Source organism: Stutzerimonas stutzeri (assembly GCF_002890915.1).
Classification (GTDB): Bacteria; Pseudomonadota; Gammaproteobacteria; order Pseudomonadales; family Pseudomonadaceae; genus Stutzerimonas; species Stutzerimonas stutzeri_AF.
Genome location: NZ_POUT01000004.1, coordinates 114,710 through 230,052 on the forward strand (window position 1 = coordinate 114,710; position 115,343 = coordinate 230,052).

92 protein-coding genes (2 of these 92 running past the window's edge) are annotated in these 115,343 nt (G+C 64.4%); 51 read left to right on the forward strand and 41 right to left on the reverse strand.

Annotated features, from left to right (window positions below):
• Together CXK94_RS09560 and CXK94_RS09565 are read right to left on the reverse strand one after the other, a co-directional pair.
• Positions 1 to 1,665, reverse strand: partial view of a phytase gene (locus CXK94_RS09560; protein WP_102894151.1) — the 5' portion only. It extends 252 nt beyond the left edge of the window; the window shows 1,665 of its 1,917 coding nt (coding positions 1–1,665); its start codon is at positions 1,663 to 1,665; its stop codon lies off the left edge, out of view.
• Positions 1,666 to 1,739: 74 nt separating this feature from the next.
• The gene (locus CXK94_RS09565) at positions 1,740 to 4,223 is read right to left on the reverse strand and encodes a TonB-dependent receptor (protein ID WP_102894152.1); all 2,484 of its coding nucleotides are present in this window, start codon (positions 4,221 to 4,223) and stop codon (positions 1,740 to 1,742) included.
• A gap of 571 nt (positions 4,224 to 4,794) precedes the next feature.
• Between CXK94_RS09565 and CXK94_RS09570 the strand changes: the two genes are divergently transcribed.
• From CXK94_RS09570 to CXK94_RS09590, 5 genes are all read left to right on the forward strand, one after another.
• Entirely contained in the window at positions 4,795 to 5,709 is a 915-nt protein-coding gene (locus tag CXK94_RS09570; RefSeq protein ID WP_102894153.1) for a GGDEF domain-containing protein, read from the forward strand.
• Positions 5,710 to 5,716: 7 nt separating this feature from the next.
• Positions 5,717 to 6,754: an AraC family transcriptional regulator gene (locus CXK94_RS09575; RefSeq protein ID WP_020306228.1), complete on the forward strand. Its 1,038-nt coding sequence runs from the start codon at positions 5,717 to 5,719 to the stop codon at positions 6,752 to 6,754.
• 50 nt (positions 6,755 to 6,804) lie between these two features.
• Positions 6,805 to 7,692: a LysR family transcriptional regulator gene (locus tag CXK94_RS09580; protein WP_102894154.1), complete on the forward strand. Its 888-nt coding sequence runs from the start codon at positions 6,805 to 6,807 to the stop codon at positions 7,690 to 7,692.
• Positions 7,693 to 7,799: 107 nt separating this feature from the next.
• Positions 7,800 to 8,597 (forward strand): formate dehydrogenase accessory sulfurtransferase FdhD, encoded by a 798-nt coding sequence (gene fdhD, locus CXK94_RS09585; RefSeq protein ID WP_019407583.1) that lies wholly within the window; start codon positions 7,800 to 7,802, stop codon positions 8,595 to 8,597.
• Complete coding sequence (locus tag CXK94_RS09590; RefSeq protein ID WP_102894155.1) at positions 8,594 to 10,939, forward strand: FdhF/YdeP family oxidoreductase; 2,346 nt, start codon at positions 8,594 to 8,596, stop codon at positions 10,937 to 10,939. The genes fdhD and CXK94_RS09590 overlap by 4 nt, the downstream gene beginning before the upstream one ends.
• A gap of 16 nt (positions 10,940 to 10,955) precedes the next feature.
• Here the strand turns inward: CXK94_RS09590 and CXK94_RS09595 are convergent, their stop codons facing one another.
• Together CXK94_RS09595 and CXK94_RS09600 are read right to left on the reverse strand one after the other, a co-directional pair.
• On the reverse strand, positions 10,956 to 11,651 hold the full coding sequence (locus tag CXK94_RS09595) for a potassium channel family protein (protein WP_037041750.1): 696 nt from the start codon (positions 11,649 to 11,651) through the stop codon (positions 10,956 to 10,958).
• Positions 11,641 to 12,969, reverse strand: coding sequence for a TrkH family potassium uptake protein (locus CXK94_RS09600; RefSeq protein WP_102894156.1), 1,329 nt, complete (start codon positions 12,967 to 12,969; stop codon positions 11,641 to 11,643). Before CXK94_RS09600 ends, CXK94_RS09595 begins: the two co-directional genes overlap by 11 nt.
• 419 nt (positions 12,970 to 13,388) lie before the next feature.
• On the opposite strand from CXK94_RS09600, the gene CXK94_RS09605 reads away from it, so the two are divergent.
• From CXK94_RS09605 to CXK94_RS09615, 3 genes are all read left to right on the forward strand, one after another.
• On the forward strand, positions 13,389 to 14,054 hold the full coding sequence (locus tag CXK94_RS09605) for a TIGR04211 family SH3 domain-containing protein (RefSeq protein WP_256046029.1): 666 nt from the start codon (positions 13,389 to 13,391) through the stop codon (positions 14,052 to 14,054).
• Between the two features lie 269 nt (positions 14,055 to 14,323).
• Complete coding sequence (locus CXK94_RS09610) at positions 14,324 to 17,446, forward strand: transglycosylase domain-containing protein (RefSeq protein WP_102894158.1); 3,123 nt, start codon at positions 14,324 to 14,326, stop codon at positions 17,444 to 17,446.
• A gap of 260 nt (positions 17,447 to 17,706) precedes the next feature.
• Positions 17,707 to 19,629 (forward strand): transglycosylase SLT domain-containing protein, encoded by a 1,923-nt coding sequence (locus CXK94_RS09615; protein ID WP_102894159.1) that lies wholly within the window; start codon positions 17,707 to 17,709, stop codon positions 19,627 to 19,629.
• Positions 19,630 to 19,772: 143 nt separating this feature from the next.
• Here CXK94_RS09615 and CXK94_RS09620 read toward each other — a convergent pair whose 3' ends face one another.
• The 3 genes from CXK94_RS09620 to yegS form a co-directional block, all read right to left on the reverse strand.
• Positions 19,773 to 20,573 (reverse strand): MOSC domain-containing protein, encoded by an 801-nt coding sequence (locus CXK94_RS09620; protein ID WP_102894160.1) that lies wholly within the window; start codon positions 20,571 to 20,573, stop codon positions 19,773 to 19,775.
• A gap of 187 nt (positions 20,574 to 20,760) precedes the next feature.
• Entirely contained in the window at positions 20,761 to 21,693 is a 933-nt protein-coding gene (locus tag CXK94_RS09625; protein WP_102894161.1) for a chemotaxis protein CheV, read from the reverse strand.
• Between the two features lie 233 nt (positions 21,694 to 21,926).
• Positions 21,927 to 22,841, reverse strand: coding sequence for a lipid kinase YegS (gene yegS / locus CXK94_RS09630; RefSeq protein ID WP_102894162.1), 915 nt, complete (start codon positions 22,839 to 22,841; stop codon positions 21,927 to 21,929).
• Between the two features lie 375 nt (positions 22,842 to 23,216).
• On the opposite strand from yegS, the gene CXK94_RS09635 reads away from it, so the two are divergent.
• The 11 genes from CXK94_RS09635 (at position 23,217) to CXK94_RS09685 (ending at position 36,914) form a co-directional block, all read left to right on the forward strand.
• Positions 23,217 to 24,644, forward strand: a complete 1,428-nt coding sequence (locus CXK94_RS09635) for an undecaprenyl-phosphate glucose phosphotransferase (protein WP_102894163.1) — start codon at positions 23,217 to 23,219, stop codon at positions 24,642 to 24,644.
• A gap of 158 nt (positions 24,645 to 24,802) precedes the next feature.
• Complete coding sequence (locus tag CXK94_RS09640) at positions 24,803 to 25,240, forward strand: low molecular weight protein-tyrosine-phosphatase (protein WP_037041727.1); 438 nt, start codon at positions 24,803 to 24,805, stop codon at positions 25,238 to 25,240.
• Positions 25,241 to 25,253: 13 nt separating this feature from the next.
• A complete protein-coding gene (locus tag CXK94_RS09645; RefSeq protein WP_102894164.1) occupies positions 25,254 to 27,467 on the forward strand; it encodes a polysaccharide biosynthesis tyrosine autokinase in 2,214 nt (737 codons plus the stop codon).
• A 182-nt stretch (positions 27,468 to 27,649) separates the two neighbouring features.
• Entirely contained in the window at positions 27,650 to 28,714 is a 1,065-nt protein-coding gene (locus CXK94_RS09650) for a glycoside hydrolase family 5 protein (RefSeq protein ID WP_423835240.1), read from the forward strand.
• A gap of 18 nt (positions 28,715 to 28,732) precedes the next feature.
• Positions 28,733 to 29,920 carry a polysaccharide pyruvyl transferase family protein gene (locus CXK94_RS09655; RefSeq protein WP_102894165.1) on the forward strand — a complete coding sequence of 396 codons (1,188 nt, stop codon included), beginning with the start codon at positions 28,733 to 28,735 and terminating at the stop codon, positions 29,918 to 29,920.
• Positions 29,921 to 29,922: 2 nt separating this feature from the next.
• On the forward strand, positions 29,923 to 31,155 hold the full coding sequence (locus CXK94_RS09660) for an oligosaccharide flippase family protein (protein WP_102894166.1): 1,233 nt from the start codon (positions 29,923 to 29,925) through the stop codon (positions 31,153 to 31,155).
• Between the two features lie 61 nt (positions 31,156 to 31,216).
• Entirely contained in the window at positions 31,217 to 32,467 is a 1,251-nt protein-coding gene (locus CXK94_RS09665) for a Coenzyme F420 hydrogenase/dehydrogenase, beta subunit C-terminal domain (RefSeq protein ID WP_102894167.1), read from the forward strand.
• Between the two features lie 43 nt (positions 32,468 to 32,510).
• A complete protein-coding gene (locus CXK94_RS09670; RefSeq protein WP_102894168.1) occupies positions 32,511 to 33,767 on the forward strand; it encodes a hypothetical protein in 1,257 nt (418 codons plus the stop codon).
• Positions 33,727 to 34,602: a glycosyltransferase family 2 protein gene (locus tag CXK94_RS09675; RefSeq protein WP_102894169.1), complete on the forward strand. Its 876-nt coding sequence runs from the start codon at positions 33,727 to 33,729 to the stop codon at positions 34,600 to 34,602. Before CXK94_RS09670 ends, CXK94_RS09675 begins: the two co-directional genes overlap by 41 nt.
• Entirely contained in the window at positions 34,595 to 35,362 is a 768-nt protein-coding gene (locus tag CXK94_RS09680) for a WecB/TagA/CpsF family glycosyltransferase (protein ID WP_102894170.1), read from the forward strand. Before CXK94_RS09675 ends, CXK94_RS09680 begins: the two co-directional genes overlap by 8 nt.
• Before the next feature lie 451 nt (positions 35,363 to 35,813).
• Positions 35,814 to 36,914 carry a polysaccharide biosynthesis/export family protein gene (locus CXK94_RS09685; protein ID WP_102894171.1) on the forward strand — a complete coding sequence of 367 codons (1,101 nt, stop codon included), beginning with the start codon at positions 35,814 to 35,816 and terminating at the stop codon, positions 36,912 to 36,914.
• 873 nt (positions 36,915 to 37,787) lie between these two features.
• Here the strand turns inward: CXK94_RS09685 and CXK94_RS09690 are convergent.
• Both CXK94_RS09690 and pap read right to left on the reverse strand, forming a co-directional pair.
• Entirely contained in the window at positions 37,788 to 38,972 is a 1,185-nt protein-coding gene (locus CXK94_RS09690; RefSeq protein WP_102894172.1) for a thiolase family protein, read from the reverse strand.
• A 255-nt stretch (positions 38,973 to 39,227) separates the two neighbouring features.
• Positions 39,228 to 40,724, reverse strand: a complete 1,497-nt coding sequence (gene pap / locus CXK94_RS09695; RefSeq protein WP_102894173.1) for a polyphosphate:AMP phosphotransferase — start codon at positions 40,722 to 40,724, stop codon at positions 39,228 to 39,230.
• 219 nt (positions 40,725 to 40,943) lie between these two features.
• Between pap and CXK94_RS09700 the strand changes: the two genes are divergently transcribed.
• Both CXK94_RS09700 and CXK94_RS09705 read left to right on the forward strand, forming a co-directional pair.
• Positions 40,944 to 41,657, forward strand: a complete 714-nt coding sequence (locus tag CXK94_RS09700; RefSeq protein WP_102894174.1) for a 4'-phosphopantetheinyl transferase family protein — start codon at positions 40,944 to 40,946, stop codon at positions 41,655 to 41,657.
• Between the two features lie 94 nt (positions 41,658 to 41,751).
• Positions 41,752 to 42,033 (forward strand): pyrimidine/purine nucleoside phosphorylase, encoded by a 282-nt coding sequence (locus CXK94_RS09705; RefSeq protein WP_037037457.1) that lies wholly within the window; start codon positions 41,752 to 41,754, stop codon positions 42,031 to 42,033.
• 68 nt (positions 42,034 to 42,101) lie between these two features.
• Here the strand turns inward: CXK94_RS09705 and fliT are convergent, their stop codons facing one another.
• The 10 genes from fliT to moaA all read right to left on the reverse strand — a co-directional run bounded on the left by fliT (position 42,102) and on the right by moaA (position 59,190).
• Complete coding sequence (gene fliT / locus CXK94_RS09710) at positions 42,102 to 42,386, reverse strand: flagellar protein FliT (protein WP_102894175.1); 285 nt, start codon at positions 42,384 to 42,386, stop codon at positions 42,102 to 42,104.
• A 57-nt stretch (positions 42,387 to 42,443) separates the two neighbouring features.
• Entirely contained in the window at positions 42,444 to 42,830 is a 387-nt protein-coding gene (gene fliS, locus CXK94_RS09715) for a flagellar export chaperone FliS (RefSeq protein WP_102894176.1), read from the reverse strand.
• A gap of 176 nt (positions 42,831 to 43,006) precedes the next feature.
• Positions 43,007 to 44,401: a flagellar filament capping protein FliD gene (fliD, locus tag CXK94_RS09720; protein ID WP_180984409.1), complete on the reverse strand. Its 1,395-nt coding sequence runs from the start codon at positions 44,399 to 44,401 to the stop codon at positions 43,007 to 43,009.
• Between the two features lie 66 nt (positions 44,402 to 44,467).
• On the reverse strand, positions 44,468 to 44,842 hold the full coding sequence (locus CXK94_RS09725) for a flagellar protein FlaG (protein WP_102894178.1): 375 nt from the start codon (positions 44,840 to 44,842) through the stop codon (positions 44,468 to 44,470).
• 81 nt (positions 44,843 to 44,923) lie between these two features.
• The gene (locus CXK94_RS09730; RefSeq protein ID WP_102894179.1) at positions 44,924 to 46,138 is read right to left on the reverse strand and encodes a flagellin; all 1,215 of its coding nucleotides are present in this window, start codon (positions 46,136 to 46,138) and stop codon (positions 44,924 to 44,926) included.
• 478 nt (positions 46,139 to 46,616) lie between these two features.
• Positions 46,617 to 50,093, reverse strand: coding sequence for a glycosyltransferase (locus CXK94_RS09735; RefSeq protein ID WP_102894180.1), 3,477 nt, complete (start codon positions 50,091 to 50,093; stop codon positions 46,617 to 46,619).
• Between the two features lie 403 nt (positions 50,094 to 50,496).
• On the reverse strand, positions 50,497 to 52,866 hold the full coding sequence (gene ligA / locus CXK94_RS09740; RefSeq protein ID WP_102894181.1) for an NAD-dependent DNA ligase LigA: 2,370 nt from the start codon (positions 52,864 to 52,866) through the stop codon (positions 50,497 to 50,499).
• A 361-nt stretch (positions 52,867 to 53,227) separates the two neighbouring features.
• Positions 53,228 to 54,046: a cell division protein ZipA gene (zipA, locus tag CXK94_RS09745; RefSeq protein ID WP_102894182.1), complete on the reverse strand. Its 819-nt coding sequence runs from the start codon at positions 54,044 to 54,046 to the stop codon at positions 53,228 to 53,230.
• Between the two features lie 181 nt (positions 54,047 to 54,227).
• Entirely contained in the window at positions 54,228 to 57,716 is a 3,489-nt protein-coding gene (gene smc / locus CXK94_RS09750) for a chromosome segregation protein SMC (RefSeq protein ID WP_102894183.1), read from the reverse strand.
• A gap of 478 nt (positions 57,717 to 58,194) precedes the next feature.
• Complete coding sequence (gene moaA, locus CXK94_RS09755; RefSeq protein WP_037037468.1) at positions 58,195 to 59,190, reverse strand: GTP 3',8-cyclase MoaA; 996 nt, start codon at positions 59,188 to 59,190, stop codon at positions 58,195 to 58,197.
• 216 nt (positions 59,191 to 59,406) lie between these two features.
• Between moaA and CXK94_RS09760 the strand changes: the two genes are divergently transcribed.
• Together CXK94_RS09760 and CXK94_RS09765 are read left to right on the forward strand one after the other, a co-directional pair.
• Positions 59,407 to 60,258: an ion transporter gene (locus CXK94_RS09760; protein WP_102894184.1), complete on the forward strand. Its 852-nt coding sequence runs from the start codon at positions 59,407 to 59,409 to the stop codon at positions 60,256 to 60,258.
• 126 nt (positions 60,259 to 60,384) lie between these two features.
• Positions 60,385 to 60,798, forward strand: a complete 414-nt coding sequence (locus CXK94_RS09765; RefSeq protein WP_037037472.1) for a CopD family protein — start codon at positions 60,385 to 60,387, stop codon at positions 60,796 to 60,798.
• Positions 60,799 to 60,927: 129 nt separating this feature from the next.
• On the opposite strand, the gene CXK94_RS09770 is transcribed toward CXK94_RS09765, so the two are convergent.
• Positions 60,928 to 61,395, reverse strand: coding sequence for a DUF2231 domain-containing protein (locus CXK94_RS09770; protein ID WP_102894185.1), 468 nt, complete (start codon positions 61,393 to 61,395; stop codon positions 60,928 to 60,930).
• Between the two features lie 147 nt (positions 61,396 to 61,542).
• Here CXK94_RS09770 and coxB point away from each other — a divergent pair, with 147 nt between their 5' ends.
• The 4 genes from coxB to CXK94_RS09790 are packed head-to-tail and all read left to right on the forward strand — an operon-like array spanning position 61,543 to position 66,189.
• Positions 61,543 to 62,460 carry a cytochrome c oxidase subunit II gene (coxB, locus tag CXK94_RS09775; protein ID WP_102894186.1) on the forward strand — a complete coding sequence of 306 codons (918 nt, stop codon included), beginning with the start codon at positions 61,543 to 61,545 and terminating at the stop codon, positions 62,458 to 62,460.
• Positions 62,457 to 64,985 carry a cytochrome c oxidase subunit I gene (ctaD, locus tag CXK94_RS09780; RefSeq protein ID WP_102894187.1) on the forward strand — a complete coding sequence of 843 codons (2,529 nt, stop codon included), beginning with the start codon at positions 62,457 to 62,459 and terminating at the stop codon, positions 64,983 to 64,985. The genes coxB and ctaD overlap by 4 nt, the downstream gene beginning before the upstream one ends.
• Positions 64,985 to 65,344 (forward strand): hypothetical protein, encoded by a 360-nt coding sequence (locus tag CXK94_RS09785; protein ID WP_102894188.1) that lies wholly within the window; start codon positions 64,985 to 64,987, stop codon positions 65,342 to 65,344. Before ctaD ends, CXK94_RS09785 begins: the two co-directional genes overlap by 1 nt.
• A gap of 32 nt (positions 65,345 to 65,376) precedes the next feature.
• Complete coding sequence (locus CXK94_RS09790) at positions 65,377 to 66,189, forward strand: cytochrome c oxidase assembly protein (protein ID WP_258005944.1); 813 nt, start codon at positions 65,377 to 65,379, stop codon at positions 66,187 to 66,189.
• Between the two features lie 272 nt (positions 66,190 to 66,461).
• Here the strand turns inward: CXK94_RS09790 and tusA are convergent, their stop codons facing one another.
• The gene (tusA, locus tag CXK94_RS09795) at positions 66,462 to 66,719 is read right to left on the reverse strand and encodes a sulfurtransferase TusA (protein WP_102894190.1); all 258 of its coding nucleotides are present in this window, start codon (positions 66,717 to 66,719) and stop codon (positions 66,462 to 66,464) included.
• Positions 66,720 to 66,776: 57 nt separating this feature from the next.
• On the reverse strand, positions 66,777 to 67,826 hold the full coding sequence (gene rlmM, locus CXK94_RS09800) for a 23S rRNA (cytidine(2498)-2'-O)-methyltransferase RlmM (RefSeq protein ID WP_102894191.1): 1,050 nt from the start codon (positions 67,824 to 67,826) through the stop codon (positions 66,777 to 66,779).
• A 174-nt stretch (positions 67,827 to 68,000) separates the two neighbouring features.
• On the opposite strand from rlmM, the gene acnA reads away from it, so the two are divergent.
• Entirely contained in the window at positions 68,001 to 70,676 is a 2,676-nt protein-coding gene (gene acnA, locus CXK94_RS09805) for an aconitate hydratase AcnA (protein ID WP_102894192.1), read from the forward strand.
• 408 nt (positions 70,677 to 71,084) lie between these two features.
• Positions 71,085 to 72,653, forward strand: coding sequence for a methyl-accepting chemotaxis protein (locus CXK94_RS09810; RefSeq protein WP_102894193.1), 1,569 nt, complete (start codon positions 71,085 to 71,087; stop codon positions 72,651 to 72,653).
• 141 nt (positions 72,654 to 72,794) lie between these two features.
• On the opposite strand, the gene CXK94_RS09815 is transcribed toward CXK94_RS09810, so the two are convergent.
• A complete protein-coding gene (locus CXK94_RS09815) occupies positions 72,795 to 73,487 on the reverse strand; it encodes an alpha/beta family hydrolase (protein WP_102894194.1) in 693 nt (230 codons plus the stop codon).
• 62 nt (positions 73,488 to 73,549) lie between these two features.
• Between CXK94_RS09815 and ccoN (CXK94_RS09820) the strand changes: the two genes are divergently transcribed.
• The 12 genes from ccoN (CXK94_RS09820) (at position 73,550) to CXK94_RS09875 (ending at position 85,622) form a co-directional block, all read left to right on the forward strand.
• On the forward strand, positions 73,550 to 74,974 hold the full coding sequence (gene ccoN, locus CXK94_RS09820) for a cytochrome-c oxidase, cbb3-type subunit I (protein ID WP_102894195.1): 1,425 nt from the start codon (positions 73,550 to 73,552) through the stop codon (positions 74,972 to 74,974).
• A 13-nt stretch (positions 74,975 to 74,987) separates the two neighbouring features.
• Positions 74,988 to 75,599, forward strand: a complete 612-nt coding sequence (ccoO, locus tag CXK94_RS09825; protein WP_102894196.1) for a cytochrome-c oxidase, cbb3-type subunit II — start codon at positions 74,988 to 74,990, stop codon at positions 75,597 to 75,599.
• Positions 75,600 to 75,698: 99 nt separating this feature from the next.
• Entirely contained in the window at positions 75,699 to 76,634 is a 936-nt protein-coding gene (gene ccoP, locus CXK94_RS09830) for a cytochrome-c oxidase, cbb3-type subunit III (protein WP_102894197.1), read from the forward strand.
• Between the two features lie 352 nt (positions 76,635 to 76,986).
• On the forward strand, positions 76,987 to 78,414 hold the full coding sequence (gene ccoN / locus CXK94_RS09835; protein WP_102894198.1) for a cytochrome-c oxidase, cbb3-type subunit I: 1,428 nt from the start codon (positions 76,987 to 76,989) through the stop codon (positions 78,412 to 78,414).
• 14 nt (positions 78,415 to 78,428) lie between these two features.
• Entirely contained in the window at positions 78,429 to 79,040 is a 612-nt protein-coding gene (gene ccoO / locus CXK94_RS09840) for a cytochrome-c oxidase, cbb3-type subunit II (RefSeq protein WP_037037507.1), read from the forward strand.
• A gap of 6 nt (positions 79,041 to 79,046) precedes the next feature.
• Entirely contained in the window at positions 79,047 to 79,232 is a 186-nt protein-coding gene (locus CXK94_RS09845) for a CcoQ/FixQ family Cbb3-type cytochrome c oxidase assembly chaperone (protein ID WP_037037610.1), read from the forward strand.
• Positions 79,233 to 80,150 carry a cytochrome-c oxidase, cbb3-type subunit III gene (gene ccoP / locus CXK94_RS09850; protein ID WP_102894199.1) on the forward strand — a complete coding sequence of 306 codons (918 nt, stop codon included), beginning with the start codon at positions 79,233 to 79,235 and terminating at the stop codon, positions 80,148 to 80,150.
• A gap of 137 nt (positions 80,151 to 80,287) precedes the next feature.
• Positions 80,288 to 81,700 (forward strand): cytochrome c oxidase accessory protein CcoG, encoded by a 1,413-nt coding sequence (ccoG, locus tag CXK94_RS09855; RefSeq protein WP_102894200.1) that lies wholly within the window; start codon positions 80,288 to 80,290, stop codon positions 81,698 to 81,700.
• A 12-nt stretch (positions 81,701 to 81,712) separates the two neighbouring features.
• Positions 81,713 to 82,213, forward strand: coding sequence for a FixH family protein (locus CXK94_RS09860; RefSeq protein ID WP_102894201.1), 501 nt, complete (start codon positions 81,713 to 81,715; stop codon positions 82,211 to 82,213).
• A 7-nt stretch (positions 82,214 to 82,220) separates the two neighbouring features.
• Entirely contained in the window at positions 82,221 to 84,635 is a 2,415-nt protein-coding gene (locus CXK94_RS09865; protein WP_102894202.1) for a heavy metal translocating P-type ATPase, read from the forward strand.
• A 65-nt stretch (positions 84,636 to 84,700) separates the two neighbouring features.
• Positions 84,701 to 84,913: a cbb3-type cytochrome oxidase assembly protein CcoS gene (ccoS, locus tag CXK94_RS09870; protein WP_102894203.1), complete on the forward strand. Its 213-nt coding sequence runs from the start codon at positions 84,701 to 84,703 to the stop codon at positions 84,911 to 84,913.
• Positions 84,906 to 85,622: a sulfite exporter TauE/SafE family protein gene (locus CXK94_RS09875; RefSeq protein ID WP_102894204.1), complete on the forward strand. Its 717-nt coding sequence runs from the start codon at positions 84,906 to 84,908 to the stop codon at positions 85,620 to 85,622. Before ccoS ends, CXK94_RS09875 begins: the two co-directional genes overlap by 8 nt.
• Positions 85,623 to 85,651: 29 nt before the next feature.
• Here the strand turns inward: CXK94_RS09875 and nadE are convergent, their stop codons facing one another.
• A complete protein-coding gene (nadE, locus tag CXK94_RS09880; RefSeq protein ID WP_102894205.1) occupies positions 85,652 to 86,479 on the reverse strand; it encodes an ammonia-dependent NAD(+) synthetase in 828 nt (275 codons plus the stop codon).
• Between the two features lie 206 nt (positions 86,480 to 86,685).
• Between nadE and hemN the strand changes: the two genes are divergently transcribed.
• From hemN to CXK94_RS09900, 4 genes are all read left to right on the forward strand, one after another.
• The gene (gene hemN / locus CXK94_RS09885; protein WP_102894206.1) at positions 86,686 to 88,068 is read left to right on the forward strand and encodes an oxygen-independent coproporphyrinogen III oxidase; all 1,383 of its coding nucleotides are present in this window, start codon (positions 86,686 to 86,688) and stop codon (positions 88,066 to 88,068) included.
• 93 nt (positions 88,069 to 88,161) lie between these two features.
• Positions 88,162 to 88,896: a fumarate/nitrate reduction transcriptional regulator Fnr gene (fnr, locus tag CXK94_RS09890; RefSeq protein ID WP_037037529.1), complete on the forward strand. Its 735-nt coding sequence runs from the start codon at positions 88,162 to 88,164 to the stop codon at positions 88,894 to 88,896.
• A 26-nt stretch (positions 88,897 to 88,922) separates the two neighbouring features.
• The gene (locus tag CXK94_RS09895; protein WP_102894207.1) at positions 88,923 to 89,471 is read left to right on the forward strand and encodes an adenine phosphoribosyltransferase; all 549 of its coding nucleotides are present in this window, start codon (positions 88,923 to 88,925) and stop codon (positions 89,469 to 89,471) included.
• Between the two features lie 51 nt (positions 89,472 to 89,522).
• Entirely contained in the window at positions 89,523 to 90,131 is a 609-nt protein-coding gene (locus tag CXK94_RS09900; RefSeq protein ID WP_102894208.1) for an SCO family protein, read from the forward strand.
• Between the two features lie 232 nt (positions 90,132 to 90,363).
• Here the strand turns inward: CXK94_RS09900 and CXK94_RS09905 are convergent, their stop codons facing one another.
• The 8 genes from CXK94_RS09905 to pdxB all read right to left on the reverse strand — a co-directional run bounded on the left by CXK94_RS09905 (position 90,364) and on the right by pdxB (position 98,102).
• A complete protein-coding gene (locus tag CXK94_RS09905; protein ID WP_102894209.1) occupies positions 90,364 to 91,059 on the reverse strand; it encodes a transporter substrate-binding domain-containing protein in 696 nt (231 codons plus the stop codon).
• A 16-nt stretch (positions 91,060 to 91,075) separates the two neighbouring features.
• Complete coding sequence (locus tag CXK94_RS09910) at positions 91,076 to 91,849, reverse strand: ABC transporter permease (RefSeq protein WP_102894210.1); 774 nt, start codon at positions 91,847 to 91,849, stop codon at positions 91,076 to 91,078.
• A complete protein-coding gene (locus CXK94_RS09915) occupies positions 91,846 to 92,592 on the reverse strand; it encodes an ABC transporter ATP-binding protein (protein ID WP_037037536.1) in 747 nt (248 codons plus the stop codon). Before CXK94_RS09915 ends, CXK94_RS09910 begins: the two co-directional genes overlap by 4 nt.
• A gap of 96 nt (positions 92,593 to 92,688) precedes the next feature.
• Positions 92,689 to 93,678, reverse strand: a complete 990-nt coding sequence (locus CXK94_RS09920) for an ABC transporter substrate-binding protein (RefSeq protein ID WP_102894211.1) — start codon at positions 93,676 to 93,678, stop codon at positions 92,689 to 92,691.
• A gap of 186 nt (positions 93,679 to 93,864) precedes the next feature.
• Positions 93,865 to 94,464 (reverse strand): recombination mediator RecR, encoded by a 600-nt coding sequence (gene recR, locus CXK94_RS09925; RefSeq protein WP_102894212.1) that lies wholly within the window; start codon positions 94,462 to 94,464, stop codon positions 93,865 to 93,867.
• A 35-nt stretch (positions 94,465 to 94,499) separates the two neighbouring features.
• Positions 94,500 to 94,826 (reverse strand): YbaB/EbfC family nucleoid-associated protein, encoded by a 327-nt coding sequence (locus CXK94_RS09930; RefSeq protein ID WP_008567825.1) that lies wholly within the window; start codon positions 94,824 to 94,826, stop codon positions 94,500 to 94,502.
• Positions 94,827 to 94,846: 20 nt separating this feature from the next.
• Positions 94,847 to 96,868, reverse strand: a complete 2,022-nt coding sequence (gene dnaX / locus CXK94_RS09935) for a DNA polymerase III subunit gamma/tau (RefSeq protein WP_102894213.1) — start codon at positions 96,866 to 96,868, stop codon at positions 94,847 to 94,849.
• Positions 96,869 to 96,959: 91 nt separating this feature from the next.
• Positions 96,960 to 98,102 (reverse strand): 4-phosphoerythronate dehydrogenase PdxB, encoded by a 1,143-nt coding sequence (pdxB, locus tag CXK94_RS09940; RefSeq protein ID WP_102894214.1) that lies wholly within the window; start codon positions 98,100 to 98,102, stop codon positions 96,960 to 96,962.
• Between the two features lie 118 nt (positions 98,103 to 98,220).
• Here pdxB and CXK94_RS09945 point away from each other — a divergent pair, with 118 nt between their 5' ends.
• Positions 98,221 to 99,615: an MATE family efflux transporter gene (locus tag CXK94_RS09945; protein WP_102894215.1), complete on the forward strand. Its 1,395-nt coding sequence runs from the start codon at positions 98,221 to 98,223 to the stop codon at positions 99,613 to 99,615.
• A gap of 187 nt (positions 99,616 to 99,802) precedes the next feature.
• On the opposite strand, the gene CXK94_RS09950 is transcribed toward CXK94_RS09945, so the two are convergent.
• From CXK94_RS09950 to CXK94_RS09970, 5 genes are all read right to left on the reverse strand, one after another.
• Positions 99,803 to 100,906, reverse strand: a complete 1,104-nt coding sequence (locus CXK94_RS09950; RefSeq protein WP_102894216.1) for a cyclic nucleotide-binding domain-containing protein — start codon at positions 100,904 to 100,906, stop codon at positions 99,803 to 99,805.
• A gap of 21 nt (positions 100,907 to 100,927) precedes the next feature.
• Positions 100,928 to 101,875, reverse strand: a complete 948-nt coding sequence (locus CXK94_RS09955) for a 1-aminocyclopropane-1-carboxylate deaminase/D-cysteine desulfhydrase (RefSeq protein ID WP_102894217.1) — start codon at positions 101,873 to 101,875, stop codon at positions 100,928 to 100,930.
• 5 nt (positions 101,876 to 101,880) lie between these two features.
• Positions 101,881 to 103,239: a chromosome partitioning protein ParA gene (locus CXK94_RS09960; protein ID WP_102894218.1), complete on the reverse strand. Its 1,359-nt coding sequence runs from the start codon at positions 103,237 to 103,239 to the stop codon at positions 101,881 to 101,883.
• A 200-nt stretch (positions 103,240 to 103,439) separates the two neighbouring features.
• Positions 103,440 to 103,859 carry a nuclear transport factor 2 family protein gene (locus CXK94_RS09965; RefSeq protein ID WP_102894219.1) on the reverse strand — a complete coding sequence of 140 codons (420 nt, stop codon included), beginning with the start codon at positions 103,857 to 103,859 and terminating at the stop codon, positions 103,440 to 103,442.
• 57 nt (positions 103,860 to 103,916) lie between these two features.
• Positions 103,917 to 105,947, reverse strand: coding sequence for an NADPH-dependent 2,4-dienoyl-CoA reductase (locus CXK94_RS09970; RefSeq protein ID WP_102894220.1), 2,031 nt, complete (start codon positions 105,945 to 105,947; stop codon positions 103,917 to 103,919).
• 183 nt (positions 105,948 to 106,130) lie between these two features.
• Between CXK94_RS09970 and CXK94_RS09975 the strand changes: the two genes are divergently transcribed.
• The gene (locus tag CXK94_RS09975) at positions 106,131 to 107,138 is read left to right on the forward strand and encodes a carbon-nitrogen hydrolase (protein ID WP_037037548.1); all 1,008 of its coding nucleotides are present in this window, start codon (positions 106,131 to 106,133) and stop codon (positions 107,136 to 107,138) included.
• A 1-nt stretch (position 107,139) separates the two neighbouring features.
• Positions 107,140 to 108,186, forward strand: a complete 1,047-nt coding sequence (locus CXK94_RS09980) for an AraC family transcriptional regulator (protein ID WP_102894221.1) — start codon at positions 107,140 to 107,142, stop codon at positions 108,184 to 108,186.
• A gap of 288 nt (positions 108,187 to 108,474) precedes the next feature.
• Here CXK94_RS09980 and CXK94_RS09985 read toward each other — a convergent pair whose 3' ends face one another.
• Genes CXK94_RS09985 through CXK94_RS09995 form a run of 3 tightly spaced genes read right to left on the reverse strand, consistent with a single transcriptional unit; the run spans position 108,475 to position 111,074 of the window.
• The gene (locus CXK94_RS09985; RefSeq protein WP_037037551.1) at positions 108,475 to 108,624 is read right to left on the reverse strand and encodes a DUF2474 domain-containing protein; all 150 of its coding nucleotides are present in this window, start codon (positions 108,622 to 108,624) and stop codon (positions 108,475 to 108,477) included.
• The gene (cydB, locus tag CXK94_RS09990) at positions 108,624 to 109,631 is read right to left on the reverse strand and encodes a cytochrome d ubiquinol oxidase subunit II (RefSeq protein ID WP_102894222.1); all 1,008 of its coding nucleotides are present in this window, start codon (positions 109,629 to 109,631) and stop codon (positions 108,624 to 108,626) included. Before cydB ends, CXK94_RS09985 begins: the two co-directional genes overlap by 1 nt.
• A 3-nt stretch (positions 109,632 to 109,634) precedes the next feature.
• Positions 109,635 to 111,074 (reverse strand): cytochrome ubiquinol oxidase subunit I, encoded by a 1,440-nt coding sequence (locus CXK94_RS09995; protein WP_102894223.1) that lies wholly within the window; start codon positions 111,072 to 111,074, stop codon positions 109,635 to 109,637.
• Positions 111,075 to 111,279: 205 nt separating this feature from the next.
• On the opposite strand from CXK94_RS09995, the gene CXK94_RS10000 reads away from it, so the two are divergent.
• Both CXK94_RS10000 and CXK94_RS10005 read left to right on the forward strand, forming a co-directional pair.
• A complete protein-coding gene (locus CXK94_RS10000) occupies positions 111,280 to 112,326 on the forward strand; it encodes a M4 family metallopeptidase (RefSeq protein ID WP_102894224.1) in 1,047 nt (348 codons plus the stop codon).
• A 9-nt stretch (positions 112,327 to 112,335) separates the two neighbouring features.
• A complete protein-coding gene (locus tag CXK94_RS10005; RefSeq protein WP_102894225.1) occupies positions 112,336 to 112,668 on the forward strand; it encodes a protealysin inhibitor emfourin in 333 nt (110 codons plus the stop codon).
• 14 nt (positions 112,669 to 112,682) lie between these two features.
• Here the strand turns inward: CXK94_RS10005 and CXK94_RS10010 are convergent, their stop codons facing one another.
• Entirely contained in the window at positions 112,683 to 114,818 is a 2,136-nt protein-coding gene (locus tag CXK94_RS10010; protein WP_037037557.1) for a putative bifunctional diguanylate cyclase/phosphodiesterase, read from the reverse strand.
• 500 nt (positions 114,819 to 115,318) lie between these two features.
• On the opposite strand from CXK94_RS10010, the gene CXK94_RS10015 reads away from it, so the two are divergent.
• A protein-coding gene (locus CXK94_RS10015; protein ID WP_102894226.1) for a TonB-dependent receptor family protein crosses the window boundary here: on the forward strand, positions 115,319 to 115,343 show its 5' portion. Its footprint extends 2,090 nt past the window's final position; 25 of the gene's 2,115 nt are visible here — the first part of the coding sequence; it begins with the start codon at positions 115,319 to 115,321; its stop codon lies off the right edge, out of view.

The window sequence follows — 115,343 nt, forward strand, 5'->3', positions numbered from 1 at the left end:
GTCGTTGCCCTGGCTGGAGATCACCAGGTAATCGCCACTCTCGCCGTGGTAGAGCGCCAGGCCTTCGATGTCGTCGTACACCGGCCCGCCGACGCCGATCACCTTCTGGGGCGCTGCCGGCACCTCGGCACGGGCATCGACCACCCAGACCGCGACATCCTCTTCACCGACGAACAGCCGCTCGCCACGGTCATCGGCGACGCAGCCCTCGGGCTGGCTGTCCAGCTTGAAACGCCGCACCAGTTCACCGTGCGGCTGGCCGGACTGGCCATCGAGGCGGTACTGGACGAAGGTGCCGTCCTTGTCGTTGGCGATCGCGTAGGTGACACCTTGGCGGTTCTGGAACATGCACAGGCCGTAGATATCGCTCAGCGGCGTGGCGATCTGGCCGATATCGCGGAGCACCCCGCTTGCGCGGTCGATGGCGAACAGGTGCAGGCTGTTGTGGTCTCGGTTGCTGGCCACGGCCAGGTCCACGCGCTTGCTGCCGAGGCGGAAGCCGCTGCGCACATCGACGTTGTTCAGCCGGCCGACGGTCAGGCTTTGCAGCTGGCGACCCTCCAGGTCGTACACCACCAGCCCGCCCTTCTTGTCGGTACCGAGCACGCGACTCTGCGCAGGATCGCGCGGATGGACCCAGATCGCCGGGTCATCGGCGGCGTCACCCAGACTGGGCACCGGACCGGTCTCCACCGCTGCCGCCAGACTGATGATGGGTTCGGCATGCGGCAGTGCCTGTGGCTGCCACGCCAACTGGGCGCGATGCAGGCCCTGCTCGTCCGCCAGCAGCAGTTCGACTCCTTCGGAGGTGCGACGCGCGCTGATGCGTTCCGGCTCATCGAGGCCTTCCAGCGGCAGCACGCCGTCCGCCTGCCAACCCGATTCGCTCTGGCGATAGAGGTGTAGCGCCGGCGCTTCGGCATCCAGGGCCAACAGACCACCCGGCACCAACGCCATGCCAGCCGCCACCTTTGTCAGCGCGCCGAACGGCTTGACCAGATCGACCGGCTCACGCTGCAGCGGCGCCTCGGCATCCGCCGGGTAGCGCCAGAAGCCGACGTTCTCCTCGTTGACGTAGAGCTGCCCGGCCATGTCATCGGTCTGGCAGAAGGTGCTCTGCGGCGGCAGGCTGAGCCCGCGCACGCGCCGTGCTTCACCGAGCAGGCGGCCCTGGCTGCCCACCAGCCATTGCTCGCCGACACCTTCCTCGCCGAGCAGGAATACGAAGTCGTTGCGCGCGCTGTCGCGATACAGGCACAGCCCCTCGATGGCGAACGTAGTGCGCGGCAGATACAGCGGCTGGCTCCAGGTCCGGTTGTCATCCAGGCCGATCAGCATCGCCTGCTGGCGCTTGCGCTCCACGGTGGCCAGCAGCAGGCCCCGACGCTCGAGGCGATGGTCGAGGCCCTCGAACCGCCCGCTGTGCTGGGCCAGTGTGTTGCCTGCCTTGTCCAGCAGGCGCAGGCCCTGCTTGTCCAGCTGGACGCGCTCGGCATCCGCCCAGGGGCCATTGCCGGCCAGCAGCTGCGCGTATTCGAGGCCGGTCTGCGCCGGCGTGGTGATGCTCAGCTGCGTGCTCTGTGGCGCCTCGTCCTGCCCGGCGGACTGGCAGGCGGCCAGGGTGATGCACAGGCCGAGCAGCAGGGTTTTGGGTAATGCGTTCATGCGATATCCATTCAGGTGCCGCAGGCCGGTGCCCGGCCGTAAAGGGGAACGGCGGGCACCGGAGCGGCAAGGGGTCAGAAGTGAGTCAGGGTCAGGCCGAGCTTGTAGGTCGGGCCGTACTCTTCGTACTGGGCGTTGTAGGAGCGGTGTCCGGTGTAGACGTAGTAGGACTCGTCCGTCAGGTTCAGCGCCTCGAAGGTCAGCTGCAGGTTCGGCGTGAGGAAGTAGCCGGCCTTGAAGTCGACGAACAGCTGGTCGTCGACGTAGAGGTCGTGGGCCTTGTCATCGATACCGGCCACCTCGTACAGGTAGTCGGACTTGTAGTTGGCGGCCAGGCGCAGGTTCAGCTTGTCGTTTTCCCAGCCAACCATCAGGTTGCCAACCGTATCGGAGTGGTTCGGCAGGTCGATGCTACGGCGCATGCCCTGCCCCTCGATGTCCGCGTCGGACTTGCTGAAGGTGGCATTGGCGCCCAGCAACAGGCCGTTCCACGGCGCCGGCAGCCAGTCGAGCTTCTGCGAGTAGGCCAGCTCCAGCCCGTAGAGCTTGGCGCTGCTGCCGTTCTGGAAGCTGAGCGCTTCGTCGAACGCGGCCCACTGGCCGGTGCCGGCCAGGTCGGTGTTGTAGATGAAGTTGTCGATGTCCTTGTAGAACAGGTAGGCGGACACCACGCCGGCGCGGCCCATGTAGTGCTCGATGCCGAGGTCGTAGTTGACGGACTCCAGCGGCTTGAGATCGGGGTTGCCGAACTCGGCGTCGTCGCCATCGATGACAAAACCGGGTGCCAGCTGGCCGAAGGTCGGGCGTACCACGCTGTTGGTCCATGCGGCGCGGATCAGCGTGTCATCGGTCAGCTGGTAGCGCACGTGCAGGCCGGGCAGCCAGTGGTGGTAGTCGTTGCTGCTGGAAATGGACTCGAACTGGTCGTCGCGCATGCCGGTGCCCTTGGCGCGAAAGCGCGTGCCCTCGTAGCGCAGGCCGGCGATGACACGCCAGCGGTCAACGTCCACCGTGTTCATCAGGTACGCGGCATTGATGTCCTCGTGCATGTCGAAGTCATTGATGCGCGACTCCTCCTCGTCGTAGAACTCGCTGGCGTCCAGCCCGGCGATGACGCCCTTGATCGCCGAGGCGCTGATGCCGCGGCCGAAGCGGCCGAGCGCGTAGTCGACGTTGCCACCCTGGAAATCGGCCAGAGTCAGGTCGTCGAAGTCGTCATAGACCCAGACCTCGCTGTCGTTGTCCTTGTGCCGGCGGCTGAGCTTGCCGCCGAACTTGGCCTGCGCCGCGTAGCCCTGGATGTCGTAGTCGCGGGCCAGGTCCAGGCGGATATTCTTCTCCCGGTCGCGGGTATCGCTCTTCTCCCACTCCACTTCATCCAGCTCGAAGGAAGCCGGATCGTAGAAGGCCGAATCCACTGTCAGGCGCGGCTTGCGGCTGCTGGAGAAGCCGGCGTCGGCGAAGTCGCCTTCGAAGGTCGCGCCGGAGATGCCACCCGGATTGCGCTCGCGGGACTGGCTGTAGCCGACCTGTCCGCTCAGGGTCCAGAGGCCCATCATGCGTTCGCCGCCGAACACGTAGGACTGGATGGTCTGGGTTTCCTCGCGCGATTTCAGCTCGCGCCAGCCTTCGGCATCGCCGGTTTCGCCGGGCAACTGGGCGTCCTCGAACTCCACGCCGGCGGCGTTGCGCGTTTCGGTGTCCTTGAAGCGGCTGTACAGCGTACGCAGGTAATAGCTGCTGACGTCATCCGGCTTGTAGTCGAAGTTCAGCCCGAAACCGGTGCGCTCGCGGGTGATCTCGTAGTCGCGCTGCTCGAACTCCTCCAGGCGTGCTCCATCGTCGGCAAAGTCCCACTTGCCGCCGGTTTCGACGTTGTCTGAACCGAACTTGCGCTCCTGCCAGCTGAGGGCTGCGGCCACACCGAAGTTGTCGACGCCATCGCCAAGGCTGAAGCGGTTGCTGATCGCGCCGGAGAACTTCGGGCTGGTCTTCTCGACATTCTCGTCGTAGCTGCCCTCGCCGCTGATGCTGTAGAACAGGCCGTCATGATCGAACGCCGAGAGGCTTTCCACCTCGATGGTGCCGCCCAGGGAGTTGGCGTCCATGTCCGGGGTGAGCGTCTTGACCACCGACAGCGACTGCACCAGCTCGGACGACAGCACATCCAGCGCCACCGCGCGGCGCTTGCTTTCCGGCGAGGGCACCAGGGTGCCGTTGATGGTGACGCTGTTCAGGTCCGGCGCGATGCCACGCACGCTGACGAAGCGCCCTTCACCCTGGTCGCGCTCCACCGAGATCCCCGGAATGCGCTGCAGCGCTTCGGCGGCGTTGTCATCCGGCAGCTGACCGATGCCATCGGCGTGGACCACGCTCTTGACGCTGTCGGAACTGCGCTGGTCCTTCAGTGCCTCGTCGATGCTGACGGCCTGGCCGATGACCTCGACGTGCTCCATGACCAGCGGCTCCTCGGCCCAGGCCGAACCGGCGCTGACAGCCAGGGCCAGCAGGCTGATCCTGAAACCGGCACGCTGGCCGCCGCTGCGATATGTGCTCATGAACAATCCCCCCGAACTGTGTTGGCCGGGCCCATCCCGGAAACTGCAGCGGACGGTAGGCGGGGCAGATGGCGGTTCTGTGACAGGCGCGGCGGCAAGCGGCGCAAATGCGGTGATCTGGAGGGTTTTCAGCGGGATATTGAGCCGATATGACCTGGCGGTGTAGCGGTGCAGGGCGGGTTGCAACCCGCCGACCCAGCGGGATGGCAGCTCCGTATCGGCGGGTTTCACCCGTCCTACGGCTGGAAGCTGGAGGGCCCAAAGAGCATCGCCCCGAGGTCGGGCCTCCCACAAGAGCAGCCTGTGCACGCCGTACTCCTGTGGGAGGCGCGACCCCGCGGCGATGCAGGCCGCAGGGCTGCCAAAGGCCTGAAGCCTGAAGCCTGAAGCCTGAAGCCTCCAATGAAACCAAAACGTTCATCCGCCACTCCTGCTCCGCCCCCAAGCCCGGCCCCGGATAATTCACACCCCCAATCGAAACTCCCCTGAGCCGAATCGACCCCCGGCCGCTTCATCGAACCGTCATATCGGTCTGTTTCCGTGCACCCATGCCTGGCCACGGAGCCCCTCGATGAAGTCGCTACTCAAACTCCACACCCTCACCCTGCTGGGTCTGGCCCTGGCCGCCAACGCCGGCCTGCAGGTGCTGCTGGCCGCCGGCGAGATCAAGCCGTGGGCCGCGATCGACTGGATGGACGTAGCCGGCGAAGGCGGCAGCGCGGTCCTGGCGCTGGCCTGGCTGGTGATGCTGCTGCACAGCCGCCCCGCCGGTCGGGTGACACGGCTGCTGGCGCTGGGGCTGGCCTGCATCTGCTTTTCCTGGTGGATGGACACGCTCGACGAATTCATCCAGCTGCCCGCCACGATTTCCTGGGACAACTGGCTGGAAACCGCGCCGATGCCGGTCGGCCTGATCCTCCTGACCGTCGGCCTCTATCACTTCAACCAGGAGCAGCGCGCCATCAATGCGCAGATGAGCAAGCGCGAGCGGCTGTTTCGCGAACATCGGCTGTTCGACAACCTCACCCCGCTGAGCACCGCCGAATACCTGCGGCGGCAGCTCGACCAGACCCTGCGCCTGGCCAACGAGGAGCAGCGCCCGCTGTCTCTGCTGGCGATCGACCTGGACGACTTCAGCCGGGTCAACCAGCGCTACGGCCAGGCCGAGGGCGATCTGGTGCTGCAGGCCGTGGCGCAGCTGCTGGTGCTCAACCTTCGTCATCAGGACCTGCTCTGCCGCCTGGCCGGCGATCGCTTCGTCGTGCTCTTGCCGGACACCGCCGAACAACAGGCGCGGCAGCTTGCCGAGGAGTTGCAGACCGCTGTCGCCAGCCTCGCGCACAAGACCCGCCAGCACGGCGAGCGCCTGCATCTGCGCGCCAGCACCGCGGTGGTGATGGCCTTCGACGACGATGCCGAGCAGCTGCTCCAGCGCCTCAACCTCGCGCTGGCCAAGGCCAAGCAGTCACTGCCGCGCTGCGCCTGAGACGACCATGAACAGCCCCTTACGCTGGTACGAGTGGGACAGCCGCTTCATCGCCGCGCATCACCAGCCGGCGGTCCTGCTGGACCTGGCGTTGTCACGCGGCATCGACAGCCACGCGCTGCTGCGCGGCAGCGGGCTGTTCTACGAAGACATCGCCAGTGGCCGGGCGCGGGTCAGCCCGGCGCAGTTGCTGACCCTGATCGGCAACGCGGAACGCCTGCTCGGCGCAGCGGACAGCAGTTTCCTCTTCGGCCAGCGCCTGCTGCCCGGCCATTACGGCGAAGTCAGCCTGGCGCTGGCCAATGCCGGCAATCTCGAGCAGGCGCTGGAGCGCCTCTGTCAGTTCCGCGCCCTGCTCTGCCCGTTGCTGGCTCCAAGGCTGCTGCTGGATGAGCGGCAGATTCACCTGTACTGGCTGGATGGTGGCGCCAGTGGGCGGCACCAGCGGTTTCTCGTGGAGGCGCACCTGACCGCCATCGTCGCGCTGTGCAAACGCGGCTCCGGTCTGCGGTTGCCCTGGCGCTTCCAGTTCGCCTATGCGCAGCCGCGGCACATCGAGCAGTACTGGGTGCATCTGGGCGATGCGCTGCAGTTCGACCGCCAGCTGACCCTGCTCAGTCTGCCGCGCGAATACCTGCATCAGCCCTGGCCGGAGGCGTCGACCACCGTGGGCCAGGTCGCGGTGCAGGCCAGCCAGCAACAGATCGATGCGCTGGACGGGCCGTGCGCCTTTCTCGATGCGTTCTACCAGTACCTGGAGGCGCACATCCGCGAGCCGCTGAATCTCGAGCGCGTCGCCGTCGCGTTCGCCATGAGCCCGGCGACGCTCAAGCGCAAGCTGGCCAAGCACGGTACGCATTTCCAGGAGCAACTGGACCTGGTTCGCAAGCACGTCGCGCTCTACCTCTACCAGGCCTGTGGCTTGGGTAACGAGGCTGTGGCGCGGCACCTGGGCTTCAACGACACCACCAATTTCCGCCGCGCCTTCAAGCGCTGGACAGGCGTGGTGCCCAGCGGGCTGCAGCCACTGTTCGACGCGCCCTGAGGAAATGCTAAGGTTCGGCCCGCACTACCTTCGATGCAAACGGACCGGGCATGGACATCAAGCAGCTGAAGTTTCTCGTGGCGCTCGACGAAACGCGGCATTTCAGCCAGGCGGCGGCGCGCTGTCACGTCACCCAGCCGACGCTGTCGATGCGCCTGCGCACCCTGGAAGACGAGCTCGGTCTGCAGCTGGTGATTCGTGGCCAGCGCTTCGAAGGCTTCACGCCCGAAGGTGAGCGCATCCTGGCCTGGGCGCGTAGCCTGCTGGCCGCTCAGGACGGACTGCTGACCGAGGCCGCCTCCTGCCGCGGCCAGCTGGTCGGCACGCTGCGCCTGGGCGTAGTGCCGCTGGCCGGGTTCGACCCGATGCAGCTGGTACGGGCGTTCGGCGAACGCCATCCGAGCCTGCGTTTCGAGCTGTTCGCACTCAGCAGCGAGCAGATTCTCGAGCGACTCAGCCGTAATCTGCTGGATCTCGGCCTGTCCTATCTGGAGCGCCTCGACGACGCGCACTTCGCCAGCCTGCCCCTCGGCGAAACGCGCATGGGCCTGCTGCATGACGAGCGCCATTTCCGCTTCGATGCCCCTTCGCTGAGCTGGGAGGCCCTGGCTGGCCTGCCCCTGGGCCTGCTGACCGGCGGCATGCACTTTCGCCAGTCCATCGACCACGCGCTGCGCAGCCGTGGCCTGAGCCTTGCGCCGCGGCTGCAGACCGATGCCGTACATCATCTGCTGCAGGCCGTGGGCGCCGGTCTGTGCTGCGCCATCATGCCGCTCGATAGCGGACTCGAGGCCCTGGACAGCCGGCTGACGCTGACGCCTATCGACAATGCCAGCACTCTGGCGCCGCTGGGGCTGATCCTGCGGCGCGACTCTCCGCGATCCGCACTGGGTGAGGCCTGTTTCAACGAGGCCCGCGAACTGCTGCAACAGCGATGAAAGGGGCTGGTGATCGACGCCATCGATCACACCATCGGACATAGCGATTGGACGGCCGGCACCGGCGCTCCTAGGCTGCCTGCGTCGACCTGTCGCAGGCAGCCGCCATGCTCTACGCCACTCTGAACTCCGCCGAACCGCACGATGCACGCGCTGCGCTGTTGGCCGAGGAATGCGCGCTGGCCATCAGCTACAACGGTCTGAACCATGCCGTGATGATGGTGACGCCGCAGGATCTGGAAGAGTTCGTCGTCGGCTTCAGCCTCGCTGGCGGGCTGATCGAGCGACTCGATGACCTGCGTGACCTGCGCTTGCTCGGCGACGGCAGCGCTCGCCGCGCGGACGTACAGGTCAGCCCGCGGGCGTTCTGGACACTCAAGCAGCAGCGTCGCCAGCTCGCCGGCACCAGCGGCTGCGGACTCTGCGGGGTGGATGCGCTGGATCAGGCACTGCCGCAGCTGGTGCCGCTGCAGCCGACAGCACTGCCACCCGAAGGGCATTTCCATGAGCTGCGCCAGCGCATTGCGAGCGCCCAGCTGATGGCGCGCGACAGCGGTGCGCTGCACGCGGCGCTGTATGTCGACGGCAACGGAAAGATCGCCCTCTGCCGTGAGGACATCGGCCGGCATAACGCGCTGGACAAGCTGATCGGCGCGCTGACGCTGCAACGCCGCAAGCCGAGCGAAGGCTTCGTCGTGGTCACCAGCCGCTGCAGCCTGGAATTGATCCACAAGGCCGTGCGCGCCGGCATCGGCACGCTGGTCAGCCTCTCGGCACCGACCCAGCTCACCGTGCAGTGGGCGCGCCAGCACCACCTCAACCTCATTCATCTGCCCCACCACAGCGCGCCGCGGGTCTACAGCCCTGCGCCTGCGCTGCCCGACCAGAACGGATGCCACCCATGAGCCGCACGTCCCGCTTCCATCCCGCCACCCGCTTCCAGCCTTACGCCGGCCCGGCTGGCGGCTGGGGCGCCCTGCGCAGCGTGGCCAGCGCCTGGCTCGGCAGCGGCAATGCGCTGAAGAACATCCGCGCCATGCTCAAGACCAACCAGAACGGCGGCTTCGACTGCCCCGGCTGCGCCTGGGGCGATTCGCCGGAGGCCGGCGCGGTGAAGTTCTGCGAGAACGGCGCCAAGGCGGTGAACTGGGAAGCCACGCGCCACCGCGTGGATGCAGCCTTTTTCGCCCGCCACAGCGTCAGCCAGTTACGCGAGCAGAGCGATTACTGGCTCGAATACCAGGGGCGCCTCACCGAACCGGTCCGTTATGACGCGGCCAGCGACCGCTATCGGCCGATCACCTGGGATGATGCGTTCGCGCTGATCGCGCGACACCTGAACGGCCTGGCCAGCCCGCACCAGGCAGCCTTCTACACATCCGGCCGGGCCAGCAACGAAGCGGCCTACCTCTACCAGCTGTTCGGCCGCAGCTTCGGCACCAACAACTTTCCCGACTGCTCGAACATGTGCCACGAGGCCAGCGGCGTCGCCCTCACCGAATCCATCGGTGTCGGCAAGGGCACGGTAACGCTGGAAGATTTCGACCACGCCGATGCGATCTTCGTACTTGGCCAGAACCCCGGCACCAACCACCCGCGCATGCTCGAACCGCTGCGCCAGGCGCTGGAGCGCGGTGCCCAGGTGGTCTGTTTCAATCCACTGCGCGAACGCGGCCTGGAACGCTTCCAGCATCCGCAGAAGCCTATCGAGATGCTCGCCAACCAGGACGCGCCGACCCACAGCGCCTATCTGCGGCCCAATCTCGGCGGCGACCTGGCGGTGCTGCGCGGCATCGCCAAGTACCTGCTGCAATGGGAACGCGAAGCCCTGCTCAGCTGCGACCCGGCAGTATTCGACCGGGCCTTCCTCGCCGAACACACCCATGCCGTCGATGCCTATCTGGAGGCGATCGATGCCACGCCCTGGCCGCAGATCGAGCAGCAGTCAGGGCTGGGCCGCGAGGAAATCCGCCATGCCGCGCAGGTTTACCGCGACGCCGGGCGCACCATCGTCTGCTGGGCCATGGGCATCACCCAGCACCATCATTCGGTGGCGACCATCCAGGAGATCACCAACCTGCTGATGCTGCGCGGCAACCTCGGCAAGCCTGGGGCCGGTGCCTGCCCGGTGCGCGGCCACAGCAACGTGCAGGGTGATCGCACCATGGGCATCAACGAACGCCCGCCGGCCGCGCTACTGGATGCGCTGGAGCGCCATTTCGCCCTGCCGATGCCCCGCCAGCCCGGGCACAACACCGTGGAATGCATCCAGGCCATGCTGGCCGGCGAGGTGCAGGTATTCATCGGCCTGGGCGGCAACTTCGCCCAGGCCACGCCGGACAGCCCGCGCACCCGCCAGGCGTTGCGCAACTGCGCGCTGACCGTGCAGATCAGCACCAAGCTCAACCGCAGCCATCTGACCGTCGGCCGCGACGCGCTGATCCTGCCCTGCCTCGGCCGCACCGACATCGACCGCCAGGCCTGCGGCCCGCAGGCGGTCACCGTGGAAGACTCGTTCAGCATGATCCACGCCTCCCGGGGCCAGCTGGAGCCTTTGTCGGCGCAGATGCGTTCGGAGCCGGCGATCATCGCCGGCATCGCCGCCGCCACGCTGGGCAAGCGCCCGGTGGACTGGCTATGGCTGGTGGAGGACTACGCACGAATCCGCGAGCTGATCGCGGCGACCATCCCGGGTTTCGCCGGCTTCGACCACCGCCTGCATCGCCCTGGCGGCTTCTATCTGGGCAACGCGGCCGCGCGCCGGGAATGGAACACCGCCAGCGGCCGCGCCGCGTTCAAGGCGCATGCGCTGCCCGCCGAGTTGCTGCCGGAGCAAGCGCGCCAGCCCGGCGTCAGCGCCGATCTGATCTTGCAGACGCTACGCTCCCACGACCAGTACAACACCACGCTGTACGGCCTGAACGACCGCTACCGCGGCGTCAAGGGCATGCGCGAGGTGGTGTTCGTCAACCCCGCCGACATCCAGCGCCTGGGCCTGGAGGCGGGCCAGCAGGTCGATCTGATTTCGCTCTGGGACGACGGTATCGAGCGACGCGTAAGCGGCTTCACCCTGCTCGCCTACGACACCCCGCCGGGCCAGGCCGCCGCCTATTACCCGGAAACCAACCCGCTGGTGCCGCTGGAGAGTTTTGGCGACCGCAGCTATACGCCGACCTCGAAATTCGTCGCCATCCGCGTGCTGCCCGCCACGCAGGCAATGCAGCCGGAGATGATCGTCAGCGGCTGACCACGCCGAGGAAGCCTTACCGGCCCTGCCCGGCGAAGCGCTGGATCTGGTGGGTGGGGCCCGACACGATCAGCAGGTCGCCGGGCAGCACCTGGGTGCTTGGCGTGGCATGCTGGAAATCCTCGTTGGCACGCTTCAGACCAACGACGGTCACGCCGAAGTTCTCGCGCACGGCCGCGTTCGCCAGCGTGCTGTTGTGAATCCGTTCAGGGGCATGGATCTTGGCGATGGCGAACCCGTCATCGAACTCGATGAAATCAATCATTCTTCCGGTGATCAGGTGGGCCACTCGCTCGCCCATGTCCGCCTCGGGATAGACCACGTGGTGAGCGCCGATACGCATCGCGATCTGGCCATGCTCGGCGGTCAGCGCCTTGACCCAGATGTCCTGGATGCCGAGTTCGGTCAGGGCCATGATGGTCATCAGGCTCGCCGCCAGGTCGGTGCCGATACCGACGATGGCGTGGGCGAAGTCCGCGACGCCGAGCTGCCGCAACGCCATGACGTTGGTGGAGTCGGCCTGTACGGCATGGGTGAGCAGGTCCGCCCAGGCGTGCACGGGCTCGGGGTCCTGGTCGATGCCCATCACGTCGTGCCCCAGCCGGGTCAGCGATTGCGCCACGGAGCTGCCGAAGCGGCCCAGCCCGATGACCACCACGCTGTCACCTTTAGAGAACGAAAATTTCTCTGAAAACAACAATTTATCCAACAATTGGTTGTTCCTCCGGATAGCGGTAGGGCATGCGGTGTTCCCCCAGGGCAAGCGACGCCGCGAGGGTGATGATTCCGACCCGCCCGACGTACATGAGCAGCGTCAGCATGAGCTGGCTGGACTCGGGCAGGTCGGCGGTGATCCCCGTGGAAAGCCCAACGGTGCCGAATGCGGAAATGACCTCGAATATCACCTGATCGGTGGGGAAATCGGTTTCGCGAAGAATGACCAGCGTACCCAGCACCACCATGGCACTGCCCAGCACCAGCACCGTGATGGCCTGGCGCTGCGCCGAGCTTCCGACCCTGCGCCCGAATGCCTCGCTGTCGGTCCTGCCGCGGATTTCGGCGATCACCAGCAGCGCCAGGATGGCGACGGTACCGACCTTCACCCCGCCGGCGGTGCCGGCACTGCCGCCGCCGATGAACATCAGGAAGTAGTGCAGCGCCCAGCTTTCATGGGTCAGGGCGCCGATGTCGATCGAGTTGAAACCGGCGGTTCGCGCCGAAACGGAAGCGAAGGCGGCCGACAGCAGTTTCTCCGGCCAGGCCATCGGGCCGAGCGTGTTCGGGTTCGACCATTCGAACAGCAGCAACGTCAGAAAGCCGCCCACAAGCAGCACCGCGGTGCCTGACAGGGTGAGCTTGGTATGCAGCGACCAGTGACGCGGATCGGAGAATTTGCTGCGCAGATCATAGAGGACGGGAAACCCGAGCCCGCCGATCACGATGGCCATCATGACCGGTAGCAGGATCAGCGCATCCGAGGAATAGCGGACAAGGCTGTCGCCATGAATCGAGAACCCCGCGTTGTTGAAAGCCGAGACGGCATGGAACAACCCGCTCCAGGCCGCCTCCCCCCAGGGGAGGCCATAGGACAGGTGCAGCCGGAGGGTCAGCAGCAGCATGATCACCAGCTCCATGCCGAGGGTCACCACCAGCACCAGCTTGGCTACGCCCGAGATATCGCCCAGGCCCAGCACATGGGACTCGGCCTGGGCGATCAGCTTGGTCCTCAAGCGAAAGGACCGGTTGACCAGCAGGCCCAGCAGCGTTGCCAGCGTCATCATGCCGAAACCGCCGAGCTGAAAGAGCAGCATGATCACCGACTGCCCGAACAGCGACCAGTACGTGCCCGTATCCACCACCACCAGGCCGGTTACGCAGACGGCCGATACGGCGGTGAAAAAGGCGGTGACCCAGGGTGCGGATTCCCCATGGGCATGGGCCACCGGCAACGAAAGCAGGATGCTGCCGCAGAGGATGGCGAGCAGGAAAACCAGCGCGACCGCTCTACCCGGATATAGCAGTGATTTCATTCGACCTGACGCCGACAGACCAGAAGAGTGCGCTCCGACATCACCGACGAACGGGCGGCCCTCGAAGCAGGGCGAGAGACTATGCGCAATAGGCCGCGCGTTCAATCGCAACGCGGCGATTTGCTGGCCAGCCGCCATCGAGCTCAGCCCGGCCGACATGCGGCCGCGAAGCGGTGAACTCCCGCCGATCCCCGCTGTCTGTCAGCTGATGCACCATACGGGACGGCTATAGGGCTATGTGTCCTTTCGGAACGCTGCCGCCAAGCGCCCCCGTCCGTAGCCACCGACCCAATCTGGCCGCTTCAGTCCTGCGCCTGCCCGTCGCGTATTCCGGCAGGCCCCGCCAGACGGTGCCTCTCCTCACCGCCCCGCTCATCAGCGGCTTCATTCTTCTTGATTAACGTGAACGGTTCATGTCGATATCTCTCCATCTTTCTGCCACGCTCTCCCGCCTCCCCCTTTCCGCCTCGCGCCGGGCGATCGGCGCAGGCCTGCTCGGTGCGCTGCTGGGCGCTGTCGGTACGGTCAATGCGCAAGAATCGAATACCCGCTGGGTCAGCGACAGCCTGAACACCTATGTACGCAGCGGCCCGACCGACGGCTACCGCATCGTCGGCACCCTGACCTCCGGGCAGAAGGTCGAACTGGTCAGCACCCAGGGCGACTACAGCCAGGTGCGCTCCGAGTCCGGCAGCACCGTCTGGATTCCCAGCAAGGAACTGCAGGAAGTGCCCGGCCAGGCCGAACGCCTGCCGCAGCTGGAACAGCAGGTCGCCGAGCTCACCGACCAGCTGGAGACCATCGACGCGAGCTGGCAGGCGCGTGTGCAGGGCATGCAGGAGACGCTGGATTCACGCAAGACGCTGATCGATGAGCTGGACGCACGCCGTGTCGCCCTCGAGGCCGAGCTGACCGATGCCCAGTCGGAGCTGCGCACCACCCAGGCACGCCTGGGCGAGGAGAACCAGCGCGTGCTCATGCAATACATGGTCTACGGCGGCAGCATCGCCGGCGCCGGGCTGCTGCTGGGCCTGATCCTGCCGACGCTGACCCGCGGCCGCAAACGCAACGACCGCTGGTTCTGAGGCAACCCGGGCCAAAAGCAGCCTCTACGCACCATCCCCGTAGGAGCCCGGGGGGCGCCGAGTCCTTGCCGGCGATCATCGGCGTTGCGCGCGGATCGCCAGCAAGCCGGCTCCTACGCGTCCCCAGGGGTTTCAGCCCATCAAGCGACTCTGCTGGGCTGAAGTGACCGAGGGCCCTGCCCCGGGCCGTTCCGTTCGTCCAGCCACCATCGCTCGCCCTGCGCCCCGACTATGCTTGCCAGAGAGATCTCCTAGGAAGCCAGGCACATATGGGCGCAGTATGGCGGTCCGACAATCAATCCCAGACAGGGCGGTCCAAACGCGCCCCCTCCCCCCTTTCATCCCAAACACGCAAAAGCCGCCGCAAGCGGGCCCGCAGACTCGCGTGGCTGGCCGGCCTGACCTTGCTCGCCGCGGGCGGCTACCTCGGCTGGCAGGAACTGCAAACCTCGCAATGGCAGGCGCAGTGGCTGAGCCGCTATGCCGCGAGCCTCGAATACCGCGTCCGGCCGGGGCCAAGCACACGCATCCAGTTTCCCGACGACGGTCCCTTCGACCGCCGGCTGGGCTACGTCGCGCTGCCGCGCTTCATCGAACAGCTGGCACAGCGCAACTTCCGCATCGAGGAGCAGGCCCGCTTCTCCCCGGCCCTGCTGGATTACGCCAGCCACGGCTTCTTCCTGCCCTACCCGGAACAGGCCCAGGCCGGGCTGACCATCAACGACTGCCGCGGCGTGCCGCTGTATGCCAACAGCTATCCGCGCCAGTACTACGAGTCCTTCGAGGACATCCCGCCACTGGTGGTCATGAGCCTGCTGTTCATCGAGGACCGTGGCCTGCTCGACGCCGACCGCCCCCATGCCAATCCGGCCGTGGACTGGCCGCGCTTCACCAAGGCCGCTATCAGCCAGCTGGAGAAGCGCCTCGGCCTGGCCGGTCAGGCCGCCGGCGGCAGCACCCTGGCGACGCAGGTGGAAAAGTACCGCCACTCGCCCGAAGGGCGCACCGGTGACCCGCAGGAAAAACTCCGGCAGATGGTGTCGGCCAGCGTGCGCACCTACCGCGAGGGCCCGCAGACCCTCGCCACGCGCCAGCGCATCGTGCGCGACTACCTGAACAGCGTGCCGCTGTCCGCTGCGCCCGGGCATGGCGAGGTGCACGGCATCGCCGATGGCCTGCGCCTGTGGTTCGGCGCCGACTTCGCCGAGGTCAACCGCCTGCTCGACCCGGGCCGCAACAGCGGCTCCGGGCTGCAGGCGCAGGGCCTGGCGCTGCGCCAGGTGCTGTCGCTGCTGATCGCCCAGCGGCGCCCCTCCCATTACCTGGGCAGCAGCAGCGGCCGCGAGGAAATGGCCGGGCTCACCGACAGCCACATCCGCCTGCTGGCCAACGCCGGTCTCATCGGCACGACGCTGCGCGACGCCGCCCTGGGCCAGCGGATCGCGGCGTACAATCCGAGCCGCGACGAGGCCATCCTCGCCGTGGAGACCACCAAGGGCATCAGCGTCGCGCGCATGCGCCTGGCCGGCCTGCTCGGCTTGCCGCTGTACGACCTGGACCGTCTCGACCTCACCGCCAGCACCCCGCTGCAGGGTGATCTGCAGAGTCAGGTCAGCGAGTATCTGAGGCGCCTCGCCGATCCCCAATTCGCCGAATCCATGGGGTTGTTCGGCGACCGCATGCTGTCGCCGGAAAAGACCGCCGAGGTGCGCTACAGCTTCACGCTGTTCGAGCGCGGCGACGAAGGCTTCCGCGTGCGGGTGCAGACCGACAACACCAACCAGCCCTTCGACATCAACGAGGGCAGCAAGCTGGAGCTGGGCTCGACCGCCAAGCTGCGCGTGCTGGCCACCTACCTCGAAGTGGTCGCCGAGCTGCACCAGCGCTACGCCGGCCTGAGCCCCGAGGAGCTGCGCAAGATCGACGCCAAGGCCAACATCAGCCGCTGGGCCATCGGCTATCTCGCCCAGGCCCGCGACCGCAGCCTCGCGGCCATGCTCGATGCCGCGCTCGAACGACGCTATTCGGCCAGCCCCGCCGAGCGCTTCTTCACAGGCGCGGGGATGCACCACTTCGGCAACTTCCGCCGCGAGGACAATGGCCGTATCCCCACCGTGCGCGAGGCGCTGCGTGAATCGATCAACCTGCCGTTCGTGCGCCTGATGCGCGACCTGGTGAGCTACAGCACCTACGAAACCATCAACAGCGCCGAGCTGCTGAAAAATGACAAGGACCCGCGCCGCCTGGAATACCTGACCCGCTTTGCCGACCGCGAGGGCTCGGTGTTCCTGCAGCGCTTCTGGAAGAAATACCGAGACAAGACCGCCGAGCAGCGCATCGAGACCTTCCTGCAGGGCATGCGGCCGACGCCGGTGCGCCTGGCGGCCGTGCACCGCTACCTGATGCCGGATGCCGAGCGCGGCGCCTTCGACCAGTTCCTCGAACAGCACCTGCCGACGACCGAACTGAGCGACAAAGAGCGCGATGCGCTCTACACCCGCTACGGCCCCGGAGCCTTCAGCCTGCCCGACCAGGCCTACATCGCCCGCACGCACCCGCTGGACCTGTGGCTGCTCGGCTACCTGATCGCCCATCCGCAGGCGACGCTTTCCGAGGTGGTCGCCGCCAGCCGCGCCGAGCGCCAGGAAGTCTATGGCTGGCTGTTCCGCAGCCGGCACAAGAGCGCGCGCGACAGCCGCATTCGCATCATGCTGGAAGTCGAGGCCTTCACCGACATCCATCGGCGCTGGCAACGGCTGGGCTACCCCTTCGACAACCTGGTGCCGTCGCTCGCCACCGCGCTCGGCAGCTCCGGCGACCGCCCCGCGGCGCTGGCCGAGCTGATGGGCATCATCCTCAACGACGGCGTGCGGCTGCCCAGCGTGCGCATCGATAACCTGCACTTCGCCGAAGGCACGCCCTACGAGACGCGCATGGGCTTCGTCGCCGGCAAGGGCAAACGGGTGATGCCGGTGGAAGTCGCCCGGGCCCTGCAGGAGACCCTCGCCAACGTGGTCGAGGGTGGCACCGCGCGGCGCCTGCAAGGCAGCTTCGTACAGGACGACGGCAGCCCGCTGCGGGTCGGCGGCAAGACCGGCACCGGCGACAACCGCATCCAGAGCATTGGCGCCGGCGGGCGGCTGATCAGCTCGCTGGCGATGAACCGCACCGCCACGTTCGTCTTCTATCTCGGCCCGCACCACTTCGGCACGCTGACGGCCTACGTGCCGGGCCGCGCCGCCGACAGTTTCCGCTTCACCTCGGCCCTGCCGGTGCAGGCGCTCAAGGGCATGGCGCCGATCCTGCGGCCCTATCTGCAGGGCAGCGGCACCCTCTGTCGCCCCGAGCCCTTGCCGGCCCTGAGCCAGGGAATGCTCTCGGCCGAAAAATGAACGGGCCGTACGGCGCAGCGGCAGGCACGGCGCCATTGGCCGCGCAACCTCGGCGCCCCCAGCCGGACAACCGGCAGCGAAACGGCTACAGCCCTACGCTCGTCGGAAGTTCGGTTTTGTTCGCGACGGGAGCGCAAAGCGCGTTTAACTGGCCGGGGCGGCACGCTAAGCTAGCGCTCGTTTGCAGGTTTTTGAGAACTGGCGCATATCGCCGCGCTCATCACCCTGCCAGTCCAACGCCCCCCGTTTTCGGAAGTACCATGCGCGGCCGCCTTTCCAGTCTATTCTTCTGCCTGTTTTTCTCGGCCCTCGGCCTCGATGTTTCCGCCGCCAGCCTCAGCCAGCAACGCCAGTACTACGATGAAGCCAAGCAAGCCCTGGCCAAGGGCAACAGCGGGCCCTACCGGCGCTACCAGAGCGCCCTGCGCGACTATCCGCTGGAACCCTACCTGGCCTATGAAGAACTCACCGCCCGGCTGAAGACCGCCAGCAAACAGGAGGTCGAGGAGTTTCTTGCCGAGCATGGCGACCTGCCGCAGATCAACTGGATGAAGCTGCGCTGGCTGCGCCTGCTGGCCGAGCGCGGCGACTGGCAGACCTTCACCCGCTACTACGACCCGCAGATGAACTTCACCGAACTGGACTGCCTGTTCGGCCAGTACCAGCTCAGCAACGGCCTGCCAGGTGCGGACGCCGCCGCCGAGCGGCTGTGGCTGGTCGGCAAGTCCCAGCACAACGCCTGCGACCGCCTGTTCGAACTCTGGGACGCCAAGGGCCTGCTCACCGAGGAGCGCCGCTGGAAGCGCGCCAAGCTGGCCGTGGAAAGCGGCAACTACGGGCTCGCCAGCTATCTGGTAAAACGCCTGCCGACCCTGCAGACGCAAGGCCAGCTGATGCTCGACGTCGCGCAGAAGCCGCAGATGCTCGGCCAGCCGGAGCGCTTCGCCTCGGCCAGCCCGGCGATGGCGGACGTTGTCTCCATCGGCCTGCGCCGGCTGGCCCGCCAGGACCCGGAAAAGGCCCTCGACCTGCTCGACGGCTATGCCCGGCGCTTCGCCTTCTCCGACGACGAAAAAGTCGCCATCGCCCGGCAGATCGGCCTGACCCTGGCCAAGCGTTTCGACAGCCGCGCGCTGAAAGTGATGGCCGAATACGACCCGCAACTGCGCGACAACACCGTCAGCGAATGGCGTGCGCGGCTGCTGCTGCGCCTCGGCCGCTGGGACGAAGCCCACGAACTGACCCGGCGCTTCCCCGAGGAACTGGCCAACAGCAATCGCTGGCGTTACTGGCAGGCGCGCAGCCTGCAACTGGCCAAGCCGCAGAACAAGCAGGCCGAGCAGCTCTACCAGCCGGTGGCGCAGGAACGCGACTTCTACGGTTTCCTCTCGGCCGACCGCATCCAGGCACCGTACCGGCTCAATCATCAGCCGCTGGCGCTGGAGCCGAAGGTGGTGCAGAAGGTGCGCAACACCGCCGGCATCCGCCGCGCCCTGGAATTCCACGAGCGCGGGCAGATCGTCGACGGCCGCCGCGAGTGGTACCACGTCAGCCGGCTGTTCAGCCGCGACGAGCTGGTCGCGCAGGCCCGCCTGGCCTACGACAGGGAATGGTATTTCCCAGCGATCCGCAGCATCAGCCAGGCGCAGTACTGGGACGACCTGGATATCCGCTTCCCCATGGCCCATCGCAGCGCCATGGTCCAGGCCGCCAGGGCGCGGGACATCCATCCCAGCTGGGCCTTTGCCGTGACCCGCCAGGAAAGCGCCTTCATGGCCGATGCGCGCTCGCATGTCGGCGCCACCGGCCTGATGCAGCTGATGCCGGCGACGGCACGCGATACCGCCAAGCGGTTCGGCATCCCGCTGGCCTCGCCGCAGCAGATACTCAACCCCAATACCAACATCCAGCTCGGCACCGCCTACCTGAGCCAGATCTACGGCCAGTTCAACGGCAACCGCGTGCTCGCCTCCGCCGCCTACAACGCCGGCCCCGGCCGAGTACGCCAATGGCTGCGCAACGCCGAGCACCTGTCGTTCGACGTGTGGGTGGAGAACATCCCCTTCGACGAAACCCGCCAGTACGTGCAGAACGTGCTGACCTATTCGGTGATCTACGGGCAGAAACTCAACACGCCGCAACCCCTGGTGGAATGGCACGAGCGGTTCTTTGAATCGCAGTAGCTAACAAAGCCGGAAGCCTAAATGCATTGCCCCGGGGCGGGCCTCCCACGAAAAGCCGCCTGCGCATGCCGACCCTGTGGGAGGCGCGACCTCGCGGCGATGCAGGCCACAGGCCTGCCAAAAGCTTGAAGCTTAAAAAGCCCCTATTCCGGCACGTCCACCGGCATGCCGAGCACCAGTTCGCCGCTGCCTTCGGCAATCAGGTTCTGCCCGAAGAACACGCCGCCCTCGCCCTTGCGGTAGCCCAGCAGGGTCGCCAACGGTTCGCGCTCGGCGTCGCGCTCGGCGGTCGCCGGGTCGATGGTCGGGATGACGCAGCGCGAGCAGGGCTTGACCACGCGGAACTCCAGCTGACCGATGCGGATGCGCTTCCAGCCGTCCTCGGCGTAGGGTGCCGCGCCGCTCACCACCAGGTTCGGTCGAAAACGCAGCATTTCCAGCGGGCGGCCGACGCGCTGCACCAGGTCATCCAGCGACGCCTGGCCGATGAGCAGGAAGGGGAAACCGTCGCTGAAGGCAGTACGCTCGCCAAGCTGCGCGTAGTCCAGATCCACCTGGATACCCTCTTCCACCGGCAGATGGACCAGGCGGCAGGCCTGGCCGAGAAAGCGCGTCAGCCAGGCGGCGGCCGCTTCGCCGGCATCCGGCACCACGGCGTTCGAACTCCAGATCTGCACGCAGCGCATCGTCGTCGTATCCGGCACGGCGACATCCAGGTCGTCCATGCCCGGTGCGCTCAGCCGCAAGGCCTGCGTACCCTGCCAGCGCGCCTGCAAAAGCGCCATCCGCGGCACGGCGCGTTGCGTCAGGAAGCGCCCCGTGCCGGCGGAGACCACCATCCAGCGACGGTCGCCAACGAGGCCGAGCACATCGCTGCTGGCCTGCTGCAGCGCTTCGCCGGCGGCGGACTTGAGGGGGAAACGATAGAGCGAGGAGAGATGCATGCAACGCTTCCTTGGCGGACCATTCGTGGCCGTTCGAGCGGTGGACGAGCGAGACATCGCCCCAGCGCGCCCGAAAGGCAGGACCGCCGTAGGGTGGCAAAACCGCGAAGCGTTTTCCACCAGTTCCTGGCCGCCGATCGTGAGCTCGCGCCTACTAGAGCCTGGATGTGAAGGCGCTAAGCGTCGATCAGCTCGGCTCGTCGCGCTTGAGGCGATCCTGGATCACGTCAACGAGTTTCTCCGGCTGGAACTTGGAAAGGAAATTGTCGCAACCGACCTTCTGCACCATCGCCAGGTTGAAGCTGCCGGACAGTGAGGTGTGCAGCACCACGTAGAGCTCGTGCAGGCGCGGATCGTTGCGGATTTCGGTGGTCAGGCGGTAGCCGTCCATCTCCGGCATCTCGGCGTCGGTGAAGACCATCAGCAGCTTGTCGGTCAGCACTTCGCCGGCATCGGCCCAGGCCTTGAGCATGTTCAGCCCCTTCAGGCCGTCGCTGGCGGTATGGATCTTCAGGCCGAGCTGGCTGAGGGTTTCGCGCAGCTGCGCCAGAGCGACGCTGGAATCGTCCACGCAGAGCACCTCACGGCCGCGGGCCCGCTCGAGAAGCGGGTCGGCCAGGCGCTCGGCAGGAATGCTGGTGTCGTAGGGCACGATCTCGGCCAGCACCTTTTCCACGTCGATGACTTCCACCAGCTCGTCGTCGACCTTGGTGATGGACGTCAGGTAGTGCTGGCGTCCAGCAGTGCTCGGCGGCGGCATCACCGCATCCCAGTTGAGGTTGACGATACGGTCCACGCCACCGACCAGGAATGCCTGCACCGTGCGGTTGTACTCGGTGACGATGATGGTGCTGCGCTCATCCGGCACCAACGGCCGCAGGCCGATCGCCAGCGACAGGTCGATGACCGGCAGGGTCTGGCCGCGCAAGTTGATCACCCCGCAAACCGAGCTGTGGCGGTGCGGCATGAGCGTCATCTTCGGCAGTTGGACGACTTCCTGCACCTTGAACACGTTGATGGCGAACTTCTGCCGACCGCCGAGCCGGAACATGAGGATTTCCAGGCGATTCTGGCCCACCAGGCGGGTACGTTGATCGACTGAATCGAGGATGCTGGCCATTTCGGGTTCCTTGGTGAACGACAGATAAAGGCATATCGGCCGCTTGCGGCGCGGCTTTATGCTCCCGGCAGGTCTTTTTCTCAACGATACAGCGCGCGTAGGTTGGGTTGAGCACAGCGAAGCCCAACAGAAAACGGCACGACGTGTTGGGCTTCGTCGCCTTGCTCCTCAACCCAGCCTATGCTCAGCGCCAACCTGCCCGCTGCTCCGATCATGCATGGCGCTGGCCCCTATCAGCTCAGCTGCTGTCCTGGACGCAATAACAAGGGGGAATCCGCTGGCAAGTGCAGGCGCAGCGCGCCGGGGCGGGCTTCGAAGCGCAGGCGTTCCCCGCTGAACGGTTCGCCATCCAGGTTGATGTCGATCGATTCCGGCGCCTCGACTTCGAGCCAGGCTACCCGGGCACTCACCGACACCGCCTCGACACCCAGCAGCCCGCCGCTGAGCAAGGTGCCCAGGGTGCCGACCGTATCGGCTGGCGCCGGCACGATGCACACGTCCAGCAGGCCGTCGTTGATTGTCGCCTGCGGGCAGAGCAGCTGGCCGCCGCCGGCCTGGCGGCCGTTGCCGATGCCCAGCGCGAGGAATTCGCCCTGCCAATCGAAACCCGGCCCGCAAAAATGCCCCCGCGTGGACTGGATCTCGGCGAAGCGTGTCAGCCCGGTCAGCAAATAGGCTCCGCCGCCGAGCACCCGCTTCAGTTCCTCGGAGGTCGTGGCGGTGACTTTCGAGCCGAAACCACCGGTGGCCATGTTGACGAACAACTGGCCATTCATCTCGCCCACATCCACCGGTTGCGCCGGCTCGTCCAGCAGGGCCAGGGCCTCGAACGGCTCCAGCGGAATACCGGCGGCGCGGGCGAAATCATTGGCACTGCCAAGCGGCATCAGCGCCAGGCTCGCATCCACCTGACTCGACAACAACGCTTCGGCCACTTCCCGCAAGGTACCGTCGCCACCGCCGGCGACCAGTTGCCGGTATCCCGCATCGAGCGCTTCCAGCACCTGCCGGCGCGCATCGCCGGCTTCCCAGGTAACGCGAACCGCCAGGTCCCAGCCGAGTTCACGCTGCTGCCTGACGGCCTCGCGAACCGTTTCATTGAGCGCCTGTTTACCGTGCAGTACCAGCAGCGCCTTGGCATCGCTCATGGCCGTTCGTTTCCTCGCTATTTCGACGCTATATCAGACCCGTTCGCCGCAGCGAAGTTGTGCCATCCAGACGCAGCGAGGATTAACCCAAAAGTTCGATAAATAACGCCGCCCGTCACCGCGCAGGCGTAGCCCCCTCGTCCAAGGCGATTAAGCACGAAATAAAAATACATTCAGTAACAGTAACTTGTGCGCACAAATTGGAGTGCTTTGCTTTTTCGTCAACCCGCTGACTGGTACTGAACTCATTTCTGGAGGCACGGTCGGAGCAGGTGTCCCGAACAGGGTTGCGATAGCGGCCTGCCATCAACCTCCGCATGCCGCGGCGATTAATTCGAGTTTTGAAGCCAGCCTTAGCTGAGGAAGGAGCCTTGTATGCGTGCACAGTCAGTTGGAACCCTTGAATATGCTCATCCCAGTTTCGTCGACTACTTCCTGGCCAGCGTTCGTCTGATCCATGGCCTGACCGCCATTCTGCCGGGCTTCCTGCTGCTGGCGTTCATGGATTTGCCCGCCAGCGGAGCCTTCAGCGCCTTCCTCGGCTTCTTCGCGGTACTCAGCGTCATCATCTTCCAGACCGTCGGTATCTACAGCGAAGAGGTATTCAGCACCCTGCTGCGTTTCCGCATCATGCTCCTGGCCTGGGCTGCGGCCTTCAGCTTCCTGATCTTCATGCACCAGGGCATGGGACTGCTCAGCTACCTGGATGTCAATCAATTGACATTCTGGTTCCTGACCAGCGCCCTGTTGTTCGGCGCCGAGCGGCTGGCGATGCTGGCGCTGTTCCGCCGCCTGATGGCGCGCGGCATGTTCCTGCAGAATGCCGTGATACTCGGCGGCACCGAGAATGGCGTGCGGGTTGCCGAATACCTGCAGAACAACCGCGACATCCGTACCGGCGTGCTCGGCTTCATCGATGACCGTCTGGAGCGGCTGCCCAAGGAGCTGGCCAGCCTGCCGCTGCTGGGTAACACCCGCGAGCTGGAACGGATGATCCGCGAGGAGAAGGTCACCCAGGTGCTGGTCGCCCTGCCCTGGTTCGCCGACAGCCGCATCGGCCAGCTCATCAACGAACTGCGCAAGCTGCCGGTCAGCGTCCTGCTGGTACCGGACATGGTCGCCTTCCGTCACGCCGACCGGCGCATCACCCATGTCGGCGGGCTGCCCTCGCTGATCGCCTCGGACCTGCCGCTGCGCGGCTGGTCGCCCTTCTTCAAGCGCCTGGAAGACATCGTGCTGTCCAGCCTCGCCCTGCTCGCCGCCGCCCCGGCCATGCTGCTGATCGCCCTGGCGATCAAGCTCGACTCGCCCGGCCCGGTGCTGTTCAAGCAGAAGCGCTATGGCTACAACAACCGCCTGATCGAGGTCTTCAAGTTCCGCTCGATGTACCACGAGAAATCGGACGCCAACGCCGATCGCCAGACCACCCGCCACGACGACCGCATCACCCGCGTCGGCCGCTTCATCCGCAAGACCAGCCTCGACGAACTGCCGCAGCTGCTCAACGTGTTCCTCGGCAGCATGTCCATGGTCGGCCCGCGCCCGCATGCCACTGCCACCAAGGCCGCCGGCGTGCTGTTCGAGGACGCCGTGGCCGAGTATTCGGCCCGCCATCGGGTCAAGCCGGGTATCACCGGCTGGGCGCAGATCAACGGCTATCGCGGGGAAACCGACACGCTGGAGAAGATCGAGAAACGCGTCGAGTTCGACCTCGACTACATCGAGCGCTGGTCGGTCTGGTTCGACCTCTACATCCTCGTGCGCACCCCACCGGCACTGCTGCTCAACAAGGACGTGTACTAATCGGCCGGCGCCCGCGTTCAGCCGAAAAGCATCGCACTACGCCGCGCCGCCATGGCGCGACAGGACGGAACTAATGAACCCCCTGAAAATCTCATTTTTGTTCAACCCGGACTGCCCTCCGGCGGCTGCGAATGAGCAGTCACCACGAGGCTGAGACCATGTTCAAGAACATCCTGATTGTCTGTGTTGGAAACATCTGCCGCAGCCCCACGGCCGAGGCACTGTTTGCTCACAGACTCGGTAGCCAGGGCCTGACGATCAGCTCGGCGGGTATTGGAGCACTAGTAGGTAACCCGATGGACAAGAGCGCCCACGAAGTATTGCAGGAGAACGGGTTGGAACTTCCAGCCCACCGTGCCCGACAGGTAGACAGCCACATGCTGCACCAGGCGGACCTCATCCTTGCCATGGAGCATAGCCACATTCAGCACATTCGCCAGATTGCGCCCGAAGTGCATGGCAAGACCTTCCTGATCGGCAAATGGCAGGGGGACCTGGAGATTCCAGACCCTTATCGCCAATCCAAGCCTGCCTTTGAACACGTCCACAGCCTCCTGACGAAATCCGTCGAGAGCTGGCTTCCTTACCTGAAATGAAGAAGGAACTTCGATGACTACCATGCCCCGCCCGATCTATGAAACCAAAGAGGACAAGGACATCGACCTGGCCCACCTCTTTGATACCTTCATCAACAACCGCGTGCTCATCATGGGCATCACGGGGTTCTTCGCTGCCCTGGGTGTCGCCTATGCGCTGCTGGCCACGCCGGTCTACCTGGCCAGCGCGATGATCCAGATCGAGCCCAAGAACGGGCTGCCGAGCCTGACCGACGTGGTCAACACCAACCCGCCGGTATCGCCGGCGCAGACCGAGATCGCACTGCTCAAGTCGCGCTCGGTGGTGGGAGGCGCGGTCAGCAACCTGAACCTCGACATCATCATCAAGCCCCACCACTTCCCCATCGTCGGCGGCTTCATGGCGCGCCGCTTCGAGCCCAGCGAAGAAGGCGAGCTCGGCTGGTATCCGACCGGCCTGGGCAGTTATGCCTGGGGTGGCGAAAAGCTGAAGGTCACCCAGCTGGAAGTGCCGGACAAGGTGCACGGCAAGGAGCTGACCCTGGAGGCGGCCGAGAACAACGGCTTCATCCTGCGTGACGAGGACGACGAGGTCGTGGCCCAGGGTGTGGCCGGCGAGCCGGTCGAGACCGAGGGTTACCGCGTCACCGTGGCCGAGCTGCTCGCGCGCCCAGGCACCACCTTCACGGTGATCAAGAACCGCACCTACAACACCACCGAGAACTACCAGCAGCGCCTGGCCGCGGCCGAACGTGGCAAGCAGTCCGGCATCGTCAACGTGACCCTCGAGGATGCCGACCCGGAACACGCCGTCCGCGTGCTGGAAGAAGTCGCCAGCCTCTACGTCGAGCAGAACGTCGCGCGCAACGCGGCCGAAGCGACCCAGAGCCTGGAATTCCTCAACGAGCAGGTCCCGGCGGTGCGCAAGAAGCTGGAAGCCGCACAGACCGCGCTGAACAAGTACCAGACCGGTTCGCGCTCGGTGGACATCACCGCCGAAACCCAGTCGGTGCTCGACCGCATCGTCGACCTGGAGAAGCAGATCTCCGAGCAGAACCTCAAGCGCACCGAGATGGAACGCCGCTTCACCCGCCAGCACCCCAACTTCCAGGCGCTGATGAACCAGATCAACCAACTGCAGATGCAGAAGCAAGAGCTGGAGAAGCAGATCGGCACCCTGCCCTCGACCCAGCAGGAACTGCTGCGTCTGAACCGTGACGTGGAAGTGTCCTCGGAAACCTACTCCATGCTGCTGAACAAGACCCAGGAGCTGGACATCATCCGCGCCGGCACCGTGGGCAACGTGCGCATCATCGACCACGCCGCGGCGGACCTGGAAAGCCCGGTCAAGCCCAACAAGCCGCTGGTGGTGATCGTTGCCACCCTGCTCGGCGGCCTGCTGGCGTTGGCCTTCGTCTACGTGCGCGAAGCGCTCAAGCGTGGCGTCGAGAACCCGGAAGACATCGAGCGCAGCGGCACCCCGGTGTACGCCTCGATCCCGTTCACCGAGAAGCAGGCCACGCTGGAAAAACGCCTGGCCAACTTCAAGCGCGACAAGAGCGCCGCGTCCTACCTGCTGACCATCAACGAGCCGGCCGACCTCGCCACCGAGGCCATGCGCAGCCTGCGCACCAGCCTGCACTTCGCGATGATCGAGGCGAAGAACAACGTGCTGATGATCACCGGCCCGAGTCCAGCGGTGGGCAAATCCTTCGTCACCACCAACCTCGCCGCCGTGGTGGCGCAATCCGGCAAGCGCGTGCTGCTGATCGATGCCGACATGCGCAAGGGCTACCTGCACAAGGTCATGCGCTGCGACGGCGAAAAGGGCCTGTCGGACATCCTTTCCGGGCGCATCACCCTGTTCGATGCGATCCAGAAGACCCAGCTGAACAACCTCCACGTGATCACCCACGGCCAGCTACCGCCGAACCCGTCGGAACTGCTGATGCACGAGAACTTCTCGCGCTTCGTCAAGGAGATCAGCCATATGTACGACCTGGTGATCTTCGATACCCCGCCGATCCTCGCCGTCACCGACGCCGCGCTGGTCGGCAGCCAGGCCGGCACCACCCTGATGGTCACCCGCTACGGCATGAACGGCCTGAAGGAAATCGAAGCGGCCAAGCGGCGCCTCGAGCAGAACGGCCTGTTGGTCAAGGGCGTGATCTTCAACGCCGTGGTGCGCAAGGCCTCGGCCTATGGCGAGTACGGTTACTACCAGTACGAATACGCCAGCACCAAGTAGCGAGCGTGCGTGGCGGCGGGACAACCTGCCGCCACCAGCGCACCGCCCCTTTTCTTTTCGGACTGCCTCTTTTCGACTGGGCCATCAGGCGCAGCGGATATTTTTTGGCTTCCGTTACGTGTTGCAGAGGCTTTTTGGACGTGTTTTCCCTGGATTTTGCGTGCAATCGGGCGCCCAACGGGATCGGCCCTGTCGGACGAGCCGGACGACTGGCGCTGGCGCTGACGCTTGCGCTCGCCACCGCCGGTGCTCGTGCCGCCGACTGGCCGGCCACGGAGGATGGCCTGGCCCTGCTCGGCGTCAATCTTTCCGGCGCCGGCTTCGCCCCGCACATCACGCCGGGCAAACACGGCACCCACTACTTCTACCCGCAGAAAAAACACTTCGAGTACTACGCCAGCCAGGGCATCCGGCTGATCCGCTTCCCCTTCATCTGGGAGCGGGTGCAGCACTCGCTCGACGACGGATTGAACTTCGACCAGATCCGGCTGTTGAAGAAGACCCTGGACCTGGCCGCGCAGAATGGTCAGAAGGTCATTCTCGACATGCACAACTATGGCCGTTACCACGGCGAACTGATCGGTTCGCGCCAGGTGCCCTACGCGGCCTATGCCTCGGTGTGGCAGAAACTGGCGCAACAGTTCAAGGGCCACCCGGCGCTGCTCGGCTACGACATCATGAACGAGCCGCACGGCACCGTCGGCCTCTGGCCCGGCGCGGCCCAGGCCGCCGTCGATGCGATCCGCGAGGTCGACCAGCAGACGCTGATCTTCATCGAGGGCGAGCGTTGGTCGAGCGCCTTCCACTGGCCGCTGGTGAACGCCAACTTCCTGATCGACGACCCGGCCGAGCGCATCGTCTACGAAGCGCACCTGTACTTCGACCAGGATTTCTCCGGCAAGTACATGCCGCGGGCCAGCCGCAACATCGACCCCATGCTCGGCGTCGAGCGCGCGCGGCCGTTCATCGAATGGCTGAAACAGCACGGGCAGAAGGGCTATCTCGGCGAGTACGGCATTCCCGACGACCTGCCCGAGGCGGCTGTGGCGATGGACAACCTGCTCGCCTACCTCAACGACAACTGCGTACCCAGCTCCTACTGGGCCGGCGGCCCCGGCTGGGGCACCTACAAGCTCGCCATCGAGCCGCGCGACGGCAAGGACCGTCCGCAGATGGCGCTCATGCGCAAACACCTCGCCAACGATTGCACCGCCATCGGCCCCGCACCGGCACCTGACGCTGACTGATTCTGGAGTGACACGAACATGAAATTCGGACTGCTATGGCACTCGTTCTCATCCGGCAACCTGGGGGTTGGCGCGCTGAGCATTTCCAACATGCTGCTGATCGACGAGGCGGCGCGCAAATGCGGCATCACCCCCGAGTTCCTGATCATCGGCTCGTCCGGCCCCTGCGACTACCCGCCGTCCACCGAACGCTTCAACTACGAATTCATCGAGTTCAACGAGAAGGCGCTGCTGAAGAACCCCCACGGTCTGTACCGGGCGATCGCCTCCTGCGATGCGGTGTTCGACATCGGCGAGGGCGACAGCTTCTCCGACATCTATGGCGCCAAGCGTCTGATCAAGCTGCTGGTCAGCAAGGGCATGGCGCTGGGTGGCCGCGTGCCGCTGATCCTGTCGCCGCAGACCATTGGCCCGTTCAAGTCCGACTGGGGCACCAGGGCCTCGGCCTGGGCAATGAAGAAAAGCACCATGGTCTTCGCCCGCGATCACCAGTCCTTCGATGTGCTCAAGCAGCTGAACATCTCCAACCGCGACGAGGTGATCGACGTCGCCTTCGCCCTGCCCTTCGAGCGCCAGCACGAACAGCGCGACCCGAACAAACTGGCCGTGGGCCTCAGCGTTTCGGCCCTGCTGCATCACGGCGGCTACGAAGGCACGGCCAACCAGTTCGGCCTGCGAGCCGACTACAAGGCGCTGACCGACCGGCTGATCCGCAGCCTGCTCGAACGCGGCCACGAGGTGCATCTGGTGCCCCACGTGATCCCGATCGGCTTCCCCGCCGAGGATGACTACACCGTCTCCCGGCAACTGCAGCAGCAGTTTCCCGAACTCAGGCTGGCGCCGCGCTTCAAGGGCCCGATCGAGGCCAAGTCCTATATCGGCGGCATGGATTTCTTCGTCGGCGCACGCATGCACGCCACCATCGGCGCCTTCTCCGCCGGCGTGCCGGTGGTGCCGCTAGCCTACAGCCGCAAGTTCGCCGGGCTCTACCAGTCGCTGGACTACCACCGCGTGGTCGACCTCAAGACCGAGGACACCGACAGCGCGCTGGAACAGGTGCTGGCGCATCTGGACAACCGCGAGCAGCTCAAGGCGGAAGTCGCCGCCAGCGGCGCGATCATCCGCTGCAAGCTGGATGCCTACAGCGCGGCGCTGGAACAACTCCTGGCTTCGCTGCATCAGCCCCAGGCCGTGTACCAGAGATAACCATGCGCGATCATGCCCTGATGGGGGTGACCACGGCGGCGCGTACCGCCGTGCAGCTCGGCACCCTGCTGATCCTGGCGCGCACGCTGGGGCCGAGCGATTTCGGCTTCATCTCGATCGTCATCACCTGGTCGACCATCGTCGCCCTGGTGACCGACTACGGCTTCGGCATGCGCGCGCTGCGCGACATCGGCGCCGAGCGCGAGCGCGCCGGCGAGATCATGTCGGCCAGCCTGGCGGCGAAATCGGTGCTGGTGCTGCCGGCCTGCGTGGTGCTGCTGCCGCTGATCCTCTTCGTGCTCGACCTGCACCTCATCGAGCGCTTCGCCGCCGTGCTGTTCCTGCTCGGCACTCTGGCCTCGTCCTACGGCGACCTCGGGCTGACAGTGTTTCGCAGCATCGGCCAGTTCCATCGTGAGACCCGCATCGTGGTGGCGACGGCGCTGGTGCATTTCGTGCTCATCGGCGCGGCGATCCTCTTGCGCAACGACGTGCTGGCCATCGGCCTGGCATTCCTGCTGTCGCGGCTGATCTACGCCGCCTTCGCCCTGCGCGCGCTGTCGAAGATCCTCGCCCTGGGCGGCATCCTGCGCAATTCCCGGCAGGTGCTGGTGGAGCGCTTCAAGACCTCCACCAGCTTCGCGGTGGACAGCGGCGCGACCAACATCTTCGCCCAGCTCGACGTCATCCTGGTCAACCACCTCGCCGGCCGCGAGGCGGCGGGCATCTACTTCGCCGGCTCGCGGCTGATCCAGGGCGCGGTGCCGTTCAGCGTGCTGCTGGCCAGCGTGCACATCCCGCGCTTCGCCTACCAGCTGCACAACAAGACCGCCGGGCTGTTCCGCTACGGCGTGCGCATCCTCGGCGAATACACAGGCATGGGGCTGGTCTTCGCCCTGGCGTTCTTCTTCATCGGCCCGCTGTTCACCGATTACTTCCTCGGCGCCGAGTACGCCGAGCTGAACACCTTGTGGCTGGCCTTCGCCTGCTTCACCGCCGCGCGCTTCGTCGCCGCCGGGCTGGGGGTGCAGTTGATGGCGATGGGGACCGGCTTCCTGCGCACGTTCGGAATCATCGCCTCGGGAGTGGTCACAGTGGCGTGCTACTGGATTTTCATCCCCTCGCACGGAATACAGGCGGCCCCCTGGGTGTCCACTCTGGGCATGGTCGTCCTGACGGTTATCTACGGTTATGCGGTGCTCGCCATCTACCGCAAGCAGCGCCAGCGCGCATGACCGAACTCGTTCAATACTGCCGGTCGCGTATGCCCGACCGGCCGCTCAAGGGAAGGCAGGTATGAAAGCTCTATTGAACCGCGTGCTGAACAACGACCTGTGCAGCGGTTGCGGAATGTGCAGCTCGGTGGCCGATGACGATGCCATCAGGATCCGGCTCAACGCCGACGGTTATCACCGGCCGGTGCTCAATACGCAATATCGGAACAAGCCGGTGGCCAGCGAGCGGACCAGTGCGGCCTTCGCCAAATCCTGCCCGGCGCTGAACCTGGATATCCGCCCCTACAAGTCGGCCAACTACCACCCGATCTGGGGCGAGATCCTCGATACGCTCAAGGGCTATGCGGCGGACGACGAAGTTCGCCAGGCCGGCTCCTCCGGCGGCGTGATCTCCGCGCTGGCGCAGTATTGCCTGGAAAACAAGCTGGTCGACGGCGTGATCCAGATCCAGGCGTCGCAGACCGATCCACTGGAGAACGTCGCCACCATCAGCCGCTCGCGGCAGAACATCATCGCCTCCTCCGGCTCGCGCTATGCGCCGGCCAGCCCCGGCGAAGCGCTGAAGTGGGTGGCCATGTCCACCGAGAAATACCTGTTCATCGGCAAGCCCTGCGACGTCGCCGCGGTGCGCCAGATGCAGCAGCACGATGCGCGGCTGAAGGAAAACATTCCCTACATCGTCTCCTTCATGTGCGCCGGCACCCCGAGCCTGCATGGCACCGAACAGGTGCTGGACAAGCTGGAAGTCGAGCGCAGCGAGGTCACCGCCTTCCGCTACCGCGGCGACGGCTGGCCAGGGCTGACCAAGGCCACGCTGAAGAACGGCGAGGCGCGCACCATGACCTACAACGACTCCTGGGGCAAGGTGCTCAACCGTCACCTGCAGACCCGCTGCAAGATCTGCCCGGACGGCATCGGCGAGTTCGCCGACATCGTCTGCGCCGACGGCTGGGAAGGCGACGAGAAGGGCTATCCGTCGTTCGAGGAGCGCGAGGGCAACTCGCTGATCCTGGTGCGCACCGAAAAAGGCCGCGAACTTTTCCGCAACGCGCAGGCCGCTGGCGTTGTCAAAGCCGAGGTTTTCGACACCGGCAGCATCTTCGCCATCCAGCCGTTCCAGTACTACCGCCGCACCACCATCCTGCCGCGGCTGCTGGCGATGAAGCTGTTGATGCTCAAGACCCCGTCCTACAAGGGCTTCGAGTTGGGCAAGGGGGTCAGGGAGATCGGGCTGTACCAGAGCTTCAAGGCATTCACCGGGCTGCTGGTGCGGCGCAAGAAGATCAAGAAGCGGGCGCTGGAAACGGCATGAGCCGCTGCGCGATCAGGGACTTTCTACCTAAGGACCAAGGTTGATGACGACTTTCAGTTCACGCTTTTTCTTCTTCCCGTTGCTGATCCTGGCGATCGTGCTGCACTTTTCCGTGTTCGGCGAGAGTCCGCACAACCCCTACGGTATCAAGGGGGTGAACGAGCTGTACCTGGCGATCTGCATCGTCTTCACCATTCTCTTGCTGCTGGCCTCGGCGGAGGACGCGCCGCGCGAATTCCGCATCCTCATGTACTACTGCCTGTACAGCGTGGTGGTGTTCCTGGTGATGCCGGCGGTGTTCGCCTATTTCACCTACGGGCAGCCGATCGTCTACGGGCTGATCGAGGAGCGCCGGGTGCTGTTCTGCCTGGGCTTCGCCCCGCTGCTGTTCCTCGGCAAGCGCGTCAGCACGCTGCAGTTCGAGCGCGGGCTGCTCTATGCGGCGCTGATCGCAGCCTTCCTTTCCTGGTGCTTCAAGTTCGGCGTGATTCCCGACCTGCGCCCGGAGGTCCGCTCGGACGACCGTCCGGACCGCTCGTCCATCGGCCCCTACCTGATCTGCTTCGGCTACTTCTATTGCATCCAGATCTGGTCGAAAGGCATCTCGCCGATCAACGGCGCGAAACGCAACAAGAACCTCTACCTGATCATCGCAGCGGTGCTGCTGCTGACCCTGGTTTTCGCCACCCAGACCCGCCAGCTGATCGTGCTCTGCCTGGCCTTCACGCTGTTCTGCCTGCGTGCCAAGGCGATCATCTGGGCCGCCTCGCTGTCGATCCTGTTGTCGCCGTTCTACTTCTACCCGAGCCTGCTGGAGGTCCTCGGATTCAACACCGAGTTCTACGACAGCACGCTGGAAAGCGGAATCGAGGACGGCGCCCGGCCGCACACCATCTCGGCGATCTTCACGCATCTGGATCAGGTCAACTGGCTGCCCAGCGGCTCGCTGTCGCTGATGTGGCAGGACGGCTTCATCCCCTATTTCGGCGAGCATTTCTTCCTCTCCGACGTCGGCATCATCGGCACGCTGTTCCGCTTCGGCTTCCTGACCTTCCTCATCGTCCCGGTGACGCTGTTCGTCTACCAGCGCATCGCACGCAACATCACGCCGGACATGACCTTCATCTACTCGACGATGCTGGCCTTCTTCGTCATCTGGCCGCTCAACGGCCTCTTGGAATATGCCCAGCCCGTCATCGCCGCCCTCTTTGTCATCCATGCCCTCAAGGCCCGTCACCTTCGCAGCCAGGAGCGAATCCATGAACGTCGCGCTTATCCTCAACTACAAGGCAGCTACTGAAACCATCAGTTGCGTTGAGAGCCTGCTCGCTCATTGCCCGGCTCTCGATCACGTCGTGGTCATCGACAACGACTCGCAGGACGGCTCCGTGGTGGCCTTCAACCAATGGCTGGAGGCCCGACCTCGGCCGAACGTGACCGTGCTGGCCAACCCGCAGAACAACGGCTACGCCGGCGGCAACAACCACGGCCTGCGCTGGGCGTTAAAGAACCTGCCGGTGACGACCTTCTGGATCGTCAACAACGACACCTACGTCGACAGCGATGCCTTCACCCCCTTGCTCGAAGCGCTGCGCGAGAACGACCGCCAGTTCGTCGGCTCGGTGATCCTCAGCGCCGACAGCGGCCGCCTGGAATGCTATGGCGGCGGCAAGCTCTATCCGCTGCTGGGCAAGGCCAGGCTGCTGGGCAAGGACCAGACCCTCGAGGCGATGGCGCAGAACCGCGAGCAGCCCGACTACCTGATGGGCTGCAGCCTGGCGTTCTCGGCCAGGTTGATCGAGCGGATCGGGCTGATGGACGAGGCCTACTTCATGTATTCCGAGGAAGTCGACTGGCAATTCCAGGCCAGGCAGAAAGGCATCTCCATTCGCGTCGTACCGGATAGCCGCCTCTACCACTACGGTTCGCTCAGCTCGGGCGGGCGCTCGGCCTTCTATCACTACTACCGCAACCGCGCGGCCACACGCTTCAACAAGCGTTTCTATGGGCGGGGTTTCGCGTTCATGTCGGCCTGCTTCCTCTCCGCGATCACCGTCATCAAGGAATTCAACCACCCCAGCCTCGCCTGGTCGGGCATCAAGGGCGCCTTCAAGGGAGTAACGATGAGTGTCTAGTGAGACCAACCACGCGTTCGGTGTGGATTTCTACACCGGCAGCAAAGCAGCCTTGCTGGCCAGCATCCGGGAAGGGGTCGCACAGCCCTACTCCTTCGTGGTGACCCCCAACGTCGATCACCTGGCGCAGCTCCAGCACAACGACGCCTTGCGCGAGGCCTACGCCAAGGCCCGTCTGCGCCTGTGCGACAGCCGCATCCTGCAGCCGCTGCTGCAGCGGCTGGGCGTCCGGATCGAGGAAGTGATTCCGGGCAGCGACCTGACCGTCGATCTGCTGGAGTGGGCCAACAGGGAGCACCTGCGGATCGTCCTGATCGGTGCCACCGATGAGGAGTGCACGAAGCTGCGTGCGCTCTACCCCGGCATCGTCCTCTATCACCACAACCCGCCGATGGGCTTCATCAACAGACCGGATGAAGTTCAACGGGCATTGCAGTTCGTTCGCGAACATCCTTCCGAACTGGTGTTCTACGCCGTCGGCGCACCGCGCCAGGAAATACTTGCAAGTTCCATCCAGAGCCATGAACGAACCGGCATGGGATTTTGCATCGGCGCATCCATTTCCTTCGCCACCGGAAGTATTAAACGTGCCCCGGTATGGATGCAGAACTGCAAACTCGAATGGCTGCACCGAATGCTCTCCGAGCCCAGGCGACTGGTGAAACGTTATACCCATGATGCGTTTTTCATAGTTCCGGCCTTCCTGCGGGAAAAGAACTACCGCGTCCAGAAGGCAAAACCGGCGAAACAGGACTCATAAACCAAAGGATCGAAAAATCCACTGTAAATGCCGGGAAGCGTCGTGAACCCAAGCCAATCGCAACGGTCTATCCCTACTGTGATGTGCGCAGGATGGCACTTCAACATCTAACTAACACCTTGCGCCGTCCCGTCCCGGCCGTAAGCAACAGGCTGTATCGAACAGGCAAAGGAATTAAACCTACGTGTCGTTGGAACAGCTTTTATTACAACCAGACGGGATAAAACATAACGTTTCCCGCGCAGCCGGATATAACGCTGCAGGAAGTGAAACATTTCAGGAAGGAGAGAAACTTTGGCTACCGGTCCCGTTTGGTCGCTGAGGAGTGTGGAGTGATGACTCCGACCCTCTTGAATAGGCGAAAGAAGTATTCCAACGCCTTGGACAGAAAAGTGAATCCAGCCGTCTCACTCTTTGAACAACAACCACTCCGTCAAGGATGAACAACCCTATGAAACCATTTATCGCACTCGCTTTCACTTCCACCCTGGTTCTCCAGGGCTGCGCCTTCGCCCCCGGCCAGTACCTCGACCCCGATGAGTTCAAGGAAGGTGCCGAAGCCGAACACGGCACGGTCCAACTGGTGCGCATCACGCCCGAGATGCTCAGGGGCGAACTGGCCTCCGACATGGGCACCTCCAGCAAGCAGGAACTGCTGAACTACAAGCCCTCGTCATACCGCATCGGGCCGAACGACCTGCTCTACATCACCGTCTGGGATCACCCCGAGCTGACCGCGCCGTCCGGCCCGCAGCAGCAGCTGGATGCCAACGGGCGCCTGGTGCGTCCTGACGGTACCCTGTTCTACCCCTATATCGGCAACGTCGAGGCCGCCGGCAAGACCATCGAAGAGCTGCGCTCGGTCATCGCCCGCCGCCTGACCAACTACATCGACAGCCCGCAGGTGGACGTTTCCATCCTGCGCTTCGGCAGCCAGCGCGTGGTCGTCTCAGGTGCATTCAACACCGCCGGTGAAGTACCGATCACCACCGCCCCGATGACCATCACCCAAGCCATCGGCCAGGCAGGCGTGGACACCGATACCGCCGACCTCACCGGCCTGACCCTCAAGCGTGACGGCCGCGAGTACATGCTGGACATCGACTCCCTCAACCGCCCGGACTCCTGGCTGCATCAGGTCTACCTGAAGGATGGCGACCAGCTGCACCTGCCGTACAACGACCAGCGCAAGGTCTACGTACTGGGCGAAGTGATGCTGCCGCAGGCGATGACCTTCAAGGCCACCAGCATGAACCTGATGGATGCGGTCGGCACCGCCGGCGGCATTCGCCAGGAAACTGCCGATGGCGAAGCGCTCTACGTGATCCGCGGTGCGGAGAAGATGGCCGAAGGTCAGGCCAAGGTGTTCCAGCTGAATGCCAAGTCGCCGACCGCCTTCGCCCTGGCCAAGCACTTCCCGCTGCAGCCGCAGGACGTGGTGTTCGTCGGTCCGGCCAACATCACCCGCTGGAACCGCTTCATCAGCCAGCTGCTGCCGTCCGCCAGCATCGTGGGTACCGGCGCCGCAGCCGAATACAACTTGTCTCGCTAAGCAGCGCATGGCCTGATCGCATGGCGATCGGGTGAAAGAAAAAGCCGCAGGGCCGAACCGAAAGGTTTGCTCTGCGGCTTTTTGTTGCGAATGAAAAGCCCATAGGGTCCGCTGGCTGCTCACTGCTCTTGTGGGGAGGCCCGACCTCGGGGCGATGCTCTTGAGCTGCTGGCAGGCCTGCGGCCTGCAATCGCCGCGAGGGCGCGCCTCCCACTGGTTCGGTGTGCACCGTCTGCTTTTGTGGGAGGCCGACCTCGGGGCGATGCTCTTGAGCTGTTGGCAGGCCTGCGGCCTGCATCGCCGCGAGGGCGCGCTTCCCACTGGTTCGGTGTGCACCGTCTGCTCTTGTGGGAGGCCGACCTCGGGGCGATGCTCTTGAGCTGTTGGCAGGCCTGCGGCCTGCATCGCCGCGAGGGCGCGCTTCCCACTGGTTCGGTGTGCACCGTCTGCTTTTGTGGGAGGCCGACCTCGGGGCGATGCTCTTGAGCTGTTGGCAGGCCTGCGGCCTGCATCGCCGCGAGGGCGCGCTTCCCACTGGTTCGGTGCGCACCGTCTGCTTTTGTGGGAGGCCCGACCTCGGGGCAATGCTCTTGAGCTGTTGGCAGGCCTGCGGCCTGCATCGCCGCGAGGGCGCGCTTCCCACTGGTTCGGTGTGCACCGTCTGCTCTTGTGGGAGGCCGACCTCGGGGCGATGCTCTTGAGCTGTTGGCAGGCCTGCGGCCTGCATCGCCGCGAGGGCGCGCTTCCCACTGGTTCGGTGTGCACCGTCTGCTTTTGTGGGAGGCCCGACCTCGGGGCGATGCTCTTGAGCTGCTGGCAGGCCTGCGGCCTGCATCGCCGCGAGGGCGCGCCTCCTACGGGGTCCGCTGGCGATCAGCGTGCCGCTTCGAACAACCCCGCAGCGCCCATGCCGCCGCCCACGCACATGGTCACCACGCCATAGCGCAGGTTGCGTCGCTGCAGCTCGCGGACGATATGGCCGGCGGTGCGCGAGCCGGTCATGCCGAATGGATGGCCGATGGAAATCGAACCACCGTTGACGTTGTACTTCTCGTTGTCGATGCCCAGCGTGTCGCGGCAATACAGGCACTGCGAGGCGAAGGCTTCGTTGAGTTCCCACAGGTCGATATCGTCGATCTGCAAGCCCTTGGCCTTGAGCAGGCGCGGCACGGCGAATACCGGCCCGATCCCCATTTCCTCCGGCTCGCAACCGGCAACGGTGAAGCCGCGGAAGAACGCACGCGGCTTCAGGCCCAGCTCGATGGCCTTCTCCAGGCTCATCACCAAGGTCATGGACGCGCCATCGGAAAGTTGCGACGCATTGCCGGCGGTGACCGAACCATCCTCGGTGAACGCCGGCTTGAGTCCCGCCAGGCTTTCCAGCGTGGTGTCGGGGCGGTTGCAGTCGTCGCGGTCCACCACGCCCCGATGCACGGTGCGCTCGCCGCTGCTCTTGTCCTCGGTGAAGTACTCGACGCTCATCGGCACGATCTCGTCGCTGAACAGCCCTTCGGCCTGGGCGCGTGCGGTGCGCTGCTGGCTCTGCAGCGAATAGAGATCCTGCTGCTCGCGGGTGACGTTGTAACGCCGCGCCACCAGCTCGGCCGTCTGCCCCATGCTGTGGTAGATGCCCGGCACACGCTCCTGGATGATCGGATTGAACAGGTAGTCGGTGTTGCGACTCCTGAGGGTCAGGCTGATGGATTCCACCCCGCCGGCGACGATGACGTCGCTGCAGCCGGAAGCGATCTGGTTGGCGGCAATGGCGATGGCCTGCAGGCCCGACGAGCAATAGCGGTTCAGCGTCATGCCCGGGCAGTCGATGCCCAGGCGGGACAGCACGGCAACGTTGCGGCCGATGTTGTAGCCCTGCGCGCCTTCGTTGGAGCCCGCGCCGACGATGCAGTCCTCGACCAGCGCGGGGTCCAGATCGTTGCGCGACAGCAGCGCGTCGACGCAGTGGGCCGCCATGTCGTCGGGGCGGGTCATGTTGAACTTGCCGCGGAAGGACTTGGCCAGGCCAGTCCGCACACTGTCGACGATCACTACTTCACGCATGGCATACCTCGGAGCAGGGGCGTTCGTGGGGCTGTTGTTGCGGCGCGCTGCGCACGAATTGTTCCACGTCCGCCGGTGGACGATGAGCGGAGCATAGTGCCGCCTGCGCGACCGTTGCGACGACCATTCAGCATGCATATGGCCATTCATCGTCCGGTCAGTCGCCGCTTCGCCCTCCGAAACGGGACGCAGGGGCGCCGTAGGAGCGAGAACCACCCACGCAAAAAGCGCCGCGGGCATGCCCCGCTCCCATCGTTACCCCTTGGCGATCGCCGCCTCCAGCGCCTCGTTCAGCGTGCGCAGGACCTTCACCCGTGCAAAGCGCTTGTCGTTGGCCTCGACCAGCGTCCAGGGGGCGATTTCGGTGCTGGTACGATCGACCATGTCCGCCACGGCATGGCCGTAGTCGTCCCATTTCTCGCGGTTGCGCCAGTCTTCATCGGTGATCTTGAAGCGCTTGAACGGTGTCGCCTCGCGTTCCTTGAAGCGCCGCAGCTGCGTGTCCTGATCGATGCTGAGCCAGAATTTCACCAGCACCACGTCGCTATCCACCAGCTGCTCTTCGAAATCGTTGATCTCGCTGTAGGCACGCAGCCACTCGTCCGGCGTACAGAATCCTTCGACACGCTCCACCAGCACCCGGCCATACCAGGAACGATCGAAGATGGTGAACTTGCCGCGCTCCGGGACATTGCGCCAGAAGCGCCACAGCCATGGCTGGGCACGCTCTTCCTCGGTGGGTGCGGCGATCTGCACGGTGCGATACAGACGTGGGTCCAGCGCGCCGGTGACACGCCGGATCGCACTGCCCTTGCCCGCCGCATCATGCCCCTCGAACAGCGCCAACACGCCGCGCTTGCGCAGCCGGCGATCACGCAACAGGCGCGACAACCGGGCCTGTTCCTCGGCCAGCTGCTGCTGGTAGAGGTCCTTGCTCAGCTTCTGCGACAGGTCCAGGCTGTCCAGCAGGCTCAAGCGGTCCAGATTGCCCAGCAGCGGCGCCGAATGCGGTTGGGAAGCCGGCGATGCCGGCTGTTCGGCTCCGTCCAGCGCCGCCTGCAGCCCCTCCAGCAGCACACGCCCCACCGCCAGGCTGCGGTAACGCCAGTCCACCCCCTCGATCACGTACCAGGGCGCGAAGCTGCGGCTGCTCAGCCGAAGGATCTGCTCGCCGTGACGAACGAACTTGTCATAGGTCTTCGATTGCTGCCAGTCCAGCGGGCTGATGCGCCAGCTGTGCAGGGGATCGTCCTTGAGCGAATCCAGACGGGCCTTCATCTGGGCCTTGGAAAGGTGAAACCAGAATTTGAAGATCAGCGCGCCCTCGTCGCAGAGCATCCGCTCCAGACGCTGCGCACGGGCGGTGGCCAGTTTCAGCTCGGCATTCTTGATTCGCCCATGCACCCGGTCCTCGAGCATCTTGCTGTACCAGTTGCCGAAGAAAATCCCGGTATGCCCCTTCGGTGGCAGGCGCCGCCAGTAACGCCATGCGAACGGATGGAACAGTTCCTCGTCGCTGGGCACATAGAAACTATCGACCCGGATCAGCCGCGGGTCCATCCATTCGTTGAGCAGCTTGATGGTCTCGCCCTTGCCCGCGCCCTCGATGCCGTTGATCAGGATCAGCATCGGAAACCGCGCTTGGGCCTTGAGCCGGTACTGCGCCTGCAGCAGCGCCTCGCGTAATTCCGGCACTGCGGCGTCGTAGGTCGCCTTGTCGATGGAATGGCCGATTTCGGCGGATTCGAACATCATTGTCTCCGTCCCAGATGATGCGCCCAACCCTAGCAGGCAAGCCGAGGGCATAGCGAGCAGGACACGGAAAATCTTCACAGCCCCGGTCTGCTGGCAGGCCTTGCGGCCTGCAGTCGCCACGAGGGCGCGCCACAGGTTCCGGTGCACCGGCCGCTTTTGTGGGAGGCCCGCCCTCGGGGCGATGCTTTTGGGCCACTTTTAGGCAAAATAGCCGTCATGAACGACCAGCCTCCATTACCGCTCTGCTGCACGGCCCCAACGGACCACTGGCCCCTCCCCCGGCCGCTGGCTGGGGTGTGTCTGTTGAGCACGCGTTTCGATCCAGCCTTGCTCGATCCCGAGGATTTCGTCCGCTGGCAAATCCCCGAGCAGAAAGGCGTCAGCAAACGGCAGACGGAATTCCTCGCCGGCCGCCTATGCGCCCGCGAAGCGCTACGCCGGTTAACCGGCTTCCCCGGCATTCCGGGCGTGGGTAAAGACCGCTCACCGCAGTGGCCGGCCGGCATGGTCGGCTCCATCACCCACGGTGCCGGCTGGGCCGGTGCCGTCGCAGCGCGCAACGACCGCTGGCGCGGGCTGGGCCTGGATATCGAACGCGTATTGAACAGCGCGCGGGCCGACCGCCTGGCCGGGGAAATCCTCACCCCCGCCGAACTGAACGGCTACGCCGCCCTGCCCGACCACGAACGTGCCCACCTCGTGACACGCACCTTCTCGCTCAAGGAAAGCCTGTTCAAGGCGCTCTACCCGCTGGTGCAGCAGCGCTTCTACTTCCAGGATGCCGAACTGCTCGCAACCACTCCCGAAGGCGATGCGCGCCTGCGCCTGCTGATCGACCTTTCCGACACCTGGCGCCATGGCGCCGAACTTGAAGGCCAGTTCGCCGAGTTCGACGGCTACCTGCTCAGCCTGGTCAGCATCCGCGCCTAGCAACCGATCAAACCACCGGGCCCAGCTGACAGATGACGCCTTCGTACCGCTTGGGCATACTGGCCACCCTTTTTTCCCCACTCAGGTAATCGGCATGTTCAAGGTCAACGAGTATTTCGACGGCACTGTCAAATCCATCGCGTTCGATATGGCAGCTGGCCCCGCCACCATCGGCGTGATGGCTGCAGGCGACTACGAGTTCGGCACAGGCCAGCTGGAAGTGATGCACGTGATCGCCGGAAGCCTGGACGTCAAACTGCCCGGCAGCGACAAATGGGAAACCTTCGCCAGCGGGACCCAGTTCACCGTACCGGCGAACAGCAAGTTCCAGCTGAAAGTGGCTGCGGATACCGCCTACTTGTGCGAATACCGCTAAAAGCGACGCGCGGGGTGGAAACCGCAAAGCGTTTTCCACCAGCGGTGGTGAAACAATCTCGCGGGTGTTCAGCCGAACGTCTTGTACGCCTGATCGACCCGCTTCGACTGATTGAGTCGGGTCAACTCGCCGGCAATCCGCTCACGCTCGGCGCGCGCCGCCTGCTGCAGTTCGGCATATAGCCGCGACAGCGCCTCGAGCGGTTCACGCAGGGCTGGATCGCTGGCACCCGCCTCTTCTATCAATGCGCGACATTGTGCATCCAACGTACCTATAGCCGCCCAGTCCTGCTGAACCAGCGCCTCGCGCAGGGCATTCTGGAGAGACGCAAGCGCCTGGAGAGTTGGTTGCATATGCCCTTCTGATGAGTGTCGATGGCGGAGACTTCAGGATAGCCCGCGCAATGATGATCAACCGTGTTGGGCAATACCATCCCAACCGGACTTCACTTCCCGCAACAACCCGGCCACTTCATCGATGATCGCCGAATCATTCTTCAGGTTCGCCTCGATCAGACGCGAGGTCATATAAGCGTAGAGGTTATCCAGGTTAGCCGCGATCTCACCACCCGCCTCTTGGTTCAAGGCCTCGCGCAGTCCGCCGACGATATCGATGGCCTTACCGATCAGGGCCCCCTTCAGGGCCACATCGCCCCGCTCCATGGCACCGCGCGCTTGGGCAAGACGGGTAAGTCCACCCTCCATCAGCATCTGGATCAGGCGATGTGGGCTTGCATCCACCAGCTGTGCATTGGTGTTGACGGACTGATACTGCTTCATGGCTGCCATGGCATACATGGGAATTCTGCTCCGATATGTGGCGGGACTATCCTTTGTATCGGCATTAACCCACACAGCTTTAGCAGACAATCGACAAAGGTTTCAGCCCTGCCACCCCTTGCCGCCCCGATGGGCTGAAGCGAAGCGCAGCCCGGCTCACCCTGCAAGCAGGTCGTCAGAGCAGAACACAGCGCTTACTTACTGCTCTTCTTGACGACGCCTGGCAGGCTGGAAAGCGTATTTTCCAGCCAGCTGCTGGTATTGGACAACTGAGCGACCAGCGTATCCATCGCGTTGAACTGGGAATAAAGACGGGTCGTCATCGATTCGATCCGCAGGTTCAGCTTTTCCCGCTGGGCCTTGATATCGGCATTGGTCGCCTCCAGTCCGGAAACCCGCTGCGCCAGGATGCCACCGGTCTGGTTGAAGCCGTCGACCCGGTTATTGAGCCGATTCATCAAACCGGTTTCACCCGTGAAGAAGCCCCCGACTGCGTCGAAATTCTTCTCGAGCGCAGTTTTCAGCTTATCGTTATCGATCGCCAGCGTACCGTCCTTCTGGGTAGTGATGCCGAGATCGGCCAACATCCGCACGCCATCGCTCCCCCCCACCGAAATCAGCTCGTTCTGGATGCCGGAAAGAATGCTGCGAACACTGGAATCGCCGACCAATCCACCAGTCAGTGGCTGACCATCTTCGCCCACCTTGGTCACTTTGGTCAGTGAATTGGTCGTCTTGATCAGGTTGTTGTAGGCATCGACGAACTTCTTGATGTTGGCGGTAACGCCATCCTGGTCCTGGGCAACCGTAACCGTGACGGTCTTGTCCTTGTCCGCCGCAACCAGATTCAACGTTACATCGGGAATAGCGCCTTCCACCTTGTTGGTCGCACTTTGCAGTGCCAGACCATCGATGGTGAACTTGGCGTTCTGCGCACGCTCCAGAACGCCGCCCACCTCCGCGGTCGCATCGCTTCCAGTATCGATGGCAAACGCTTCCAACCCTGCACTAGTACTGATCGAAACGTCCTTGCCCTCCCCCGTATTGGTAGAAGACATCACCAGACGAGTCTTGCCTGTGCTGGGATCGGTAAGCAGGTTGGCGGTAACGCCGGAATCCTTGAGCGCCGTATTCAGCGCCTCCTTCACCTGCGTCAGCGATGCGCCTTCGCCAACCTCGACATCGATGCCCTCGCCATCGCCTACCTTGACCGTCAAGGTACCGGCAGCGCCTGCCGTGAAATCGCTTTCCAGGGCCTTGGTAGCCGTCTTGCTTCCCGTCGCCAACTGTTCGATCTTGACGCTGTAGGTACCCGACTGAGCGGTCTTGCTGGCAGTGGCGGTCAGCAGATCGGTATTGGAGGATTTGGCGGAACGATTCTCGAACAACTTGGCGTCATTCAGCCCCTTGAGCGCCGTCTGGAAACTGCTCAAGGCCGTACGCAGCGTACCCAAGGCGGAAATCTTGGTAGTGGTCGCAGTCTCCAGGCGGGTCAGTTGCGCTTCTTTCGGAGCCTTTTCCGCGGCGACCAATGCACCGACCATCGCATCGATGTCCATGCCTGAGCCAATGCCTGTGATACCTGCCATCTTCACCACCTCGTCATAGGGTTGACGCTTGAAAGCCAAAACTCAACGACAGCAAGAAACGCGCCGCTACGCTTGCGCCTTGAACAACAGGCTGCGGGCCTCTTCCAGGTTTTCGGCCAGACGCAGCGCTTCTTCAGTCGGAATCTGCCGCACCACTTCGCCCGTGGCGCGGTCCGTCACCCTGACCACCATCTTGCCTGTGGAGTCGTCCAGATCGAAATTCAGATCGCGGCGGATGCTTTGCACGAAATCCTTGATGCTCGACACGGCTTCCCCGAGCGATTCAACCGTAACAACCTGCTGCTCGGATGAAACAGCCTTACCAGCAACCTGGGCATCGCCTTGCCTGTCGGCCACTCCTCGCGATCCAGTCAGCTGTTGCCCCTGCGCCTGAACAGCGGTAGCAACAGCAGGCAGTTGAGCCGAAAGCGCAATATCCATTTTCGTCACCTCGCAACGGCAAAACGGGAGGAAGCGCCCAAGCACTTCCTCCCGCAGTTATTGCAGACTGGCCTGTTCAGCTTACTGCAGGAGGCTCAGGACCGCCTGCGGCAGTTGGTTGGCCTGGGCCAGAATCGCGGTACCGGCCTGCTGCAGGATCTGATTCTTGCTCAGTGCAGCGGTTTCGGCGGCGTAGTCGGTATCCTGGATACGGCCTTTTGCTGCCGAGACGTTTTCGCCGATATTCTGCAGGTTGGCGATGGTGTTCTCGAAGCGGTTCTGCACCGCACCAAGCTCGGCACGCTGGGAGTCGATCTGCTTGATGGCATCGTCGATGATATAGACGGCAGACTGCGCCCCAGCCGCACTACTGATATCAATTTCCTTGATGGTGTTTGCATCATTAGCACTGCCTACTTTGGCAGGAGCAGAACCGCTGGCAATACCAGCCCAGCTCACCCCAGTGCTTCCTCCGGAAGCCATCGTTACGGAGGCCAGTACAGAGGCGGCCCCACTGCCAGTCGCACCATTACCTTTAGTAATGACAGTCAATTCATCGTCACTATTCTTCAGGATACCAATACCAACGTTTGCATCGTTGATAGCTGCAGCGATTCTATTCGTCGCATCTTCCGCAGTATCCCCTTCTTTAAAGGAAACTTTTACGGACTTCGTTTCTGTGGTGCCATCAGCCTTAGAGAGGACAATATCAATAGTCTCTTCACCGGCACTAATACCACTGGCCGCCGTAGCCCCGGAACCAAAACTCCCTTCGTAGTAAGTACCAGTGAGCGATTTCGAACTCATTTCGTCGATACCGACACTGATGATCTCATTGGCAGCAGCGCCCACCTGGAAACTTGCCACACCGAACGAGCCATCCAGCAACTGACGCCCACCGAAGGTGGTGGTATTGCTGATGCGGTCCAATTCTTTCTTCAACTGAGTGACTTCATCATTCAGTGCAGTGCGTTCGGAGTCACTGTTGGAGCCATTGGCCGCCTGCAGGGACAAATCACGCATACGCTGCAGGATGTTGGTCGACTGTTGCAAGGCACCTTCAGCAGCCTGCGCCATGGAAATACCATCGTTGGAATTCTTGACCGCAACATTCAGACCACTGATTTGACTGCCCAAGCGGTTGGAAATCTGCAGACCGGCGGCATCGTCCTTGGCGCTGTTGATACGGCTACCGGTGGACAGGCGCTGCATGGTGGTTTGCAACGCGTTGGCGGAGTTGCTGAGGTTGCGCTGAGTGTTCAGGGAAGCAACGTTAGTGTTGACGGTCAAAGCCATGATGTTTGTCCTCCATCGGACCTAGCTTGTTTGCCTGAGTGTGCGACCTTGGGGAGGGACATACCCAGGCACCCATAAAGTTCGCATTCGAGAGTTATGTCGGCGTCGGTATCGAAAGCTTTAGGGGGTAGCGAGAAAAATTTTCCTTCACCCTTGACTTCCCCGAATGCCTGCACAGCCGCCCCGCACAGCTTTTCGGCAGACCGACAAAAAATCTGAGAGCAAAGCCTCGTCCCGAAGAGGCTACGGCTTCTGCTTCATAGCCAGGTGGGCAGCGTGGAGTGTTCAGCCGGGATAAATGGAGCACCAGCCTGCGCCGTGGAAGCCGTTCGGTAGAATGAGCGCTCTGCTGTGCGCGGTCACATCGAACGGATTTAGGGACGATTTCGATCATTGGCCCGAGAACGCCTGCCAAGAGCTATGCCGATTAGCGAACCGGCATAGCTCCCGCTCTACGCTGCGTTACCCTCGCACAGGCTTAGTCCGGCAGCCACGCCTTACGCCAGGCTTCGAGACTCTCCCCTTCGAGCATCCATCCAGCCAGCACAGCAGCACGCAGCTCGTCCCCGGCCTTGGCCGCTGCATCGAGGTCGTTGATATGGGCCCGGATCGCATCCATCCAATCACGGAAGCGGTTCTTCACCCGCGTTACCGGCAGCAAGCCATCCTGATAGCAACGCACGTCGCTGCAGATCACCGGGAAGCCACAGGCACCATATTCCAGCAGACGCAGGTTGCTCTTGCACTCGTTGAACAGGTTCTGCTCGACCGGCGCCAGTGCCAGGTCAAGATTCAGACTAGCCAGCTTTTTGGCGTAACGCTCTATCGCTACTCCTTCGTGGAACTCATGGATATAAGGCTTCAGCTTCTCCGGGCACATGCCGAAGAACACCCATTCCACTTCATCCGCCAGCCCCTTGACCACATCGACAATCATCTCCAGATCGCCCGTATGGCTGGCGCCACCCGCCCAGCCGACACGAGGCTTGCTGGAAGTTCGACGAGCACCCGTTGATAACCCGCCCCACCAACGCGGATCAAGCCGATTCTTCACAACATGAATATCCGGATGGAATTCGGCGAACGCCTCCGCCATCACATCCGTAGAAACGACGAAGCGATCCACATAGGACAAACCACGGCGCAAGGACTTGACGATATCCTTAGGCATATGTTGACGATGGACGCTCTTCATCGGCAGGTTCGGCAAGTAGTCATCCAGCTCGTAGACCTTGAATGCCTGGGAAAACGCCTTGATCCGTCGCATGGCCTCCAGGCGCTCTTCACCGATTTGCCGTTGCAGGATCACGGCATTGGGGCTGTAACGCTCCAGGTCCACGACGTGCATCAAGCCGACTGACAGCGCACCGTCGACCATTCCCGCCTCACGCAGGGCATTGAATGGCTGCATGACACGATAATGGCCGCAGCCCATCGTATCGGCCGGATGAGCAAGCACCACCGGCAGAGGGTGCCAACTATCCAACGGGCGCCAGGAAAGCCGTGTGTCGGCCAGCTTAAAGCCGCCAGGCATGACCAAGGAAAAATTAGGGTTATAGGCTGGGTCGCGCGCTAACTGTGGGAGCCATTTGGCATAAAGTGCATCCTGCTCCACCAAACTGGGTTGGGCCAGTGGTTTCCGATCCAGCAGCAGCTGGACCGCCGGGGACCAGACAATTAGATAACCTGCTTCACGCACTTTCAGACATAGATCAACCTCTAAGTAGCGCTCTGGTATCCACTCCTCATCCAAGCCCCCCAGATTCATATAAAGTTCGCGAGGCAGCATCAAGCACTCGCGACCCAGCGCACTAAAATTCTGATCAACCTGAAGCCTTTGCATGTAGCCAGGGGCATCCAACGTTTCCCCCAAAAAAGGCCGCCCCACTGGTCCTTCCAGACCTAGAATCAAACCTGCCTGGGCTACCTTGCCTTTAGCTGTCAACAACTTGCCTCCAACACCTCCGACCTCTGGCCGCTGGGCATGGTTGAGCATTTCATCCAGCCAACTACGATCCACAATGGCTACATCAGCGGAAAGTAGTAGTAAATAATCACCAATAGCCTGCACAGCAGCTTCATTAAGCATCGCTGCAAGCTTATGCCCGGCGGGCTGAACAAGTCGCAACTTAGCTTCTCCAAGACTTGACAGCGCCACCAGCCATTCATGAATATCTCTTACCGCCGGATGACTTTCAACCACTAAAACCTCAAAGTTCTGGTAGTCCGTATTTTCTAGAAGCCCTTCAACGCACCGCTGCAATCTTTCCAGAGATTCCCCACTAATAATTAATATCGAAACAATCGGTTGCCCTTCATGGCCATAATAGACGTGATAACGCCCCGGTTGCCTACTCAAAATCCGGGCATCAGCATAGCCTCTCGCTTGAAGGTGCCGAACAATAACCTCTCGCTCGTCTTCGACATCCTTCAAGTCCGGAATTTCAGCAATGACCAAGGGCTCAGACATATGGCCAAAACCTGAAAGCCCCACTTGATTTATAAGACGCAATATAAGATCAAGCTCCAGCGCGTTTCCGAGGCCGACTTCAAACCCACCCAATTCAAGCACGAGGCCTCGCCGAAACAACCAATGACGAGACATCCCTGCAGGAAAGCTTATTAGGTAATCGAGATTAAATGCAGGACGGAAGGCCGCCCCCAACTCCCCATTAGACTGACGATACAACTCATCACAACTTATGGCGATACAGTCTGGCGCAGCAATAGACTCCAAACCAAGCTTGGCAACTCCATTGACCAACAACTCATCTCCAGCCTCAAGCAAAACAAACCAATCAAAGCTTTCAACCTCAATTATGGCATTAAGCCTTGATGCAAAAGCAGACTCAACCTCTCGATAAAAACGAAAACCTTGGCCTATAGCGAAGTTACTTTCGCTCTCCACACTCAAAATGCAAACTGAGACTTTAGCGGACCAATCACAAACAGCGACCAAGCTATCCAGCGTTCTTTGTAGCTTTCCTGAGTCACCAGAGGAATCCAGCACAAACACAAAAAGCCCCGGCCACGCATCAAGCCTCTCCATAACTAAAGATGAAATTTCCGCCCCAATGCTACGAGCTTCCAGCCAAGCTTTTATATCAACCCCGCGATTTCTGACAGGCAGGCTTGGATCACCGCCATACTCATCCCTAACCTCTCGATAAAATTCAAATATCTCAGAAGCCTTCTCAGGAAGAGAAAGAAACTTTAAAGCCATTTCCCGGCTTAACTCACCACATCCAGCCCCCACTGATTGAAAAAGATTAACAATCTCTTCATCAGACAAACGAAGCTGGTATTTTCTACCCGAGCAATTACGCTCAACGGCCTTTTCAAAATTTTCATGAAACAGACCATCGGACAAAGCAGAACCATTATAGGAGCGCTGATCAAGCAATAAAACTGCCCGTCCATACATGGCAGCCTCGTAAGCACTACGCCCAACACCCACGACCAAATCAGCCCACTCTAGACTTTGGCGAATATCCATAGAAGGATTCGTAAACTTGTTATGCGACAGAAATCCAAATCCATATCTATCACACAAATTTTTTAAGCGATCATTTAACGCGTCCGAATGAGAAAGAGAAAAAACATTCTTGACCTCTCCGGACACACGAACCCTACAATAATCGCGGGGCGAAACTCCATTAAATACAACTTTCTTATTCCTCGCATGGGCAGGGATCCTTACCAGCGCCTCTTTGGATATACCGACATACCCATGTATACCTCCCACCGGAGCGTCCCACAGCGCATCATGCTGCACCCAAATACGAAAACCAGTAAACTCTTCAGCAGGAATAAAATATGAGATCAATATAAGATCGAATTTCCTAGAGTCAGAATTGCAAAGTACCCCTTGGCGCTCCAAAAACTCGGAATAGTAGCCAACATCCGGAGACGCACATTCAACATCATATCCAAGGGACTTAAGATGCAAAGCCATGCTAACTACGTAAGACTGAGTTCCTCCTGGCGTATTTCCAAGAAGGTGAGATGTTAGAAGTATTTTCACGCGCAACTCCAAGCAATACGCCGCCGAGATTCAGGAAAGAATTATTGACCTAGCAAAAATCAGGCCATCCCACCGGAAGCCGAACAACCTAAAAAGAGCGGTTCAAGTATTGGCGAAATCGTTTATGTAGCGCCCCTATGGCCATAGGAACACGCCGAAAAAAGCGCCAAAGAAGAAAAGTGCTGGCGACAAATTATCGACACTCAGGAAGTGCTGACGAAAAAGAATGGATGCGGAGAATTGATCAGTGATTAGCCTAGCTATGTCTAGCGGTTAGGCTTTATCGCTACGCAGGCCGCCCAAGGCTTCCCCATCGACCAGTTCTGCCTAGCACCTACGCCGGCTCGAGCTGCACCAACCGCTCAAGAAACGCGGCCTCATCCAGCACAACAATCCCCAGCTCGTTGGCCTTCGTCAGTTTCGAGCCGGCGCCCGGGCCTGCCACGACGCAGGTGGTCTTCGCCGAAACGGAGCCGGCGACCTTGGCGCCCAGGGCTTCCAGGCGGGCCTTGCCTTCGTCGCGGCTCATGGCTTCGAGGGTGCCGGTCAGCACCCAGGTCTGGCCAGCCAGCGGCAGGCCTTCGGCGGTCTTCTTCGCGCTGCCCCAATGCATGCCGAATTCACGTAGCTGAGCCTCGATAGTGCGGGCACGTTCGGCGTTCTCGGGGTTGTCGAAATAGTCGCGCAGTGAGCGTGCGGCCTTTTCGGTGAGGCGTTCGACCTGGCGCAGGTCGAGCCAGTCGGCGGCGATGATCGCTTCCAGGCTGGCGAAACGGTCGGCCAGGCGCTGCGCGCCGGTGCTGGCGATGAAGGGAATGTTCAGTCTGTCGAGCAGGCCGGCCAGGGTTGCGCAAGCGGTGAATTCGGGATGTACCTCGCCCTCCTCCTGCAATACCACGCCGCGCTCGCGCAGCTGTGCGATCACCGAGCGGTTGTGCTCGTCCTCGAAGAAGCTGTGGATCTCGTGTGCCACCTCCAGTCCCACGTCGGGCAGGTAGACGAGCACGTCGGGCAGCGCACGGCCGATGCGTTCCAGCGACCCCAGCGCCCGCGCCAGCAGTTTGGCGGTTTCCTCGCCCACATCCGGTATGCCCAGGGCGTAGATGAAGCGGGCGAGGCTGGGCTTGCGGCTCGCGTCGATGGCGTTGAGCAGGTTGCGCGTGGAAACCTCGGCGAAGCCTTCCAGCTCGATGACCTGTTCAGGCGTCAGGCAATAGAGATCCGCCGGCGAATTGACCAGTCCCTTGTCGACCAGCTGCTCGACGATCTTGTCGCCCAGCCCGTCGATATCCATCGCGCGGCGCGAGACGAAGTGGATGATCGCCTGCTTGAGCTGGGCCTGGCAGGCCAGACGGCCCACGCAGCGGTAGATCGAGCCTTCGCTGACCGACTCGCGGCCCTTGCTGCGCTTGATCAGCTGGGTGCGCTCGACTGCCGAGCCGCACACCGGACAGTGCTCGGGGACGTGCACGGCGCGGGCATCGGCCGGGCGGCGCTCGGCGATCACACCGAGGATCTGCGGGATCACGTCGCCGGCACGCCGCACGATCACGGTGTCGCCGATCATCACGCCCAGGCGCGCCACTTCGTCCATATTGTGCAAGGTGGCATTGGAGACGGTGACGCCCGCTACCTGCACCGGCTTCAGCCGCGCCACCGGGGTGATGGCGCCGGTGCGGCCGACCTGGAATTCCACACCGAGCAGCTCGGTAATTTCTTCGCGCGCAGGGAATTTGTGGGCGATGGCCCAGCGCGGCTCGCGCGCACGGAACCCCAGTTCGCGCTGCTGGCGTACCGAATTCACCTTGAACACCACGCCGTCGATCTCGTAGGGCAACGCGTCGCGTTTTTCGCCGATGGACTGGTAATAGGCCCGGCACTCGGCAACGCCCCTGGCCAGCGTCAACTCGCGGCTGATGGGCAATCCCCAGCCCCTGAGCGCCTTGAGGATGCCGATATGGGTATCCGGCAGTTCACCGTCGCTGCGCCCCACGCCATAGGCACACAGCTCCAGCGGGCGGCCAGCGGTGATCTTCGGATCGAGCTGGCGCAGGCTGCCCGCCGCCGCGTTGCGCGGATTGGCGAAGGGCTTGCCGCCGCTTTCCAGCTGTCGCGCATTGAGCGCTTCGAAGCCGGCCTTGGGCATGTAGATTTCACCGCGCACTTCGAGCACCGCCGGCCAGCCAGTGCCATGCAGTTTGAGCGGAATGTTACGCACGGTGCGCACGTTGGCGCTGATATCCTCGCCGGTGCTGCCATCGCCGCGGGTGGCGCCGCGCACCAGGTGGCCGCTCTCGTAGAGCAAGCTGACCGCCAGGCCGTCGAGCTTGGGCTCGCAACTGTATTCGACCTGCGCGCCATCGCCGAACAAGTCGCCGGATGGCAGGTCCAGCCCTTCGCGCACGCGGCGATCGAAATCGATCAGGTCCTGCTCTTGGAAGGCGTTGCCGAGGCTGAGCATCGGCACTTCATGGCGCACCTGGCCGAATGCCGTCAAGGCCTCGCCGCCTACTCGCTGGGTCGGCGACTCGGGCGTGACCAGCTCCGGGTGCACGGCCTCCAGCGCCTTCAGCTCGTTGAACAGCCGGTCGTACTCGGCATCCGGAACGCTGGGCTCGTCGAGGACATAGTAGCGGTAGTTGTGAGCGTCAATTTCGCTGCGCAGTTCGGCGATGCGCTCGGCAGCGGTTTGGGCGGAAGGCATATGACGAAGCCGTGGCTGTGGCGATGCTGATTCAGACAGTATCAGCGCGCCTTGGTTGATAGGGAGGCGCGGGATTTTAGCCGATTACGGAATTGGCGGCAGGTATGTGCTGCCCTCCAGGCTTTTCGGGAGGCGCGATGTGGAAGAGCGGCAGGCCTGCGGCCTGCGATTGCCGCGAGGGCGCGCCTCCCACGGGGTTCGCTGGTTGCTCGTTGCTTTGTGGGAGACTCGACCTGGGGGCGATGTTTTCGAGCCTGAAGGCGCTGTAGGAGCCGGCTTGCCGGCGATCACCGGGCCCGCTGCAGGATAACGGTTCGCCAGCAAGGATCTGGCGCCCCAGGCTCCTGCAGGACGAGGACGCTCAGCGCTTGAGGGTCATCTGCCGGCGCTCGAACTCGACGATACGCTGGCGGTAGTGCTCGATGGTCTGGGCGGTGAGCACGCTGCGCTGGTCGTCCTTGAGCTCGCCGTTGAGCTCCTGGGACAGCTTGCGGGCAGCGGCGACCATGACATCGAAGGCCTGCTTCGGATGGCGCGGACCAGGCAGGCCGAGGAAGAAGCTCACGGCCGGCGTGGTGAAATGATCGATGTCGTCCAGGTCGAAGGTGCCGGGCTTGACCGCGTTGGCCATGGAAAACAGCACCTCGCCATTGCCGGCCATGCTCTCGTGGCGATGGAAGATGTCCATCTCGCCGAAGCGCAGGCCGCTCTCCAGAATGTTCTGCAGCAGCGCCGGCCCACGGAAGCCATGCGGGTCGCGGGCAATGACGTTGATGACCAGCACTTCCTCGACGGGGGCCTGCTCCTTCTGCGGCGCCTCCTCTGCTTCATCGTCGTCACCGACCACCGGATCGAGCAGGGTCGGTACGGGCTCGTCGGTGCTGAGCTGCAGGTCGCCCTGATAGGGCTCGTCATGGCGGCGCTTCTTGTTCGACTCCCGGGTATTCATGGCGGGCATGTCGCCCTCGTCCAGCGAGGGCTCGTGATCACGGTTGACCACACGCGCCGGACCGAGGAGTTCGTTGTTTTCATCGATGTCGGGAAGATTGGAAAGGCTGCGGTCCAGTTTGAACTTCAATTTGCCCTTGCTACCGCGCATGCGGCGCCAGCCGTCGAACAGAATGCCGGCGATGACAATGATGCCGATGACAATCAGCCACTCGCGCAGACCGATATCCATTAATGCATTGACCTCTGAATCCGATGATAAAGACGCAACAAGCCGTCACCTGGGACCGCTTCAGCGCATCGCAAAAATTGTGCTCTAAGCTAGCACGACGAACGGTACATTTGCACCGTGCGGTAGTTCTCTTTTTATGGCCTTCCTTGTATCAAAAACACTCAATTCGCTGGCTTTAATCCTAGGCTTCGGCCAAAGCCACCGCCTGTTCCACGTCAACCGCAACCAGACGGGAGCAACCGGGCTCGTGCATGGTCACGCCCATCAACTGATCGGCCATTTCCATCGCGATCTTGTTATGGGTGATATAGATGAATTGCACGGTCGCAGACATTTCCTTCACCAGTCGCGCATAACGGCCGACGTTGGCATCGTCCAACGGCGCATCGACTTCGTCGAGCATGCAGAACGGCGCCGGATTGAGCTGGAATATGGCAAATACCAGCGCCAGCGCGGTCAGTGCTTTCTCACCCCCGGAAAGCAGATGAATGGTGCTGTTCTTCTTTCCGGGCGGACGCGCCATGATCGCCACCCCGGTATCGAGTAGATCTTCCCCGGTAAGTTCCAGATAGGCGTTGCCGCCGCCGAATACTTTCGGGAAAAGCGCCTGCAATCCGCTGTTGATCTGATCGAAGGTTTCCTTGAAACGGTTGCGGGTTTCGCGGTCGATCTTGCGGATGACGTTTTCCAGCGTATCCAGCGCCTCGACCAGGTCGTCGTTCTGCGCATCGAGATAGCGCTTGCGCTCGGACTGCTGCTGGTACTCGTCGATCGCTGCCAGGTTGATCGGCCCGAGGCGCTGGATGCGTTGGGCCAGGCGTTCCAGTTCGGCGTCCCAGGCCTGCTCGCTGGCTTCGGCCGGCAGCGTGGCGAGCACGCCGTGCAGGTCGTAGCCGTCCTCGTGCAGTTGGTCCTGCAGCGCCTTGCGCCTGACACTCAGTTCCTGCCAGCCCAGGCGCTGCTGCTCCAGTTGGCCACGCAGCAGTTGCGCCTGCTGTTCGGCCTGGGTACGCCGCTTCTCCGCGTCGCGCAGTTCGCGATCGGCGTCTTCCAGCGCCAGGCGCGCATGCTTGAGCTCGTCCTCGACGCCCATGCGCCGCTCCAGCAGCTCCTCGAGCTTCATGCGCAGTTCTTCCAGCGGCGCCTCGCCTTCCTCCAGGTTGAGGCTGAGCTGTTCGCGGCGCTCGATGGCGCGCTCGAACTGCTGCTCCAGGCGCTCCAGCGCCTGCCGGGTGGAATCGTGCTGGGCCTTGAGCGAGCCGACACGCAGCGCCAGCTGGTGCGCATGGTCCTTGTGCTGCCGCGCCTCCTGGCGGATGCGGTCGAGCTGTTCGCGGATGCCGTCGCGGCTGGCGAGCAGGGTTTCACGCTGCTCGGTGTCCTGGGCCATGGCATCCAGCGCCTGCTGCAGGTGCAGGCGCGCCTCGCCCAGCTGTTCGGTCTCGATCTCGCGCTGCCCGGCCTGCTCGGCGAGCTCCTCGTCGAGCCGTCGGCGGCGCAAGGCCAGCTGCTCCAGCCGTGCCTGCCCGGCCGACAGCTGCGCCTTGAGTTCGCCCTGCTGGCGCGCCTCGTCCTGCTGGCGGCGGCGCTGCTCTTCGCGTTCTTCCTCCAGGCGCGAATGGGCCTCGCGCAGGCTGGCGATGTCCTGTTCGATCGCCTCCAGGCCGGCTTCGCGCTCCGCGCGCTCGGCTTGCAGGCGTTCCAGTTCTTGGCCACGGGCGAGCAGGCCGGATTCCGCCTCGCTGGCCCGGCGCACCCGCAGGAAATGCCGGCCGACCCAGTAGCCGTCGCGGCTGATCAGGCTTTCGTCCTCGGCCAGCCCCGGGCGCGCGGCCAGCGCCTGCTCCAGCGACTCCACCGGCCGGACCTGGCCCAGCCAGGGCGCCAGGTCGAGCCGCGACTCGACCTTGTCGAGCAGGCTTCCCGGACACCGCGCGCCGGCGCTGCCCGGGGTGGCCAGGCGCAGCTCGCCCTGGTCGAAATCGCCCAGTCGAATGCTCGAGAAATCGTCCAGCAACACCGCCTGCAGGTCCGCGCCAAGCACGGTTTCCACCGCCAGCTCCCAGCCCGGCTCGACCCGCAGGCCCTCGGCCAAGCGCGGACGCTGCTGCAGATTCTGCTCGCGCAGCCAGTCGGCAACGCCCTTGCCGGGGTCCATCGCCGCCTGCTGCAGGGCTTCCAGGGAGGCGATGCGGCCATTGAGGCGCTGCAGCTCGCCCTGCAGTTGCTGCTGCGTGCGGGTCGCCTGCTGCAGGCGTTCGCGCAATTGCTCCAGGCGCTCATTGAGCGCTTCGCCGGCGGCGGCCAGTTCTTCCAGGTTCAGCTCGCTGGCGGCGAGCTGCTCGCCGAGCTCGAGCATCGCCGCGTCCTCGGGATCGCCGGCCAGCAGGACGCGCTCGTCATCCAGCCGCCGCTGGCGCTCGGCCAGCCGTTCGAGGCTCTGCTCCAGCTGCTGGATGCGCGACTGCTGCACCTCGGCCGCACGGCGCGGTTCGGCGCTGTTGTGGTTGAAGCGATCCCACTGCTCCTGCCAAGCCTGCATCGCCGTTTCCGCTTCTTCCAGCTGGGCGGCGGATTCCTCGGCGGCCGCGCCGGCCAGTTCCTGCTCGGGCTCGAGCATGGCCAGTTCTTCGCCGAGCGTGTCCAGCAGCGTACGGTCGTGGCCAAGGTGCGACTCGGTTTCCAGACGCGCCTGCTCGGCCTCGCGCAGGTCGTCCTGCAGTTGGCGCAGGCGCTGCTGGCCGTGCTGGATGCTCTGCTCGACGCGGGCGATGTCGCCGCCCACCGAATAGAAGCGGCCCTGCACCTGGTTGAAGCGTTCGGACAGCTCGTGGTGGCCGTCGCGCAGGCGCTCGATGCTGGCGTCGGCATTGCGCTGTTCGGCCACCAGCGCCTCGAAGGCCACTTCCTGGTCGCCGATGACCTGCTCGCGCTGGCCGACCTGTTCGTTCAGCGCCTGCCAGCGCAGGGCCGAGAGCTGCGCCTTGAGCTGGCGCTCCTCGGCCTTGTATTCCTGGTATTTCTCCGCCGACTGCGCCTGGCGGTGCAGGCGCTCGAGCTGGCGCTCCAGCTCCTCGCGCAGGTCGGTCAGGCGCGCCAGGTTCTCGTGGGTGCGGCGGATGCGGTTCTCGGTCTCGCGTCGGCGCTCCTTGTACTTGGAGATGCCGGCGGCTTCCTCGATGAAGTTGCGCAGATCCTCCGGCTTGGCCTCGATCAGCTTGGAGATCATGCCCTGTTCGATGATCGAGTAGCTGCGCGGGCCGAGGCCGGTGCCGAGGAAGATATCGGTGATGTCGCGCCGGCGGCACTTCACGCCGTTGAGGAAGTAGGTGTTCTGCGCGTCGCGGGTGACCCGACGACGGATGGAGATTTCGGCGAAGGCCGCGTATTCGCCGGTGAGACTGCCGTCCGAATTGTCGAAGATCAGCTCGATGCTGGCCTGGGTCACCGGCTTGCGCGTGTTGGAGCCGTTGAAGATGACGTCGGTCATCGACTCGCCACGCAGGTTCTTCGCCGAGCTTTCGCCCATCACCCAGCGCACCGCGTCGATGATGTTGGACTTGCCGCAGCCGTTGGGGCCGACCACTGCGGCCATGTTGCTCGGAAAGCTGACCGTGGTGGGATCGACGAATGACTTGAAACCGGCGAGCTTGATGCTTTTCAGTCGCATGCGGGCCTATCCGTGGCAGTCAGCGTGAGGATGAACAAGCAGGGTCGCCGTGAACATCGGGATTCCTGGCATCGAGTGGATCTGGCGCAAAACGGTGGAGTTTATCATGGCGGTCAGGAAGGCTTGCACGGGCAGATGCAGACGGTTTCACAGGCATGGCGTTGGCTTCAGGGAAGTCTGGGCTCGGAGTGCATAGGGTGCTTTTGCAGGAGGCCCCGGGGCTGTGCTTTGGGCAGGCCTGCGGCCTGCATCGCCGCGAGGGCGCGCCTCCCACGGGGTAGGTGTGTACCGGCTGCTTTTGTGGGAGGCCCGCCCTCGGGGCGATGCTTTTCAGTGCAGTAGGAGGGCTTCAGCCCACCTCGACGACTTCCATGCCTGGAATTGGTGGGCTGAAGCCCACGGAACTGCTTTTTTTTGTGGGAGACTCGCCCCCGGGGCGATGCGCTTGAGCTTTCGGGCAAGCCTGCCACATATCGCATCAGCCGCCGGTCATGCTCATGAAACGCACCACCTGCACCTGCTCGTCGGTACGGAAATGGTGCTTTTCCGGCTTGAGCTGCAAGGCATCGACCAGCGCCTGGCGCAGGCGCTCGCTGTCGCCGGGGTAGCGACGCATCAGGCTCTTCAGGTCGAGCGCGCCTTCATGGCCGAGGCAAAGCACCAGCTTGCCTTCGGCCGTCACACGGACACGGTTGCAGCTGCCGCAGAAGTTGTGGCTGTGGGGGGAGATGAAGCCGACCTGGGTGTTGCTGCCGGCGACCTGCCAATAGCGCGACGGGCCGCCGGTGGTATGGCTGCTGCGCACCAGCGTGTATCGCGCCTCGATGCGCTCGCGGACTTCGTCGCTGGAGCAGAAGGTCACCTGGCGCTGGTGGCTGGAGACGCTGCCCAGTGGCATCTCCTCGATGAAGCTGATGTCCAATCCGCGGGCGATCGCGAAATCCAGCAGGTCGAGGATCTCGTCGTCGTTGCGCCCCTTCTGCACCACGCTGTTGAGCTTGATCCGGCTGAAACCCGCCAGGCGCGCGGCCTCGATGCCTTCGAGCACCTGCTCCAGCCGATCGCGGCGGGTCAGTTCGGCGAACCGCTCGCGCTTGAGCGAATCGAGGCTGATGTTCAGGCGTTTCACGCCCGCCGCCTGCAAGGCCGGAGCGAGGCTGTGCAATTGCGAGCCGTTGGTGGTGATGGCCAGGTCTTCCAATTCCTCGCGGGCCCCGAGACTCGACAGCAGGCCGACCAGTCCCTTGCGCACCAAGGGCTCGCCACCGGTGACGCGGATACGCTTCACGCCCAGGCCGATGAAGGCATCGGCAACGGCGTACAGCTCCTCGAGGCTGAGGATTTGCGCGCGCGGCGCGAAGACCATGTCCTCGCTCATGCAATAGGTGCAGCGGAAATCGCAGCGGTCGGTTACCGACAGCCTCAGGTAGGTGATACGCCGGCCGAAGGGGTCGACCAACTGGGAATCGGGCATTGCATTCTCCAAACTGCTTGCTGCACCTACATGCAGACTATGCGGTAATAGCGAATCAGGCAAAGCCGCTTTACGAATGGTGCCGTATCGCCGGCGCGATCACGACGCCGGCGCCCTGTGCATGGCACCTCGGGCAATGATAGGCATCGATATGGACAGCCCGGCAACACGTCGAGCGGGCAACTTCCGGACTGGCATTAGGAGAGACCGCGGCGGATGAACAACGATGCCCTGAACAACCTGCCATGGCGGGAACGGCTCTACATCATCATCTTTTTCACCGACACCCGGGCCGGCAAGCGCTTCGACACCTGGCTGCTGGTCATCATCCTTGCCAGCCTGGTGGTGGTGATGCTCGACAGCATTTCCTCGTTCAACGAACGCCATGCGCTGTTGCTGAGCAATCTGGAGTGGGGCTTCACCACGATCTTCGCGGTCGAATACGCCCTGCGCATCTACACGCATCCCCAGCCGCGCAAATACATCTTCAGTTTCTACGGTACCGTCGACCTGCTCTCGGTACTGCCGGCGTTCGCCGCCCTGCTGCTGCCGGATGCGCAGTACCTGCTGGTGGTCCGCGTGATCCGCATGCTGCGGATATTCCGCGTGCTCAAGCTGACCCCCTACCTGAGCCAGGCCAACTACCTGCTGGTCGCGCTGCAGGGCAGCCGGCAGAAGATCATCGTGTTCCTGCTCAGCGTCACCACGCTGGTCATCATCTACGGCACCCTGATGTATGTGGTGGAGGGCCCGGAAAACGGTTTCAGCAGCATTCCCATGAGCATCTACTGGGCAGTGGTGACCCTCACCACCGTCGGCTTCGGCGACATCTTCCCGCACACCTCGCTGGGCAAGGCGTTGGCGACGCTGGTGATGATCACCGGTTATTCGATCATCGCCGTGCCCACGGGGATCTTCACCGCCGAGCTGGCCAATGCGATGCGCCAGGACAGCCTGCAGCACAACTGCCCGACCTGCGACAAGCTCACCCACGAAGCCAACGCGGCCTTCTGCAGCCGCTGCGGCAGCCCGCTGTTCGAGCGCCGCGAGCTGGAGTCGCAGGACTGACCCACGCCGCGACAAGCACCTCCCGCCAACGCTGCTGCCCACCACCGCTACGGCCGTTCGGCGACGAACTGCCCCGGCCGGAGGCTGTCACAGCCTCAGATTCGCATCAGGCAGGATGGAGATCGGATGCCCTGGCTCAAACTGCTGCACTTCGCCGCCCTGCTCTGCTGGTGCGGCTCGCTGCTCTATCTGCCGGCGTTGATCGCGGCCGGGACCCGGCGCGGCGATCAGTTGTTCTATCGCGATCATGCCCACCTCACGCGGATGGTCTTCACTCTCATCAGCACACCGGCCGCGCTGCTGGCGATCGGTTCCGGTACGGCGCTGTTCCTGCGTGACGGCACGCTTGCCGGCTGGCTGATCATGAAGCTGACGGTGGTGACGGCCATGGCGCTTTGCCATGCGCTGAGCGGGGTCCTGGTGCTGCGCATCGAGCGCGAGCCGGAGCGCGGCGTCACCCATCAGTGCCTGGCCCTGGGCGTGCTGGTTCCGCTGCTGATCGCACTCACCCTCTGGCTGGTGCTGGCCAAGCCCTTCTGACCCCAGGAACGACCGCCACGCATGATCGATCGTCCGCCCCCCGCCATCCAGCCCTCACCCGCGCCGCTTCCCCGGCAGACGGCCGGGGCCGCCTCGGCTGGTCGCTGCGCATCCGCAAGCCGGTCGTGGCTAGTCGCCGAGGTCCACGCCGACGGCATGCTCGTAGACCAGCCGCCCACCGAGAAAGGCCGCCAGTGCGATCAGCACCGCCGTCAGCAGCGAAAGATACAACCCCCACATGACATCGCTATCGCCGTTGGCGAGCCCCTGGTAGCGCAGCAACCAGTTCAGCGAAGCCAGCGACAACATCATCACCGCGAGAATCGCATGGCACCAGGCGGTGACCTTGCGGCGGATCTGCGGCACGGTAAGCAGATCGATCAGCCCGGCGATGCTCGCCACCCAGCCACCGATCGCACCGACGCCGGCGAGCCAGAGGCCGGCGCGCCACCAGAACGCGTCGAGTGTCCACAGGTGGGCCAGGTCCACCGGCACCAGCCCCAGCAGCGCCGCCACCGGAAAGTGGATCATCATCGGATGCAACGGGTGGCCGGCAATTGCGGCGTTGCTGTTGATGGACTCGCGCTCTGTGGCCATCCGGCCCTCCCCGAGGCTGAAGTGAAACCGGCCGCCAGGCCATCGAGACGCAGCGGCGTTCTTTTCAAATGGACCACAGCGCTGCTGGCAGTTCCTTGGCTCAGCGCCTGCGACGGTCCGCAGTCGGCCCTGTCTCCGGCCGGGCCGATGGCTCGCGAGGTGGCGCACGTCTGGTGGGCGATGCTCGCTTTCGCGGTGCTGGTGCTGGTGGTCGTCAGCGGGCTGTGGATCTACGCCATGCTGCGCCCGTCGCGGGTAATCGGCGCGGATGAAGCCCGGCGCATCAACCTCCGCTGGATCATCGGCGGCGGCATCGTCCTGCCCACTGCCAGCATCGTCGCCCTGCTGGCGTTCGGCATCCCGGCCGGACGCAGCATGCTGCCGCTACTCGTCGACGGCGAGCAGCCGCTGCGCATCGAGGTCATCGGCCATCAGTGGTGGTGGGAGGTACGCTACCCGGACAGCGGTGTAGTCACCGCCAACCAGTTCATCCTGCCGGTGGGGCGCCCGCTGGACGTCGAAGTGACCAGCGCCGACGTGATCCACTCGTTCTGGGTGCCGCGCCTGGGCGGCAAGCTCGACATGATCCCCGGGCGGCGCAACACCCTGCGCCTGCAGGCCAGCGAAGCCGGCGTGTTCCGTGGCCAGTGCGCAGAATTCTGCGGCAGCCAGCACGCGCACATGATCCTGCATGTCGAAGCGCTCGAAGCCGGCGCCTTCGAAGGCTGGCTCGACGCCCGCGCAGCGCTCGATCATTCCCCGGCCGCCAGCACCGCCGGGCAGGTATTCGCCGAGCGCTGCGGGCAATGCCACCGCGTCGCCGGGGTCAGCGCCGGCAACCGCGCGCCGGACCTCAGCGACCTGGCCACGCGCCCGACCCTCGGTGCCGGCGTCATCGCCAACGACAGCGCCGGCCTGCGCCGCTGGCTGCGCGAGCACCAGAGCCTGAAGCACGGCATCGCCATGCCGAGCCACGATGACCTTTCCGATGCAACCCTCGGCCAGCTCGCCGACTGGCTGGAAACACTGGGGCCGACCACGAAACAGGAACAGAGCCGACCATGAGCCCGGTGCACAAGAGCGGCGCCCCCGCGACCGATCCCGACCAGTTGCACGACCAGTTCAACGAGGTCTGGGGCAACCCACGCGGCTGGCGCGCGCTGACCATCGTCAACCACACCAGTATCGGCCTGCGCTTTCTGGTCACCGGCGGCCTGTTCTTCCTGGTCGGCGGCCTGCTGGCGATGCTGATCCGCACCCAGCTCGCCCTGCCCGGCTACGAGCTGATGGAGCCGGACGTCTACAACCAGGTCTTCACCATGCATGGCACGGTGATGATGTTCCTCTTCGCGGTGCCGATGATGGAGGGCCTGGCGGTCTACCTGATCCCGAAGATGATCGGCGCCCGCGACCTGGTATTCCCGCGGCTTTCCGCGCTGGGCTACTACTGCTACCTGTTCGGCGGGCTGATCCTGCTGTCGAGCATCTTCCTCGACGTCGCGCCCAAGGCCGGCTGGTTCATGTACACGCCGCTGTCCAGTTCGGCGCATACGCCGGGGGTGAATTCGGACTTCTGGCTGCTGGGCATCACCTTCGTCGAGATATCCGCGGTGTCGGCAGGGGTCGAGCTGGTGGTGTCGATCCTGCGCACCCGCACCAACGGCATGGCGCTGCACAAGATGCCGCTGTACGCCTGGTACATCCTGGTGATGGCGATGATGATCGTGGTCGGCTTCCCGCCGCTGATCCTCGGTAGCATCCTGCTGGAGCTGGAACGCGCCGCCGGCATGCCGTTCTTCGATGTCGCCCGCGGCGGCGACCCGGTGCTCTGGCAGCACCTGTTCTGGCTGTTCGGCCACCCGGAGGTATACATCATCTTCCTGCCCGGCGCGGGCATCGTCTCGACGCTGATCCCGGTGTTCTGCCAGCGTCCGCTGGTGGGTTACCGCTGGGTAGTGCTGGGCGTGCTGACCACCGGCTTCATCAGCTTCGGGCTGTGGGTGCACCACATGTTCACCGTCGGCATCCCGCAACTGGCCCAGGCGTTCTTCTCCGCGGCGAGCATGCTGGTGGCGATCCCCACCGGCGTGCAGGTGTTCGCCTGGCTGGCGACGCTCTGGCTGGGACGGCCGATCTACAAGGTGCCGATGCTCTGGCTGGTGGGCTTTCTCATCGTCTTCGTCGCCGGCGGCCTGACCGGGGTGATGCTGGCGCTGGTGCCGTTCGACTGGCAGGTGCACGACACCCACTTCGTCGTCGCGCACATGCACTACGTGCTGGTCGGCGGCATGGTCTTCCCGCTGATGGCCGGGCTCTACTACTGGCTGCCGCACTTTTCCGGGCGGATGCCGTCCGAGCGGCTCGGGCGCTGGGGCTTCTGGCTGTTCTTCATCGGCTTCAACGTGACCTTCCTGATCATGCACTGGACCGGCCTGATCGGCATGCCACGGCGGGTCTATACCTACGACACGGGCCTGGGCTGGGATCTGCCCAACCTGGTTTCGTCGATCGGCAGCTTCATCATGGCCACCGGCGTCGCCACCATCCTGCTGGATATCGTCCTGCATTTCCGCTTCGGCGTGGCGGCGCCGAAGAACCCGTGGAACGCCGATACTCTGGAATGGACCACCAGCCTGCCGCCCAGCGCCTACAACTTCGTCAGCCTGCCGGACGTGAGCGACCGCCACCCGCTGTGGAAGGCACCGGACCTGCCGGACAGCATCGCCCGCGGCGAGCACGCGCTGACGGTGATCGACCATGGCCGCCGGGAAACCTGGGGCAGCGACCCGCTGACCGGCAAGGCGCGCGAGATCATTCACCTGCCGGGTAACAGCTGGCTGCCGCTCATTGCCTCGGTGTTCCTCGCCGCGCTCTGCCTGAGCCTGCTGGGCAAGTTCTACTGGATCGCCCTGGGCGCGACCGTGGCGACGCTGCTGGTGCTGCTGCGCTGGTCCTGGGAGAACGGCGCGCACCCGGCCGCCGCGCCGGATGCGCGCACCCAGCCCGGCGAGCCACCGCTGCACTCGCGCACCTTCGACGGGCCGGGCCTGTGGGGCATGGGCGTGACGCTGCTGGCCAACGGCGCGCTGTATCTGTCGCTGCTGTTCGGCTGGTTCTACCTGTGGACGGTAGCGCCACAGTGGCAGGTGCCGCAGAGCGGCCTCAACGGCGGGGCGATGCTGGCCAGCGCGCTGCTGCTGAGCGCCGGCACGCTCTGGCTGCACCGCTTGATCAAGCGCCTGCGCGCCGGTACGCATCGCGGCCTGTTGGGGCAACTGGCGCTGCTCGCGCTGCTGGCGCTGGTGCAATCAGCACTGCTGCTATGGCTGCTGCTCGACGCGGCACTGGCGCCAACCGCAACGGCCCACGATGCGCTGGTGTTCGTCATGCTGGCCTACAGCATCGGTCACTGCACGCTGGCCGCGGTGCTGACCGGCCTGCAGGCCTGGCGCGTCGGTTGCGGCTACGTCGGCGACGCGGCACCGTACGAGCCGGTGGTGGTCGAGCAGCTCTGGTACTACAACCTGGGCGTGCTGTGGACCAGTTACGCGGCGATCGTGCTGTTCCCGCCGACCTGGGGAGGTGGCTGATGAAGCACGCCCGCACTTCACCCTTCCATCCAGTGCAGATTCCGCTCGGGCTGATCATCTGGAGCCTCTGGTTCGTCGCGATCTACGGTGGCCAGGCGGTGATCTGCGCGGTCGCCCCGCCCGATCCCCGACAAGGCGTGTGGAACTGGCTGAACGGCGGTCTCGGCCTGCTTACGCTGTTTACCGTAGCGCTGCTGCTGGGACTGGCGCACTACTTCTGGCGGCTGTCCCGAGCGCCGCGAGCGTTGAACGAGCGGCAGCTGTTCGTGACCAAGCTGGCCGCCGGCATCCATTTGATCGCGGCGCTGGCGACGCTCTTCGTCGGCGTTCCCCTGCTGCAGATTCCGCCATGCCTATGACTGCTACGACCGCCTGCAGGCTGCCATCGTTGATGGCGGCAACCGCGTTGCTGGCACTGCCCGCGCCCGTCCAGGCCCACGGTCTGTTCGATGCGCATATCATCGAGCGCGCGCCACTGCTGCTCACCGCTCTGCTGGTGGCGGGCGCCTGGCTGCTGTACGTTCTCGGCGCGCGCAAGGTAGCGCCGCGGCGCGGCGAAGCCCTGTGGTTCCATGCCGCGATGCTGCTGGTGGTGCTTGCCGTGTTCGGGCCGATCGATGACTGGGCGGAAACCAGCACCAGCTGGCACATGACCCAGCACATGCTGTTCATCGTGGTGATCGCGCCGATGTGGGCGCTGGCGCGGCCGCTGCCGCAGTGGCGCGGGGTCACCGGCCGGCTCGGCCAGCCCCTGTGGACGGCGATACTGCGCGCCGGCCGCTATCCCACCCTGCTGGCCCTGTTGCACGGCGCGGTGATCTGGATCTGGCACACGCCGAAGCTGTACGTGCTGGCGCTGGACAATCTCTGGTGGCATGCCATCGAGCATGCGTGCTTCCTGTTCACCGGCTGGCTGTTCTGGTGGTCGGCGCTGCGCGCCAATCCGAAGCAGGTACCGCAGGCGCTGATGGCCGTGCTGCTGACGCTGATGCACACCGGCCTGCTCGGTGCCCTGCTGACCTTCGGCACCAGGTCCTTCTACGGCGAAACACGGGCGGTGCAAGACCAGCAGCTGGCCGGGCTGATCATGTGGGTGCCGGGCGGGCTGATCTACCTGCTCGGCGGCGGCTGGATCGCCTGGCGCTGGCTGACCCGCCTGTGGCGCCGGCAGCAGGCGCGCCCGGCGAGCGAGGAGGTATCCTGAGCGCGCTCTACCCCGTTACGTATTGCTAGCAGTGCGGAGGCATTCTGCACGGTTCGTAGGAGCGGGCCAGGCCCGCGAACATTCAGCGCGCAAAAGCTTCGCGGGCATGGCCCGCTCCACAGGGGGGACGTCACGGATGGACATCGACAGCGCGTAGGTTGGGTTGAGGAGCGCAGCGACGAAGCCCAACAGATTCATGCCGCCCCCCCCCCCGTTGGGCTTCGCTGCGCTCAACGCCAACCTACCCGCGAGTGCGCGATTGCGGGACAGCCTCAGCCCTGCTCGCTCTTCTTGCGAATCCAGTACAGATAGGTCCCCGAGGCTTGTTGCTGCTCGACCAGCTCGTGGCCGAGAAAGATGCAGAATTTGGGAATGTCGCGCTGGGTCGACGGGTCGGTGGCGATGACCTTGAGCAAGGCACCGCTGGCCAGGTCACGCACCTTGTTGTGCAGCATCATCACCGGCTCGGGGCAATTCAGGCCGCTGGCATCGAGTACGGCATCGGCTGTCATTTCGGCTGATCGGGTCATCACGGGCTCCGGAAAACAGGTCGGCATTGTCGCGCAGATGGGCCGGAAGGTCACTCGTCAGAGACGACGCAGATGGCAGGTCACTTCCTCGCGGTCGTGATACAGCTGCTTGCAGCCGATGCTGGCCTTCACCCTGCGTTCGGCGAGGCCATCGGCGATGCGTTCCAACAGGCGTTTCACTTCGGCGTAGCGCTGCTTCATCGGCAGCTTGAGGTTGACCACCGCCTCGCGGCACAGGCCCTCGCCGATCCAGGTTTCCAGCAGCGCGGCATTGCGCGCGGGCTTCTCGACGATGTCGCAGACCATCCAGTCCACCGGTCTGCGCGGACGGAAGGTGAAGCCGTCGGCACGGAAATGCTCGACCAGCCCGGAATCCATCAGCTCGGCATTCATCGGCCCGTTGTCCACGGCGCTGACCCTGATGTGCCGGTTGACCAGCTGCCAGGTCCAGCCGCCGGGCGCCGCGCCGAGGTCGACGCCGGTCATGCCGGCAGCCAGGCGCCTGTCCCACTGCTCGCGGGGAATGAAGTGGTGCCAGGCCTCCTCCAGCTTCAGCGTCGAGCGGCTCGGCGCCTGGCGCGGAAATTTCAGCCGTGGAATGCCCATCGGCCAGAGCGCGCTGTTGTGCGCTTCGGCGATGCCGGCGAACACTTCGCGCCCGCTCTTGAAGGTCAACAGCAGGCGCGGACCATGGCCCTGCTCGTCGAGCCGGCCAGCCTTGACCAGGGCCTTGCGCAGCGGCGCCTCGAACTTGCGGCAGAAATTGGAGAGCTCCTTGCCGTCGTTGGTATCCAGCACCTCCAGCCATAGGCTGCTGCAGATCGGATAACCGGCCAGATGCGCCAGCAGCACGCTGATGCGGTCGGTTTCCGGCAGTTGCAGGTATTCGCCGCGCGCCCATTGGCGGGGAAAGATCAGCTCGGCGAAACGCAGGCCGCGCATCAGCCGCTCGGCGCCCCCGCTCTCGCTGCAGATGAATTCGGCGCAGGCGCTGTCCGGCCTGGCCTTGGCGTAGCCGGCCACGCCGAGCAATGCCGCATGGTCGCTGATCTCGGCGCAAACCTCGCCTTCGAAACCGGGGCGGCAATGCAGCAGCAATGTGTTCATGGTCGAATCCTGTAGGCGCGTCGGGGCGGGGCCAAAGCCGCGCATGATAGCCGAGCGGGGGAACCCTCGGTTGCATGGTTCGGTCCAGTGCAGTAGCAAAAGCCCTGCCGAAGAGCTAATTTCAAAGCTCAGTCATCAGCCAGCCCGGACCGTGCGGGCGCAAGGAGACGAGGAATGCCGTCCCTGGATAGCCTGAATTGCCGTCGCAGCCTCGAGGTTGCCGGCAAGACCTACCATTATTACAGCCTGCCCGACGCGGCAGCCCGTCTGGGCGATATCGACCGCCTGCCGATCTCGCTCAAGGTGCTGCTGGAAAACCTGCTGCGCTGGGAAGACGAGGTGACCGTCCATGCCACCGACCTCGAATCCCTGGCCCAATGGCTGCACACTCGCAGCTCCGAACAGGAAATCCAGTACCGCCCCGCGCGCGTGCTGATGCAGGACTTCACCGGCGTACCGGCGGTGGTCGACCTGGCCGCGATGCGCGATGCGGTGGCCAGGGCCGGCGCCGATCCACAGAAGATCAACCCGCTCTCACCGGTGGACCTGGTAATCGACCACTCGGTGATGGTCGACCGTTTCGGCACCGATCAGGCCTTCGGGCGGAACGTCGAGATCGAGATGCAGCGCAATGGCGAGCGCTACGAGTTCCTGCGCTGGGGCCAGCAGGCCTTCCACAATTTCAAGGTGGTTCCACCGGGCACCGGCATCTGCCACCAGGTCAACCTGGAATACCTCGGCCAGGTGGTCTGGACCCGCGAGGAGGATGGCGAGACCTACGCCTACCCCGACACGCTGGTCGGCACCGATTCGCACACCACCATGATCAACGGCCTCGGCGTGCTGGGCTGGGGCGTCGGCGGCATCGAGGCCGAGGCGGCGATGCTCGGCCAACCGGTGTCGATGCTGATTCCCGAAGTCATCGGCTTCCGCCTGACCGGCCGGCTCAACGAGGGCGTCACCGCCACCGACCTGGTACTGACCGTCACCCAGATGCTGCGCAAGCACGGCGTGGTGGGCAAGTTCGTCGAATTCTACGGGCCGGGGCTCGATCACCTGCCGCTGGCCGACCGCGCCACCATCGGCAACATGGCCCCCGAATACGGCGCCACCTGCGGCTTCTTCCCGGTGGATCAGGTGACCATCGACTACCTGCGCCTGACCGGCCGCAACGAGGAGCGCATCGCCTTGGTCGAGGCCTACAGCAAGGCCCAGGGCATGTGGCGCGACAGCACTTCGCCGGACCCGCTGTTCACCGCCAGCCTGGAGCTGGACCTGAGCCAGGTCAGGCCTTCCGTCGCCGGCCCCAAGCGCCCGCAGGACCGCGTATCGCTCGGCGACATCGGCGCCAGTTTCGACCTGCTGCTGGAAACCAGCGGCCGCAAGCAGCAGGTGGACCGGCTGTTTGCCGTGGCCGGCGAGGACTTCACGCTCAAGCATGGCGCCGTGGTGATCGCCGCCATTACCTCCTGCACCAATACCTCCAACCCCAGCGTGCTGATGGCCGCCGGCCTGGTGGCGAAAAAGGCCGTCGAGCGCGGACTCAAGCGCCAACCCTGGGTCAAGTCGTCGCTGGCACCGGGCTCGAAGGTGGTGACCGATTACCTGGAGCGCGCCGGCCTGACGCCGTATCTGGATCAGCTCGGCTTCAACCTGGTCGGCTACGGCTGCACCACCTGCATCGGCAACTCGGGCCCGCTGCCGGATGCCATCGGCCAGACGATCACCGACAACGACCTGATCGTCTCCTCGGTGCTTTCCGGCAACCGCAACTTCGAGGGCCGCGTGCATCCGCTGGTCAAGGCCAACTGGCTGGCCTCGCCGCCGCTGGTGGTGGCCTTCGCCCTGGCCGGCACCACGCGTATCGACATGGACAAGGACCCGCTGGGCTACGACGCGCAGGATCAAGCGGTGTACCTCAAGGACATCTGGCCGAGCACCGCGGAAATCGCCGAAGCCGTCGGCAGGATAGACGGCCAGATGTTCCGCAGCCGCTACGCCGACGTGTTCAGCGGCGACGAGCACTGGCGCAAGATCGCGGTCAGCGCCGGCGATACCTACCAGTGGAACGCCGCCTCGAGCTACGTGCAGAACCCGCCGTTCTTCGAAGGCATCGGCCAGCCACCGGCCCCGCCCGCGGATATCGAGAACGCGCGGGTGCTCGCGGTGTTCGGCGATTCGATCACCACCGACCACATTTCCCCGGCCGGCAACATCAAGGCCAGCTCGCCAGCGGGGCTATACCTGCAGTCGCTGGGCGTAAAGCCGGAAGACTTCAACTCCTATGGCTCGCGCCGTGGCAACCATGAGGTGATGATGCGCGGCACCTTCGCCAACATCCGTATCAAGAACGAGATGCTCGGCGGCGAGGAAGGTGGCAACACGCTGTATCAGCCCGGCGGAGAAAAGCTGTCGATCTACGACGCGGCGATGCGCTACCAGGCCGAAGGCGTGCCGCTGGTGGTGATCGCCGGCAAGGAATACGGCACCGGCTCCAGCCGCGACTGGGCGGCCAAGGGCACCAACCTGCTGGGAGTGAAGGCGGTCATCGCCGAGAGCTTCGAGCGCATCCACCGTTCCAATCTGATCGGCATGGGCGTGCTGGCGCTGCAGTTCGTCGGCGAACAGACGCGTCATTCGCTCGGCCTGGACGGCAGCGAAAGGCTCTCGATCCGGGGCCTGGATGCCGACATCAAGCCGCGCCACCTCCTGACCGTAGATGTGGAGCATCGCGACGGGTCGAGCAGCACGTTCCAGGTGTTGTGCCGTATCGACACGCTCAACGAGGTGCAGTACTTCAAGGCCGGCGGCATCCTGCACCACGTGCTGCGGCAGCTGATCGGCAGCTGATTGGCGAGGCGGCGAGGGAAACGTCTCTCGCCGCCCGCGGACACAGACGAAAACGCCGGTGCGCATCCCTTCGCACCGGCGTCCGCCATTCCGTTGGCATCTGATCGCTAGCTGCCCTGCCACTCCGCTGCTCGCGTCCTGCCGTGTCCGGCTCCATGACCGCCGCGTCGCCGCTCTCGTGACGAGAGACGCCCGGACATGTTCTGACGGTAGCCACGCAAGATTGCAGAAAGATTAAGCCCAACCCTCCGCTGGTCGCCTATCTATCCGGAGCACGTGGAAAAACTGATCGACGGATCAACCTCTCGCTCAAGATCGCCCAATCACGGCCGACTCAACGGTCAGCCCTGAAAAAGAACAGAAAAATCAGGCGCTTCTATCCTTTCGAATACCTTGGCGTGATTTTCGATGCGTAATAACCAGCCCGTAACCCAGCGCGAGTATGCCTACCCCGACCAGCAGCGGCTGGTTTCGACCACCGACCTCAAGGGCCGGATCACCTACTGCAACGACATCTTCGTCGAAGTCAGCGGTTTCGAACGGGACGAGCTGATTCGCGCACCGCACAACCTGATCCGCCATCCGGATGTGCCGCCCGCGGTGTTCGCTCATATGTGGCTCACGCTCAAGGCGGGCAAGCCCTGGATGGGCATCGTCAAGAACCGTCGCAAGAATGGCGACCACTACTGGGTCAACGCCTACGTGACCCCGGTCATGGATAGCCAACGCACCGTGATCGGCTACGAATCGGTGCGTACCAAGCCGAGTCGCGAACAGGTGCAGCGGGCCGAAGCGCTCTATGCCCGGATCAATGCCGGCAAGAGCGGTGTGCCCCGGCGCGACGTCTGGCTGCCGGTGCTGACCAAATGGCTACCGTTCATCCTGGTCAGCCAGATCGGCTTTCTCATCGGCGCCTGGCTCGATCACTCCATGGGCTTCGCGCTGGCCGCGCTGCTCTCCATTCCACTCGGCCTGGCCGGACTGCATTGGCAGCAGCGAGGCCTCAAGCGCCTGCTGCAACTGGCGCGGCAGACCACCAGCGATCCGTTGATCGCCCGCATGTACACCGACAGCCGCGGCGTGGAGGCCCAGCTGGAAATGGCGATGCTCAGTCAGCAGGCGCACCTGAAGACCTGCCTGACCCGCCTGCAGGACAGTGCCGTGCAGCTCCAGGCCCAGGCCAAGAGAGCCGATTCGCTGGCCCACAACTGCGCCAACGGCCTGGCGCAGCAGCATCAGGAAACCGAACAGGTCGCGACCGCCATCAACGAGATGGCGGCCACCACCCAGGAGGTCGCCGGCAATGTCGCGCTAGCCGCCGAGGCCACTCAGCAGGCCAGCCGGCTCAGCATGCACGGGCGGGACGTCACCGCCGAAACCCGCAAGGCGATCCAGCACCTGTCCGATTCGGTGGCCCGTACCGGCGAGGCCGTGAATCAGCTGGCCCACGATAGCGAAGCGATTGGCAGCGTGGTGGACGTGATCAAGAGCATCGCCGACCAGACCAACCTGCTGGCACTCAATGCGGCGATCGAAGCGGCGCGCGCCGGCGACAGTGGCCGCGGTTTCGCCGTGGTCGCCGACGAGGTGCGCCAGCTGGCCCAACGCACGAGCGAGGCGACCGGGGAAATCCACCAGCTGATCGAGCGGCTCCAGACACAGGCACGCCATGCGGTGGAAACCACCGAGCAAGGCCGCGTGCATGCCACCCGCGGCGTCGATCAGGTCCTGCAGGCGGACCAGGCCCTGACCGGCATCAACGACGCCATGGGCAACATCATCGACATGACCACGCAGATCGCCTCGGCCACCGAACAGCAGAGCACGGTCGCCGAGGAAATCAGTCACAACGTCAGCACCATCGCCCACCTGGCCGATAAGACCACGGGCGATGCCCGCAGCTCGGCGCTGCTCAGCGAAGAGCTGGCCGTCACCGCCGAAGGGCAATACTCGCTGGTGGAACGCTTCAACCGCTGATCGCGCCAAGGCGCCATGTAGGTTGGGGCGCGTAGGTTGGGGCGGGGCGCGCAGCCTGAGGAGCGTAGCGACGAAGCCCAACAGGTTCGTGCCCATCCCTGTTGGGCTTCGCTGCGCTCAGCGCCAACCTACGACGTGCCCTCAGGCCTGCGCCACGCCCCGCAGAAATGCCGCGACCGCATCGGCCGCACTGTCCAGATGCTGCTCATGGGTCAGGCCGGAGCGCTTCAGCGGCTTCAGATCGTGATCCGCGGCGGCGAGCCAGTGCAACGCGACCGCCGCTGACAGCGAATAGCCCTGCACCGTCTCGCGATCCCCCAGCGCATCGCGTTCGCCCTGCACGATCAGCGTTGGCGTCTGCAGCGTTGCCAGGTGCGCCACTCGTGGCTTGTCCCGCTTGCCGGCCGGGTGGAACGGATAGCCCAGGCAGATCAGTGCAACCGCACCCAGCTCATCGGCCAGCAGACTGGCCATGCGCCCTCCCATCGACTTGCCGCCAATGGCCAGCGGTCCTGTGGCCTGCTGTCGCACCAAGGCATGGATTTCCCGCCACTGATCGAGCAGTTGTGCCTGCGGAGCGGGTGGTCGTTTACGCCCGCTGGTGCGGCGCTCGGCCATATAGGCGAACTCGAAGCGACACACCGCAACCCCGCGTGCGGCAAGGCGTTCAGCCATTTTCTGCATGAACGGGCTGTCCATCGGCGCACCAGCGCCATGGGCCAGAATCAGACTCGCGCAAGCCGCGCCATGCGGCCGATTCCAGCTGACGGAATGCCCTTTGCCGCCTTGTGTGTATTGATCCGGGTCAATACCAGCAGATTGCCCTTTCCCCATCCTTGCCTCGCTTTCTATTAGAAAGAAAAAACTGCTCATTACCCGTGGATGGAAGCCCATACATGAACACAGCAACCAGTACCGCCTACAGCTACAAGGTGGTCCGCCAATTCGCCATCATGACGGTGGTGTGGGGAATCGTCGGGATGGGGCTCGGCGTTTTCATCGCAGCACAATTGGCCTGGCCTTTCCTGAACCTCGACCTTCCGTGGACCAGCTTCGGCCGTCTACGCCCCTTGCACACCAACGCGGTGATCTTCGCCTTCGGCGGCTGTGCATTGTTCGCGACGTCCTACTACTCGGTCCAGCGCACCTGCCAGACCACCCTGTTCGCGCCCAAGCTGGCCGCGTTCACCTTTTGGGGCTGGCAACTGGTCATCCTCCTGGCCGCGATCTCCCTGCCGCTGGGTTTCACCAGCTCCAAGGAATACGCGGAGCTGGAGTGGCCGATCGACCTTCTGATCACCATCGTCTGGGTAGCCTATGCGATCGTGTTCTTCGGTACGCTGGCCACGCGCAAGGTCAAGCACATCTATGTCGGTAACTGGTTCTTCGGTGCCTTCATCCTGACCGTGGCGATCCTGCATATCGTCAACAACCTGGAAATCCCGGTCACCGCGATGAAGTCCTACTCGCTGTATGCCGGTGCGACCGATGCGATGGTGCAGTGGTGGTACGGCCACAACGCCGTGGGCTTCTTCCTCACCGCCGGCTTCCTCGGGATCATGTACTACTTCGTGCCCAAGCAGGCCGAACGCCCGGTGTATTCCTATCGCCTGTCGATCGTCCACTTCTGGGCGCTGATCACCGTCTACATCTGGGCCGGTCCGCACCACCTGCACTACACCGCCCTGCCGGACTGGGCGCAGAGCCTGGGCATGGTGATGTCCCTGATCCTGCTGGCTCCGAGCTGGGGCGGCATGATCAACGGCATGATGACCCTCTCCGGTGCCTGGCACAAACTGCGTAGCGACCCGATCCTGCGCTTCCTGGTGGTCTCGCTGGCGTTCTACGGCATGTCCACCTTCGAAGGCCCGATGATGGCGATCAAGACCGTCAACGCGCTGTCCCACTACACCGACTGGACCATCGGCCACGTACACGCCGGCGCCCTCGGCTGGGTCGCCATGGTCTCCATCGGCGCGCTGTATCACCTGATCCCGAAAGTGTTCGGTCGCCAGCAGATGCACAGCATCGGCCTGATCAACACCCACTTCTGGCTGGCCACCATCGGCACCGTGCTCTACATCGCCTCGATGTGGGTCAACGGCATCGCCCAGGGCCTGATGTGGCGTGCGATCAACGACGACGGCACCCTGACCTACTCCTTCGTCGAAGCGCTGGAAGCCAGCCACCCCGGCTTCGTGGTGCGGATGATCGGTGGTGCGATCTTCTTCACCGGCATGCTGGTGATGGCCTACAACACCTGGCGCACCGTTCAGGCGGCCAAGCCGGCTGAGTATGACGCTGCTGCGCAGATCGCCTGAGGAGCCGACGTAAATGAAACAGCACGAAAAACTCGAGAAGAACGTTGGCCTGCTGGCCCTGTTCATGATCCTGGCGGTGAGCATCGGCGGCCTGACCCAAATCGTCCCGCTGTTCTTCCAGGACAGCGTCAACGAGCCGGTCGAGGGCATGAAGCCCTACACCGCGCTGCAACTGGAAGGCCGCGACATCTACATCCGTGAAGGCTGCGTCGGCTGCCATTCGCAGATGATCCGTCCGTTCCGCGCCGAAACCGAGCGCTACGGCCACTACTCCGTCGCCGGCGAAAGCGTCTACGACCATCCGTTCCTGTGGGGCTCCAAGCGTACCGGTCCGGACCTTGCCCGCGTCGGCGGCCGCTACTCCGACGACTGGCACCGCGCGCACCTGTTCAACCCGCGCAACGTGGTGCCGGAGTCGAAGATGCCGTCCTACCCGTGGCTGGTCGAGAACATCCTCGATGGCAAGGACACCGCCAAGAAGATGTCGGCCCTGCGCACCCTCGGCGTGCCTTACAGCGACGAAGAGATCGCTGGCTCTCAGGATGCCGTCAAGGGCAAGACCGAGATGGACGCCATGGTGGCCTACCTGCAAGTACTCGGCACCGCGCTGACCAACAAGCGGTAAAACGGCTACCCACCTAAGAAAGGATGCGCCGCCAAGGGCGGCCATCAGGGACTTCAATCGCGGACAGCTAGAGTTGCTCGGGCTGTCCAGGAGTAGAACATGAGCAATTTCTGGAGTGGATACATCGCCCTGCTGACGCTGGGCAGCATCGTCGCTCTGTTCTGGCTGATCTTCGCCACCCGCAAGGGCGAGCCGGCCGGTACCACGGACAAGACGATGGGGCATTCTTTCGATGGCATCGAGGAATACGACAACCCGCTGCCGCGCTGGTGGTTCCTGCTGTTCATCGGCACGCTGGTGTTCGGCATCCTCTACCTGGTCCTTTATCCGGGGCTGGGTAACTGGAAAGGCGTCCTGCCGGGCTACGAGGACGGCTGGACCCAGGAGAAGCAGTGGCAGCGCGAAGTCGCTCAGGCCGACGAGAAGTACGGACCGATCTTCGCCAAGTACGCCGCCATGCCGGTGGAGCAGGTCGCGCAGGACGAGCAGGCAGTGAAGATGGGCGCGCGCCTGTTCGCCAACTACTGCTCCATCTGCCACGGCTCCGACGCCAAGGGCTCCATGGGATTCCCGAACCTGGTCGATCATGAATGGCGCTGGGGTGGTGATCCGGTCTCGATCAAGACCACCATCCTCAACGGCCGTACCGCCGCGATGCCGGCCTGGGGCCAGGCTATCGGCGAAGAAGGCGTGAAGAATGTCGCCGCCTTCGTGCGCCAGGACCTCGCCGGCCTGCCGCTGCCGGAAGGCACCGAGGCCGATCTCGACGCGGGCAAGCAAGTCTTTGCCCAGACCTGCGCCGTCTGTCACGGCCAGGGTGGCGAAGGTATGGCCGCACTGGGTGCGCCGAACCTGACCAATGCCGCCGGCTGGATCTACGGCTCGAGCCTGGGGCAGCTGCAGCAGACCATCCGCCATGGCCGCAACGGCCAGATGCCGGCACAGCAGCAGTACCTGGGCGAGGACAAGGTCCACCTGCTTGCCGCATACGTTTACAGTTTGTCGCAAAAGCCGGAACAACTCGCCAAGCAGTGAGTCACAAAGGGCGGTACACTCGTGCCGCCCTTCCCGCCTTGTCTCCACGCAACATCTGCAGCACTGCGACCATCTGTCGCATCAACCGCCGACCAACGTCCTTCCCCCTCTACGCTTGCACTCCTAAGCTTCTCCTTCCGGTTCGCCGCCCTGCCTAGAACGATAAGGCGAAGCCGTGATTCCCGGCGTACCGGCCCGGTGCAAAACGCCCCTGCGGAGCGCATGGAAAACGCTTGAAATCAGGGGCTTGGCGGTAGAAGACAGCCCTGGCGTCGTTTGCATTGCCCCCCTGCTTTCTCCATACTTGCCGCCGTTTTTGCCTTCGAAAATGCCATTAGCGTGGAAGCCTTGCATGAGCACAGCAATAAGTGAGACTGCTTATAACTATAAGGTGGTTCGCCAATTCGCCATCATGACGGTGGTATGGGGAATCATTGGGATGGGCCTGGGTGTCTTCATCGCCGCGCAGCTGGTGTGGCCCTGGCTCAATTTCGACCTACCGTGGACGAGCTTCGGCCGTCTGCGACCCTTGCACACCAATGCGGTGATCTTCGCCTTCGGTGGTAGCGCCCTGTTCGCCACGTCATACTACGTGGTCCAGCGCACCTGCCAGGCACGGCTGTTCTCCGACAGCCTCGCGGCCTTCACCTTCTGGGGTTGGCAGGCCGTGATCGTGCTGGCGGTCATCACCCTGCCGCAAGGCTTCACCAGCACCAAGGAATACGCCGAGTTGGAATGGCCGATCGACATCCTGATCGCCATCGTCTGGATCACCTACGCCCTGGTGTTCTTCGGCACCATCATGAAGCGCAAGTCCAAGCACATCTATGTGGGTAACTGGTTCTTCGGCGCCTTCATCCTGGTGACGGCGATGCTGCATATCGTCAACAACCTGGAAATCCCGGTCACCTGGTTCAAGTCCTACTCGCTCTACTCGGGTGCGACCGATGCCATGGTGCAGTGGTGGTACGGCCACAACGCCGTGGGCTTCTTCCTCACCACCGGCTTCCTCGGCATGATGTACTACTTCGTGCCCAAGCAGGCCGAACGCCCGGTGTATTCCTATCGCCTGTCGATCGTCCACTTTTGGGCGCTGATCACCCTTTACATCTGGGCCGGCCCGCACCATCTGCACTACACCGCCCTGCCGGACTGGGCGCAGAGCCTGGGCATGGTGATGTCGATCATCCTCCTGGCGCCGAGCTGGGGCGGCATGATCAACGGCATGATGACCCTCTCCGGCGCCTGGCATAAGCTGCGCACCGATCCGATCCTGCGCTTTCTGGTGGTCTCGCTGGCGTTCTACGGCATGTCCACCTTCGAAGGCCCAATGATGGCGATCAAGACCGTCAACGCCCTCTCCCACTACACCGACTGGACCATCGGCCACGTACACGCCGGCGCCCTCGGCTGGGTGGCGATGATCACCATCGGCTCCATGTACCACCTGATCCCGAAAGTGTTCGGTCGCGAGCAGATGCACAGCATCGGCCTGATCAACGCTCACTTCTGGCTGGCCACCATCGGTACCGTGCTCTACATCGCCTCGATGTGGGTCAACGGCATCACCCAGGGCCTGATGTGGCGTGCGATCAACGAGGACGGCACCCTCACCTACTCCTTCGTCGAGGCGCTGGAAGCCAGCCATCCCGGCTTCATCGTCCGCGCCCTTGGCGGTGCCTTCTTCCTCACCGGCATGTTGTTGATGGCCTACAACGCCTGGCGCACCGTGCGTGCCGCCAAGCCAGCCCAGTACGACGCTGCCGCGCAGATCGCTTGAGGATCCGAAAGTAAATGAAACAGCACGAAAAACTCGAGAAGAACGTTGGTCTGCTGACCCTGTTCATGATCCTGGCGGTGAGCATCGGTGGCCTGACCCAGATCGTTCCGCTGTTCTTCCAGGACAGCGTCAACGAGCCGGTCGAGGGCATGAAGCCCTACACTGCGCTGCAACTGGAAGGCCGCGACATCTACATCCGTGAAGGCTGCGTTGGCTGCCACTCGCAGATGGTGCGCCCGTTCCGCGCCGAAACCGAGCGCTACGGCCACTATTCGGTCGCCGGCGAAAGCGTCTACGACCATCCGTTCCTGTGGGGCTCCAAGCGTACCGGTCCGGACCTGGCCCGCGTCGGCGGTCGCTACTCCGACGACTGGCACCGCGCGCACCTGTACAACCCGCGCAACGTGGTACCGGAATCGAAGATGCCGTCCTACCCGTGGCTGGTCGAAAACGCCGTCGACGGCAAGGACACCGCCAAGAAGATGTCGGCCCTGCGCACCCTCGGCGTGCCCTATAGCGACGAAGACATCGCCGGCGCACGGGATGCCGTCAAGGGCAAGACCGAAATGGACGCCCTGGTGGCCTACCTGCAAGTACTCGGCACTGCACTCACCAACAAACGGTAACGCATGATGGAAATCGGGACTCTTCGCGGCCTGGGCACAATTCTGGTATTCGTCGCCTTCATCGGCGTCGTGCTCTGGGCCTACAGCAGCAAACGCAAGAAAAGCTTCGACGAAGCCGCCAACCTGCCCTTCGCAGACGAGGAGACCGACGCCAAGAAGCGTGATGAAGAAGCTTCCAGGAGTAAGAAATAAATGACCTCGTTTTGGAGTTGGTACGTCACCCTGCTGAGCCTCGGCACCATTGCCGCGCTGGTCTGGCTGCTACTGGCAACACGCAAGGGACAACGCCCCGACAGCACTGAAGAAACCGTCGGCCATTCCTATGACGGCATCGAGGAATACGACAACCCGCTGCCACGCTGGTGGTTCATGCTGTTCGTCGGCACCGTGATCTTCGCCCTCGGTTACCTGGCACTGTATCCCGGCCTGGGCAACTGGAAAGGCATCCTGCCCGGCTACGAAGGTGGCTGGACCCAGGTCAAGGAATGGCAGCGCGAAATGGACAAGGCCGGCGAACAGTACGGACCTCTGTACGCCAAATACGCCGCCATGCCGGTAGAGGAAGTCGCCAAGGACCCGCAGGCCCTGAAGATGGGCGGTCGCCTGTTCGCCTCGAACTGCTCGGTCTGCCACGGCTCCGATGCCAAGGGCGCCTACGGTTTCCCGAACCTGACCGACAACGACTGGCTGTGGGGCGGCGAGCCGGAAACCATCAAGACCACCATCCTGCATGGCCGTCAGGCCACCATGCCGGCATGGAAGGACGCGATTGGCGAAGAAGGCATCCGCAACGTGGCCGGCTATGTTCGCAGCCTCTCCGGCCGCGATACCCCAGAGGGTATCAACGTCGACATTGAGCAGGGTCAAAAAATCTTCGCGAGCACTTGTGTAGCCTGTCATGGACCGGAAGCCAAGGGCACTGCAGCCATGGGCGCGCCGAACCTGACCGACAATGTCTGGCTGTATGGTTCGAGCTTCGCCCAGATCCAGCAGACCCTGCGCCACGGTCGCAATGGCCGCATGCCGGCCCAGGAAGCAATCCTTGGCAATGACAAGGTGCACTTGCTGGCAGCCTACGTCTACAGCCTGTCGCAGCAGCCGGAGCAGTGATCCACAGAGGCCAGGAGCGACGACCTGTCGCACCTGACCTCGACCCTCCGGGCGTACCATTCGCAGCTGGACAGAAAAATGATCCTGGTCGGCACGTATCGGCCAGGACACCCACCTTCAGCCGTGGTACGCACTTGATGACTGAGCAGATCCCCGTTCGTGATGTAACCCCCCCGTCCAAGGCCGAAGCGTCAGCCGACCTTTACGCTGCGCGTGAAAAGATCTACACCCGAGCCTTCAGCGGACTGTTCCGCAACCTGCGACGCGTCGGTGGCGCAGCGCTGTTTATCCTCTTCTTCGGGACCGTCTGGCTCAACTGGGATGGCCGCCAGGCTGTCTGGTGGGACTTGCCGGACCGCAAATTCCACGTGTTCGGGGCGACCTTCTGGCCCCAGGATTTCATGCTGTTGTCGTGGCTGCTGATCATCTGCGCCTTCGGCCTGTTCTTCATCACCGTATTCGCCGGGCGCGTCTGGTGCGGCTATACCTGCCCACAGAGCGTCTTCACCTGGGTCTTCATGTGGGCCGAAAAGGTTACCGAGGGTGACCGCAACCAGCGCATGAAGCTGGACAAGGCACCGATGAGTGCCAACAAGTTCCTTCGCAAGCTTGCCAAGCATGCGATCTGGATAGCCGTCGGCATCCTGGTGGCCATCACCTTCGTTGGCTACTTCACCCCGATCCGCCAGTTGGTTCCCGACCTGCTCACCCTCAACGTCAATGGCTGGGCGGCGTTCTGGATCGGCTTCTTTACACTGGCCACCTATGGCAGCGCCGGCTATCTGCGCGAGCAGGTATGCATCTACATGTGTCCTTATGCACGCTTCCAGAGCGTGATGTTCGACAAGGACACCCTGATCGTCTCCTACGATCCGCGCCGCGGCGAGAAGCGCGGCCCGCGCAAGAAGGACGCCGACTACAAGGCGATGGGCCTCGGCGACTGCATCGACTGCACCATGTGCGTGCAGGTCTGCCCCACCGGCATCGACATCCGCGATGGCCTGCAGATCGAGTGCATCGGTTGCGCAGCGTGCATCGATGCCTGCGACGCGATCATGGACAAGATGAACTATCCGCGCGGGCTGATCAGCTACACCACCGAGCACAACCTGTCCGGGCAGAAGACCCATCTGCTGCGGCCGCGCCTGATCGGTTATGCCATCGCGCTGTTGGCCATGATGAGCCTGTTCTCCTATGCGGTGTATGATCGCCCGCTGGTGAAACTGGACGTGCTCAAGGACCGGGTGCTCTACCGCGAGAACGAGCTGGGCAATATCGAAAACGTCTACACCCTCAAGGTCATGAACAAGGCTCAGCGCGAGCAGACGTTCGTGATCGAGGCCTCCGGCCTGGAAGGCCTGGTCTACGAAGGCCGTAGCGAGATCCGCGCCGAAGCGGGCGAGCTGGTCACCATCCCGGTCGAACTCTCCATCGCGCCCGAGAAGCTGCCGTCCAGCACCAATGTGATCGTCTTCCATGTCCGCTCGGCAGATGACGAATCGATCAACGACGATGCCGACAGCCGCTTCATCGGCCCAAGCATCCGCTAAGCAAGGTCATACATGCGCTCTGAAAACGAACAAACGCGTTGGTACACCCAGTTCTGGGCCTGGTTCATCATCGCCATCCTGCTGATTTCGGTCGTCCTCGGGCTGACGATGCTGACCATCGCGATTCGAAACGCCGACTCTCTCGTCGCCGACAACTACTACGATGCCGGCAAGGGCATCAACCAGTCCCTGGAACGAGAGAAGCTGGCGGAGCGCCTGCAGATGCGCGCCCGCCTCGTCCTCAACGACGAGCGCGGACTCGCCGAGATCCAGCTCAGCGGTGCGAGCCAGCCACAGCAACTGGTGCTCAACCTGCTGTCGCCCACGCAACCGGAACGCGATCGCCGCGTCATCCTGCAACCGCAGGGCGACGGCTTCTATCAGGGCCAGTTGCAGGAGGAGATCACCGGCCGGCGCTTCATCGAGCTGCTCGGTCGCGAGGGCGAACAGGACTGGCGCCTGTATGAGGAAAAAACCATCGAAGCCGGCCACGCACTCGAACTGACCCCTTGAGTCGCTGATGGCAAAGCCCCTCCCCTGCTACCACTGTGGTCTGCCGGTTCCCGCCGGCAGCCGTTTTCAGGCCTGCGTGCTGGGTGAGACGCGGGCCTTGTGCTGCCCAGGCTGCCAGGCGGTGGCCGAAGCCATCGTCAAGGGCGGACTGGAAAACTACTACCTGCACCGCAGCGACACCGCGATCAATCCGCAGGCCCTGCCCCAGGAGCTCGGCGAAGAGCTGGCGCTGTATGACCGCAAGGACGTGCAGCAGCCCTTCGTCCAGCATCAGGGTGAACTGGCAAGCACGTCACTGATGATCGAAGGCATCAGCTGCGCCGCCTGCGGCTGGCTGATCGAACGCCATCTGCGCAACCTGCAGGGCGTCGCCGAGGCCAGCCTCAACCTGTCCAATCACCGTCTCAACGTACGCTGGAGCGATGCCGAGCTACCGCTAAGCGAGCTGCTGGGCGAGCTGCGGCGGATCGGCTATGCCGCGCATCCCTACCAGGCCGACCAGGCCGCCGAGCGCCTGGCCAGCGAGAACCGTCGCTCGCTACGCCAACTGGGCGTCGCCGGCCTGCTGTGGATGCAGGTGATGATGGCCACCATGGCGACCTGGCCCGAGTTCAACCTGGACCTGTCGGAAAGCTTCTTCGTCACCCTGCGCTGGACCGCCCTGCTACTGACCACGCCCATTGTCTTCTACTGCTGTACCGATTTCTTCAAGGGTGCGTTACGGGATCTGCGTACCCGCCACCTGACCATGGACGTGTCGGTATCGCTGGCCATCGGCGGCGCCTATGTCGCCGGCATATGGTCGACCATCACCGGCCAGGGCGAGCTGTATTTCGATGCCGTGGGCATGTTCGCCCTCTTTCTGCTGGCCGGGCGATACCTGGAGCGCAGGGCACGCGAGCGCACAGCGGCCGCCACCGCGCAACTGGTCAACCTGCTGCCGGCCTCCTGCCTGAAGCTGGATGCCGACGGTCACAGTCACCGCATCCTGCTCAGCGAACTGCAGCTCGGCGACCAGGTGCTGGTGCAGCCCGGCGGATTGATCCCGGCTGACGGCGTGATTCTCAGCGGGCAATCCAGCGTCGACGAGTCGGTTCTAACGGGGGAATACCTGCCTCTTCCACGCGGTGCGGGCGATTCGGTTACCGCCGGCACCCTCAATGTCGAAGGCCCGCTGACCGTGGAGGTCCAGGCCCTGGGCGACGACACCCGGCTGTCCGCCATTGTCCGCCTGCTGGAACGCGCCCAGGCCGACAAACCCAAGCTCGCCGAACTGGCTGACCGCGTCGCCCAATGGTTTCTGCTGGTGGTGCTGGTGGTGGCCAGCATCGTCGGCCTGGTCTGGTGGCAGATTGACCCGCAACGCGCCTTCTGGATCGTCCTCGCGCTGCTGGTCGCAACCTGCCCCTGCGCCCTTTCGCTGGCGACCCCCACTGCACTGACGGCGGCCACCGGCACCCTGCATAAGCTCGGCCTGCTTTTGACCCGCGGACATGTCCTTGAAGGCCTCAACCAGATCGACACCGTTGTTTTCGACAAGACCGGGACCCTCACCGAAGGGCGCCTCACACTCAGCGCCGTGCACCCGCTCGGTGAGCTTGATGCCGATAGCTGTCTCGCGCTGGCCGCGGCGCTGGAAAACCGCTCCGAACACCCCATCGCGCGGGCCTTCGGCCGCGCACCGCAGGCCGCCGAATCGGTCGAGACGGTGCCGGGCCTGGGCCTGTGCGGCAGCGCGGCCGGCCGGAGCCTGCGCATTGGCCAGCCCGGCTTCGTCGCCGAAGGTTATGGCGGCTCAGCACCGTCCATCCCCGGCGAACAAGGGCAATGGCTGTTGCTCGGCGATGCCCGGGGACCGCTGGCCTGGCTGGTGCTCGATGATCGCCTTCGCGACGATGCCCCGGCCCTGCTCGATGCCTGCCGCCAGCGCGGTTGGCGGACTCTGCTGCTGTCCGGCGACAGTTCGCCGATGGTCGGGCAGATCGCCCGCGAGCTGGGCATCGATCGCGCCGAAGGCGGGATGACCCCCGCAGCCAAACTGGCCAGGCTGCAGGAACTGCAGGCGCAGGGGCATCGGGTACTGATGCTGGGCGACGGCATCAACGATGTCCCGGTGCTCGCGGCTGCCGACATCAGCGTCGCCATGGGGTCCGCCACCGACCTGGCCAAGACCAGCGCCGATGCCGTGCTGCTATCCAACCGCCTCGGCAGCCTGGCGCAGGCATTCGCCGTCGCCCGCCGCAGCCGCCGCATCATCATCGAAAACCTGACCTGGGCAAGCCTGTACAATGGCCTGGTCCTGCCCTTTGCCGCGATCGGGTGGGTGACACCGCTGTGGGCGGCGCTGGGCATGTCGGCCAGCTCCCTGCTGGTGGTGTTGAACGCGCTACGGCTCGCCAGGCAGCCTCGTCAAACGAGTTGACCGCCTCGCGGCCGCGACGATACGCGTGCAGCAGCCTTTCGCTTGAGTAGTCTCCGGAGGTTCCCATGGCCGCTCTGTATATCCTGATTCCCATCGCCGTGGTGCTCGTCGCCCTGGCGATCTGGGTGTTCTTCTGGGCGGTGGACAGTGGCCAGTACGACGACCTCGACGGCCCGGCCCACAGCATCCTCTTCGACGATGACGAGCCGCAACGACCGACCGACGACGATCCAGCGGTCACTGCCAACAGCCAGAAAGAGCAAAGCCAACGTGAGTGAACTGCTACCGCTGCTGCTTTCCGCACTGGTCCTGGGCCTGCTTGGCGGTGGCCATTGTCTTGGCATGTGCGGCGGGCTGATGGGCGCACTGACCATGGCCATCCCACCGGAACAACGAGCCAAGCGCCTGCGCCTACTGCTCGCCTACAACCTGGGACGGGTATTGAGCTATGCGACCGCCGGCCTGCTCATCGGCCTTGCCGGCTGGGCGGTGGCGAGCAGCCCTGCCGCAATGGTGCTGCGCGTGTTCGCTGCATTGCTGCTGATCAGCATGGGGCTCTATCTGGCGGGCTGGTGGAGCGGGCTGACGCGCGTCGAAGCGCTGGGCAAAGGGCTCTGGCGGCATATTCAGCCACTGGCCAGCCGGTTGCTGCCGGTAACCGGCGTGCCGCACGCCCTGCTGTTGGGCGCACTCTGGGGCTGGCTGCCGTGCGGGTTGGTCTACAGCACCCTGCTCTGGTCGGCGAGCCAGGGCGATGCGCTGGACAGCGCCCTGCTGATGCTGGCGTTCGGCATCGGCACCTGGCCGGTACTGCTCGCGACCGGCCTGGCCGCCGAGCGCTTGACCGCGCTGCTGCGCAAGCGCGGCGTGCGTGTCGCCGGCGGCGTGCTGGTCATGCTGTTCGGCATCTGGACCATGCCCGGCCCTCATCAGCAATGGCTGATGGGGCATGGAGCCGCGCCAGCCGAACACGTCCACGAAGGCTAAGCGGCACCGGGCATGCAAGAGCCCGAGCGTCAGGGCTCCTTGGGCAGCTGGCGCTTGTGCGCCGTCTTGTCGTAGGTCTCGATGATGATGCGCGCGGCCTCCTCCGATACCGGCCGGCCCTGCAGGAAGTCATCGATCTCGCGGTAGCTGACGCCATGCGCCGCCTCATCCGGCTTGCCCGGAAAGAGCTCCTCCAGATCCGCCGTCGGCACCTTGTGCACCAACTGCTCCGGAGCGCCTAGCACCGCCGCCAGCTCCCGAACCTGTCCCTTCACCAGTCCGGCCAGCGGCGTCAGATCGCAGGCACCATCGCCGAACTTGGTGAAAAAGCCCATCACGGCTTCGGCGGCATGGTCGGTGCCGATCACCAGCCCCCGGTGAGCATTGGCGATGGTGTACTGCGCCACCATGCGCATGCGCGCCTTGGTGTTGCCCAGCACGAAGTCGCGCATCTGCGCGCTCAGGCCTTCCAGGGCCTCGGTAGCCGCCGCCACGCTCTTTACCGCCGCACCGATGTTCACGGTATGGCATTCATCGGGCTGGATGGTTTCGATCGCCAGTTGCGCCTCGTGCTCGTCGTGCTGGACCTGATAGGGCAAGCGCACCGCGATGAAGCGGTAGTCATCTCCTTCCCCCGCATCGCGCATGCCCTGGACCGCGCGCTGCGCCAGCATGCCGGCGGTCGTCGAGTCGACACCGCCGCTGATACCCAGCACCAGCGTCTTCATGCCGGATTCGCGCAGGCAGTTCTGGATGAAGCGTATCCGGCGCTCGATCTCCGCCTGAACCGATTCCACCCTGTTGAAGGGCGCGCAGACCTTGAGGGCGGCCGCGATTTCCTGCTGGCGACTGTGCATGAATCTCTCCTTTGGCCCGGAGGCTCGGTTGAATCGAATAGAAACACTTGCATGGTCATCGGACCACGCTTGGGAGGAAATCTTCGTGCGTTGCCGCTCGTCCTCGCCCTGCCGATTAGGGTCGGGGCAAGTTTGATACAGGTCAAGTCTGTCGTAGAGCCCTCCACCTAGAATCCAGCCACCGCTGTCATGACCGGGAAAGCCACATGCTCGACTCCATTCGCTGGGATACCGACCTGATCCGTCGCTACGATCAGGCCGGCCCGCGCTATACGTCGTATCCGACAGCGGTCCAGTTCAACGACAAGATCGGCTCGTTCGATCTGCTGCACGCATTACGCAGCAGCCGCCAGGCGTCGCGACCGCTTTCCCTGTATGTCCACCTGCCGTTCTGCGCGAACGCCTGCTACTACTGCAACTGCCACAAGGTCATCACCAAGGACCGCGGCCGCGCGCTTCCCTATCTCGAGCGGCTGGAAAAGGAGATCGAGCTCATCGCCTGCCATCTCGGGCCCGACCAGATCGTCGAACAACTGCACTTCGGCGGCGGTACGCCGACCTTCCTCAGCCACGACGAACTGCGCCGCCTGATGGCGCATCTGCGCAAGCACTTCCACCTGCAGGATGACGACCATGGCGACTTCGGCATCGAGGTTGATCCTCGCGAGGCCGATTGGCCGACCATCGGGCTGTTGCGCGAACTGGGCTTCAACCGCATCAGCATCGGCGTGCAGGACCTCGATCCAGACGTCCAGCGCGCGGTCAACCGCATGCAGACGCTGGAACAGACCCGGGCCATCATCGAGGCCGCACGCACCCTGCAATACCGTTCGCTGAACATCGACCTGATCTACGGGTTGCCGCTGCAGACACCCGAGCGTTTCGCCAAAACCGTGGCCGCGATCATCGAACTGCAACCGGACCGTCTGTCGATCTTCAACTATGCCCACCAGCCGGAACGCTTTCCCACGCAGCGCCGCATCAATACCGCCGACCTGCCCGTGCCCGTCGACAAGCTGACCATGCTGCAGCAGAGCATCGAGCAGCTCACCGATGCCGGCTATCGCTACATCGGCATGGACCATTTCGCCTTGCCCGACGACGAGCTGGCCATGGCGCAGGAAGACGGCACCCTGCAACGCAACTTCCAGGGCTATACCACCCATGGCCATTGTGACTTGGTGGGCCTGGGGGTCTCGGCCATCACCCAGGTCGGCGACCTGTACTGCCAGAACAGTACCGACATCGCCGAATATCAGCGCTATCTGGATCAGGACCAGTTGCCGACCGCCCGAGGTCTGCGCTGCAACGAGGACGACCGCATTCGCCGCAGCGTCATCCAGGCGCTGCTCTGCGATTTCGAGCTGGGTTTCGCCGAGATCGAACGCAGCTACGGCATCGACTTCAAGGACTACTTCGGCGAAGCCTGGCCGATGCTGGAACAGATGGCCGCGGACGGGCTGGTCGAACTGACCGATACCCACCTGATCGTCCAACCGGCCGGACGCCTGCTCGTGCGTGCGGTCTGCATGCTGTTCGACCACTACCTGCCGGAACAGACCGGCTACAGCTACTCACGGGTCATCTAGGTTTCCCCGCCCTGCGACCCTCGGGCCGATTGGCTATGGATGACGAGCTGGGTTAACCTTGTGCGCTGTATCCAGGTTTCCAGGAAGCCCCCTATGTCCGAGTCGACCAAGGTCCGTTCGCAGCGGCAAGCTCACTGCAAGGATTGCAGCCTTTCCGGGCTCTGCCTGCCCCTGTCGCTGAACATGCAAGACATGGACGCCCTGGACGATATCGTCAAACGCGGCCGTCCCCTGAAGAAGGGTGAGACCCTGTTCCGCCAAGGCGATGCCTTCAGCTCGGTCTTCGCCGTGCGCTCCGGCGCCCTGCGGACCTTCAGCGTGACCGACGGCGGCGAGGAGCAGATCACCGGCTTCCACCTGCCCAGCGAACTGGTCGGCCTCTCCGGCATGGATACCGAGAGCTACCCGGTGACGGCCCAGGCACTGGAAACCACCTCGGTCTGCGAGATCCCCTTCGAGCGGCTCGACGAGCTGAGCGTGCTGCTGCCGCAACTGCGCCGCCAGCTGATGCGCATCATGAGCCGCGAGATTCGCGACGATCAGCAGATGATGCTGTTGCTGTCGAAGAAGACCGCCGACGAGCGCATCGCCACCTTCCTGATCAACCTGTCGGCGCGCTTCAGCGCACGCGGCTTCTCGGCCAACCAGTTCCGCCTGCCGATGTCGCGCAATGAAATCGGCAATTACCTGGGCCTGGCCGTCGAGACCGTCTCGCGCGTATTCACGCGCTTCCAGCAGAACGGCCTGCTCGAAGCCGAAGGCAAGGAAGTACGCATCCTGGATTCCATCGGACTGTGCGCCCTGGCTGGCGGTAACATGGACGTCTGAGTCAGCGCGTTTGGAGTAGCAGTTCGATGATCTTCGACGAATTCAGCATCAAGACCCTGATCCGCCCGGTTCCTGACTTTCCCAGCCCTGGCGTCGTCTTCCGCGATATCACTCCGCTGTTCCAGTCACCCAAGGCCTTGCGCATGGTCGCCGACACCTTCATCCAGCGCTACGTGGAAGCCGACTTCACCCACATCGGCGCGCTCGACGCGCGGGGTTTTCTGATTGGCTCGATCCTCGCCTACGAGCTGAACAAGCCGCTGGTGCTCTTTCGCAAGCAAGGCAAGCTGCCTGCGGACGTGCTATCGCAGTCCTATTGCACCGAATATGGCGAAGCCCACCTGGAGATCCATGCCGACAGCCTCTGCGAAGGCGATTCGGTCCTGTTGTTCGATGATCTGATCGCTACCGGCGGCACCCTGCTCGCCGCCGCGCAACTGGTCCGCCGCATGCGCGCCAGCATCCATGAGGCCGCCGCGATCATTGATCTGCCCGAACTGGGAGGCTCGCAGAAACTCCAGGATATCGGCATCCCGACCTTTACGCTGACGGCTTTCGCCCTGGGCGACCGCTGATAGCGCGAGGTCTCCAGGCGCTCCTGCCGACCCGACACCGGGAGCCCCGCCATGCTCGACACGCGTCTTCGCAGCCTGCTGATCATCCTGCTGGTGTTCGCCAGCCCGGCCTTCGCCCTGGACCGCGAGGCGCTGCTCGACGAGGCCAACCTCCTACTGCTGCCCCGCGCTCGCACGCTGCCCAGCATCGAACTGGTCGACCAGGACGGCCAGCCATTCAGCACCGCCTCGCTCCGAGGACGCTGGCACATCCTGTTCTTCGGCTTCACCGCCTGTCCCGATATCTGCCCGACCACCCTGAGCGACATGCGCCGCCTGTTCGCCCGCCTACCGGCAGACGATCGCCAGCAGCTGCAACTGGTGCTGATCAGCGCCGATCCGGCGCGCGATACGCCACAACGGCTGAAAACCTATCTGGATTACTACCGTGCCGGATTCAGCGGCCTGACCGGTGAAATGGCGCAACTGCAGCGGCTTTCCAAGGCGCTGGGATTGCCCTTCGTTCCCGCCAGCGAGACCCAGGGCGACTACAGCGTCAGTCATAGCGGCAATCTGGCGCTGGTTGCACCTGACGGCACATTGCGCGGGCACATCCGCGCACCGCTGAAGCTGGAAGGATTGCAACAGGCTCTGCCACGGATCATCGAGAGCGAACGCTGAACAGCAGGCCTGCGGCCTGCATCGCCGTGAGGGCGCGCCCACAGGGTCCGGGGTGCTCAGGCTGCTTTTGCGGCCCAGCCTCGGGGCGATGCTTTAGCGCTTCAAGCGGCAGGCCTGCGGTCCGCATCGCCGCGAGGGCGCGCCCACAGGGCCCGAGGTGCATGGGCCGCTTTGGTGGGAGGCCCGACCTCGGGGCGATGCTCTCGAGGACGGGCAGTGATCGAGCAGCCGCTCAATGGCAATCCAGGGTATCGGCCAGCACATAAGCCTGGAACGCCACTTCATCGATCCACTGCTGCGTCAGCTCACCCAGTCGCCCCTCCTCGCGCCAGCGCTCGATCAGCGCATCGACTTTCACTTGCAGGGCCGCATCGTCGGTGCTGATCCGCAGCACCTGCTCCACCTCCGGCAACGCCGGCAACAGCCGCTTGTAACGTCGCCACTCAGGCAACGTAGCCAAGTCGGCAAGCAGGGCCTGATCATCGACGACCGCCTGGCACTCACCCAGCTTGAGGCCGATCAACGCATGCGCAGCACTCGGATACTCCCGCGGCAGCGCGGCGAAACGCTCGGCCACCAGCCGCGCATAGGGGCTGCCGGCAGCGACGCAGAATGGCTGGCTACGCAGATCGGACCAGGAGCCGGGGCCGCCCTCGGTCGCGGTCAATGCAGCAGGAACGGCGCGGTAGTAGAGCGCGCCGGTTTCTCTCGCACCCAGCTGCAGCTCGGCCTCGTCGACCGCCGTGACGAACGCCGCCCGCTGCCCCAATGCTTCGGCCAACGCCTCCACCAGCGCCGGCTCGAAACTCTCCGTCGCGCTGCTCGACAACACCCGATAGCCGCCGGGCAATGCCGCGCGCAGCGGCTCGGCGAGCGCCGGCAGCGGTCCCAGCAGGGCAATCAGCAAGAGACCGGAACGCAGCGACACAGGCACGATTCCGACCTCAGACGTACTGATAGCGCAACATCCGTTGCTTGAATTTCTCCAGCACCACCTGATCGATCAGGGTGGCGAGAATGGCGATGACCAGGATGTTCATCATCACGCCGACCATGTCGGCGATCTCGCCCGAATACGCCAGCGAACGCCCGAGGCCCTGGCCGAAACCGATCAGCATCTCCGCCGAGATCAGGGCACGCCAGGCGTTACCGAAGGCCAGCTGGGCGCCGGTGATCAGCTCCGGCATCACCGCCGGCAGATAGACCCGTCGCAGCAGTTGCCAGCGCGAGGCGCCCATGACCCGTGCGGCGGAAACATGCACCGGCTGCACGCTCTCAGTGGCGTTCATCACCGAAAGCGCCATCGGGAAGAAGGCCGCCAGCGCCACCACCACGATGATCGGCAGGTTGCCGAAACCCATGACGATGAGGAACAACGGTACCCAGGCGATCGAGGGAATCGACTGCAGGATGACGATGGCCGAGCGCAGGATCTCGCGGAAGAAGAACAGCACCCCGCCGACCAGGCCGAAGCCGGTGCCGAACAACAGGGCGAAACCGTAGCCGCTGCCCAGGCGGCTCATGCTGCCGTACAACCCCTCGCGAAACTCCGGCTGCTGGATGGTTGTGACGAGCCGCTCGAAGACCGTCGGGATGCCCGGCATGAGGAATGCCGGGAGGCTCCAGGCGGCGGCTTGCCAGATCAGCAGAATGAACAGGATCGCCAGGACGACAGCGAGGTATTTCCTGGGCCCGGTAAGACGACGTGCCTGGCTCATGCGTGCGCGATCTCCGTCTTGATGCCCAGCAGGCTGAGGATTTCCTTGCGCTCGGCAGCGAACTCGGACAAGTCGTGGCTCTTCTCGCAATGGGTGAAGTTGAAGGTCTTCAGCACCCGCGTCGGCCGGGGGCTGAAGACCAGCACATGGTCGGCCAGGTAAAGCGCTTCGTCGACATCATGGGTGACCAGCAGCACGGTCGGCTGGTGTTCCTCGATCAGTTCGCGCAACACATCCTGCAGCGCCATGCGGGTCAACGCATCGAGCGCGCCGAAGGGTTCGTCCAGCAGCAACACCTCGGGCTTGGCGATGAACGCCCGAGCCAGGGCTGTGCGCTGGCGCATGCCGCCGGATACCTGGTGCGGGTAATAGTGCTCGAAGCCGCTGAGGCCGACGCGCTCGAGCCAGCCCTGGGCCTGTGCGAACGCAGCCGTCTTGTCCACACCCTGCAGTTCCAGGGCCAGGGCGACATTGGCCTGAAGACTGAGCCAGGGGTACAGGGCATGTTCCTGGAACACCAGGGTACGACTTGGGTTCGGCTCGCGAATCGGCTTGCCGTCGGCCAGCACACGACCGGCGGTGGGCTTCTCCAGCCCCGCCACCAGGTGCAGCAGGGTCGACTTGCCACAGCCGGACGGACCGACCAATGCAACCAGCTCCCCCTGGGAGAACTCGCCACTGAACCCCTTGATGACCTCGAGCTGCCCGAAGCGCTTGTCTACTTCTTCAAACCTGAGCTGCATATGAATCCAAAAAAACGAAGGTGCCCGGCAATGCGGGCGACACGGAAACAGCCCGACGGAAGCCGGGCTGTACGGTACACGGCGAAACCGGAGCGATCAGAGTTCGCGGCTTTCCTGCCAGGACAGATCGAGAATCGCCCGGGTGTCGAACGGCTTGCCGTCACGGGTCTTCAACGATCCCTGCTCCTGCAGGATGTCCGCCAGCTCCTGAATGCGCGCCAGATCCTCTTCGCCCAGCTTGGAACTGAAGGTCTGGGTGGCGATCGCCTCCTCGATGACCACCTCGCGAGCCAGCTCGCCGCGCTTGAGGGTCTTGAGGGTCGGCTCGGCGATGAAATAGCCGGCGATCAGCTTGGCCGCCTCGGCCGGCTGGTTCTCGAGCATGTCGATGGCTTCACGCTGGGCATCCAGCGAACTCCATACGGCCTCCTTGCGCTTGGCCAGGGTATCGCCGGAGGTGATCACCACCATGCAGGGGAACGGCCAGACTTCGCCGATCTCGTAGACCTGGCGAACCGGCGCCACCAGCTGCGCGATGCGGTCATAGGGCTCGAACAGGAAGGCCGCGTCGACCCGGCCGGATACCAGCGACTGTACGGCCACCGCAGGGCTGACGCCCATGATGTTCACGTCGCTCGGCTTGAGGCCTGCGTTCTTCAGCGTCACGCCGCGCAGCACCGCGTCGGCGGTACTGCCCTCACGCTGCGACGCCAGGCTGTGATCCTTGAGGTCGGCAACGTTCTGGATCTGGGTATCCTCACGCACCAGGATCGAGTGATAGCCCTGTTGCGCACCGCCCACCACTTTCAGGTCAGCGCCCTTGGAGGCCCAGGCCACCGCATTGGTGAATCCCAGTACGCCGGTGTCCAGCTGGCCACCAACGATGGCCTTGATCAAATCGGTGCCCGAGCTGAACTCGATCAGTTCGACATCCAGGCCGTGCTTCTTGTAGAACCCGGCCTCGTGGGCGACCATCGCCTGCGCGTCGTCCATCACCCGGATGTAGCCAACCTTGAGCTTTTCCTCGGCCTGGGCGAATGCGCTCAGGAGCAGAAGAGCCGGAACCAGCCAATGCTTTGCTTTCATTTCAACCTCGATTCGGGCAGCCATGTCATATAACCAAATCGAAGCCTCTTATTCGATTTGGCTATCTAACTTTCATGGCTTAGAACTTTACCCGAATCATGGGCAGAACGGCACTACCCAAGTGCTATATCCATACTGCTCGGGGTTATAGCGCTCGGTCGTTCCAATATCGGACTATGCAGATGCTCACAGACTGATCGGCTTGCGCCCAGCCAGGGCATGGGCCAGCGTGCCGCCATCGACCAGCTCCAGCTCGCCGCCCAGCGGCACGCCATGAGCGATACGGCTGATGGTCAGCCCCTTGGGAACGAGCAGCTGGGCGATGTAATGCGCGGTCGCTTCGCCTTCGACGGTGGGATTGGTGGCCAGGATCACCTCGCTGAAGGCTCCTCCCGCGACCCGTGCGAGCAGTTCCGGAATGCCGATGGCCTCCGGCCCCAGGCCGTCCAGCGGCGACAGGTGCCCCTTGAGCACGAAGTAGCGGCCGCGAAAACCGGTCTGCTCGACGGCGAAGACGTCCATCGGACTCTGCACCACGCACAGCAGCGAGTCGTCCCGCCGCGGATCGGCGCATTGCGGACACAGCTCATCCTCACTCAGCGTCCGGCACTGGCGGCAATAGCCAACCCCCTCCATCGCCCGCGTCAGCGCCTGCGCCAGGCGCAGGCCACCGCTACGGTCGCGTTCGAGCAGCTGCAAGGCCATGCGCTGCGCAGTCTTCTGCCCGACACCGGGAAGAATGCGCAGCGCATCGATGAGTTGGCGAATCAGGGGGCTGAAGCTCATGGAAATCTCGGAGCTGGAAGCTGGAAGCTGCTTTCTTAGAACGGCATCTTGAATCCGGGCGGCAGTTGCATCCCGGCGGTCATGCCGGCCATCTTTTCCTGGCTGTTCTGCTCGATCTTGCGCACGGCGTCGTTGACCGCCGCGGCGATCAGGTCTTCGAGGATTTCCTTGTCTTCCTGCATCAGGCTGTCGTCGAGGCTGACGCGCTTGACGTCATGACGGCCGTTCATCACCACGCTGACCAGGCCGGCACCGGATTGGCCGGTGACTTCGGCGTTCGCCAGCTCTTCCTGCATCTTCTGCATCTTTTCCTGCATCTGCTGCGCCTGCTTCATCAGGCCGGCCATGCCACCTTTCATCATGGGTAATACCTCGAATTCGTTCAGGGTTCGGAGTGTTCTACGGGTTCGATGGTGCCTTCGCGGATGACCGCGGCGAACTGCTGCATCAGCTGCTGGACGAGCGGGTCCGCCTGGATCGAGCGCTCCGCGGCGCGCTGACGCTCGGCGCGGCGGCGCTGGGCGGCTTGCGCCGGGGTTTCCTGCTCGGGCTTGCGCAGCTCGATGTCCAGCTTCAGCGTACGTCCATGGTACTGGTTGAGCGCTTCGTTCAGGCGCCGTTGCTGGGTGGCGTTGAACAAGGCGCTCTGCGCCGGATCGAGGTGCATCAGCCAGCGATCGCCCTCGACGGAAATCAGCGTGCAGTTGGCCGCGATGCTGCCGGTAAGACCGGACAGGCCGAGCTTGAGATAGAGCTCCAGCCACTCGGCCGCCAGGCCGGTGGCCGGCTCGACCGCGGGCAGCGGTTCGACGGCCTGCGACTCGGCCTGCGCCTGTACCAGCTCGTCGAGATAGGCCTCGGCCTGGTTCTCGACTTCGAAATAATCCTCGTCGGTCAGCGGCGGCTCGTCATCGTCCGGCTCCTCCACCTGCACCACCGCCGCCACATGCTCGGCCTCGAGTGGCGGCGCTTCCGGGATAACGGCGGCGGCTTCCACGGCCACCGGCGGCACATTCGGCGGCTCGTCCCAGGGTACATCGATGACCGGAGGCGCTTGCACTTCGGGCGCCGGCGCAGCGGCGGTATCGGCTACGGGCAGCAGCACCTCGGGCGCAGGCGGCGCGGCGGTGCTGTCATCGACAACGGCAGGCGACGCCGGCATGGCTGCGGGCAGCGGGGCCACGGTGGTCGGCGCGCTGGATGGAACAGGACGCGACACGTCAGTCGGGACCGTGCCGGCCACCGCTGCAGGTCCGGAATCAGCTGTGGCCGGGCTGATTCCCAGGTTCTTTAGTGGCGTTCGCGGTGCGTCGCCGGTGTCCGCCGGACGGAATGCCAGCATGCGCAGCAGCACCATCTCGAAGCCGCTGCGCGGGTCGGGCGCCAGCGGCAGGTCGCGGCGGCCGATCAGCCCCATCTGGTAGTAGAACTGCACGTCTTCGGCCGGCAGCGCCTGCGCCAGGGCCAGCACCCGGTCGCGATCGCCCTGGCCGTTGTCCACCGCCTCCGGCAATGCCTGGGCGATCGCCACGCGGTGCAATACGTTGAGCATCTCGGCCAGCACGCCGGCCCAGTCCGGCCCCTGCTCGGCCAGGTGGCGAACCGCCTCGAGCATCGCCCTGGCGTCGCCTTCGAGCAGGGCCTGCAGGACGCCGTAGACCTGGCCATGGTCGAGGGTGCCGAGCATGGCCCGCACATCCGCCGCCAGCACCCGCCCCTCGCCAAAGGCGATCGCCTGGTCGGTGAGGCTCATGGCGTCGCGCATCGAACCGTCGGCCGCACGCCCGAGCAGCCAGAGCGCGTCTTCCTCGAAGGGAACGTTCTCGACGCCCAGCACATGAGTCAGGTGCTCGACCACCCGCTCCGGCGGCATGTTCTTCAGGGAGAACTGCAGGCAGCGCGAGAGGATGGTGACCGGGAGCTTCTGCGGGTCAGTGGTCGCCAGCAGGAACTTGACGTGCGGCGGCGGCTCTTCGAGGGTCTTGAGCAGCGCATTGAACGAGTGCGACGAGAGCATGTGCACTTCGTCGATCAGGTAGACCTTGTAGCGTCCGCGGCTCGGTGCGTACTGCACGTTGTCCAGCAGTTCGCGGGTGTCCTCGACCTTGGTGCGGCTCGCGGCGTCGACCTCGATCAGATCGACGAAACGCCCCTCGTCGATCTCCCGGCAGACCGAGCATTCGCCGCAGGGCGTCGAGCTGATGCCCATCTCGCAGTTCAGGCACTTGGCGATGATCCGCGCGATGGTGGTCTTGCCCACCCCACGGGTTCCGGTGAACAGATAGGCATGATGCAGGCGCTGGTTGTCCAGCGCATTGATCAGGGCCTTGAGCACATGCGTCTGGCCGACCATTTCGCGGAACGAGCGCGGACGCCATTTACGGGCAAGGACCTGATAACTCATAACACCATCGCGGGATAAAGCAGAAGACGGGTAATGCTAGCGGAGCAGACCGCAAATTGCATCCGACCAGCGCTCGTTCGGGCGTGCCCGTCTACGACAAGCGAGCACCGAGCGCCCGCACCACCTGTCCGAGCGCAGCATCGACACCCTCGATGCGTACCTGCAGCCCGTCTATTTCCCGACGCGGCGGGTAGTGCTTGCGCAACAGGTCGAACCCGGCGCGGCGTTGCGCCTCGTCGCCGCACAGGCTGCGGCGAAAATCCGCATCGTCGCGGCGCGGATCGTATACCGCCCGGCACAAGGTCGCCAGCATGTCGGCCGGCTGCACCGTGGAAGCGAAGGTCATGCCCACCAGTGGAGCGCCCGGCATCAGCTGCACGAGTTCGACTTCGGGCTCCAGCCCCCGCGCCGCACAAAAGGCCGCGTAGACCTGCGCCGTGCCCCGCAGCTTGCCGTCCAGGCTATAGCCGGCAATGTGCGGCGTGGCGATCCGGCACAACCCGGCGAGTTCGACGTCGACCTGTGGCTCGCCTTCCCAGACGTCCAGCACCGCCTCCAGGTCCGGGCGCTGCAGCAGCAGTTCCAGCAGGGCCGCATTGTCGACCACCGCACCGCGGCTGGCGTTGATCAGCCAGGCGCCCGGTCGCAGCCGCGCCAGCCGTGCCCGGTCGAGCAAATGGAAGGTCGGATGCTCGCCCTGCATGCTCAGCGGCGTGTGCAGGCTGATCACATCGCATTCGGCGAGCACCTCGTCCAGCGAGACGAAGCCACCGGCCTCGTGTGCCTGGCGCGGCGGATCGCAGACCCGCACATCCCAGCCCAGCCCGCGCAGCACTTCCACCAGGCGCCCGCCCACCTCGCCAGCACCGACGATGCCAAAGCGCCGGGTGTCGAGCGCTTCGCCGCGTATTTCGGCCAGCGCGAGCAGACTGCCCAGCACGTAGTCGACCACGCCCCGCGCATTGCAGCCGGGCGCACTGGCCCAGGCGATGCCGGCCTCCTGGAAATAGTCGAGGTCCAGATGATCGGTACCGATGGTGCAGGTACCGACGAAGCGTACCGGCGTGCCCTCCAGCAACTCGCGGTCGACCCGGGTCACCGAACGCACCAGCAGCACATCGGCCTGCTCCAGTGCCGCGCGGTTGATGCTGCGGCCGGCCATGCGGCGGATCTCGCCGAGGCCCGCGAAGAAGGCTTCGACCAATGGAATGTTTTCGTCGGCAAGAATGCGCATGAGGGCTCCGTTGCAATCGCCCCCATTCTAGCCCGGCAGGCTCTGCTTTGCCGCCTTCCTGGCTGCGTTCATGAACGGTAGACTAGCGCGCTCGTTGTATACAACCGGACTATCTGCAATGCCCACTGAGCTCAGACTCAGACGGGTACGCCTCGAACTGCGCACCCTCTTCGCCCTCGCCCTGCCCATGATGATCGCTCAACTGGCCAGCACCGCCATGGGCTTCGTCGATACCGTCATGGCCGGGCGGGTCAGCCCGCAGGACCTGGCGGCCGTGGCCCTGGGCAACTCCATCTGGGTGCCGGTATACCTGCTGGTGAGCGGCATCATGCTGGCCACCACGCCCAACGTCGCCCAGCACTTCGGCGCCGGGCAGCAGCAACAGATCGGCCCGCTGGTCCGCCAGGCGCTGTGGATGGGCGCGAGCATCGGTACGCTCAGTGCGCTGCTGATGTGGAATGCCGAACCGATCCTGCACCGCATGCACGTGGCTCCCGCCCTGATCGAGCCGACCATCGCCTACCTGCGCGCCGTCGCCTGCGGCTTCCCGGCCGTGGCGCTGTATCAGGTCCTGCGCTGTTTCAGCGACGGCCTGGGCCATCCCCGGCCGAGCATGGTCATCGGCATTCTCGGGCTGCTGCTGAACATTCCGCTCAACTACATCTTCATCTACGGCAAGCTTGGCGTACCGGCGATGGGCGGGGTCGGCTGCGGCGTCTCCACGGCCCTGGTGATGCTGTTCATGCTGCTGGCGATGAGCTTCTGGGTGAAACGCGCCGCCTACTACCAGGCGAGCCAGTTGTTCGCCCATTTCGAATGGCCACGCTGGCCGATGCTCCGCCACCTGCTTGCGGTCGGCGTGCCCATCGGCGTCGCGGTGTTCGCCGAAGCCAGCATCTTTTCCGTGATCGCCCTGCTGATAGGCGGTCTCGGCGCGACCGTGGTCGCCGGCCACCAGATCGCGCTGAACTTCACTTCGCTGATCTTCATGATTCCGCTGTCGCTGGGCATGGCGGTGACCGTGCGCGTCGGCCAGGCACTGGGCCGTAGCGCGCCGCGGGACGCACGTTTCGTGGCCGGCGTGGGTATCGCCACCGCGTTGGTTTATGCATGCTTCTCCGCCAGCCTCATGCTGCTGTTCAGCGAGCAGATCGCGCGAATCTACACGCCCGACCCGGCCGTCATCGCCGTAGCCGCCGGGCTGTTCTTCTATGCGGCGTTGTTCCAGTTCTCCGACGTGGTGCAGGTCACTGCCGCCGGGGCCTTGCGCGGCTACCAGGACACCCGCATGACGATGATCTACACCCTGTTCGCCTACTGGGGCATCGGCCTGCCAGTGGGCTACCTGCTGGGACTGACGGACCACCTCGGCGCCGCCAGTGGCCCAAGCGGCCTCTGGCAAGGATTGATCGCCGGCTTGAGTTGCGCGGCGCTGCTACTCAGCGTGCGCCTGGCCCGTAGCGCGCGCCGAGAAATCCGCCGGCATGTCGCGCTGCGCAGGACAATGGCTTGAAAGCATCAGCGGCAAGTGGCGGGCCCCGGTCGCTCCCAAGGCGCACACCGAGTCCGTAGGAGCCGGCTTGCTGGCGAGCATCGAAGCTACGGCGGATCGCCAGCAAGCTGGCTCGGACCTCGGCCGGTCAGCGAGGGTCACCCACCCCGGCAGGCTGCGCAGAACGACAGCCTGGAGGGGCCTGCACTCACAGGCTGCGCTCGATACGTCCGTCGGAACGGGCCAGATAGCCCGTACCGCATTCCCAGAGCAATGCATCCCGCTCCTCGGCGCTCAACGCCTGGAGCCCGCCGCGCAACGCATAGGCGGTGAAGCCGAGCTGGGTCAGCAGGAACACCGCATTGGCACTGCCCTTGCCACTCTCGCAGTAGCACAGATAGATGCGCGCATGATCCAGCAAACGCGTTTTCAAGCGCAGCAGATGCAACGGCATGTTCAGCGCCTGCATGGCGTGGCCGCGCTCGTACTCGTCGAGCAGGCGCACATCCAGCCATTGCGCTCCGCAGCTCAGCAGGTCAGCCACCTCGTCCAGGCCGACCTCGCTGACCACCGGCGCCTTGAGCAGTTCGAGGAAATCGGCGCGCGCCAGGCGCAGCACGCAGCCATCCTCGAGCATGCTCACGCTGGCATTGCGTGGACGATCCTCGAGCAAGGCCTCTTCACCGAAACAGGCTCCTGGCTCCAGCTCGGCCAGCAGCTGCCGCTCGGCCCCCGTGCCCTTGGTCACCGCGGCCCGGCCGCTCTTGAGAAAATAGCAGCAATCACCGGCCTCGCCCTCCTGCAACAAGGGCTGCCCGGCGCAAAGCTCGACCGCCACCAACCGCTGCAGCATGCTGCGAATGTTCGCCGGCGGGACCTGAGCGAACAGCGGATTGTCCAGCAGCGACTCCAGCCAGTCGCCCAGCTCGCCATCCATGCTCAGTTGCAACAGTACATCCTGGTGGGCCTGGCGCCAGGACAGCAGGCGCTCCAGCTCTGAATTGTCCACAGCCAGCAGCCGACAGTCTTCCAGCGCGCGCACGTGCTGGAGACGGAACTGCGGCAGGCTGTGACAGCCTGCCGGCGTACCAGCCCGCAGGCGGCTTTCGTGGCCCTCGTCATCGACCAGCGCCAGGCTGCCGGACAACAGGAAATAACGGGCGGACGGCTGTGCCCCGGCGCATTCGAGCACCTGTCCAGCGGCCAGCGGTTGCGGCGCCAGCCGGGCTCGTAGCTCCCATAATTGGCGGGGCGACAGCGTGTTGAGCGGAATCAGGTTGCGCAATTGATCAGGGTGCAGGGGGTTGTTCATCCAGGAATATCCAAAGGTCCGTCAGCCCATTAGCCGTCGCAGCTGCATCTCGGCAGCCCGGCGTCCCTGTAGCCCGCCGGTGTGAATGAAGACGAGCCGCGTACCTGGCGGAAAATAACCGCGCTCGACGTAAAGGCGCAATGCCAGCATGGCCTTGGCGGTGTAGACCGGGTCAAGCGGCACGCCGCCTTCGTACTCCGAGGCCTGGATGAAATGCGCCAGCTCGGCGTCGAAGCGGCCGAAACCACCACGGCTCGCATCCAGTAGCTCGTAGCCGCCATTGGCAACGCCAGCCTCGGCGAACAGCTGAGCCAGACGGACATCCACCGCATGTGACGGCGGCCCCGCCAGCGCGCCGAATAGCGGATGCCGACCCGCCTCGCCGATGACCAGACCGGCCAGGGTGGTCCCGGTACCCACCGCCAGCCAGGTCGCATCGTAGTGCTCCCAGCCGATCGTCGGCAGCAGTGACTGCAGCTGCGAAACCAGCACGACGCAACCCTGTGCCCCGGCCAAGCCGCCCCCGCCTTCAGGAACACAGTGGAACCCAGGGTAACGCTCGAGCCATGGTGCCCAGAAGCCCGGTAGATTGCGCGCCCGATAGCCACCGTAGCCCAGCCAGTGCAAACGCATGCCGCAGGCATGCAGGTCGTCTATCGTCGGCGTCTCCTGCTCGTACCCGCGCAGCAGGCCGACGGTGGCGAAGCCAAAGCGACGCCCGGCAGCCGCCAGGGCATGCAGATGATTGGAGTGCGCCCCCCCCAGGCTGATCAACCCACGCGCCCCGGCTGCGCATGCCGCATCGAGGTGCCGGGTAAGCTTGAACCACTTGTTGCCGGACAGCTCCGGATCCACCTGGTCGAGGCGCAGCACGGCGACCTCGACGCCGGCGCGCTGCAGCCAATCCAGCGGCAAGCGCTGCAAGCGCAAGGGGCCGGCGAAGGCGTGGGGAGAGTGCGTGAAGGACAAAACGCTCAGCTGCCGGTGCGCTGCCGGCCTTCCTTGCCGTGGCGGGCACAGCAATTGGACTCACCGATCACGAAGCGGCTCGGCGTATCGACCTTGTCCAGGGGCATTGCACAACGCTCGCCGCTGGGCAGCGTGGCCACGCATGCCGGCTTCTGATAGTGCTCCAGCCATTGGCGATACTGTTCCTCGGAGACGAAGCACTTGGCGGCGGCATAAGCCAGGGGATTGGCCCGGTAGCGGGCCAGGTCCGGCAATGCGATGGTCAGGTGCCCGGCCCCCGGATGGTAGGCCGTGAACACCACGCCCTGGCGCGACAGCTCCTCCAGCACCTGATCGCCACTGCGACTCAACGTCTCGCATTCGCGCTTGAGGCGCTGGACTTCCTCCTCCAGTTGCGCATCCAGCTCGTTGCGATAGGCAAGTTCCACGTCGCGGATCGCCACCTGCTCCTTGTATTCGGCGACCGCCGCGGCAATGCGTGCCTGCGCTTCATGCTCGAACTGTTCACGGGCGGCGCCCGCTTCCACGCGGCCATTCATTTCCAGCGTGCGCAGTTGCTTGCTCATCTCCTCGCGCGCCTTCTGGAAGCTCGCGGCCTGCGCCGTGATCTGCGCATGCAGGCCGCTGTTGATCTCGGCCTGCTGCTGCAGCTGCTGCTGCAATGCCTGGATCTCATCCTGCAGCCGCTTGTGCTCCTTGTCCGCGGCAGTACGCAGCTTGAGCACCTCTTCTTCGCGCTGGCGCTCGAGGTTGGCGATGCGCTGGCGCTGCTGCTTGATCAGCAGCGCAGCCTTCTGGCGCTGCTCCTGCTCGAGCTTCTCCGCGCGCTTGGCGAGCTTCTGCTTGGCGGCGTCGGCGGCGTACCAGGTATCTTCGGCAACCATCTGCAAGCGCTCGGCCGGTACCGCCAGTGGCGCCTCGTCCTCGACCAGCAGGCCCAGCTGGTTGCGCTTGACACGCTCGCGCAACAACAGCAGGTCGTTGCGCTCGGGAGTTACCCTGGGGTCCCACATGTGCATCTGGTGCCAGGACACCGGACATTGGCTGCGGCAGGCCAGGCGAATCGGCCCGGCCCCCATGTCCGGGCCGCGGCCGGTGCGTTCGGCCAGTTGGCGCAGAGGAATATTCCAGCCATCGTCGGCGGAACCGTCCTCGTTGAAGTCGAGACAGAAAAACACCGCGGCACGTACCTGCAACCGCGGATTGATCAATACGTAGACCGCACGCATCTGCCGGTCGGCGAACTCGGGCAGGTTGACCACGCCGTCCAGGACCGCTTCGAATTCCGGGAACAGCATTTCCTTGCAGATGCCGTCGTCGCCGTAGAACAGCACGGCTTCGACCATCTGCGGTTTGTTCTGCATGCTCGACATCCTTCTATCGCCCGCAATTTGCGAGCAGCGATTTCCGGGGCGGCACGGCCTTGCAAAGCCGGCACCGTCTCGTTGGTGCGGCAAGTTTAGGGGAAAACTTCGGGCAGGCAATGTGACTGGGTTGGCAGTGCCCCGGCCATCGCGGTGCGGGGCGATGGGTGGCCCTGCCGATTTTGCGATGAGCGTCTAACTCATCCCGTGTATGCCGCGAGCCGGCGCCCCATTTCTTCGCCGAGAGCCTGCAAGCCGCTCATGGGGCGGATCATCACCTCGAAGTCGACGATCCTGCCCACCTCGTCGAAGCGAATCATGTCGATGCCCTTGAGCTCACGATCCCCCACGCGGGCGCTGAACTCGAGAACGACATCCCGTCCCTGCGCGCTGACCAGCTCACGGTGATAGCGGAAATCCTCGAACACCCTGAGCACCGTATTGAGGATCAGATTGACCGCAGCCGCGCCCTCATACGGCTTGTAGGCCATCGGTGAGCGGAACACCGCCTTCGGATGCAGCAACTCGGGCAGGCCGCCCAGGTCGCCGGCAGCGACCATCCGGTGCCAGGCCTGCAGGCTGGCGGCGGCCTCGGGTTGTAGTACGACTGCGTTATTCATCGGCTATTTGCTCCGGGTCGGGTAGGCGAAATGCCCCGCATGGACGGGGCGGCGGCTTCAAAGGGCGGCGGCGAGGCGGCAGCCCTGGTTGATCGCCCGCTTGGCATCCAGCTCGGCGGCGACATCCGCACCGCCGATCAGGTGCACCCGCGCACCGCCGGCTTCCAGCCCTGCCTGCAGCTCGCGCAGCGGCTCCTGGCCGGCGCAGAGGATCACCGTATCCACCGGCAGCACCTGCGGCGCGCCTTCGGCCACGCGGATATGCAGCCCGGCGTCGTCGATCCGCAGGTATTCGACCGCATTGAGCATCTGCACGTGCTTGTTCTTCAGCCCGGTGCGGTGAATCCAGCCAGTGGTCTTGCCCAGGCCGTTGCCGACCTTGGATTTCTTGCGTTGCAGCAGATAGACCTGGCGCCTGGGCGCATGGGGCGCCGGCTGGATGCCGGCGACGCCGCCGCGCACCGACAGGCCGAGATCGATGCCCCACTCCTTCCAGAAGGCCTCGCGATCCAGGCTGGTGGATTGCCCGTCGTGGGTGATGTATTCCGAGACGTCGAAACCGATGCCGCCGGCGCCGATCACCGCGACGCACTGGCCGACCGGCTTGCGCTCGAGGATCGCATCCAGGTAGCCGATCACCTTCGGATGATCGATGCCGGGAATCTCCGGGGTGCGCGGGACGATGCCGGTGGCCAGGACGATCTCGTCGAAGCCTTCGGCCAACAGCGACTCGGCGCTGGCGCGGGTATTCAGGCGCAGCTCGACGCCGGTTTCCTGCAGCCGGTTCTGGAAGTAGCGCAGGGTCTCGCGGAACTCCTCCTTGCCCGGCACACGCTTGGCGACGTTGAACTGGCCGCCAATCTCGCCGGCGGCATCGAACAGCGTCACCCGATGGCCGCGCTCGGCGGCGACGCTGGCAGCCGCCAGCCCAGCCGGCCCGGCACCGACCACGGCGATCTTCTTCATCGCCGTGGTCGGGATGTAGTTCAGCTCGGTTTCGTAACAGGCGCGCGGGTTGACCAGGCAGGTGGTCAGCTTGCCGCTGAAGGTGTGGTCCAGGCAGGCCTGGTTGCAGCCAATGCAGGTATTGATGCGCTCGCTGTGGCCGGCGGCCGCCTTGTTGACGAATTCCGGATCGGCAAGGAACGGCCGCGCCATCGACACCATGTCGGCATCGCCCTCGGCCAGCACCCGCTCGGCCACTTCCGGGGTATTGATACGGTTGGTGGTGACCAGCGGAATGCCCACCTCGCCGCGCAGCTTGGCAGTGACCTTGGTGAAGGCCGCGCGCGGCACCTTGGTGGCGATGGTCGGAATTCGTGCCTCGTGCCAGCCGATGCCGGTGTTGATCAGCGTCGCGCCGGCCCGCTCGATGGCCTTGGCCAGTTGCACCACTTCTTCCCAGGTGCTGCCGCCTTCGATCAGGTCGAGCATCGACAGGCGGAAGATGATGATGAAGTCGCGGCCGACCGCCTCGCGCACGCGGCGCACGATCTCCACGGCCAGGCGCATGCGGTTCTCGTAGCTGCCGCCCCAGCGGTCGCTGCGATGGTTGGTATGGGCGACCAGGAACTGGTTGATGAAGTAGCCTTCCGAGCCCATGATCTCGACGCCGTCGTAGCCGGCGCGCTGGGCCAGGCTGGCGCAGTTGACGAAGTCGCGAATCTGCTTCTCGATACCCTCCTCGTCCAGCTCGCGCGGCGTGAACGGGTTGATCGGCGCCTGGATCGCGCTCGGCGCGACCAGTTGCGGACTATAGGCGTAGCGCCCGGCATGCAGAATCTGCATGCAGATCTTGCCGCCCGCCTCGTGCACCGCCTGGGTGACCACCTTGTGCTCCTCGGCTTCCTCCGGCGTGGACAGCTTGGCCGCACCGGCGCGCACCGAGCCTTCCTCGTTCGGCCCGACGCCGCCGGTGACGATCAGGCCGACGCCGCCGCGGGCGCGTTCGGCGAAGAACGCCGCCATCCGCTCGAAGCCGTTGGGCATCTCCTCCAGGCCGGTATGCATGGAGCCCATCAGCACACGGTTGCGCAGGGTGGTGAAACCCAGGTCGAGCGGAGCCAGCAGATTCGGGAAAGCGGTCATGGTCTGTCCTCATCGAAGCGCCGAGCCTCATGGGGCTGCGGTCGGTATGCAGCGACGATAAACAGCACTTGCGCCCCGCTCAATGATCGAAAGTGACAACTTTCTGATCCTTCAGCGCAAAACGGCTTGGCAATATGGCCTGCATTGCCTAGGCTGAGCCGTCCATCGACTGTCGCCAGGCCCATGCGTACCTCGATCAAACTACTCCTGCTGCTGGTGCTCGCCGGCGCCGCGTTCGCCGTTTACCTGGACTGGACGCGCGACCGCCGCAGCGGTCCGCTGCTGTCGGACCTGCGCACCCTGCCGATCGACAGCCGCGGCCAGCCGGGCGATGCCGGCAACCTGCTCGGCATCGAGACACGGCTGCAGCCGGCCGACTACCAGAGCCGCGAGCGCCTGCAGCTGAAGTTCGCCACCTACCTGCAGCAGGCCGCCGACGCCGGCCTGCTCAACGACAAGACCATCGTGGTGCTGCCCGAGCACGTCGGCACGGGGCTGTTCGCCCTCGGTGAGAAGCCGGAAGTGCAGCAGGCCCGCACCCTGCGCGATGCCATGCAATGGATGGCGCTGAGCAACCCGGGGCACTACCTGCGCGCACTGACCGGCCACCAGGGCGACGATCGGCGCACCGGCGCCGTGCTGCAGCTCAAGGCCCGGCGGATGGCCGAGGACTACCAGCGTATCTTCGGCGAACTGGCCGCGCGCTTCGGCGTGACCCTGGTGGCCGGCTCGATCGTGCTGCCCGAGCCCTATCTGGATGGCGAGCGGCTGCGGGCCGGCAAGGGGCCGTTGCGGCAGGTCAGCCTGACCTTCGACGCCCACGGCAAGCCGCTCGGAGCGCTGCAGTACAAGCATGCGCTGAGCCGCTACGAGCGCCGCTACAGCATCGCGCCCGTCATCGGGCCGCGGCCAACCATCGATACCCCGGCCGGCGCGCTGGCGGTGCTGCTGGGTTGCGACGCCTATCTGCAGCCAATACCCGCCACGGCGCAGCTGCTGGCCATTCCCGGCGCGCCGGCGAACCCGCAAGCCCACTGCGACGGCACATTCGACGGCCTGCCCGAGGCCATTCCGCACATGGCCGTGCGGACCCTCGGCCTGCCCTGGAACCTGCTCGGCTCGCCCCGCCGCCCCGCCCCGCCCGGGCCTGGCATCCCGGTGCAGATAAGCAATCTCTGGCTCGGTGACTGACATGAATGCGCAACGGGTGCGGCTGGGGGATCTGTCCGTGGGTTTCGTGCACAGCCTCGCCGAGGCGTTGCAGCTGCGCGACCTGGATGCCCGGCCGCTGCTGGAAGCCTACGGGTTGGATGCCGAACGCCTCGCCGAACCCCAGGCACGGCTGTCGATTCCGCGCTACATGCGCCTGGGCCACGCGGCCATCCAGCTCGCCGGCGACCCCGCGCTCGGCCTGGAGATGGGCCGCCTGCGCAAGCCGGGGCATCTCGGCCTGGCCGGCATCGCCGCCGCGCAGGCGCCGACGGTGCGCGAAGCCGCGCGAGCGCTGATCCGCTTCGAGCCCCTCTACGCGTCCAACTACCGCGGCCATTCCAGCTTCCATGAAGACGCCTCGGGCGCCTGGCTGCGCTTCTATTCGATCAGCCCCTACAACGCCTACAACCGCTTCGTGGTGGATACCGTGCTGGCCAGCTGGGTCGCGCAGCTCGCGCGCCTGGCCGGGCAGGCACTGGTACCGACGGCGATCCACATCGAGTTCGAGGCACCGGCGTATGCCGCGCATTACGAAGCGCTGTTCGGTCGCCCAGTGACCTTCGCCGCCGCGGCGAACCAGCTGCACCTGGACAAGGCCACCCTCGCCCTGCGCAACCCGGAGCATTGCCCGGGCACCTGGCGCCATCTGCTGGAACTCTGCGAGAACGAACTGGAGCGCCGCACCCGTACCCGCAGCCTGCGCGAGCGGGTGGCACAGCTACTCGGCCCCTTGCTCAAGGGGCAGGAGCCGGACCTGCAGCAGATCGCCGGGCGCCTGCAGATGCCGCCTTGGACCTTGCGGCGCAAGTTGCTCGAGGAAGGCACCAGCTATCGCGCGATCCTCAACGATACGCGCCGCGACCTGGCGATGGCCTATATCCGCGATACCGAATCGGCCTTCGGCGAGATCGCCTGGCTGCTCGGTTTCTCCTCGGCCGAAGCCTTCCAGCGTGCCTTCAAACGCTGGAGTGGGCAGACGCCGGGCGACTATCGGCGCACCCAGCGGCACCCGGCCGAGCAGACCTGAAGTCTCAGGCTCCCTATAGCTCGACCGCATCCTCCGCCGAATCGGGGCAATCCTGCTCCGCCGCGTGCCATTCGAGCAATTCGTCCTGGTAATCGTCCATAGGAAAGCTTCCGTCTCTAGTCTGCAAAGTGGCTTGGCAACTTGCACAAGGAAATTCAAGGTTCGTGCCAGACAACCTACAGCCTGCAAATGAACGATTGGTGACGCTATTACCCGTGCCAGCGAGCGCCCATGCCATAAAACGGCGCAGCCCGTGTGCAATCATGCCCAACCCCGGCGCAGGTGCCGTCAAGGCGCGGCCAGGCCCGCCGCGTTCATCGCCAGGCGCAACAGCCAGGCGACGACCGCGAGCGCCAGCACGCTGCCGCTCCAGATCAGCACCAGCCAGCTCATGCGCTGCCAGAGCGGCTTCTGTTGCGGCTCGTTCCCGTCCTTCATCAGTGGTAACCGTCCTCGGCACTGACCTTGCCACGGAACACGTAATAGCTCCAGGCGGTGTACATCAGGATCAGCGGGATGATCAGCAGCGCACCGACCAGGGTGAAGCCCTGGCTCTGGGCGGGCGCGGCGGCGTCCCAGATGCTCACCGACGGCGGGATGATGTTCGGCCACAGGCTGATGCCCAGGCCGCTGTAGCCGAGGAAGATCAACGCCAGGGTAAGCAGGAACGGCGTGTAGTTGGCGTAGCGCTGGATCGAGCGCAGCAGGCCGAAGGTGCACAGCAGCACCAGCAGAGGGACCGGCATGAACCAGAACAGGTTGGGCAGGCTGAACCAGCGCTCGGCGATGTCCGGATGGGTCAGCGGCGTCCACAGGCTGACGATGCCGGTGACCGCCAGCACCGCCCATACCAGCGGCACGCCGATGTCGTGCATGCGCTTCTGCAGGTCGCCCGCGGTGCGCATCATCAGCCAGGTGCAGCCGAGCAGCGCGTAGGCGATGATCAGCGCCAGGCCGCAGAACAGCGAGAACGGCGTCAGCCAGTCCAGCGCGCCGCCGGCATAGCTCCTGCCCTCCACCGGCAGCCCGCTGATGAAGGCGCCCAGCACCACGCCCTGGAAGAAGGTCGCCGCCAGCGAGCCACCGATGAAGGCCTTGTCCCAGATGTGCTGGCGCCGCCTGCTGGCCTTGAAGCGGAACTCGAACGCCACGCCGCGGAAGATCAGCCCCATCAGCATGAAGACGATCGGCAGGTAGAGCGCCGAGAGCACCACCGAATAGGCCAGCGGAAACGCCGCGAACAGCCCCGCGCCGCCCAGCACCAGCCAGGTCTCGTTGCCGTCCCAGACCGGCGCCACGGTGTTCATCATGACGTCGCGCTCGGCGCCGTTCTGGACGAAGGGAAAGAGGATGCCGACGCCCAGATCGAAGCCGTCCATCACCACGTACATCATGATGCCGAAGATGATGATCACCGCCCAGATCAGTGAAAGATCGATACCCATGGCTCAATTCCTCTCGCCCAGTTGATCGCCGTGCTCATGGTGGATCGCCTCGTCCGCGGCGGATATCGGCCGCATCGGCGTGCGCTGCTCGCCGGGCCCGCCGACACCCTTCCCGCGCCCCTCGCTGAGCACCGGGCCCTTGGCTACCAGGCGCAACACGTAGAGCATGCCGACGCCGAACACCGCGAAGTAGACGATGACGAACATCGCCAGGGTCAGTCCCAACTGCCCGCCACCGTGGCTGGACACCGCATCGGCGGTGCGCATCAGGCCGTAGACCACCCAGGGCTGGCGGCCGATCTCTGTGGTGTACCAGCCGGCGAGGATCGCGATCAGCCCGGAAGGTCCCATCCACAGCACCAGGCGCAGGAACGGCCGCGACGCGTACAGCCGCCCGCCACGGCGCAGCAGCAGGCTCCAGATACCGGTGGCGATCATCAGCAGGCCGAGCGCGACCATGATGCGGAAGGTCCAGAACACGATCGTCGAATTCGGCCGGTCCGCGGGCGGGAAATCCTTGAGCGCCGGGATCGGCTCGCTCAGGCTGTGGTTGAGGATCAGGCTGCCGAGGTAGGGAATCTCCAGCTTGTAGCGGGTCGTCTCCGCTTCCATGTCGGGCCAGCCGAACAGCAGCAGCGGCGTGGGTTCGCCCGAGGAGTTGTCCCAGTGGCCCTCGATCGCGGCGATCTTCGCCGGCTGGTATTCGAGGGTGTTGAGCCCGTGGAAGTCGCCGATCAGCGCCTGCACCGGCGCCACCAGCAGGGCCATCCACATGGCCATCGACAGCATCTTGCGCACCGCCGGGTTGTCCCGCCCGCGCAACAGCTGCCAGGCCGCCGAGGCGCCGACGAAGAACGCCGTGGCGAGGAACGCGGCCACCGCCATGTGCGCCAGCCGGTACGGGAAGGACGGGTTGAAGATGATCGCCAGCCAGTCCACCGGTACCACGATCCCATCGATGATCTCGTGGCCCTGCGGGGTGTGCATCCAGCTGTTCGAGGCGAGAATCCAGAACGTCGAGATCAGCGTGCCCACCGCCACCATGACCGTGGAGAAGAAGTGCAGCAGCGGGCCGACACGGTTCCAGCCGAACAGCATCACGCCGAGGAAACCGGCCTCGAGGAAGAAGGCGGTCAGCACCTCGTAGGTGAGCAGCGGCCCGGTGACGCTGCCGGCGAATTCGGAGTACGCGCTCCAGTTCGTGCCGAACTGATAGGCCATGACGATCCCCGAGACCACCCCCATGCCGAAGTTGACCGCGAAGATCTTCAGCCAGAAATGGTAGAGGTCGCGGTAGACCTCCTGCCGGGTCTTCAGCCAGAGGCCTTCGAGCACCGCGAGATAGCTGGCCAGACCGATGGTGATCGCCGGAAAGATGATGTGAAACGAGATGGTGAAGGCAAACTGGATCCGCGCGAGCTCCAGTGCTTCCAGACCGAACATGGGCAACTCCTCGTCGAGTGATCTCCCGCCCGGCACCGGGCCGGTGGCACGGGGTTCAGGACAAGTGACAGCGGATGACGCCAAGGGTGCGCCCGTCCGCCAGTAGCATGCCGCTGTCCGGCCTTCGGTCGGCGTCCGCATCCGCTGCCGAAGGCCGGGCTATGCTGACGGTCAAAGCAGCATCGCCAGACGAGGAGTAGCGCCGATGCACACCCGCTCCACCTTCATCCCGCCGTATATCCTCGACCGCATCGTCGATCGCGGTTCTGCCTACCAGCGCGGCTGCGCCCGCATCACCCTCGACCACCTGCACAGCCTGCTGCCCAACCCCGGCCCGCCACGCCCCACCGCTATCGCCGAGCTTGGCGAGCAGCGCACGCCCGGGCACCCGCAACGGCGCATCCACGACGCCAAACAGCGCATGCAGCTGCCCGGCGTGCAACGGCGCCGCGAGGGCCAGCCGGCCAGCGGCGACCCGGCCGTCGACGAGGCCTACGACGGGCTCGGCGCGACCTACGACTTCTTCTGGCAGGTGTTCCAGCGCGATTCGATCGACGACCTGGGCATGCCGCTGATCGGCACCGTGCACTACGGGCAGGGCTACGAAAACGCCTTCTGGAACGGCGAGCAGATGGTCTTCGGCGATGGCGACGGCGAGCTGTTCCAGCGCTTCACCCGCTCGCTGGACGTGATCGCCCACGAGCTGACCCACGGGCTGATCGAGAGCGAGGCCGCGCTGGTCTACTTCAACCAGTCGGGGGCGCTGAACGAATCCATATCGGACGTCTTCGGCGTGCTGACTAAGCAGCACAGCCTGGGCCAGATGGCCGCGCAGGCGGATTGGCTGGTCGGCGCCGAATTGCTCACCGACAAGGTTCAGGGTGTCGCCCTGCGCTCGATGGCCCATCCCGGCACCGCCTATGACGATCCGCTGCTCGGCCGCGACCCGCAGCCGGCGCACATGCGCGACTTCATCGAGACCCGCGAGGACAACGGTGGCGTGCACCTGAACTCCGGCATCCCCAACCGCGCCTTCTACCTGGCCGCCACCACGCTGGGCGGCTATGCCTGGGAACAGGCCGGGCGCATCTGGTACGACACCATCTGCGACCCGCAACTGCCCAACGACGCCGACTTCGCCGCCTTTTCCAGGCTGACCCTGGCCCATGCCGCACGCGTGTTCGGCGCCCAGTCGCAGCCATTCGAGGCGCTGCGCCAGGCCTGGGCCGACGTCGGCGTAGAGCCACACTGAGGAGGCGGCATGAAGATGCCCGCATTGGGACCCGACAGCTCGCTACGCCTGTCGCGCCAGGGTGGATTCGCCGCGCTGCCGGGCCTGACGCGGCCGCGACAGATCGAGTTCGCCCGCTGCGACGCCGCCCAGCGTCGCGACATCTGCACGCTGCTCGAGCGCTGCCTGCCGGTCGCCAGCAAGACCGCCGGCGCCGGCGACCAGCGCTACTACCGGATCGAACTGCACTATCGGCGCGAGGATGTCGACGCCGAGATGATCCTGCAGATTCCCGAGGAACGCGCCCCGCAGGAGCTGGTGCAGCTCTGGCGGGACGGCACCACGTCCAACGCTGCGCGCTGAAGTGGCGAACGGCGCTACAGCCGCACCACGCCGCCGGCCGCGAGCAAGGCGGTGACCTGCGCCTCGGGCAACGGCCGCGAGAGCAGGAAGCCCTGGAACTCATCGCAGCCCTGGCGGCAAAGGAATTCGAACTGCGCCCGGTTCTCCACGCCTTCGGCGACCACCGTCTTGCGCAGGCTCTTGCCCAGCGAGATGGCGGCGCGGGCGATCATCGCCACCTCGTCCTCGTGCTCGAGGCCAGTGACCAGCGAACGGTCGATCTTGATGATGTCCAGCGGGAAGCGCCGCAGATAGCTGAGCGACGAATAGCCGGTGCCGAAATCGTCCATGGCCAGGCGGAAGCCGAGCGCCTTGAACTCGGTCAGGATCGCCACCGCACGCGCGCCGTCGCCGAGAAATACCGTTTCGGTGATCTCCAGCTCCACCAGTGCCGGCGACAGTCCGATCTCCTCCAGCAGTGCGGCGATCCGCTCGACGATATCGTCGCCGAGAAACAACAGCGGCGAGAGGTTCACCGCCACCAGCAGCGGCGTGGCGCGCCCCTCGTTCCACCTGCGGGCGGCGCTGAAGGCACGGCGCAGGATGGCCAGCGTCAGCGGCATGATCAGCCCGCTTTCCTCCGCGATCGGGATGAAGCGGTCCGGCCCGACCACCCCCAGCCCGGCATGCGTCCAGCGCGCCAGCGCCTCGACCCCGACGATGCGGCACGCGGCATCGACCTTGGGCTGGTAGTGCACGGTGAATTCGTCGCCCTCCAGGGCAAGGCGCATGGCCGCCTCCAGGTTGAGGCGCTCGTCGGCGATCCGGTTGAGGTCGTGGGTGAAGAACTGGAAATTGTTGCGGCCACGCTTCTTGGCCGCATACATGGCGATATCGGCGTGCTTGAGCAGGCTCTGCGCATCCTCGCCGTCATCGGGAAACATCGCCACCCCCAGGCTTGCCCCGACCTGGAATTCGCGGCCGGCGAGGGTCACGGGGCGGCGAATCTCGTTCAGCATCCGCTCCAGCAGCGAAATCACCGTGCTGATGCGGTAATGATCGTTGAGTACCAGCACGAATTCGTCACCGCCGACCCGCGCCACCGTATCGGAGCTGCGCAGGCTACCGGCGAGACGCTTGGCGATGCTCTTCAACAGCTCGTCGCCGGCGACATGCCCGAGGCCGTCGTTGATGAACTTGAAGTTGTCCAGGTCGATGAAGACCAGGGGCAGGTAGTAGCCCAGCCGCGCCGCGCGGGCCAGCCCCTGCTCGATGCGGTCGTTGAGCAGAATGCGATTGGGCAGGCCGGTCAGCAGGTCGTGGTTGGCCTGGCGTTCGAGCTGCTGCTGGTAGTGCTTGCGCTCGGAGATGTCCTGCACGGTGCCTTCATAGCAGATGAATTCGCCATTCGCGCCGTGCACGACATGGGCATTCTCGGAAATCCAGATGCGCGTGCCATCGCGCCGATAGACCTCGGACTCGAAGTTGAGCACCTCGCCCTGTTGTTCCATCAACCGGCAGAACGTCTCGCGGCGCCCGCCCTCGACATACAGGCGCCGCTCGATGTCGGCCAGGTCGGCGACCAGTGCGGTTGCGGTGTCGTACCCATAGATTCGCGCCAACGCCGGGTTGGCGGCCAGGTAACGGCCATCGCGGGTCGACTGGAAGATTCCCTCGCTGGCGTTCTCGAAGATGCTGCGATAGCGCAGCTCGGCCTGCTCCAGGGCTTCGAGTACCGCCTTCTGCCCGGTGATGTCCTCGATGAACCCTTCGATGACGATCTCGCCCTGCTCGTCCGGCACCGCGACGCCACGCTCCATCACCCATTTGAAGTAGCCAGCCGCGGTACGTATGCGGTACTGCACGGTGAAGCGCCCCAGCCCGTCGATGGCCGTTTCGACGCTGCGCCTCACCCGCGCGCGATCATCTGGATGGGTGATCTGCTCCCAGGACACCATCGTGTCGTTGACCAGTTCGGCGGCGCTGTAGCCGCACAAGCCCAGGCAGCCCTGGCTGACGAAGATCATCGTCCATTGCCCATTGTTGAGGCAGCGATAGGCCATGCCTTCGAGATTGTTCACCAGCGTGTCGAGAACGCGGGAGCGATCCAGCACCTCACTGCTCAGCAGACTGCCGCGGCGGGTGATTCTGGAAGTGTCTTTATGGGTCATCGGTGAGCAGGCAACAAAAAATGAAACCGCCGCAGCGGGGCGGGTGGGCTTTCGAGTTATGTGATCGCCGATGCAACAGGCGAAACAAAATGAGGCGTTTGGCAGAGCAAGAACCGCTCCAGCCGTGGCACCCGCGCCCTTTTGCGTTGGCCGGCCGCCCATAGGGATGGCGAATCGCCCCAAAAACAAGCATTCCAGAACTGGCCGCCCCAACATAGCGCAAGGCTATCTGCAGTTCGAAGGATGTCCGCAGGCAGGTTGATCTTTACATTTCTTAACAATATTATCGATAAGTATTCTCATTAGATAAAAATTAGCATTTGAATACCAAGAATTCACCCCGACCGCGTAATCGCTCTCCGCGAACCGCTCGTATCGGCCACTAGCCAACCATTCCTTGCTGCCAAGACACCAGCGCTGCACCACCTGTGCGAGGGCCTGCTTCCGTTCGCCTCGAGGAAGCCGAGTCTCGCCTCCACATTAAGGAGCTTCATTCCACCATGAGAAAATACCCGTCCCAAATCG

Bases quoted from the DNA above. Each gene is read 5' to 3' on its own strand.
- CXK94_RS09995 (WP_102894223.1), bottom strand. From the start codon at position 111,074: ATGTTCGGTCTGGAAGCACTGGAGCTCGCGCGGATCCAGTTTGCCTTC.
- CXK94_RS09860 (WP_102894201.1), top strand. From the start codon at position 81,713: ATGCGCTCTGAAAACGAACAAACGCGTTGGTACACCCAGTTCTGGGCC.
- CXK94_RS09980 (WP_102894221.1), top strand. From the start codon at position 107,140: ATGAATGCGCAACGGGTGCGGCTGGGGGATCTGTCCGTGGGTTTCGTG.
- ccoG (WP_102894200.1), top strand. From the start codon at position 80,288: ATGACTGAGCAGATCCCCGTTCGTGATGTAACCCCCCCGTCCAAGGCC.
- smc (WP_102894183.1), bottom strand. From the start codon at position 57,716: ATGCGACTGAAAAGCATCAAGCTCGCCGGTTTCAAGTCATTCGTCGAT.
- CXK94_RS09945 (WP_102894215.1), top strand. From the start codon at position 98,221: ATGCCCACTGAGCTCAGACTCAGACGGGTACGCCTCGAACTGCGCACC.
- CXK94_RS09615 (WP_102894159.1), top strand. From the start codon at position 17,707: ATGCGCGGCCGCCTTTCCAGTCTATTCTTCTGCCTGTTTTTCTCGGCC.
- CXK94_RS09975 (WP_037037548.1), top strand. From the start codon at position 106,131: ATGCGTACCTCGATCAAACTACTCCTGCTGCTGGTGCTCGCCGGCGCC.
- CXK94_RS09915 (WP_037037536.1), bottom strand. From the start codon at position 92,592: ATGCAGCTCAGGTTTGAAGAAGTAGACAAGCGCTTCGGGCAGCTCGAG.
- fliT (WP_102894175.1), bottom strand. From the start codon at position 42,386: ATGCAACCAACTCTCCAGGCGCTTGCGTCTCTCCAGAATGCCCTGCGC.
- pap (WP_102894173.1), bottom strand. From the start codon at position 40,724: ATGTTCGAATCCGCCGAAATCGGCCATTCCATCGACAAGGCGACCTAC.
- CXK94_RS09985 (WP_037037551.1), bottom strand. From the start codon at position 108,624: ATGAAGGACGGGAACGAGCCGCAACAGAAGCCGCTCTGGCAGCGCATG.
- ccoO (WP_102894196.1), top strand. From the start codon at position 74,988: ATGAAACAGCACGAAAAACTCGAGAAGAACGTTGGCCTGCTGGCCCTG.
- recR (WP_102894212.1), bottom strand. From the start codon at position 94,464: ATGAGCTTCAGCCCCCTGATTCGCCAACTCATCGATGCGCTGCGCATT.
- CXK94_RS09810 (WP_102894193.1), top strand. From the start codon at position 71,085: ATGCGTAATAACCAGCCCGTAACCCAGCGCGAGTATGCCTACCCCGAC.
- rlmM (WP_102894191.1), bottom strand. From the start codon at position 67,826: ATGAACACATTGCTGCTGCATTGCCGCCCCGGTTTCGAAGGCGAGGTT.
- cydB (WP_102894222.1), bottom strand. From the start codon at position 109,631: ATGGGTATCGATCTTTCACTGATCTGGGCGGTGATCATCATCTTCGGC.
- CXK94_RS09960 (WP_102894218.1), bottom strand. From the start codon at position 103,239: ATGCAGAACAAACCGCAGATGGTCGAAGCCGTGCTGTTCTACGGCGAC.
- ccoO (WP_037037507.1), top strand. From the start codon at position 78,429: ATGAAACAGCACGAAAAACTCGAGAAGAACGTTGGTCTGCTGACCCTG.
- CXK94_RS09785 (WP_102894188.1), top strand. From the start codon at position 64,985: ATGAAGCACGCCCGCACTTCACCCTTCCATCCAGTGCAGATTCCGCTC.
- CXK94_RS09900 (WP_102894208.1), top strand. From the start codon at position 89,523: ATGCTCGACACGCGTCTTCGCAGCCTGCTGATCATCCTGCTGGTGTTC.
- ligA (WP_102894181.1), bottom strand. From the start codon at position 52,866: ATGCCTTCCGCCCAAACCGCTGCCGAGCGCATCGCCGAACTGCGCAGC.
- CXK94_RS09920 (WP_102894211.1), bottom strand. From the start codon at position 93,678: ATGAAAGCAAAGCATTGGCTGGTTCCGGCTCTTCTGCTCCTGAGCGCA.
- CXK94_RS09970 (WP_102894220.1), bottom strand. From the start codon at position 105,947: ATGACCGCTTTCCCGAATCTGCTGGCTCCGCTCGACCTGGGTTTCACC.
- dnaX (WP_102894213.1), bottom strand. From the start codon at position 96,868: ATGAGTTATCAGGTCCTTGCCCGTAAATGGCGTCCGCGCTCGTTCCGC.
- CXK94_RS09865 (WP_102894202.1), top strand. From the start codon at position 82,221: ATGGCAAAGCCCCTCCCCTGCTACCACTGTGGTCTGCCGGTTCCCGCC.
- CXK94_RS09965 (WP_102894219.1), bottom strand. From the start codon at position 103,859: ATGAATAACGCAGTCGTACTACAACCCGAGGCCGCCGCCAGCCTGCAG.
- CXK94_RS09610 (WP_102894158.1), top strand. From the start codon at position 14,324: ATGGGCGCAGTATGGCGGTCCGACAATCAATCCCAGACAGGGCGGTCC.
- ccoN (WP_102894198.1), top strand. From the start codon at position 76,987: ATGAGCACAGCAATAAGTGAGACTGCTTATAACTATAAGGTGGTTCGC.
- fnr (WP_037037529.1), top strand. From the start codon at position 88,162: ATGTCCGAGTCGACCAAGGTCCGTTCGCAGCGGCAAGCTCACTGCAAG.
- CXK94_RS09590 (WP_102894155.1), top strand. From the start codon at position 8,594: ATGAGCCGCACGTCCCGCTTCCATCCCGCCACCCGCTTCCAGCCTTAC.
- CXK94_RS09570 (WP_102894153.1), top strand. From the start codon at position 4,795: ATGAAGTCGCTACTCAAACTCCACACCCTCACCCTGCTGGGTCTGGCC.
- CXK94_RS09685 (WP_102894171.1), top strand. From the start codon at position 35,814: ATGAAACCATTTATCGCACTCGCTTTCACTTCCACCCTGGTTCTCCAG.
- zipA (WP_102894182.1), bottom strand. From the start codon at position 54,046: ATGGATATCGGTCTGCGCGAGTGGCTGATTGTCATCGGCATCATTGTC.
- CXK94_RS09760 (WP_102894184.1), top strand. From the start codon at position 59,407: ATGAACAACGATGCCCTGAACAACCTGCCATGGCGGGAACGGCTCTAC.
- CXK94_RS09640 (WP_037041727.1), top strand. From the start codon at position 24,803: ATGTTCAAGAACATCCTGATTGTCTGTGTTGGAAACATCTGCCGCAGC.
- CXK94_RS09735 (WP_102894180.1), bottom strand. From the start codon at position 50,093: ATGGCTTTGCATCTTAAGTCCCTTGGATATGATGTTGAATGTGCGTCT.
- CXK94_RS09635 (WP_102894163.1), top strand. From the start codon at position 23,217: ATGCGTGCACAGTCAGTTGGAACCCTTGAATATGCTCATCCCAGTTTC.
- CXK94_RS09665 (WP_102894167.1), top strand. From the start codon at position 31,217: ATGAAAGCTCTATTGAACCGCGTGCTGAACAACGACCTGTGCAGCGGT.
- ccoP (WP_102894199.1), top strand. From the start codon at position 79,233: ATGACCTCGTTTTGGAGTTGGTACGTCACCCTGCTGAGCCTCGGCACC.
- CXK94_RS09565 (WP_102894152.1), bottom strand. From the start codon at position 4,223: ATGAGCACATATCGCAGCGGCGGCCAGCGTGCCGGTTTCAGGATCAGC.
- CXK94_RS09730 (WP_102894179.1), bottom strand. From the start codon at position 46,138: ATGGCTTTGACCGTCAACACTAACGTTGCTTCCCTGAACACTCAGCGC.
- CXK94_RS09580 (WP_102894154.1), top strand. From the start codon at position 6,805: ATGGACATCAAGCAGCTGAAGTTTCTCGTGGCGCTCGACGAAACGCGG.
- CXK94_RS09770 (WP_102894185.1), bottom strand. From the start codon at position 61,395: ATGGCCACAGAGCGCGAGTCCATCAACAGCAACGCCGCAATTGCCGGC.
- ctaD (WP_102894187.1), top strand. From the start codon at position 62,457: ATGAGCCCGGTGCACAAGAGCGGCGCCCCCGCGACCGATCCCGACCAG.
- acnA (WP_102894192.1), top strand. From the start codon at position 68,001: ATGCCGTCCCTGGATAGCCTGAATTGCCGTCGCAGCCTCGAGGTTGCC.
- CXK94_RS09790 (WP_258005944.1), top strand. From the start codon at position 65,377: ATGGCGGCAACCGCGTTGCTGGCACTGCCCGCGCCCGTCCAGGCCCAC.
- fliD (WP_180984409.1), bottom strand. From the start codon at position 44,401: ATGGCAGGTATCACAGGCATTGGCTCAGGCATGGACATCGATGCGATG.
- CXK94_RS09700 (WP_102894174.1), top strand. From the start codon at position 40,944: ATGAACGACCAGCCTCCATTACCGCTCTGCTGCACGGCCCCAACGGAC.
- CXK94_RS09670 (WP_102894168.1), top strand. From the start codon at position 32,511: ATGACGACTTTCAGTTCACGCTTTTTCTTCTTCCCGTTGCTGATCCTG.
- CXK94_RS09690 (WP_102894172.1), bottom strand. From the start codon at position 38,972: ATGCGTGAAGTAGTGATCGTCGACAGTGTGCGGACTGGCCTGGCCAAG.
- CXK94_RS09645 (WP_102894164.1), top strand. From the start codon at position 25,254: ATGACTACCATGCCCCGCCCGATCTATGAAACCAAAGAGGACAAGGAC.
- CXK94_RS09930 (WP_008567825.1), bottom strand. From the start codon at position 94,826: ATGATGAAAGGTGGCATGGCCGGCCTGATGAAGCAGGCGCAGCAGATG.
- CXK94_RS09600 (WP_102894156.1), bottom strand. From the start codon at position 12,969: ATGAAATCACTGCTATATCCGGGTAGAGCGGTCGCGCTGGTTTTCCTG.
- pdxB (WP_102894214.1), bottom strand. From the start codon at position 98,102: ATGCGCATTCTTGCCGACGAAAACATTCCATTGGTCGAAGCCTTCTTC.
- ccoN (WP_102894195.1), top strand. From the start codon at position 73,550: ATGAACACAGCAACCAGTACCGCCTACAGCTACAAGGTGGTCCGCCAA.
- CXK94_RS09765 (WP_037037472.1), top strand. From the start codon at position 60,385: ATGCCCTGGCTCAAACTGCTGCACTTCGCCGCCCTGCTCTGCTGGTGC.
- fliS (WP_102894176.1), bottom strand. From the start codon at position 42,830: ATGTATGCCATGGCAGCCATGAAGCAGTATCAGTCCGTCAACACCAAT.
- CXK94_RS09950 (WP_102894216.1), bottom strand. From the start codon at position 100,906: ATGAACAACCCCCTGCACCCTGATCAATTGCGCAACCTGATTCCGCTC.
- CXK94_RS09655 (WP_102894165.1), top strand. From the start codon at position 28,733: ATGAAATTCGGACTGCTATGGCACTCGTTCTCATCCGGCAACCTGGGG.
- CXK94_RS09625 (WP_102894161.1), bottom strand. From the start codon at position 21,693: ATGGCCAGCATCCTCGATTCAGTCGATCAACGTACCCGCCTGGTGGGC.
- CXK94_RS09575 (WP_020306228.1), top strand. From the start codon at position 5,717: ATGAACAGCCCCTTACGCTGGTACGAGTGGGACAGCCGCTTCATCGCC.
- CXK94_RS09675 (WP_102894169.1), top strand. From the start codon at position 33,727: ATGAACGTCGCGCTTATCCTCAACTACAAGGCAGCTACTGAAACCATC.
- CXK94_RS09845 (WP_037037610.1), top strand. From the start codon at position 79,047: ATGGAAATCGGGACTCTTCGCGGCCTGGGCACAATTCTGGTATTCGTC.
- CXK94_RS10005 (WP_102894225.1), top strand. From the start codon at position 112,336: ATGAAGATGCCCGCATTGGGACCCGACAGCTCGCTACGCCTGTCGCGC.
- CXK94_RS09815 (WP_102894194.1), bottom strand. From the start codon at position 73,487: ATGGGGAAAGGGCAATCTGCTGGTATTGACCCGGATCAATACACACAA.
- CXK94_RS09620 (WP_102894160.1), bottom strand. From the start codon at position 20,573: ATGCATCTCTCCTCGCTCTATCGTTTCCCCCTCAAGTCCGCCGCCGGC.
- hemN (WP_102894206.1), top strand. From the start codon at position 86,686: ATGCTCGACTCCATTCGCTGGGATACCGACCTGATCCGTCGCTACGAT.
- yegS (WP_102894162.1), bottom strand. From the start codon at position 22,841: ATGAGCGATGCCAAGGCGCTGCTGGTACTGCACGGTAAACAGGCGCTC.
- fdhD (WP_019407583.1), top strand. From the start codon at position 7,800: ATGCTCTACGCCACTCTGAACTCCGCCGAACCGCACGATGCACGCGCT.
- CXK94_RS10000 (WP_102894224.1), top strand. From the start codon at position 111,280: ATGCACACCCGCTCCACCTTCATCCCGCCGTATATCCTCGACCGCATC.
- CXK94_RS09660 (WP_102894166.1), top strand. From the start codon at position 29,923: ATGCGCGATCATGCCCTGATGGGGGTGACCACGGCGGCGCGTACCGCC.
- ccoP (WP_102894197.1), top strand. From the start codon at position 75,699: ATGAGCAATTTCTGGAGTGGATACATCGCCCTGCTGACGCTGGGCAGC.
- CXK94_RS09725 (WP_102894178.1), bottom strand. From the start codon at position 44,842: ATGGATATTGCGCTTTCGGCTCAACTGCCTGCTGTTGCTACCGCTGTT.
- coxB (WP_102894186.1), top strand. From the start codon at position 61,543: ATGGCTCGCGAGGTGGCGCACGTCTGGTGGGCGATGCTCGCTTTCGCG.
- CXK94_RS09910 (WP_102894210.1), bottom strand. From the start codon at position 91,849: ATGAGCCAGGCACGTCGTCTTACCGGGCCCAGGAAATACCTCGCTGTC.
- CXK94_RS09895 (WP_102894207.1), top strand. From the start codon at position 88,923: ATGATCTTCGACGAATTCAGCATCAAGACCCTGATCCGCCCGGTTCCT.
- CXK94_RS10010 (WP_037037557.1), bottom strand. From the start codon at position 114,818: ATGACCCATAAAGACACTTCCAGAATCACCCGCCGCGGCAGTCTGCTG.
- ccoS (WP_102894203.1), top strand. From the start codon at position 84,701: ATGGCCGCTCTGTATATCCTGATTCCCATCGCCGTGGTGCTCGTCGCC.
- tusA (WP_102894190.1), bottom strand. From the start codon at position 66,719: ATGACCCGATCAGCCGAAATGACAGCCGATGCCGTACTCGATGCCAGC.
- moaA (WP_037037468.1), bottom strand. From the start codon at position 59,190: ATGCCCGATTCCCAGTTGGTCGACCCCTTCGGCCGGCGTATCACCTAC.
- nadE (WP_102894205.1), bottom strand. From the start codon at position 86,479: ATGCACAGTCGCCAGCAGGAAATCGCGGCCGCCCTCAAGGTCTGCGCG.
- CXK94_RS09705 (WP_037037457.1), top strand. From the start codon at position 41,752: ATGTTCAAGGTCAACGAGTATTTCGACGGCACTGTCAAATCCATCGCG.